We start from the raw sequence: 90,806 nt of genomic DNA, 5'->3' as shown, positions 1-90,806 counted from the left end.
CGCCAGGACGGCGGCGGCGAGGTCCACGTCCGGCGGGCGGGGCGTCTTCGCGAGCACGGCGAACAGCTCGGCGCAGGCCTCCGCCGTGAACTCGGGCGCCCCGCCGTGCCACTGCACCTGCCGGGCGAGGCGCACCACGGCGTCGCGCGGGCCCGCGGGGTCGGGCCCGTCCTCGGGCCGCTCGGCGATCACCCGGTGCGCGAGCGGCAGCAGCGACCCGAGCTCGCGCGGGGTGAGCGCCCGCACGTCGTCGGGCCCGGGCAGGAACCGCGGGTCGGACGGCGGCGGCCCGCTCAGGGCCGCCCGCAACCGGCGTACGTGCGGCGACAGTTCGTTCGACGTCATGGTCACGAACGTAGCGACGGGGTCTGACAATCGGGCCCCGGCCGGCCCCTCAGCCGCACAGCCGCTCCCCCAGCTCACTGCGCACGTACCGCACGCTCCGGCCGCTCCTGGCGCGGGTCAGCAGCCCCGCGTCGTACAGGACCGCGAGGTGCTGGCTCACCGCGCCCGGGGTGACGGCGAGGAGGTGGGCGAGCTCCGTCGTGGACGCCGGTTCGCCGAGCAGGTGCAGGAGGCGGGCGCGGGCGGCGCCGAGCAGCCGGGTCAGGGCCTCGTCGGTGACCGGGGGCGGCGTCTCGGAGATCGTGCCGCGGCCCCGCGCGGGGTAGACGAGCATCGGCGGCAGCGTGTAGTCGATCGAGGTGTGCGCGCCGGCCGCGAAGAGCGTCGGCAGGACGACGAGTCCCCGGCCGCCGATGCGGATGTCCGCCTTCGGCCACGGGTGCCGGTCGAGCTTCTTGACGAGGGTCAGCACCTCGCCGTTGAAGGTCAGCCTCGGGTCGAGGCTCGCGAAGAGGCCGCGCGCGCCCTCCTCGGCGAGCACCTTGCCGCGGTGCGCGAGGTCGGCCTCCAGGATCGTGTGGGCGCGCGGCCACCAGTCGGGGGCGAGGCAGCTGTGCCAGTAGGCGGCCAGGGCGTGGCAGATGCGGTCGAGGAAGGCGGCGGGGTCGGCGAGCCCGTCCCGTACGACGGGCGGCAGCGGCGCGCGGCCGTACGCGGCGGTGAACTCGCCCGCCAGCAGCGCCGGATCGGTGCGGGACAGCTCGTCGAGCTGCCGCTCGAAGCCGGGGCGCGGCCGGTCCGGGCGCGGGGTGAGGAAGTCCGGGATCCACAGGCTCGGCGCGATCAGGCCGGTCAGCAGCTCGGTGTCCAGGCGCGCGAAGGCCGGGGCGAGGCGGCGCAGCCAGGGCCGCTGGTGCGGATAGCGGGCGGGGTCGCGCCAGGTGCGCAGCGAGTACACCGCCTCCTGAAAAGGCGAGTAGGCGAACGAGGTGCGGGCGAGATCGCCCACCACGAAGCGGAACTCGATCATCATCCACCCCCGGTCCGCACGCGCCCCACCCTTTAGCCCCACGCTAAAGGAGTGCCGACGGGCGGCGGAACCTCGTTTCGTAGTGGGCATGACCACAACGCCGACCGCACCGCTGCCCCCGGTCCCGCCCGGGCGGACCACCCGCCTGGCCGGGATGCTGCCCACCGATCCGCTGCTGCTGCGCCTCTCGCGGTTCACCCTCCTCAACGCGTTCGGACGAGGGCTCTTCTTCCCGGTCAGCGTCCTGTACTTCACCCGGGTCATCGGGCTGAGCGCCACGTCGGTGGGCGTCGGGCTCACCGTGGCCGGTCTGTTCGGGATCGCGGCGGGGGTGCCGGCCGGCCGGGCGTCGGACCGGTGGGGGCGGCGGCCGGTGCTCACGGGGCTGTGGATCGGGTGCGGCGGGGCGCTGGCCGCGTACACGGTCGTCGGTTCCTACACCGCGTTCCTCGCGACGGCGATCTGCTACGCGGCGCTCTGCCAGGCGAGCATGGGGGTGCGCAACGCGCTGTACGCCGACGTGCTGCCCGCGGGCGCGCGGGTGGAGGGGCGGGCCCATCTGCGGATGGTCACCAACGTCGGCATGGGCGTGGGCGGCGCGTTCGGCGCGCTGGCGCTGCAGCTCGACAGCCGGGCCGGGTACACGGCGCTGATCCTCGTCGACGCGCTGACGTTCGTCGGGTCGGCGGTGCTGGTGCACCGGCTGCCCGGTGGGGCCGGGCAGCGGGCCGCCGCCGACGCTCCCGCGGGCAGCCGCTGGCGGGCGGTGCGCGATCTGCCGTTCCTCGCGGTCACGTTCCTCAACGGCCTGCTGGCCCTGCAGTACGGCCTGCTGGAGGTGGGCCTGCCGCTGTGGATCGTGCAGAACACCGAGGCGCCGCGCTGGTCGGCGGCGCTGGTGATGGTCCTCAACTGCGTGCTGGTGGCGCTGCTCCAGGTGCGGGCGACCCGCGGGGTGGAGGACCTGCCGGGCGCGGTGAAGGCGATGCGCCGCTCGGGTCTGCTGCTCGCGCTGTCCTGTGCGGTCTTCGCGTGCACGGCGGGCCTCTCACCGCTGTGGGCGGCGGTGGTCCTGGTGGCCGGGGCGGTGGTGCAGGTCCTCGCCGAGGTGCTGTCGGCCGCGGGCGGCTGGACGGTCGGCTACGGGCTGGCCGACTCCCGGGCGCAGGGCGTCTACCAGGGCGTGTTCAACTCGGGCCAGGCCGCGGCGACGATGGCCGCGCCCGCCCTGGTGACCGCCACCGCCATCGAGCACGGCACCACGGGGTGGGCCGTGCTCGGCGTGCTGTTCGTCGGGGCCGGACTCGGGGTCGGCCCCGCCGTGCGGTGGGCGCGCCGGGACGCGGAGTGGCGCGGCGAGTGAGGGTGCCGGGACCGGCTCGCTCAGCGCGGGTCGCGTCCGCTGAGGGCCAGTGCCCGCGCGAACTCGTCCGCCCCGTCCGGCAGTTCGGTGGCGGCGGCGAACCCCTCGTACTGCCGGTACGTCTCGGCGTTCGCGGTGACCACGGCCAGCAGCAGCCGTCCCGCGTCGTCCGAGACGCGGAACTCCTGGCCGGTGGCGGCGGCCACGTCCCAGCCGTGCAGGGCGAGTTCGAGCAGCAGCAGCGCGGCGACCTCGGGGGCGGGCTGCGCGGCGAACCCGAGGTCCACCTCGCCCTCCCACGCGGCCGGCTCCGCCCAGGCGGCGACGGCCCGGTCGAGCCCGTCGGCGAAGCCGTCCGCCCACCCGGGGTCGGCGGTGAAGTCCCGGCCGGTCAGTTCGTCGGGCAACTGGACGCGGCGGGCCCGGTGCTCCAGGCCGTGGGCGCCGTACAGGACCCAGTGGTTGACGAGGGTGCGCACGTCCCAGTCGGCGCAGCGCGACGGCGCGTCGAGCTGGTCGGGCTTGACGCCGGAGGCCACGCGGGCTGCCTCTGCGGCGCATTCGATCAGACAGGGCTGGACGTTCTCACGGCGCGGTTCCATGCCCCAGACGCTACGGGCGACCGCACCCGCCCCTCTTGAACAAACGCGACACTGTCAGCTGCGGCGGGGGCGACGCGGGCGTCGATCTGCGGGTCCGGTGGGGGCTGGTCGCGCAGTTCCCCGCGCCCCTGAGAGGCGCGCCCTTCGGGCGGCCTCTCCCCGACGGGGGAAGGCTGCGCGCAGCGCATGCCTTCCAGGGGCGCGGGGAACTGCGCGAGCAACCACGACGAACCCGCGCTCGAAGAACCGGCCGCCACCCGGCAGACGCTCAGGGGCGCGGGGAACTGCGCGAGCAGCCCCACCGGCCCGCGGTCGGCACGCGGCAGGGTCAGTTGGTGGACTCGGTGCGGGCGACGCGGGCGTCGACTGCCGCGACCAGGTCGGCGACCGAGGTCGCCCCGGGCGGACGCCCTTCCCGCGCGGCCTCGTTCGCCCGCTCCTGGAGGACGTCGTTGACCGGCGTAGGCACCCCGTGCAACCGTCCCAGCAGGGCGATCTCGCCGTTGAGGTAGTCGGCCTCGATGGTGCCGGCGCCGCGCTGGAGGGACTGCCAGGAGGAGCCGCCGCCGCGCGGGGACCCGTCGAACGGCTCGAAGCGGATCTTGTCGGCCCGCACCCGCTGCTCCTCCTCCGGGGAGGTGTACGCGATCCCGGCCGCGGCCAGGACCGCCTCGCCCTCGGCGCGGGCCCGGCGGAACAGCGCGATGCCCTCCTCGCTGGTGAGCACCCCGGCGACCGCCTCGATCGAGTTGGCCAGGTTGGCCAGGAGCTTGGCGTACTTCCAGCGCATCGCGTCGGCGACGACCGGGGCGTCGAGCCGGCACCGCTCCAGGTCGGCGGCGATCTCCCGGGCGGTGTCGTCGGCGCCCGCCGGGTAGCGCCCGAGGTGCAGGATGCCGGTGAGCGGGGTGCCGTCGGCGCGGACGACGCCCGGCTCGACGAACGCGGCGGGCAGCCACACGCACATCGCGTACACGCGCTGGAAGGTGCGCAGGGCGAGCCGCTCGCTCTCCACCCCGTTCTGCGCGCACACCAGGGGCAGCCGCTCCGCCGCGGTGCCGCCGCCGTCGACCGGGCGCGGCCCCCACGCGGCGAGCGCGGCGGCGCTGTCCTGGGTCTTCACGGAGAGGACGAGGACGTCGTCGGCGCGCAGCACGCCGAGGGCCTCGGGCCCGTTCACGACGGGCAGGCGGTGGGTGTGCGCCCCGTCCGGCGTCTGCAGCACGAGCCCGTGCTCGCGCAGCGCCTCGTACTGCTTGCCCCGTGCCACGAGCACGACCTCGCGGCCGCCCTGGGCGAGCCGTCCCCCGACGGCCCCGCCGACCGCCCCTGCCCCGATGATGACGTAACGCATGCGGCGACCCTTTCACAGATGGGTGCAGGACGCATCGGTTACCGTCGGGCCATGACCGACACCGCTGCCCCGCCCGTCTTCCGCCTCGGTTCCGACCTGCCCGTGCGCCGTCTCGGCTACGGCACCGTGCATCTGACGGGGCGTGGCGCCTGGGGGCCGCGCGGGTCCGACGGCAACGCGACGGCGGTGCTGCGGCGGGCGGTGGAGCTGGGCGTGACGCTCGTCGACACCGCCGACAACTACGGTCCTGGGGTGGCCGAGGAGCGGGTCGCGGCGGCACTGCATCCGTACGCGGAGGACCTGGTGATCGCCACCAAGGGCGGGGTCGTGCGCACGTCGGCGGAGGCGTGGCACGTCGCGGGACGGCCCGAGCAGCTGCGGGCGATGTGCGAGGCGAGCCTGCGCCGGCTGCGGGTCGAGCGGATCGACCTGTACCAGCTGCACCGCCTCGACCCGGACGTCTCCCTGGCCGAACAGCTGGGCGTGCTCGCGGAGTTGAGGGACGCGGGCAAGGTCCGGCACGTCGGCCTCGACTCCGTCACGGCGGAGCAGTTGCGGGCCGCGCTCGACCTGGACATCGTGCCGATCGTCTCCGTGCAGAACCGCTACAACGTCCTGGACCGGGTCTCGGAGCCGCTGCTGAAGCTGTGCGAGGAGCGCGGGATCGCGTTCCTGCCGTGGTTCCCGCTGGGCAACGGCACGCTGCCCGACAACCCGGTGTGCGCCGAGATCGCCGGGGCGCACGGCGCGACCCCGTCCCAGATCGCGCTCGCCTGGCTGCTGCACCACTCCCCCGTGCTGTGTCCGACGCCGGGCACGGGATCGGTGGCGCACCTGGAGGAGAACCTCGCGGCGGCCGACGTGCGGCTCACCGCGGACGACCTGGCCCGTCTTGACGCGCTCACGGACCGCCGGTGAGCTCCACCAGCTTCACCACGGTGTTCCAGTTCCGGCTCGTCGCGATCAGCCCCTTGCTGAGCGCGGGACGCGACAGCTGGGCGCCGAGCTTCGAGGTGCCGAGGCCGTCGGGCGCGTAGAGGTAGAGGACGCGGTCGCCGAGGCGATAGTCCTCGGGCGCGTACGCCGCGGGGTCCACGGCGGCGAAGCGTTCCTCGGTGACCGGTTCCGAGAAGTACGTGACGTGCAGTTGCTTGCCCTGCAGTTCGGCGGCGGGGAACGGGCACGCCTCCATGACCGCCCTGAGGTAGGCGTGGTCCCGCACGACGACGTCCACGGCGAAGCCGAACTCCGCCGCGACGGCCGCCTCGATGTCCCGCGCCCAGGACGTCTCGTCGCCCGAGTCCGCGGCGAAGGTGACGTTGCCGCTCTGCAGGTAGGTCCGGACGTCGGTGCAGCCCAGCCGCTCCACGACCGGCCGCAGCCGGGCCATCGGGACCTTCTTGTTGCCGCCCACGTTGATGCCGCGCAGCAGCGCCGCGTATCGCTCGGTCGTCGTCATCCGCACACGATAGGACGGCCGCCGCGCCCCGTGGGGGTGGGCGCGGCGGCCGCCGGCTCGGTGATCGCGGTGGTTACTCGACGATCTTCAGGAGCTTGTTCGCGGTGCCGTCCGACGCGTTCTTGATGGCGTCGGGGGTGGCCCCGTCGGTGAGCGCCTTGGCGACGTCGGCCGGGGCCGCGTCCGGGTGCCCGCCCAGGTAGACGGCGGCGGCGCCCACGACGTGCGGCGTGGCCATCGACGTACCGGAGATGGTGTTGGTGGCGTCGTCGCCGGTGTTCCAGTCGGACGTGATGTCCGAGCCGGGGGCGTAGATGTCCACGACGGAGCCGAAGTTGGAGAAGTCCGACTGCTCGTCGTCCTTGGTGGAGGAGGCGACCGTGATGGCCTCGGGGACCCGGGCCGGGCTCGACGAGGAGGCGTCGGCCGACTCGTTGCCCGCCGCCACCGCGTAGGTGACGCCGGACGCGATGGACTTCTGGACGGCCGCGTCGAGCGCCTCGTCCACGCCGCCGCCGAGCGACATGTTGGCGACGGAGGGACCCTGGTGGTTCTGGGTGACCCAGTCGATGCCCGCGACGACCTGCTCGGTGGTGCCGGAGCCCTGGTCGTCGAGGACGCGGACGGCGACGATCTTCGCCTTCTTGGCGACGCCGTGCGCGTCACCGGCGATGGTGCCGGCGACGTGCGTGCCGTGCCCGTTGCCGTCGTCGGCGCTGTCGTCGTTGTCGACGGCGTCGAAGCCGGACGAGGCGCGGCCGCCGAAGTCCTTGTGCGTGGTGCGGACCCCGGTGTCGATGACGTACGCGGTGACGCCCTCGCCCGCGGTGTCGGGGTAGGTGTACTTGCCGTCGCCCGCGGTCTCCGCCTGGTCGATGCGGTCCAGGCCCCAGGACGGCGGGTTGTCCTGGGTGGCGTCGATGTGGAACTTCTTGTTCTGGACGACCTTGGCGACGGACTTGTCCGCGGCGAGCTGCTTGGCCTCGGTCTCCGAGAGGCCGCTCACCGAGAAGCCGTTGACGGCCGACTTGTAGTTGCGCTTGAGGGTGCCGCCGTACTCCTTGGCGAGCCCCTTCTTCGCGGTGGTGCCGGTCTTCTGGTCGAGCAGCACGATGTAGCTGCCGGAGACGGCGCCCTTGGCGTCGAGGCCGTACACCTTGCCCTCGGCGGGTGCGGCGGCGCCGGCGAATCCGCCGGTGAGAACGGTGACGCCGACGGCGGTCGCGGCCGTGGCTATCGCGGCGGTGAGCTTCATCGAACGCGCACGCTTGTGAAGTGCCATGAAGAGTGAACTCCTCGCGGTGTGTGGGGGGTTGTGGAGAGTTCAACGACTACTACGTGACTTCTACGCGCGTGGGGGCGCGTAATTTCACGTGGCCTCCGGCAATCTCCGGAAGATGTCCGGGGGTTGAGACGAAACCCTGACCGATTGACGCGACCAGATCAAGACCTACATACACCTGTGACTTGTTCAACAAGGTTCTGTAATAACAAACCGGACAGATCCACCTGACCGGTCCGCCGGCTCAACCCCTCATAGATGTAAGGGGCGTCGGTCATCCTGTGCGTCGAGACGGCCGTCCGCACGTCGTCGAGCAGCACGACGAACCGGCCTTATCCCGCCCATACCTTCGAATCCGGAGGTGACCTCATGGCGAGGAACGGGGAAGGCCGGGACCGGCGGGTGCGCGGCTTCGCGGCCCGGGCCGGCGGATGGAGCGTCCGGCACCGCTGGGCGGCGGTGGGGATCTGGGTGCTGTTCGTCGTCCTGGCGATGGGCCTCGGCTCGGCGGCCGGACGCGTGGACGTGTCGGACGGCGACCAGCTCAGCGGCGAGACCGGCCGGGCCGCCCGCATCGTGGACGACGCGGGGATCGACGAGCCGGCGGGCGAGACCGTGCTCGTCCAGGCAAAGGACGGCCGGCTGACGGCCACCGCGCCCGAGTTCAAGAAGGCCGTGGCCGACGTGGTCGCGGCGGTGCAGGGCACCGGCGCGGTGACGAACGTGCGCTCGCCCTACGCGGCCGGGGCACAGACCGTCTCCGAGGACGGCCGCACGGCGCTCGTCCAGTTCGACGTGCGCGGCGACCCGGACACGGCGTCCGACCGGATCGAGCCGGTCCTGAAGGCGGTCGAGGGCGTCGCCGACGACCACGACGCGCTGCGGATCGAGGAGATCGGCGGCGCCAGCATGGGCAAGACGTTCGACGACGCCTTCGGTGACGACTTCCAGCGCGCCGAGTACTCGGCGGTGCCGGTGGCGCTCGGCATCCTGCTGATCGCGTTCGGCGCGCTCGTCGCCGCGCTGCTGCCGGTGGCCCTCGCCATCACGGCGATCATGGCGACCATGGGCCTGATGGGCGTGGTCAGCCATCTCCAGCCGATGAGCGAGACGGCCAACTCGGTGATGCTCCTGGTGGGGTTGGCGGTCGGCGTCGACTACTGCCTGTTTTATCTGCGCCGCGAGCGCGAGGAGCGGATGAAGGGCCACGACCCGAAGACCGCCCTGCGGGTCGCCGCGGCCACCAGCGGCCGGGCGATCATCGTCTCCGGCGTCACGGTGTGCGTGGCGATGGCGGGCATGATGTTCACCGGTCTCGCCGAGTTCCAGGCGATGGGCCTCGCCTCGCTGATGGTGGTGGCGGTCGCGATGGTGGGCTCCGTGACGGTGCTGCCCGCGCTGCTCTCGCTGCTCGGCGAGCGCGTGGAGAAGGGCCGCATCCCCTTCCTGCACCCGACCAGGCGCAGGAACGGCGGCAACGGCAACGACGGCAGCCGCTTCTGGCAGCGCGTCCTGACCGTCGTGCTGGCCCGGCCCGCCGTCTCCGTCGTCGTCGCCGTCGGCGCGCTGCTGGCCATCGCCGCGCCCGCCCTCGGCATGAAGACGCAGAACCTCACCCTGGACCAGGAGTTCGGCGACTCGCTGCCGATCGTGCAGACCTACGACCGGGTCAACGCGGCGTTCCCCGGGGGCTCGGATCCGGCCGAGGTCGTGGTGAAGGCGGACGACATCAACGCCGCCGCGGTCCGCGACGCCATCGCCGACTTCCGTGCGCAGGCGGTGAGTTCGGGCGCGTCGCGCGGTCCCGTCGAGGTGACGGTGCACCGCGGACAGAACGTGGCGTTCATCGACGTGCCGCTGGTGGGCGGCTCCGACCAGGGCAGGGCGGAGAAGAGCCTGGCGCTGCTGCGGGACCGGGTCCGTCCTGACACCCTGGGCACGGTCGACGGCGTCGAGGCGCCGATCACCGGGCAGGTCGCGGGGTCGAAGGACTTCAACGACCAGATCGTCGGCTCGGTCGTCCCGGTCTTCGTCTTCGTGGTCGTCTTCGCCTTCCTGCTGATGCTGCTCTCGTTCCGCTCGCTGACCGTCGCGATCACGTCGATCGCGCTCAACCTGCTGAGCGTGGGCGCCGCCTACGGGATCCTCGTGGCCGTCTTCCAGAACGGCTGGGGCGCCTCGCTGGTGGGCGCGGAGGGGGTCGGCGCGATCATCTCCTGGCTGCCGCTGTTCCTCTTCGTCATCCTCTTCGGCCTCTCGATGGACTATCACGTGTTCGTGGTGTCGCGGATCAAGGAGGCGCGGCTCCAGGGCCGTTCGAACCACGACGCGATCCGGCACGGCGTCGTCACGACGGCGGGCGTGGTCACCAGCGCGGCCGTCATCATGGTCGCCGTCTTCTCGATCTTCGGCACGCTGTCGATGCAGTCGTTCAAGCAGATGGGCGTGGGCCTCGCCGCGGCCATCCTGATCGACGCGACCGTGATCCGGGGCGTGCTGCTGCCGGCCGTGATGGCCCTGCTCGGGGAGCGCAACTGGTACCTGCCGAAGTGGCTGCGCCGGATGCCCGACCTGACGCACGACGAGGTCGCGCCCGACGCGCCGCGGACGGGATCCGACGAGGGGGCGGTGCGCGTCTCCCCGTGAACCGTGGCCGGTGACAGGCGGTGCGGGAGGGCCCGCCGGTTCCGACGGGAACCGGCGGGCCCTCCCGCACGTCTCCGGGCCGGCGCGTCACGACCCGCCCGGCGGAGACCGCGGGGGCGATCGTCCACCGGGCGCGGATCGGCACCGCCTCCCGCCCGTGACCGCCCCTACCTCCGGGGCAGTTCGGCCTCGACGAGGTCGGCGGCCCGCCGCGTGCCGCCCTCGCCCGCCATGTCCCGCCGGAGCGCGGCGAGGCGGCGCGCCACCTCGGGGTCGTCGACGAGCGCGAGCACCGCGGCGCGCAGCGTCTCGGCGGTCGCCTCCTCCTTGGGCACGTGCCGGGCGACGCCGAGGCCCTGGAGCAGGTCGGCGTTGCCGAACTGGTCGACGGCCTGCGGGACGGCGACCATCGGCGTGGCGGTGGCGAGCCCTTCCTGGCTGCCGCCGGCGCCGGCGTGCGTGATGAAGGCGTCGGCCTGCTTCAGGATCGCCAACTGCGGCACCCACGACCGGACGTCGATGTTCGCGGGCACCTCCCCGAGGTCGTCCGCGGTCACGTGGCTGCCGACCTGGAGCACGACGTGCCAGCCCGGCAGATCGCCGAACGCCTTCACGCACTCCCGGTAGAACTCCGGCTGCTTGGTGAAGGAGGAGCCGAGCGAGACGAGCAGCACGCGCTCGGCACCGGCCGGCCGCGCCCAGTCGCCCTGTGCGCCGCGGTCGCCCTGGCAGGCGCCGACGAAGGTGTTCCGCCGCTCGTCGACCCGGTCGGCGTGGGGCTGGAGGGCCTTGGGGATGAGGACGAGGGTGCGGTCGTAGCGGCCCCAGAACTCGTCGGCGCTCTTCGGGACGCCGTACTCCTTCAGCCACGCGTCGAACTTCGCGAAGTACGCCGCGCCGCGCGGCGTCGCACGGGGCTCGGCCCACATCGGTTTCGCGACCTCCTCCTCGTAGCCCTCCCAGGCGACGAGGTTCGGCGAGAGCGTGATCGCGGGCACGCCCCAGCGGTGGGCCAGGACGCCCGCCGGGTACGAGGTGATGTCGTGCAGCACGAGGTCGGGCACGCCCGCGCCGCCCTCGCCCTCGTACGCCTCGATGAGCTGCGGGAGCGCCTGGATCGCGTCGTCCAGGAACGGCTCGACGTTGTCGAGGAGCGTGCTCCCCCAGGCCTCCGGGTCGTCGTCGGGGCCGGGCAGCGTGGTGCGGTAGAGGACCGGCTCGGCACCGGTCTCGGCGATCTTCTCCTCGAAGAGGTGCGGGATCGCGTACGTGACGCGGTGGCCGCGGGCGACGAGCTCCCGGATCACTTCGAGGCTCGGGTTCACGTGCCCGTGGGCCGCGATGGAGAACATGGCGATGTGGGCGGGACGGCCGTGGTGCGGGGCTTCCGGGTGCGTCATGCGTTCACCGTAGGCGAGACGAGACGTCTCGTGCAAACCGAAGGTGCCGCCGCGCCCGGACCGGGAGGCCGGAGGGGTGCCGCGGCCCCCCGGCTCTCCGTCAGGCGCATCGGCGGGGTCTGGGCCGAAGCGGTGGGGGTGACGGAGATGCGACGAGTGTGCGGACCGGCGCGGGCCGGGGACAGCACAGCGGGCGCAGAGTTCGCCCGCGGTGTGCGGAAAACGAACGCGCCGTCAGGCGGCTTCCCGGGACAGCAGGCTCTCGCGCGGGCGCCGGCCGTACGCGGTGCGGTACAGGGCGGAGAAACGGCCCGGGTAGACGAAGCCCCAGCGGGCGGCGATGTCCGTGACGGTCGAGCCGCCGCGCGGGTCGGCCCGCAGCAGGTCCCGGTGCGCATGGGTCAGCCGGACGTGCCGCAGATAACCGAGCGGTGTCGTGTTCAGCTGCCGCCGGAAGGCGTACTGCAGCGTACGGATGCTGACGTGGGTGGCCTCGGCGATGTCGGCGAGGGTGATCGGCCGGTCGGCGTGGTCGTCGATGAAGGCCACGGCGCGCCGCAGCGTCACGGAGTGGGCGTCCGCCCGGTCGGTGCCGCCCGGTTCGGTGAGCGCCGTGTTGGGGAAGGTCGCGAGGACGACCGCCGCCAGGTGCTGCTGGGCCGTGGACACCACGAGCGGCTGGTCGGCGATGGCGGGGTCGGGGAGCACGTGGTCGCGCAGGTAGTCAATGGCCGCGTGCAGGACGTGCGCCCCGCCGGGCGAGTGCGGGCGGTGCCCGGTCAGCCGCACCGGGCCCGGCCTGGCGTACGGGGTGGCCGCGGCGACCTGGGTGAGCAGCGCCGGGTCGAACGTGACCACGTTGTAGCGGGCCCGGTGGATGACGCCGGAGTACGGCAGCTCGGGCGGGGCGAAGGACACCACGTCGCCGGGGCCGAAGTCGTCCTCGACGTCCCCGAACCGGTGGTCGTGGACGGCGCCCTCGTGGACGACGCCGAGACAGATCCGGTGGAGGGGGTCGAGGGAGTAGCTCAGGTCGAAGTCCACCGCCAGCGCGTCCACCGCGAGCGAGCCCAGCGTGTGCCGGGTGAACCGGGCGAGCCCGCCGGCCGGGGTGCGGCTGCCGATGCGCAGCCTGGTGTAGGCGCGGCTGAAGAAGTCCTCGGCCCTGTCCAGGTCGCTGCTTTCGAAGAGCATCGCGTCCATGACGACCTCGCAGCCCTTTCGGACTCCCACCATCCCACCGATTCCCCGGGCAGGTGGGCGACTTGACCACTGGTACCGCCCGGACTACCTCTGGTACCGCTTGAGCACCAGGTTGCCGTCGGTGACCAGGCGGCGGCGCAGTTCGCGCAGGCCGATGGCGCCGCTGTAGTACTCCTGGAAGGCGGGTGTGGCCACCTTGTCCTTCCATTCCGGGTAGCCGCGCACGGACTGGGCGGGCGCCGAGCGGAGCCGGGACGCGAGGGCGGTGCCCGTCGCCCAGTCGTGCTCGGTGGTGCGCAGCGCCGGGTCCTTCAGGGCCTGGGTGCCGGTCGGCAGCATCCAGTCGCCGAGGGCGAGGCGCACCATGTTGCGCGGCTGGAGCAGGAAGTCGAGGAACCGGGCCGCCTCCTTCTTGTGCGGGCTGTCCTCGGCGATGGACAGGGTCTGCGGGCTGACGCCCTGGGCGAGTCCGTCGGCGCCTGCCGGTGCGGGCAGCACCTGCCAGTCGAAGCCCTTGGGCGCCTGCTGCACGATCTGCTGCCGGTAGGAGAAGCCGAGCGGCACCATCGCGTACTTCCCGGCGAAGAAGCCGGGGAGCGTGTCGGAGCCGCCCATGCCGAGGGTGGTGCCGGACGCGCTGTGGTCGACGTTCACCTGGTCGTGGACGGTGCGGGGCACGATCTGGTCCGCCGCGTCGAAGCGGATCCCGGTCTTTCCGTCGGCGCCGCGGTGGAACACCAGGCCGCCGGTCGACAGGGACAGGTTGAGCGTCGCCGACACGGGCTCCTTCAGCGGCCAGGCGACGCCGTACTTCCCGTCGCCGCTCAGCTCCTTCGTGATCCGCCGGAACTCCTCCCAGGTCCACGGCTCGTCCGGGGTCGGCACGCGCACGCCGGACTTCTTCAGCCACGTGGCGTTGGCGATCAGCACGCGCGGCTCCTGGAGGAACGGGACGCCGTAGACCCCCGTCCCGAAGGTCGCGGTCCGCCAGCTCTGCCGCGGGATGTCGGACGTGAGGCGGGCGGGGAGCAGGCCGCGCAGATCGGCGAGGTAGCCGCCGTACGCGAAGTCGGCCAGGTCGTCGGACGCGTCGTGGATGATGTCCGGCGCCTCGCCGCCCTCGAAGGAGGTGAGGAGCTGGTCGTGGACGCTGTCCCAGCTGCCCTGGACGTACTTCACCCGGATGTCGGGGTGCCGTGCGTTCCACTCCTTCACCAGCTGCTTGTTGGCGTCGACGGACTCCTTCTGCCAGGCGAGGGACTGGAATTCGAGGGTGACGACGCCGTCCGGCTCCTGCGGCCCCGAGGAGCATCCGGCGCCGAGGAGCAGCGCGGTCACGGCGGCGAGGGCCGTCGCCAGCTTCCTTGTCCGCATGGTCACTTCACCGCCCCGGCCAGCATGCCGCCGGTGATCCTGCGCTGGATGAGCGCGAAGATCAGCAGCGACGGCAGGGTCGCGAGGAACGCGCCCGCGGCGAGCGGGCCGAGGTCGGCGACGCCCTCGGCCCCGAGGAAGTGGGTGAGGACGACGGGCAGCGTCTGCCGCTCCGGCGTCTTCATCAGGACGAGGGCGAAGAAGAACTCGTTCCACGCGGTGATGAACGCGAACAGGCCCGTCGCCACGATGCCGGGCGCCAGCAGCGGCGCCGTGACCGACACCAGGACGCGCAGCCGCCCGGCCCCGTCGACGGCCGCCGCCTCCTCCAACTCCCTTGGCACGGCCCGCACGTAGCCGACGAGCATCCACAGCGCGAAGGGCAGCGCCCACACCACGTAGACCATGGTCAGTCCCGGCAGGGAGTTGATCAGGTGCAGGTTCTTGAGGATCAGGAACAGCGGGATGATCACCAGGACGAAGGGGAACGCCTGGCTGACCACCACCCAGCCGGTGGCCGCCCGGGACAGCAGGGAGCGGTGGCGGGCCATGACGTACGCCATCGGGGTCGCGATGACGATCGCGACGACGGCGGCGCAGACCGCCACGAGCAGCGAGTTCGCGGCGGCGCGCAGCAGCGGCTGCTCGTCGAAGGCCTGCCGGAAGTTGGCGAGGGTCGGGTCCTTCGGGATCCAGGTCGGGTGCAGGCTCGCCAGTTCGCGGGGCGGCTTGAACGCGGTCGAGATCAGCCAGAGGAACGGGAAGACGAGGAAGACGAGATAGGCGAGGAGCGCCAGGTACTGGCCCGCGCGCGCGGGCTTCGACACCTTCATCACTGCTCGTCGCCTCCCTTCAGACGGCCCACCAGATAGAGGGCGAGCAGGATCGAGATGACGGCGACCATGACGCAGCCCATCGCCGCCGCGTAGCCGAACTGGCCGTAGCGGAAGGCCTCTTCGTACGCGAAGAGCATGGGGAGCCGGGTGCGGCCGCCGGGACCGCCGTTGGTCAGGACGTAGACCAGGGCGAAGGAGTTGAAGTTCCAGATGAAGTTGAGCGCGGTGATGGCGAGCGCGACGGGGCGGATCGCGGGCCAGGTCACCGTGCGGAACCGGCGCCAGGCGCCCGCGCCGTCCATGGCGGCGGCCTCGTGCAGCTCGCGCGGCGTGTGCTGCAGCCCGGCGAGCAGCGCCACCGTGGTCTGCGGCATGCCCGCCCAGACGCCGACGACGATCACGGCGGGCAGCGCGGTGGCGAGGCCGGTGAGCCAGTCACGTCCGTCGCCGAGGCCGAGGTCGCGGATCGTCTCGTTGAGGATGCCCGCGTCGGGGTGGTAGACGAGCCGCCACATGATGCCGACGACGACCTCCGGCATCGCCCACGGCACGATCGCCAGCGCCCGGGCCAGCCAGCGCAGCCGCAGGTCCTGGTCGAGCAGGAGGGCGAGGCCGAGGGCGAGCAGGAACTGCGGGACCGTCACCCCGACCGCCCACAGCAGGCCGATGCGGAACGACTCCCAGAAGAGGGTGTCGTGCAGCAGGTCCTGGAAGTTGAGGGTGCCGATCCACTGGGTGGCGGCGGTGCGGCCCGACTGGGAGTCGGTGAACGCCAGGCCGACCCCGTACAGCAGCGGGCCCACGCTCAGGACGAGGATCGGGATCAGCGCGGGCAGCACCAGGAACCAGGCGCCGCGCTCCCGCCCGGCCCGCTCCGCCGCCGGATCCTTCGCCGGACCTCGCGTCCGTCGTGTCGTGATCGCCGTGGTCACGGAGGCGGCTCCTTCGGGCGGTTCGGATGGCGCAGGCGGCTTCCGGCCGCCCCGGCGGCCTCCGTCATGGTCCTGACAAGGCCGGACGGCGTCAAGACGTGCGGACGAGGGTGACCACGGGTGGGAGACTGGGCCCGTACCAGGTGGAACGCGGGAGGCGTGGGATGGACGAGGCACGGGCACGGGACGTGCTGGCGCAGGCGGATGTCGTGGACGGCCCGGCGGGCGGCGCCCGGCTGCTGGCGCTCGGCGAGAACGCGGTGTTCGCCGCGGGCGACCTCGTCGTGAAGGTGGGCCGCGACATCGGGCAGGGCGGGTCCGAGCTCCTCGACCGGGCGCGCCGCGAGCTGGCCGTGGCCGGGTACCTCGCCGAGCACGGGGTGCCGGCGGTGCGTGCCGCGAAGGCGGAGGTCCTGGTGGTGGACGGGCATCCGGTGACGGTGTGGGAGCGCGTCCCTGCGGCCGTCCGGCCGGCCGAGCCGCGCGACCTCGCCGAACTCCTCAAGCTGGTGCACGCGCTGCCCGCGCCGGCCGGTCTCACGCTGCCCCGGCGCGAGTTGCTGGGGGGTGTCGAGCGGTGGCTGCGGCTCGCCGGGGACGCCGTCGATCCGGCGGACGCGGCGTATCTGCGGGAGCGACGGGACGGGTTCGCGGCGGCCGCGGCCGCGCTGACGCCCCGGCTCGCACCCGGGCCGATCCACGGGGACGCGCTGCCGCGCAATGTGCACATCGGTCCCGACGGGCCGGTCCTGGTCGACCTGGAGACCTTCTCCGCGGATCTGCGCGAGCACGATCTGGTGGTCATGGCACTGTCGCGGGACCGGTACGGGCTGGCGGCGGACGCCTATGACGGGTTCGTCGAGGCGTACGGGTGGGACGTGCGGGAGTGGGACGGGTGCGCCGTGCTGCGCGGTGCGCGGGAGACGGCGTCCTGTGCGTGGGTGGCGCAGCACGCGCCGAGCAATCCCAAGGCGCTGGCGGAGTTCCGGCGACGGGTGGCGTCACTCCGGGACGGCGATCCCGCGGTGCGGTGGTATCCGTTCTGACCCGGCCCGGGCCGGCCTGACCCGGCACAGCCCGTCCGGCTTTCGAGGACCGGGGGCCCGGGGTTGACGCCCCCGTACCCACGGGTGGCGGACGGGCCGGACCTCAGCCCCCGACGGCATCGGCCGTCGTGTCGAGCGTCCGCAGGGGCCACGCCTGGTCCACCACAGCGGCAGCGTCCCCTTTTCGGCGCAGGAACGCCTGGAAGTCCGCCGCCCACTCCGCGTACCACTCCACCTGCCGGCGGTGGAGTTCGGCGACGCCGAGGGCCGCGACCTTCGTGTGGCGCTCGCCTATCGCCCGGGCGAGCAGCGCCGCGGCCAGGGCGTCCGCCGAGGCGTCGTGCGCGGCGTCGAGCGTGACCCCGTACTCGGTGCAGACCGCCTCCAGATTGCGCTTGCCCCGGCGGTACCGGTCCACGGTGCGGTCGATCGTGTACGGGTCGACGACCGGGGCCGGGTCGAAGCCGAGCCGGTCCCGCAGGGACGGCAGGCCGTACCGCGCCAACTCGGCGGAGAGCAGGGTCAGATCGAACGCCGCGTTGTACGCCACCACCGGTACGCCCGTGCGCCAGTAGCCGACGAGGGCCTCCGCGATGGCGTCCGCGACCCGGTCGGCCGGCTCGCCCTCGGACGCCGCCCGCTCGCTGCTGATGCCGTGCACGGCGACCGCGTCGTCCGGGATCGGCACGCCCGGGTCGGCGAGCCACTGCCGGTGGCCGAGCACCGCGCCGTCCCTGACCTCTATGACGGCGCCGGTGACGATGCGCGCCTCGCGCGGATCGGTCCCGGTCGTCTCCAGGTCGAAGCCGATCAGCAGCTCCCGGTGCCAGCCCATGGCAGCCCCCTTCTCGTGGTGCGGTGGTGCGTTCCCCCAATGACCACCACGATCGCATGCGCCACTGACAATCGGTCCGGCACCCGTCCCGGCCCCGCTAGGACACCGGCCGCCCGTCGACCCACGCCTGCTCGAACTCGTCGCGGTATGTCACGAAGAGTCCGTTCTCGTCCATGTCCGGGGACGCGCCCGCCTTCACGACCCGGCCGCCGCCGCGGAGCACCAGGACCGGCGCCTCCATGCCGCGACTGCGGCGCAGGTACGACTGGATCACCCCGATGCCGTCCGAGCCGTCGCCGTCCACGAGGTAGGCGGTGAAGCGGGGCGTCTCGTCGAAGACCTGGATCTCGAAGGCGCCGGGGTCCCGGAGGCGGGCCCGCACCCTGCGCATGTGCAGGATGTTCATCTCGACGGCCCGGCTCAACTCGCCCCGTTTGAGCCCGAGTTCCCTTTCGCGCCGTTTGACCGCACTGGACGCCGGGTTCAGGAAGAGGAGACGGACGCGGCAGCCCGACTCGGCCAGGCGCATCAGGCGGCGGCCCGAGAAGTTCTGCACGAGGAGGTTCAGGCCTATCCCGATGGCGTCGAGGCGGCGCGCGCCGCCGAACAGGTCCTCGGCCGGGAACTGGCGCAGCAGCCGCACCCGGTCCGAGTGGACGCCGACGACGTCCGCGTACCGGTCGCCGACCAGGTCCTCGACGGCGTCGACGGGCAGCCGGCGGGCCGAGGGGACGTCCGAGCCGGCCCCGAGCATGTCCAGGAGGCGGGCGGAGGCCCGCTCGGCCTGGGCGAGGACGGTCTCGGACAGGGCGCGGTTGCGGGAGACCACGTTCCGGGTGACCTCGAGCTCGTCCAGGGCGAGTTCGACGTCGCGCCGGTCGTCGAAGTACGGCTCGAAGCACGGCCAGTGCTGGACCATCAGCTCGCGCAGCTGCGGGAGGGTGAGGAAGGACAGCACGTTGTCGTCGGCCGGGTCCAGCAAGTAACCCTTGCGGCGGCTGACTTCGCGCACGGCGACGGCCCGCTGCACCCACTCCTGGCCGGCGGGCCCGGCGGCGGCGACGACCCAGTCGTCGCCGTGCACGGGCTCGTAGATCGGGCGGAGCACGGCCGCGACGACGGCGCGCAGCCGCTGCTCCACCAGATTCAGCCAGATGTAGGCGCGCCCGGCTCGTTGCGCGCGCGTACGGACCTCGCGCCAGGCGTCGGCACCCCAGTCCAGTTCGGGTCCGATCTGCGATCCCACGTCCATGGGCCTGGCCAGCGACACCGCTCCGGGTGGGATGTCCGTGGAAGCTGCCCCCTGACCGTCCTGGCCCTCGTGACCGTCGTCACCAGGGGGCAGCTCACGACCTCCCGAGCTCACCCGCTCCGCACCGCCTTCCGCTCCCCCGAGCTTGTCGAGCACACTCCCCCAGCAACGATCAAGGAAGGGTACTCCGGGAGCGGCGGGCGGTGCAGCCGGATGGAGATGAGAGTTTCTCAACTACCGTTTCTGGGAACGCCGTTCTGATCCGCCAGGTCGCCGGGCGTGAGCGGATTCATAGCGGTCACGTCCCTGGGGGCGAGGGAGAAGCCCTGCCAGTGCACCGGCATGGGCTGCTGGTCCTCGTCCCGGGCGATGTGGTGGAACCCGATGTTGACCCAGGTGATCGGGTGCTTCAGCGTCTGACCGCCGACCCACTTGTCCACGCTCGTGCCGCCACAGCTCGACGACGGGTTGTTGCTCGCGTACTGCTCGCACTTCTTGTACTCGGTGAAGTACACGTCGTGCTTGGTGAACGAGCGGCCCGGGTACTTGCTGGAGCGGCCGGGCACGAACTCGTAGGAGCGGGGGTGCCCGTCCTGGTTCTTGCCCGCGGTGGACACCACGCGCCACCACCGCATGTCCTTGGCGTCACCGGCGAGTTCCTTGGTGACCGGGGTGCGCGTCGTCTTCGTGGTGGGCGAGCCGCTGCCGCGCGGCGGGGTCACCTTCGAGTCGTACTGCTCGACCTTGGTCCTCGTGGAGCCGTCGAGGCCGAAGTTGAGCCGCCAGAAGACGTTGTGGTTGTGGCTCTCGGCGTAGGCGCCGGCGCCCTTGCCGATGGGCCAGCCCTTGCCGTCGGTGCCCTTGTAGTCGTACGGGGAGAGGCTGCCGGTCGCGCCGACGTTCGACGTGATGGTGCCGTCGGAGGAGAAGCGCCACTCGGTGATGTACTCGTACCAGGACGCCTTGTTGACCGTGTAGACCAGCAGGTCCTTGCCCTGGGCGCTGTACAGCTTGCCGCTGCCGCCGGTCGACTCGTCGTCGTTGAGCCGGTACGCGTGCCCGCGCGCCCGCGTGGTCGCGCACAGGCCCTTCACGTTGCCCATGTCGGGGACCTTGACGGTCTTGATGGTGCCGCCGGGGCACTCGGCGGGCTTCAGGTTCTGCAGGGCCATGCCGAAGTCGGTGCCGGTGACGTCGTCGTACTCGTTCTCCCCGTCGTCGTAGGGGACATGAACCTGCGCGAGGCGGGCACTGGTGAGGACGGCGATCGGCTCGGGCTCGCTCCTGGGCTGGTAGCTGACGCTGTCCAGGACGAGTCCGGACAGGGTGTTGTAGTGCCAGCACATGCGCCAGGTGGTGCCGCCGTCGAGGGTCTGCTCGATCTGGTACGCCGCCGAGCAGGCGGGCGCGGCGGCCGGGGCCGCAGACGGCGCGGCGGGCGCCGCGGTGGCGGCGGGTGCGGTGGCGAGGGCGGTGCCGAGCAGCGCGGTGACCGCGAGACCCGTCAGTGCGGCTGCGGGTCCGGTGCGGGCGCGCCGGGCTCTGGCGCCGGGCATGACGTGCGTGACGTGCATACGGAAGGGCTCCCTTGTGCAGGAGAAGCGGCGGAAGACGGTGGCGGGGCCGGTCTCAGGAGAGACGGCCGATCCTGCGGTCGCTCAGGTCGACGACGAGGGCGCGGGTGTCGATCCACGGTCCGTTCGTGACCTTGGCGACGACGCGCAGGCAGCGGTGCTTGCCGCACTCGGTCAGGTCGGAGGGGACCTTCGCGACGGTCTCCTTGCGGAACACCATGCCGCTGAGCTGGAGCTGGTCCGCCTTGGTGAGTTCCTTGCCGGTCGCGTCCCGGTAGTCGTCGCGCAGGTCGGCCCCGAGCCGGTCGGCGATCAGCAGCTGGGCGGCCTCGGTCAGTTCGTCCCTGCTGGGCGGCGGCTGCACGCCCTGGTCGGTCCGGGAGTCCTCGACCGTGCCGGTGTCGAGGTTCACCGTGTTCGTGACGACGGAGTCGGTCCGGTAGTCGTAGTAGACGACGTCGGCGCGGCGCTCCTGGGCGGCGGCGGCGCCGAGGGCCGGGTCGACCTCGGTCAGGTTCGTCGACAGGTGCTGGGGGCCGCGGTCGCCCTCCACGTCCCGGGCGTCGAGGCGCAGCGCCCTGGGGGCCACCGCGAGCTTCTCGGCCCGCTCGGTCTCGGCGTCGGTGAGCGGGTCGCGCCCGACGCCCTTCTCGCCCTCCTCGGGAGCGGCCTCCACGGTGCCCTCCGGGGCCACCGCGTCCTGCTGGGCCGTGCCGGCCCTGGCGGCGTCGCCCCCGTCGTCCGGCAGGCTCACGCCGACCGCGACGGCGGCACCGGCGACCGCGAGGGCCACTCCCGCCACCAGTCTTCCGAGATGGCGTCTTGCTAGCTCGCGCACATCTTCCCCCTCCTCCTGTCCCGGCCGTCCCGGTCGAGGACGTGCCGGTCAAACGTGGTCTTCGTGTAAGAGGGCCCCAACTCCCGTTAGGTTCCGCCACTTTCGGGGAGAGACTGTGCGATGTCGCCCGGGCGGCCGGGCCGTAAGTGGAAGAGTCGTAGCCATGCAGGTCTGGCCTGGACAGGCGTATCCGCTGGGTGCCTCGTACGACGGCGCCGGAACGAACTTCGCGGTCTTCTCGGAGGCCGCGGACCGCATCGAGCTGTGTCTGCTGCACGACGACGGTTCGGAGACCGCGGTGGAACTGCGGGAGTCCGACGCGTTCGTGCGGCACGCGTATCTGCCGGGGATCATGCCGGGGCAGCGGTACGGGTACCGCGTGCACGGCCCCTACGATCCCGTGCGCGGGCTGCGCTGCAACTCGGCGAAGCTGCTGCTCGATCCGTACGCGCGCGCCATCAGCGGGCGGATCGCGTGGGGCGAGTCGGTGTACGGGTATCCGTTCGGCTCGCCGGACAAGCGCAACGACCTGGACTCGGCGCCGCACACGATGGCGTCGGTGGTGGTCAATCCGTACTTCGACTGGGGCGACGACCGGCCGCCGCGCACCGAGTACCACGAGACCGTGCTCTACGAGGCCCATGTGAAGGGCCTGACGATGCTCCACCCGGCGCTGCCCGACGAACTGCGCGGCACGTACGCGGCGCTCGCGCACCCCGCGGTCATCGACCACCTCATCGAACTGGGCGTCACCGCGCTCGAACTGATGCCGGTCCACCAGTTCGTCAACGACCACCGTCTGGTCGACATGGACCTGAACAACTACTGGGGCTACAACACGATCGGCTTCTTCGCCCCGCACAACACGTACGCGTCCTGGGGCGACCGGGGCGAGCAGGTCCTGGAGTTCAAGTCGGCGGTCCGGGCCCTGCACCAGGCGGGCATCGAGGTCATCCTCGACGTGGTCTACAACCACACGGCCGAGGGCAACCACCTGGGCCCCACGCTCTCCTTCAAGGGCCTCGACAACGCGTCGTACTACCGCCTCGCCGACGAACCGCGCTACTACATGGACACCACGGGGACCGGGAACTCGCTGCTGATGCGGTCCCCGCACGTCCTCCAGATGATCATGGACTCGCTGCGCTACTGGGTCGAGGAGATGCACGTCGACGGCTTCCGCTTCGACCTCGCGGCCACGCTGGCGCGGCAGTTCCACGAGGTGGACCGGCTGTCGTCGTTCTTCGACCTGGTGCAGCAGGACCCGGTGGTCTCGCGGGTGAAGCTGATCGCGGAGCCGTGGGACGTCGGCGAGGGCGGCTACCAGGTGGGCAACTTCCCGCCGCTGTGGACCGAGTGGAACGGCAAGTACCGCGACACCGTGCGGGACCTGTGGCGCGGCGAGCCTCGCACGCTCGCCGAGTTCGCGGGCCGGCTCACCGGCTCGTCGGACCTCTACCAGGACGACGGGCGCCGGCCGCTGGCGTCCATCAACTTCGTGACCTGCCACGACGGTTTCACGCTGCACGACCTGGTCTCGTACAACGAGAAGCACAACGAGGCGAACGGCGAGGACAACAACGACGGCGAGTCGCACAACCGGTCGTGGAACTGCGGCGCCGAGGGCGACACCGACGATCCGGAGGTGCTCGACCTGCGGGCGCGCCAGATGCGCAACTTCGTCGCCACGCTGATGCTGTCGCAGGGCGTTCCGATGCTGAGCCACGGCGACGAGTTCGGCCGCACCCAGAGCGGTAACAACAACGCCTACTGTCAGGACAACGAGCTGGCGTGGGTGGACTGGGCGGATCCGGACGCCCCGCCGGAGCCGTTCCTGGAGTTCACGCGCGCGATGGTGAAGCTGCGCCGCGACCACCCCGTCTTCCGCAGGCGCCGCTTCTTCCACGGCCGTCCGGTGGAGGGCACGCACGACGAGCTGTCGGACATCGCCTGGTTCACGCCGGAGGGCGAGGAGATGACGCAGCAGGACTGGGGCGCGGCGCAGGCCAGGGCGCTGTCGGTGTTCCTGAACGGCAACGCGATCTCGGAGCCGGGCGAGCGCGGCGAGCGCATCCAGGACGACTCGTTCCTGCTGCTGTTCAACGCGTCGCCCGAGGAGCTGGAGTTCGTGGTCCCGGTCAACCACGGCCGGCAGTGGCGGGCGGTCGTGGACACGGCGCTGCCCGACGGGCTCCCGGCGGACGACGGCCGGAAGGTGCAGGCCGGTGACCGGCTGACGCTGCCGGGGCGCAGCCTCACGGTGCTGCGACGGCCGGCGTAGCCGGTTCGGCGGGCGCCGGCAGGGGCGGTACGCGCAGGGCGACGAGGAAGGCGAGGACCGCGGCCGCGCTGCCGACCGCGAACGCGGCGGCGGGCCCGTGGGCCTGCGCGAGACGCCCCGCCACGGCGAGCGTGACGGCCTGCCCGCCGACGAACGCGCTCGCGGCGACCGTCATGCCCTCGGCGAGCCGGGCGCGCGGCACGGCGCGCTCGGTGAGCCCGAACCCGGTGATCAGGTTGGGGGCGAACAGGGCGCCGAAGAGGGTCACGACGACGTACAGGAGCGGCATGCTGTGCGTGACGATCAGCGGGAGCGACAGGAGCGCCGCGGCGCCGGTGGCGACGCGCCAGCGGGCGGGCAGCGCGAACCGCTCCGGCACCGCCGCCATGGCCAGGCCGACGACCGCGCTCATCACCCCCATGGCGGCGTAGACGAGCCCCGCCTGGTCCTCGTGGCCCAGCTCCTGGGTGAGCGCGGTGATGCCGGCGCCGCAGCCGCCCAGCAGGACGCCGAGGAGGACGAGCCCGACGCGCACCACGTGGACCTGGCGCGGCATCCGGGTACGGTCCCCGCTCCGCGCGCGCGGCCGGCCGGCCGCGGCGGTCCGGGGCACGGCGGCGGCCGTCGGGTGCACGGCGAAGGCGGTGCCGCAGACGGCGACCAGGAGGGCGGCGGCGCCGAACGCGTAGGCGGGGTGCGCGACCACGGAGGCGACGCCGATCAGGGCGGGGCCCAGCACGAAGGACAGCTCGTCCATCGTCGACTCCAGGGACAGCACGGCGTTCACGGCCCGCTCGTCGCCGCCCGCGCGGCGCACGAGGGCGACGCCGCGGGCGCGCGCGAGGGGGCCGATCCCGGGCACGGTGGCACCCGCGAGGACGCCGAGCGCGACCAGGAGGGGCGTCGGCAGGTCCCGCAGGGCGCCGAGCGTGTAGCCCGCCACGGCCAGGGAGTTCGCCAGGGCGAAGGCGAGCACGACGGGGCGCTGGCCACGCCGGTCGGCGAGGCGTCCCACGAAGGGGCCCATGGCGACCTGGCCGAGCGCGAGGGCGCAGGCGACGGTGCCGCCGGTGGCGAGGGAGCCGCTGGTGCGGGTGACGAGGAGGACGCTGCCGAACTGGATCACCGCGACCGGCAGCCGTCCCAGGAAGGACACCAGGGGCAGCAGTCGCCCGGTCACCGCCAGCACCTGCCGGTACGTGTCGAGGGTGCTCGGTGCTTTCGTGGAGGTGCCGGTCATCGTCCGAAACTAGCGAGGTCCATTCGGGGTCATGTATGCGGTGATGACACGAAACGCGGCCCGGGGGGTACGTAGGTTCGCATGACGCCTCAGCATCCGACGGCCACGTACCGGCTCCAGCTCCAGCCGGACTTCGGTTTCGCGGCGGCCGCGGCCGCCGTCCCCTACCTCGCCTCCCTCGGGGTCTCGCACCTGCACCTGTCCCCCGTCCTGGAAGCCGTGCCCGGATCGGTCCACGGGTACGACGTCGTGGACCACGCGCGCGTGCGCGAGGAACTGGGCGGCGAGGAGGGGCTGCGCGCGCTGGCCCGCACCGCGCGGGGGCACGGCCTCGGACTGGTGGTGGACGTCGTGCCCAACCACATGGCGGCGTCCGTGCGGCACAACGGCCCGCTGCGGGACGTACTGCGGCACGGCCCTTCCTCTCCGTACGCGCGCTGGTTCGACATCGACTGGGCGGCGCAGAAGGGCCGGGTCCTGCTGCCGGTGCTCGCCGGCCATGTGGGCGACGAACTGGACCACTTGGCGGTGGACGGCGACGTACTGCGCTACTACGAGCACGAGTTCCCGCTGCGCGACGGCACGCGGGAGCTGCCGCTGCCCCGGCTCCTGGACGCCCAGTGGTACCGCCTGTCCTGGTGGCGGCTCGCGCGCACGGAGCTCAACTACCGGCGGTTCTTCACGATCTCGGACCTGATCGGGGTGCGGGTGGAGGACCCGGAGGTCTTCGACGCGACCCATGCGACGGTGCTGCGGCTGCTGCGCGAGGGGGTCGTGGACGGGCTCCGCGTCGACCACCCCGACGGACTGGCCGACCCGGGCGCCTATCTGCAGCGGCTGAGCGAGGCGACGGGCGGCCGGTGGACCGTCGTCGAGAAGATCCTGGCGGACGGCGAGCGGCTGCCCGCGGCCTGGCCGGTGGCCGGCACCACCGGCTACGACGCGCTGCGGCACGTCGACGGCCTGTTCGTCGACCCGGCGGGCGCCGACCAGCTCCTGGGCCTGTTCCGGCGGTTCACAGGCGCCGCGGCCGACCAGGGCGGCGAGTGGCAGGCGACCGCGCGGCGGACCGCGCGGCGGGTCGTCACGCACGAGCTGGCGGCGGAGGTGGACCGGCTGACGCGCGAGGCGGTCGCGCTGTGCGCCGAGGAGCCGGGCCTGCGCGACCACGCGCCGTGGGCGCTGCGCGCGGCCCTGTGCGAGCTGCTGGTGCGGGTGCCGGTGTACCGGCCGTACGCGACCGGGGGCGCCGACCCCGGGACGGTCCTGACGGCGGCAGCGGCGGCGGAGGCCGAGGGGGCGTTCGCGGTGCCCGAGGAGGCGCGGGCGGTGGGCGCCGTACGGGAGCTGGCGCTCGGGCGGCGCGGCGACGGCCCGCGGCACACGGCGTTCCGCGACCGGTTCGCGCAGACCGCGTCGGCCCTGCGCGCCAAGTCGGTCGAGGACGCGGCGTTCTACCGGTTCACGCCGCTCCTGTCGGCCCTGGAGGTCGGCGGCAGCCCGGAGAGTCCCGCGGTGCCGGCCGGGACGTTCCACGCGTACTGCGCGCGCGTGCAGCGGGACTGGCCCTACACGTCGACGGCGCTGTCCACGCACGACACCAAGCGCAGCGCCGACGTGCGGGCGGGCATCGCGGTCCTCACGCAGTGCCCGGAGCGGTGGGAGGCGCTGCTGGCCGAGGTGACGGAGCGGACCGCGCACGGCGGCGGCACGAGCGCGCCCGACCCGCAACTGGCGTGGGCGGCCTGGCAGTCCGTGGCCGGGCTCGGCCCCGCCGAACCGGAGCGGCTCCAGCAGGCGATGCTCAAGCACGCGCGCGAGGCGGGCCTGTTCACCACGTGGACGGAGCAGGACGCCGCCTACGAGAGCGCCGTGCGCGACTTCGTGGCGTCCGGCCCGTGCGGCCCGCCCGGGGACGCGGTGCTGCGCCTGACGGCCGAGCTGGAGCCCCATGTACGGGCCAACGTCCTGGGCGCGGCCCTGGTCCACCTCACGATGCCGGGCGTGCCGGACCTCTACCAGGGCACCGAGTACGACTACCGCGCCCTGGTGGACCCCGACAACCGGGCGCCCGCCCGGTTCGACGCGAAGGACGGCGGGCCGCATTCCGCGGAGAAGGCGGCGCTCACCGGGACGGCCCTGCGGCTGCGCGCGGAGCACCCCGAGTGGTTCGGCGGCGCGGGCACGTACGAGGCGCTGCCGGCCGAGGGCCCGGGCGCGGCGCACTGTCTGGGCTACGGGCGGTCGGGCCGGGTGGTCGTGGCGGTGACCCGGCTGTCGCTGCGGCTGGCCGGGGCGGGCGGCTGGCGGGACACGGAGCTGCCGCTGCCGGCCGGCGAGTGGTCCGAACTGCTGGTTCCCGGGCGGCGGTTCAGCGGGCGCGTACGCGTGGCGGAGCTGTTCGCGGGGCTGCCCGTGGCGCTGCTGGTCAGCGCAGACGGACCAGGAGGGCGGCAGGCGACCGGGTGAGCAGGCCTTCGTGGACGGGCCGAAAGCCCGGGGCCCAGGCCATCGCGGGCAGCGCCGCGAGGAGGGCGCGCAGGCCCGACCCCGCGGTCAGACGGGCGAGCTGGACGCCGAGGCAGCGGTGGCGGCCCGCGCCGAACGCCAGTTGGCCGGGGGCCGCGCGGAACACGTCGTAGCGGTCGGGGTCGGCGAACCGGGTCGCGTCGCGGCCGGCCGAGCCGACCAGGCACGCCACGGTGGCGCCCGCGGGTATCGTGCCGCCGCCGACCGCGACGGGGGCGAGGGCGCGGCGCAGGACGACGTGCACGGCCGGGTCGCGGCGCAGCGACTCGGCCCAGGCGGCGTCGACGAGGTCGGGCCGGGACCGGACGAGCGCCAACTGGCGCGGGTGGTCGAGCAGGTTGGCGAGGAACGAGGCCAGGGCCCGGTCGGTGGCCTCGCCGCCCGCGCCGAGCAGCGTCGCCACGAGTCCGGTGACCGCCTCGTCGGACAGCGGGCGCCCGTCGGCCCGCGCGGTGCACAGGATCGACAGGAGGTCGTCGCCGGGGCGCACCCGCCGTCGGGTGACGTGGGGGCGCAGGAAGGCGTCGAGGTCGCCCGGCGCGCCGCCCAGGTGGGTCAGGCCCGCGCGGCACCAGGCGGTGACGCGGGCGGTGTCCTCGGGGGGCAGGCCGAGCGCGGCCACCACGGCGGCGGCGGGCAGCCAGTGGCAGAACTCCTCGACCAGGTCGGCCTCCTGGTGCCGGACGAGACGGCGGGCGAGCACGTAGGCGGTCCGTTCGACGCCCGCCTTGAGCACGGCCAGGGCCCGGCCCTGGAGGGCCGGGGAGACGAGCGCGCGGTGCGCGGCGTGGGTGGCCTCTTCCAGGTGGGCGAGCGTGCGGCCGGGCGGCGGCGCGACCAGGCGGGGGTCGGCGAGGGCCGAGCGCACGTCCCCGTAGCGGCTCAGGAGCCAGGCCCCGAAGGGCTCGTCGTACAGGAGGGGCCGGGCGTCCCTGAGCGTGCGGTACAGCGGGTACGGGTCACGGACGACGGCCGGGTCCACGAGGCTCGGCGGCGCGGCGGCCGGGGGCGCCGCGGCGGGGGCCGCCGCGGGCCGGGCGGCGGGTCCGGGAGGGCACAGCACCGCGGGCCTCCCACTCTCTGCATGCCTTCGGGCGTGTCGGGCGTGTCTGACGTGTCTGACGTGGTTGGCGTGTCTGACGCGTCTGACGCGTCTGACGTGTCTGACGTGTCTGACGTGTCTGGCGTGTCTGGCGTGTCCGACGTGTCTGACGTGTCTGGGTGCCGGTGCGCGCATTGTGCTGCGCGCGGCTGCTCCCAGCGGACCACCGCGGGCCGCGCCGCGCCCTCCCCGTACGGCCGTACGAGTGACGGGGGCGACGCTCCGCGGTGATCGGGCGGCGGCGCGTGGCGGCGGCCGGGGCATCCGCCACGGAGGGCCTTGGGACCGCCGCTGCGGCCCTCGGGGCGGTCGGGCGGAGCTTTGGGCCACCGGGCGGCCGGAACCGCCGGAGACGGCCGTGGCGGGATCCGGCGCCGTCGGCCGGTCCGCGCGAGGGCCGGGGCACGAGTCACGGGGCACGGGGCACGGGGCACGATGCCCGGGTCACGCACATCGCGACGATTGCGAAGATCGCGAAGTTCCGGGTGAGCGGCCTGCCTTCGACGCGCGTGGCCGGGGCATGCTGCAAGGAAAGGGAGATGGCGTGACGATCGTCGTGGCGCAGGGCGTCGCCGGGCCCCAGCGGCGTCCGGCCGGCCCCGACGGGCCGGCGACGATCGCGGCGAGCGGGCCCTGCGCCGGGCGGGAGACCGGAACGGGCGACGTGACACGGCACATCCACGTGCTCCTCGGCCGCCCCGGGGCGGGCGGGGAAACGTTCCCCGCGCACGCGGGGTGCGACCCGCACCGGCCTCGAGCATCGGTATAGGCCTTCTTGACAGGCGTGGCCCGGCGTGGGGTACTGCGGATTGCTGACGCCGGGAGCACCAACGGGGGTGAGTCACCTGACGGAGCAGCGGTACCCCACCTCGGCCGAACTGGTCCAGTCAGCGCGGGAGCTGGCGACTCATCGACCCGACCTGTGCCGGCTACGCACGGTCGGCACATCACGCGCGGGACGCGATCTGCACCTGCTGTCCGTCGGGCACGACCGGCGGACGGTCCTCGTCGTCGCGGGCGCGCACGCGAACGAGCCGACGGGCGGCTCCACCGTGCTGCACCTCGCCGAACGCGCGCTCCTGGACCGGGCGTTGAGAACCGACCGGTCCTGGCACTTCCTGCTCTGCGCCGACCCCGACGGCGCGGCCCTGCACGGCACCCCCGCGCCGCGCAGCCTGCTCGACTACCACCGGCGCTTCTTCCGCCCTGCGGGTCCCGAGCAGCCCGAGTGGTCCCCCTCGGTGCTGCCGCCCGACCGGCTGCCGCCCGAGACGAAGGCGCTCACCGGCATCATCGACGAACTGCGTCCCTACCTCCAGGTGTCGCTGCACGGCACCGAACTGGGCGGCAGCTGGGTGCAGTTGACCCGGGACATCCCGGGGCTCGCCGAGCCGTTCGCGAAGTCGGCGGCGGAGCTGCACATACCGGTGGAGACGGGCGCGTCGGACGCGGCGGGCTGGCCCGCGTCGGGCCCGGGCGTCCACGTGATGCCGGACCCGGACGCGCAGGCCGCGTTCCCGAGCCTGCCGGACGACGCCCGGCACTCCACCTGGCACCACGCCCACCGCTACGGCGGCTCGACGGCGATCGTCGAAGTGCCGATGTGGGCCAGCGACCTGGTCGACGACCCGGCCCCGCACCCGTCGCCCGAGCGGGCGCTGCGCAGGCTCTCGGCCCGGCTGAGCCGGGACACCCGGCTCGTCGAGGAGATCCTCGCGGAGGCGCTGCCCCGGCTGCCCGACACCGGCGGTCCGCTGCTGCGGGCGGCGCGCTGGGCGCTGAGCCTGGTGCCGGGGCTCGCGGACGACTGGGTCCAGCCGCCCCCGCCGGACGCGACGATGGCGTACGTGGGCAGCATCGACGCGTTCGCCCGGCGGCTGCCGCTGCGCGCCGCCTCGATGCTGCTGCGGGTCCTGGAGGAGGCCGACGACCTGGCCGCGCCCCGGCTCGACGCGCTGGTGACGCGCTGGTGCGACGTGTACGCGGACCGGTTCGGGGCGCGCTGGGTGCCGGTGGAGCACCAGGTCGAGCACCAGGCCAGGACGACGATCGCGGCGGTCCGGCACGCCCAGGGCTGACGGGCGGGGCGGTCAGGTCAGGTCAGGTCAGGTCACCGGTCGAACGTGAAGACCGAGCCCGTGGAGGCGTGCAGGGCGCACGCGTTGGCGAAGTTGTGCGCGTAGACGACGCGGCGGCCGTTCCACATGCCGAACGCGTACGCCGTGACCGGCTGGTAGACCATCGTGCAGGCGGTGTCCGCGACCGGGATCGCGGCGATGTCGCCTCCGGCGGCGGCCAGTTCTCGGCAGGCCCGCTCCCGGCCGGAGCGGCCCGTTCCGGCGCCCTCGTCGGCGCCCTCAGCCGTGGGGCAGCGCAGCAACGCGTGCCGGACGTCGCCGGTGGGGCCGTCGCCCTGCATGACGGAGACCCGGACCCAGTTGCCGGCCGGCGGCTCCGGCGGGGCCGCCTGCGCGGGTCCGGCGAGCGCACCGAGCAGGGCGCCGGCGGCCGCCGTGACCGCCAGGGCGCCGCGGGTCTTCGTGAGCGTGGCCAGGGCCATGGATGTCACCGTTCCTCGCGTTCGGGGTGCGCGGGCGTCCGCCCGTGCCGATGGATCCCTCGACACGGCGGACCCGCGACACAGCGGGCGCGGGGCGTCATCCACTCGAACGGGACGCCGGGAACGGTCAGTCGGCGGAGAGCCGGAACGACATCCGGCCGAAGGCGACCTGATCGCCGTCCTGCACCACCGCGGCGCCGATCACCCTGCGGCCGTTCACGGACGTGCCGTTCGTGGAGCCCAGGTCGCGCAGCACCCACATGCCGCCCTGGCGGCTCAGCTCGGCGTGCACCCGGGAGACCGACTCGTGGCTGAGCCGCAGCCCGTTGGCCGGGTCGCGGCCGATGCGCAGCGGGTACGGGTTGACGACCGGCGGCAGCAGCAGCTTCGGCAGCCGCTCCACGGTCCACGCCCTGCGCAGCCGCACCGTGAACCCGGAGACCGCTCCCACGGCGCCGAACAGCGCCCGCGTCCACCCCTTCTCGGTGTGCAGGTCGGCGGTGAGCGCGGCGAGTTCGTCGGTGCGGCGGGCGGTGAGCGCCAGCTCCACGCGGCGCACGAACGTGTCGTGCGAGAGCCGGCCGAGCGCGACTCCGTCCCTGAGCACCTTCAGCGCACGGTCCCGCTCGGCGTCGGACAGCCGCGCCGGGTGCGTGTGGTGTTCGAAGGAGGACGTCACGGTGGTGATTGTCGGGCAGCGCGGCCGGGGTGTCCAGAAAACGAAGTGCGTCACCCCCGTCCCGGGTCCCGCGCGGGACGTCCCTTTTCGTGTGAGACGGGCCGCACCTCGCGGAATCGGCCCCGCGACGATCAAGCGTGACGCACCATGGACGCGCAGTCACCGGCCACAGACGAGGGGAACCGTCCGTGCACTTCGAGGTGTGGGCACCACAGGCCGAGCGGGTCACGCTCCACGGAGCGGGCGTCACCGGCGCGTTGGAGCGGGATCGGGACCGGCCGGGCTGGTGGGCCGGGCAGGCGGACGCCACGGACGGGACGCGGTACGGCTTCGCGCTCGACGACGGGCCCGTGCTGCCCGACCCGCGCTCGCGCCGCCAGCCCGACGGTCCCGACGGGCTGAGCGCGGTCGTCGACCACCGCAGGTACGCGTGGCGCGCCGACTGGGCGGGGCGCGGGCTGACCGGCGCCGTCCTGTACGAGCTGCACGTGGGCACGTACACGCGGGAGGGCACGCTCGACGCGGCGGCCGCACGCCTCGGCCACCTGGCCGAACTGGGCGTCACGCACGTCGAGTTGATGCCGCTCTGTCCCGTGCCGGGACGGCACGGCTGGGGCTACGACGGCGTCAGTCTGTGGGCGGTGCACGAGCCGTACGGCGGGCCGGAGGCGCTGAAGCGTTTTGTCGACACCGCGCACGAGCACGGCCTCGGGGTCGTGCTCGACGTCGTGCACAACCACCTGGGCCCGTCGGGCAACCACCTGTCGGCGTACGGCCCGTACTTCACCGACACCCACCACACGCCGTGGGGCAGCGCGGTGAACCTGGACGCGCCCGGCTCCGACGAGGTCCGCGCGTTCCTGATCGGCAGCGCGCTGGCCTGGCTGCGCGACTACCGCGTCGACGGGCTGCGCCTCGACGCGATCCACGAGCTCCACGACCAGCGGGCCCTGCCGTTCCTGGAGGAGCTGTCGGCGGCCGTCGACGGGCTCGCCGGGCAGCTGGACCGCCCGCTGTTCCTGATCGGCGAGTCCGACCTCGGCGACCCACGGGTCGTCACGCCGCGCGCCGAGGGCGGCCTCGGCCTGCACGCGCAGTGGAACGACGACGTGCACCACGCGATCCACGCCGCCGTCACCGGTGAACGGCAGGGCTACTACGCGGACTTCGCGCGCGCCCCGCTCGCGGCCGTCGCCAAGACGCTCACCCACGGCTTCTTCCACGACGGCACGTTCTCGTCGTTCCGCGACCGGCACCACGGGCGTCCGCTGGACCGCACCCGGGTCCCGGCGCACCGTCTCCTCGCGTACACGCAGACCCACGACCAGGTCGGCAACCGCGCGCAGGGCGACCGGCTCTCGGCCTCCCTCTCCCCCGGTCTGCTGGCGTGCGCGGCGACGCTGGTCCTGACGGGGCCGTTCACGCCGATGCTGTTCATGGGCGAGGAGTGGGCGGCCGGCACGCCGTGGCAGTACTTCACGGACCACACGGATCCGGGGCTCGCCGATGCCGTGCGCAAGGGCAGGCGGCGGGAGTTCGCGGCGCACGGGTGGGCCGAGGAGGACGTGCCCGATCCGCAGAACCCCGCCACGCGTGAGCGGTCCTGTCTCGACTGGTCCGAGCCCGGGACCGGGCACCATGCGCGGGTGCTCGCGTGGTACCGGGAGCTGATCGCCCTGCGGCGCGCCCGGACGGATCTGCAGGATCCGGATCTGGCGGCGGTGCGGGTCGCGTACGACGAGGAGGCCCGGTGGATCGCCTATCGGCGCGGTGATCTGCGGGTGGCGGTGAACCTGTCCGGGGCGCCGGTGTCGATTCCGCTGGGGCGGCCCGTGGCGCAGGTCCTGGCGGCGTGGGACCCGGTCGAACTCCCCGTCTCCGACGGCACCCTGACGGTCCCCCCGGAGTCGAGCGTGATCGCGGTGGCCCCGTAGCCCACCCGGCCGGACGAGCGTCCGCAGCTCCGGCGGGGGCTGGTCGCGCAGTTCCCCGCGCCCCTGACGTACCGACTGCGTCTGCCGGCCGGAATCTCGTCGCGGGCTGCGGGCCGGTGGGGGTTGCTCGCGCAGTTCCCCGCGCCCCCGAAATACCGACTGCATCTGCCGGCCGGGATCTCGTCGCGGGCTGCGGGCCGGTGGGGGTTGCTCGCGCAGTTCCCCGCGCCCCTGAAAGGCACACTTCGTGTGCCATCCCAGGGGGCGCCCGATGGGGCAGCGGCGAAGCCGCATGCTCCAGGGGCGCGGGGAACTGCGCGAGAAGCCCACACCGGCCCGCGGCCCGCGACGCAAGAGGGACACGGCGGACGAAACCGGCTCACCCCTCCGACACCAGCTCCAGCAGAATCGCCTCCCACGCCCGCTCCAACTGCACGCGCAGCAACCCCACCGGACTCGCCCCGTCCGCCCCGTACAACCGATCCGCGAGCCGCACCACCGCATCGCACCGCGCCAGCCACAACCCCCGCAGACACACCCGCGGCCCGTACCCGGCGAGCGTCGCCGACCGGACGGCGGCCCGCGCCCCTACCGCGATCGCCAGCCCCGCGATGTCCTCCGCCGGATCACCCACCACCGCGTCGGCCCAGTCCAGCACCCCCCGCACCCGCCCGTCCGCCGACACCGTCAGGTGCTCGCCCTTGAGGTCGTGGTGGACGAGCACCGCGTCGGCCTGCGGCCCGAGCTGCACCACGGCGTGCCCGGTCAGCTGCCGCAGGCGTTCCGCGTCGAACTCGCCGTCCCCGTCCAGCTTCCGGGCCGCGGCGCCCGCCGCGCGGCGCAGGTTCTCCAGGGAGCGCGGCGCCGTCTTCGGCACCCCGAGCGCCACGGCCCGGCCGACCGGCACCGCCCGCAACCCGGTGAGCAGCCCCGCGAGGTCCTCCTCGCCGGCCGCGGTGACATCACGCCCCTCCGCCGACTCGCCGGTCAGCCGGGTGTCGAGGGTGTACGCGAGACCCGGCGCCCACTCCCCGGCGGCGACGCACGCGGGCACGGCGACGGTGACGTAGGGGCGGACGAGGTCACGGACGCGGACCTCGCGGCGCAGTCCGGGCGAGATCCGCCCGTCGGGCGCGAGCCGCAGCACGTGCTTGGCGCCGACCCACCAGGTGGAGTGCTCGCCGCCCTCGGTGACGGGGCGCACCTCGATGCCGCCGCCGTCCGGGAGCAGGCTCTCCAGGAGGCGGCGCACCGTGTCCGTGTCGGCGGTCGGCTGTTCCGGGGTCGGCGGCATGGCGGGTCAGCCGACGACGGCCAGCTCGCGCGCGGTGCTGTTGAGGCGCCGGCCGCCGTCCTCGGTGACGGTGACGATGTCCTCGATGCGGACGCCGAAGCGGCCGGGCAGGTAGATCCCCGGCTCGACGGAGAAGCACATGCCGGGCACCAGTTCCTGCTCCTCGCCCTCGATCATGTACGGGGGTTCGTGCGTGGTGACGCCGATGCCGTGTCCGGTGCGGTGGATGAAGTACTCGCCGTACCCGGCGTCGGTGATGACCTTGCGGGCGACGCGGTCGACGTCCTGGCAGGCGATGCCGGGCCGCACGGCGTCGCAGGCGGCGGTCTGCGCCTCGCGCACGATGTCGTGGACCCTGCGCTCCTCGGCGGTGGGTTCGCCGACGTGCACGGTGCGGGTCGTGTCGGAGCCGTAGCCGTGCTTGAGGCCGCCGAAGTCGAGCACGACCATGTCGCCGTCCTGGATGACGCGGTCGCTCGCCTCGTGGTGCGGGTTGGCGCCGTTGGGCCCGGAGCCGACGACGGTGAAGTCGACCTGCGAGTGCCCGAACTGCCGGAGCAGCGCGGCGAGTTCGCGGGCGATGTCGTTCTCCTCGCGGCCCGCGAACGTGACCTTCTTGATCTCCTCGTACGTGGCGTCGGCGGCGGCGCCCGCGGCGGCGAGGCGCTCCAGTTCGGCGGCGTCCTTGACGGCGCGCAGCATCGGGAGCGCCTCGGTCAGGGACACGTACGAGGTGTCGGGCAGCGTCTTCTGCAGGCCCAGCAGGTGCATCGCCCAGGCGTTGTCGCTGACGCCGAAGCGGCCGGCGACGTCGAGCAGCGGGGCGGCGACCCCGTACGGGTCGACGCCGTCGGTCCAGTCGCGCAGCGCCATCGCGCCGGCGCCCGCGGCCTTCGCGGCGTCGGGGGCCTCCAGCTTGGGGACGACGAGCGTGGGCTCCTGTCCCGCGGCGAGGACGAGGAGGGTGAGCCGCTCGGTGTCGGCGGGCACGTGGTAGCCGGTGAGCCAGACCAGGTCGGGGCCCGGCGCGACCAGTACTCCGGCGAGCCCGGCGTCGGCGGCGGACTGCGCGGCCCGGTCCATGCGGGTCTTGTAGTCGGCGGCGGTGAAGGGCGCGGGTGTACCGGTCGTCATGTCCGGGCCTCCGTACGGATGCGGGTGTGCGGGTCTACGGGCAGCATCCTGCCCGCCCGTGCGGGACGGCGCGAGTCCACCCCATGGCCATGGATTCGCCCCTCCAGGACAGTCATCTAATGCCTGAGCATTGCCCAGACATTAGCTCTAATGGTTAGATCCTGATTAACCGTTAAGGACCTCCGGAGCCCGAAGGACGTACGCCATGCTTGTGCTGGCCCAGATCAGCGATCTGCACCTGGACGGGACCCCGCGCGCCACCGAGCGGGCCCGCCGTGTCATGGACCACCTGCGGGCACTGCCCGGTCCGGTGGACGCACTGCTCGTCACCGGCGACATCGCGGACCACGGCGCCGAGGCGGAGTACGAGGAAGCGGCCGAACTGCTCGGACTGCACGACGCCGGCCGCCCGTTCCCCGTCCTGCCCTGCCCCGGCAACCACGACAGCCGCGGCCCCTACCGCAAGGCACTGCTGCGCGAACCGGCCGGCGACGGCCCGGTCAACCGCGCGCACCGGGTGGGCGGGACGGCGATCCTGCTGTGCGACTCCAGCATCCCGGGCGCCGACGAGGGCGAGCTCGACGCGGAGACGTACGCCTGGATCGAGTCGGAGCTCGACGCGCTCGACGGCGGGACGCCGGTGCTGCTCGCCTTCCACCACCCGCCGGTGGCGCTGCACCATCCGCTGCCGGACCGCTACCAGCTCGGCCGGCCCCGGTCGCTGGCGGACCTGTTGGACCGGCGGCCGGAGATCGTCGCGGTGATCACCGGGCACGCCCACACGCCGGCCTCGACCACCTTCGCCGGGCGGCCGCTGGTGGTGGGTCCCGGGGTGACGTGGACGCTGCGGCTGCCCTGGGAGGGCGAGCAGGTCGCGGACCTGGACGCGCCGGTCGGTCTGGCCTTCCACGTCCTGGACGACGAACGGCGGCTGACGACCCACTTCCGGACGGTCTGACCGCTCCCCTCCCCCACTCGCGCCCGATCCCGCTCCCGCCTCTGTCCTGCCGTCAGGTCACGACACCGGGCGTCACGGCCAACTGCTGTCGGCTGCCGCTGTCGTGACGGACCGTCATGACGATTTGGTGGCCGGGGCGGGCGTCCCCGACGACGGCCGCCAGATCGCTCGCCGAGCCGATCTCCGCCTTGCCGAGGCGCACCAGGACGTCGCCGCGCACCAGTCCGGCCGTGTAGCCGGGCCCCGGCACGTGGACGGCGACGACGAGCGCGCCGGGGCCCTCGGGCGCGTCGACGACCTCCACCCCGAGGCCGCCCCGTGCGGTGGGCCGCGGGGCCGGGGCCCCGGTCGGGGGCGCGGACGACGGGGCGGGTTTCCGAGGCGGGCCGGCCGCCGCCTGCTGCTGCATCTCGGCCAGTCTGCTCATGCCGATGACCGTGGCGCCCACGGTGCCGAGGCCCACCCCGGCGAGCACCAGGACGACCGCGCAGAACAGGCCGAACAGAGCGGTGGCCAGGCGCCTGCCCCGGCGGCGCGCGGCGTGCGGGCGCCGGGGCGGCCTCTGCCGCCGCTTCCGCTCGGGGCCGCCGCCGGGGTCGGGCCCCGGCGCTCCCGGCATGGACTTGGGACGCAACGCAGTCTGTTCCATAGGTCGCTCGCCTCCGGCCAGAGCTCTACCCTCCGCTGTGGCGCGCGACGATCCACGAACGAGTGAGAGTGCCGGACCCCGCTCGAACGCGCGACGGTCCGTGCGGCTCGGCGCCCGGTTCAGCCGATCAGGGCCGCGACGAACCGGGCGGCGGGACCGCTCGGCTCCCCCGCGTGGACGAGCTCCGTACGGTGCACGACACGGGGCGCCGTCAGCGGTACCCGGACCGTGCCGGGCGCGCTGCCGGCGAGCGCGGCGGGCAGCACCGTCAGGCCGTGCCCCGCCGCCGCGAGGGCGAGCAGCGTGCGCAGGTCCGTGCCGTCGTAGCGCAGCGCCGGGCGGAAGCCGCCGCCCCCGTGGACCGCGCGCAACTGGTCGAGCGGGACGCCCGCGCCGGGGGCGTCGAGCCAGCGCGCGTCGACGAGGTCGGCCAGCCGCAGGCCGGACCGGCGGACCAGCGGATGGCGCTCCGGCAGGACGACGTGGACGGGTTCCTCGGCGACGCCGCGGGTGGTGAGCGGGGCGACGTCGGGCAGCCGGAGCGGGTCGCTGGGCGCGGCGACACCGTCCACGATCCCCAGGTCGGCGCCGCCCGTCGCGACCTCGGCGGGTATCGCGTCACGGGGCAGCACGCGCACGGTCACGGCGGTGTGCGGCAGCAGCGCGGCGGTCCGGTCGCGCAGCGCTGTCGGCGTGACGGCGAGGGTCAGCCCCTGCCCGGGAGCCGCCGCGGTGCGCCGGACGTCGGCGCGGGCCGCGTCCAGGCGCAGCAGCAGCGGCGCGGCGTGTTCGAGCAGCCGCTCGCCCGCCGGGGTCGGGACGACGGGACGGCGGGTGAGGAGCGGGGCCCCGAGGTCCTGTTCCAGCGCCGCGATCTGCTGCGAGACGGCGGACTGGGTGTAGCCGAGGGCGTCGGCGGCGGCCGAGAAGGAGGCGAGGCGGGCGACGGTGACGTAGGTGCGCAGCAGGTGCGGGTCCATGCCGTCCATGATCCCGGACCGCATCAGGAACGCTTATGGAGAGTGCAGTTTTCATCGTTGGACGTGAATCGGGCCGCGCGTCGACGATGACCGGCATGACCTTCGCACCGCGGCCCCCGGCCTCCCCCACGCCCACGCTCACCCCCAAGCCCACCCCCGTCTCCGCTCCCGCCCCTGTCCCCGCCCGGCTCGCCCTGGTCGGCGACCGCTCCCCGAGCGTCGTCGCGCACACCCGCGTCCCGCTGCTCCTCGACGCGCTCGCCACCCGTGAGGGCCTCGCCCTCGACGCGTACTGGATCCCGACCGAGGACGCCGAAGTCCCGGGCGCGGTCGGGGAGTTCGACGCCGTGTGGGTGCTGCCCGGCAGCCCGTACCGCAGTGAGGCCGGGGCGCTCGCCGCGATCCGTACGGCCCGCGAGGACGGCATCCCGTTCCTCGGCACGTGCGGCGGCTTCCAGCACACGCTCCTGGAGTACGCGCGCGGCGTGTGCGGACTGACCGGGGTCGCGCACGCCGAGAACGACCCCGGCGCCGACGACTTCCTCATCGCCCCGCTGGCCTGCTCCCTGGTCGGCCACGAGGGCACGGTGACGGTGACGGGCGGCTCGCTGGCCGAGTCGGTGCTCGGCGCGGACCGCACCGTCGAGCGCTACCACTGCCAGTACGGTCCGGCCGCGCACCTGGAGACGCTGCGCGCGCACGGCCTGCGGTTCACCGGGACCGACGAGGACGGACAGGTCCGCATCGCCGAACTGCCCACCGCACAGCACCCGTTCTTCCTGGCCACCCTCTTCCAGCCGGAGCTGTACGGCGACGGCAGCCGCCCGCACCCCGTCGTGCAGGCGCTCGCCCGCGCGGCGGTGGCGCACGCGGCGGCCGCCTCCGTGTCCGGCTGAGCGCTACCCGGTGTGGCCCCCGTGCCCGCCGCCGTGCCCGGCCCCGTGGTCGAACCTCAGGGCCTCCGCCGGCAGGACGACGAAGGGCCGCATCATGCCCATGTCCTCGTGCTCCAGCAGGTGGCAGTGGTACATGAACCGCCCGTACGCCCCGTCGAACCTGCCCATGACGCGCAGCATCTGACCGGGCAGTGCGCGGAACACGTCCTTGTACCCCCGCTCGTTCGGCGGCAGCGGGACCGTGGTGCCCGGGTCGTACGTCACCGGATCGGTCGTGCCGCCGACCGTCACGTCGAAACCGGAGACGTCGTACGCGTCGCGGCCGAGGATCTGGAAGTCGGCGAGGTGGATGTGCATGGGATGCACGACCGGCGGGTTCACCGCCAGGTTCAGGAAGCTCCACTGCTCGTGGCTGCCCTCGGCGACGCTGAAGCCGAGCCCGTCGTTGAAGGTCCGCGAGATCCGCCGGTAGGTCTTCGTCCTGCCCTTGTCGTCGACGAGTTGAAGGACTCCGTCGGAGGGGACCACCACGTCGGCGGGGTCCTCGACCTCCACCATCTCCCAGATCTCCGGGTGTCCGCCGCCGCCCTTGGTCGCGGGCGGGGTGAGCACGACCAGCCGGTGCCCGTGCTCGATGTCGTGCGTCAGCCGGCGGAAGGAACCGGAGAGCACCTCGGGCAGGACGAACGGGTCCGGCTCGGCGCACTCGCCCACCCGGAACTCCATGACGTGCGGATGGCGCACGTTGCCCGGCACGTCCGGGACGCCCGCCGGCTGGTTCGGCCCCTTGTTCACCAGGCGGACCCGGCGGCCCGCCAGGGCCCCGAAGTCGACGAGCAGGTCCATGCGCTCGGCCGGAGCGACGGTCAGCGTCGGCAGCGCGCCGTCGAAGTCGACCGGCACGGGGCGCGGCAGGAGCCCGCCGTCGCTGCCGATCTGCTTCAGGACGCCGGGCACCGGCGCGCCGTCCTCGTCGACGAGGACGAGGTCGTAGATGCGCGCGTTCGACGCGTTCACCAGGCGGAAGCGGTACCACCCGGCCGCCACCTCCGCGTACGGCCAGATCCTGCCGTTGACCGTGGTGTACGGGCCGGTGAACGGCAGGGACACGGGCTTGCCGGTCTCCGGGTTCCTCGGGTCGATCACCACGGTCTTGTGCAGCAGCCGCCCGTTCAGCGCGCCGTCCTCGTCCGTGTCCAGGTTCCGGTCGGCGATGAGCAGCGGGATCTCCCGCTCGCCGCACGGCAGTCCGAGCGCGTCCTCCTCGTCGTCACGGACGAGGTACGTGCCGTACAGACCCGTCTGCACGTTCCACCGCGTGATGTTCATCGCGTGATCGTGGTACCACCACTGGACCGCCTGGTGGTCGTTCGGATACTCGGCGAGCTGGGCGTCGCCGTACCCCACCGCGTTGTCCGCCCAGCCGTCGTTGCCGCCGCCCGTCTGCGCGCCGTGCAGGTGCGTCACGGTCCAGGCGGGCAGGGCGGCCACGTCGGCGCTCGGCGGGACGTCGTGGCGGCCCGGCTCGGTGCTCGGGTTCGGTGTCGTGACTGGCACCTCCACCGCCGTCACCGGATACTCGCTGCCCTTCGGGATGCGGTTCGTCCAGGCGATCCGGACGCGCTGTCCGCGCCGCACCTCGATCGTCGGACCCGGCACCGACCCCTCGTACCCCCACATGAGGGTCGCCGGCAGCTGCGGGTGCAGCCGCTGCCAGGTGGGCCGCAGGGCGATCTCGGTCTCCGTGCGCACGTCGTCGGAGTCCGGCCGCAGGACGGGCGGGACGGTCAACGGCGCGGCGTACGGCTCCAGTTCCCCCGCGGCCGCCCGTCGCCCTGTCCGCTCCGGCTGCTCTGCCTGCTGCCCCTGTTCCGCCGCCTGCTCCGCGATGCGCTCGATGATCTCGGTCAAAGTAAGAACACCCCCGTGTGTTCTCGTGGAGTCCCCCGTCGGTACGGCCGGTCAGTGGCCGTCTCACCTCACAAGACGGACGGAACACCATCGAAGTTCCCTGAAGCGCCCATTCCGGACGCGGAGGTTCGGAAACCGGGGCCCGACGGAAGGCGGTCGGGGACGAATCCGTGCGCGCGGCGCGCGAGGTGGTCCTCCCGGTAACGGGCCACCTTCCGGTGCCAGTTGAGGATCCCCGCCATCCAGTCGCGCAGCTCGCCGACGTACCCCTCCATGACCGCCCGCGCCTCGCCGGTCATCCGGAAGTCCTCGTACAGGGCGGGGAGTTCGTGGGAGACGACGTGCTCGAACTGCCGCAAGCGCTGCGTCAGCAGGTCGGTCACGATGCGCAGCGCCCGCGGGTGGTCGATGCCGAAGAAGTTCTGCACGACGAGGATCGCGTTGTGGATCTCGCCTTCGTACTCGATCTCCTTCTGGTACGAGAACACGTCGTTGACCAGCATTCCGTAGTCGACGGCGGCGTTCTCCAGGGAGCGGACGGGGCCGCTGCGGTAGACGGCCGGCGGTACGGCGGGGCCGTGGCCGAGGCGGCACAGGCTCATGGTCAGGTCGGCGCCGAAGGTGGCGCGGCGCATCTCCAGGTAGTCGACGGGATCGGGGATGCGGTTCTGCAGCTGGTTGGCCACCTCCCACACCCAGGCCTCCGTCATGACCTCGACGGAGGCCTTCAGGGTGCGCCGCTGCCGGGGCGTCATGTCGGTGGCCGTGCGCAGCCAGAGGTCGGCGAGGCCGCGCTCCATCGCGTTGGCGGGGGCCGGGACCGGCTCCCCCTCGACGGGCATGCAGTCCGACAGGCGGCGGGTGCACCGCTTCGCGGCGGCCAGGTCGCGGCGGTGGCCGAAGACCAGCGGGTAGTAGTCGTCGGCGTACGTCCCCCAGGCGAGCCACTGCGCGTTGAGATCCAGGGCCTCGGGGGTGGCGTCCGGGTCGATGCCCGCCGAGCAGAGCGCCAGGTCGGCGGCGGCGAGCCGGTCCTCGTCCCAGACGCCCTCCGCCAGGATGCCCGTCCGCTGCGCCCACGGCACCAGCCGCTCGCGCGCGCCGTCGAGCGCCGGGTTGAGCCGCAGGTCGAAGGGCATGGGGAAGTCGGGCAGCGGGGACGGGCCGACCTTCTGGTACGGCACGTGCGTGTACGCCCGCAGCCGCTCGGCGCCGAGCGCGTCGAACAGCGTGCGCACGGCGGTGGAGCCGGTGCCGATGCCGGTCGGCCCGCCCGGCGGTGACGCGTCCCGTACGGCGCCCTCGTTCATGTAGCGGCTGGACCGCAGGTGCCACTCGTGGCCGCCGGACTGCCAGTCCTGCAGCCCCCGCGCGTACGCGGCGACGGCCGCGAACTGGTCCGGTGCGAGCCCCTTCTCCACGGCGAGCGCGGGCACTTCGGTGAACGCGGTGTGCTCGAACTGGTGCAGCCGTGAGGTGAGCACGTCGTTGACGGCCTCCGCCGCCTCCTGCGTCGTGCAGTCGAAGAACGTCTCCAGGACCAGGACGCCGTTGGACAGTTCGCCCTCGTCGCGGACCTCCCTCTCGTACGAGAACAGGTCGTTGCGCAGGTGCACGGCGTCGGCGAACGTCTCCATCAGGACGCGCAGCGGCCGTGACCCGGCGACCGGCGCGGGGACCTCCGCGGTCGCGTACTCGACGAGCCCGGCCGACCAGGGGGCGCCGCCGACCTTGCGGCGCATCTCGATGTACTCGACGGGGTTGGCGATCCGGCCCTCGTTGATGTTCGAGAGTTCCCACATCGACTCGTTCAGCAGGTGCTCGGTCGACTCGGCGAAGCGGCGGCGCCAGTCCGCCGACATCGCGGGCACGGTGCGCCGCCACAGGTCGGCGAGGCCCGCCTCGACGGGGTTGCGCGGCTCCGGCACCTCCGTGCCCGCGTCGTCGAGGTCCATCGGCATGAAGAGGGGCAGCCGGTCGAGGTGCGCCTTGCCGCCCTCCCGGTCGTTGGTGCGCTTGTACATGTCGAGGAAGTGGTCGTCGAAGAAGAAGACCCACACGTACCAGTCGGTGATCAGCGACAGCGCGGGCCCGTCGCAGTCGGGGTGCGTGTACGCGCAGAGCAGGCCGTAGTCGTGCGCGTCGAGGTCGCTCCGCTCCCAGATGCCGCTGCCCTCCAGCATGCCCATCTCGCGCGCCCACGCCGCGGAGTGCGCGCGCGCCTCGTCGAGGTGCGGGTTGAGGCGCGCCCGGTACGGCATGTAGAAGCGCGGCAGCTGGAAGGGCTGGGTGGACTGCTGTGTCATGAGCGCCGCCCTACCCCTGGGCGTCAACACCCATCCACGGGGCGGAACATGATCGCACCATCGCGTGAACGGGGACTGTTCCCCGGACAATCGGGGAAGACCCTGCTGCGCCCCGCTGTCCGCACGCGCCGTCGGTGTGCGCCGGGCAGGTCCTACGCGGCCCAGTGCGCGGGGCGGCGCAGGCCCGGCGGGATCCGGGTCGTGGCGTCGCCGCGGGCCGCGTTCAGCTGGGCCTGGGTGAGGAAGATCGCGCCGGTGAGGTCGGCTCCGGCGAGCTGTGCGTCGCGCAGGTCGGCGCCGATCAGGTCGGCGGAGCGCAGGTCGGCGCCGGTGAGGTCGGCGGCGACCAGGAGCGCGCCGCGCAGGGTGGCGCCGCGCAGGGTGGCCTTGCGCAGCCGGGCGCCGACGAGGTCGGCGCCGCGGTGGTTCTTCTTGCGGCCGGGGACCGCCGCCCGTTCCAGCTCGCTCGCCTTCAGCAGCAGCGCGTTCACGTCGCCGCGGATGGCGGGCACGTCGGCGGCGGCCACCTCATCGGCGCTCGCGCGGGTGAGCCGCTCGATGTCGTCGAGGGCGCGGCGGGCGTCGCGGTGCACGGGCCCGGCCCGGTCGAGGTCGAGGACCTCGGTCAAGTACCAGAGCAGTTCGTGCAGATGACGCATGACCGGGAACACCTCGTACATGGCCCGTGCGCTCTCGGGCCGCTCGCGCCAGCCGACGCCCTCGAAGGTGACCTGGGAGACCTGCTGTCCGGCGCCGAAGCAGTCGAAGACGGTGCAGCCCCGGTAGCCGTCGTCGCGCAGGGTGGCGTGGATGCCGCAGCGGAAGTCGTCCCGGAGGTTCTGGCAGGGGGTGCCGGCGTTCTTGTTGCGCGCGAAGTCCTGGGACTTGGCGAACGGCAGCGCGACGCAGCACAGGCCGAAGCAGCTGCCGCAGTCGGCGCGCAGCTCGGGGCGGCGGACGGCATCGGAAGCGTCACCGGAAGCGGCGGCGTGGGAGGTGCTGCGGGAGGCGTCGCGGGAGGTCACGCCCCCCATTGTCGCCGATCGCCGCCGCGCGCCCTCTTGTGGCCCGGGCGGGCCCGCGCCACCGTGGACGGCGTCCGGCACCCGCCCCCACACTCCAGGAGTCGACGTGGCCTCCTTCGTCCTGCCGCACGAACTGCACGGTGACGGTCCGCACAAGGTGATCGCGGTGCACGGCTGGTTCGCCGACCGCTCGGCGTACGCGCCGGTCGTCCCCGATCTGGACCGCACGTCCTTCCAGTACGCGCTGGTGGACCTGCGGGGCTACGGGGAGGCGAAGGACGTCCCGGGCGCGTACACGACGGCCGAGGGCGCGGCGGACGTGCTCGACCTCGCCGACCGGCTCGGCTGGGACCGCTTCTCGCTGGTCGGGCACTCGATGGGCGGCAGCGTGGCGCAGCGCGTCGTGGCGACGGCCCGGCACCGGGTGCGCCGTCTCGCTGGCGTCTCCCCCGTCCCGGCGTCCGGTCTGCAACTGCCGCCGGAGCAGTGGCAGTTGTTCTCCACCGCGGACACCAAGCCCGAGCACCGCCGGGCGATCCTCGACGTCACCACGGGCGGGGTCCGGCCGGCCGCGTGGCTGGACCGCATGGTGGCGCGCTCGCTGGCCCGCAGCGACGTCAAGGCGTTCCGGGCCTGGCTCGACTCGTGGACCGGTGACGACTTCCACCGCGACCTGGAGGGCTGTACGACGCCGGCGCTGACGGTCACCGGACAGCTCGACCCGGCCCTGTCGGCGGCCCTGATGCGCGACACGTGGCTGCGCTGGTTCTCCCGCGGCGAGCTCGTCGACCTGCCGGTGTGCGGCCACTACGCGATGGACGAGGCGCCGCTCGCGCTGGTCCGGGTGGTGGAGGACTTCCTGCGGGCGGACGGCGCGTGACCCCCGCGGTGCCGGACGTCTTCGACCCGCGCCGGTACGCCCAGGGGGTCCCGCACGACCGGTACCGCACGCTGCGCGACCACCACCCGGTGGCGTGGCAGCCGGAGCCGGCGGTCCTCGGCTGGCCCGAGGGCCCCGGCTTCTGGGCGGTGACCCGGCACGCGGACGTGGTCCGGGTGCTCAGGGACGCGGCGACGTACTCGTCGTGCGTCGGCGCCACCCAGATCCGCGACCCCGATCCGGCGGACCTCCCGTTCATCCGCGGCATGATGCTCAACCAGGACCCGCCCGCCCACGGCAGGCTGCGCCGCCTGGTGAGCCGGGCGTTCACGCCGCGCCGGGTGACGGCGTTCGAGCGGTCGGCCCGCGAGCGGGCGGCGTCCTTGCTGGCCGAGGCGGTCGCGGCGGAGGGGAGGGACCCGGTCGACCTGGTCGGGACGGTCACCGACGACTACGCCCTGCTCAACCTCGCCGACCTGCTCGGCGTCCCGGAACAGGACCGGGGTCTGCTCCTGCACTGGACCCGCCGCGTCATCGGCTACCAGGACCCGGACGAGGGCGCCGCGCCCCCGTCGGCCGCCGGTCCGCCGGTGAACCCGCGCTCGCCGTCCGCGCTGGCCGACATGTTCGCCTACGCCGACGAGCTGACGGAGCACAAACGCGCCCACCCCGGGGACGACGTCATGACGACGCTCGCCCTCGATCCCGGCCTCACCCCGCCCGAGCGGCAGATGTTCTTCTTCCTGCTGACGATCGCGGGCAACGACACGGTCCGCAGCGCGGCCCCGGGCGGTCTGGCGCTGCTCGCCGAGGACCCGGCCGCGTACCGGCGGCTCCGTGCGGGGGCGGTCGATCCGGCGTCGGCGGTCGACGAGCTGCTGCGCCGCCATCCGCCGGTCCTCACGTTCCGCCGCACGGCCGTCCGGGAGACGACGCTCGCGGGGGTGCGGATCGGCCGGGGCGACAAGGTGGTCGTGTTCCACGCCGCCGCCAACCACGACGAGCGCGTCTTCCCCGACCCGTTCCGCCTGGACCTCACCCGCTCCCCCAACCCGCACGTCTCCTTCGGCGACGGCCCGCACGTCTGCCTGGGCGCGCACTTCGCCCGGCTCCAACTGCGGGTGCTGTACGAGGAGTTGGCCAAAGCCCTGCCGACCCTGGAACTCGCCGCGCCGCCGCGGCGACTGGTGTCCAACTTCATCAACGGGATCAAGGAGCTGTCCGTGGCACGGAACTGACGGGGCGTCGGTCAGCCGGCCCGCACCTGGATCAGCGCGTGCGTGCCGCCGGCCCGCCACCGCTGTCCGTGCGCGGCGACGAGGGCCGCCTCGGTGTCCGCGTCGAGGCCGACGACCACGTCGGACTTCAGGGTGCGCAGCGCCGCGACGGGGCCGGGGAAGTGGGCGGTGCGCTCGGCGAACGACGTGGTGGGGGCCCACATCCGGTCGCCGACGAGGCGCCGGTAGTTCAGGTCGCCCTTGAGGACGGTCACGGTGGCCCGCGCGAAGTCCCGGCGCAGGTCGTCCGGCATGTCCGCGTACGGCAGCGGCGCGCAGGAGAAAGGGTGCGCCCGCACGGCGAGCCGCCCGTCCGTCATCGCCCGCCACAGCCGCTCCCCCACCTCGGCGGCGGCCCCCTCGGCGCCGCGCAGGTGCCGCAGGCAGTCGACGACGTCGGCGGTGATCGCGTCGGAGACGAAGTACGGATACGGCTTGACGTGCAGCACGACCCGTCCGGCGCGGGCGTGCCGCAGCAGGTGGTCGATCAGCAGCAGATCGGGGACGAGTTCCCGTCCGGCGTTGTCCGCGACGAGGTACACGGTGGCCCGGCCGCCCTCGGGCAGCAGGGACCACAGGGCCTGCGCGTCGTCGGCGACGAGCGGCCGGTCCTGCTCGTCGCCGCTCCCGGCCGTGATCCGGAACCCGAGGTCCGCGCGGTTCCCCCACAGGGAGCCGTGCAGCAGCGCCCGGTCCTGGACGGCCCTGGGCTCCTTCGCGAGCCGGTCGACGGCCCGCAGCTCCTGCGCCGCCTCGGCCGTCCGCAGTTCGGCCTGCTTGAACGGACGGAACGGGTCGACGCCCTGCCAGGGGCCCGGCGCGAAGTAGCCGACGGCTTCCAGGAGCCGCCGGTAGAAGTAGCTCTCCGCCCACAGGAACGGCGCCTCGAACCACGACCGCCCGAACTGCTCGCGCCCCCACCACTGCCACTGCTCGCGGTCGTGCGCGCCGGGGCCGAGCGGCTCGATGACGCCCCGCTCGCCCGACGCGAGGAGCGCGTCGAGCGCGGCGTGCTGCTCGGGCCCGTACGGGAAGGCGTCCCGGACCTTCCGGATCAGCGCCGGATGCCGCTCGGCGAGCACGCTCCGGGGGAAGGACCCCGGAGCGTCGGAGGTGATGACGGGGGCTTCGGGCCCCGGGCGGTCGTGGCTCGCCATCACTGGGCGCCGGGCGCCAGCCTGAGCGAGATCGAGTTGATGCAGTACCGCTGGTCGGTGGGCGTCTGGTAGCCCTCGCCCTCGAAGACGTGCCCGAGGTGCGAACCGCACCGCGCGCACCGCACCTCGGTGCGCACCATCCCGTGCGAGCGGTCCTCGATCAGTTCGACGGCGTCCGAGTCCTTCGGGTCGTAGAAGCTCGGCCAGCCGCAGTGCGACTCGAACTTCTCGGTCGACGTGAAGAGCTCCGCGCCGCAGGCGCGACAGGAGTAGACGCCCTCGGTCTTGGTGTCCGTGTACTCACCGACGAAGGCGGGTTCGGTGCCGGCCTGGCGCAGTACCGCGTACTCCGCCGGGCTGAGCTCCGCGCGCCATTGCTCGTCCGGCTTCTCGACGTCGTACGACATGTCCCTCAGCCCTCCAGTTGTTCCAGGATCCGCGGGCCGAGCTCCGTCACGTCGCCCGCGCCCATGGTGAGAACGAGATCACCGGGCTTGGCCATTCCCGCCACGGCCGCGACCGCCGCGTCCTTGTCGGGGGCGGCCTGCACGTCGGCGCCGGCCGCGCGGGCGGCGTCGATGATCAGGGCGCTGGTGATGCCGGGGATCGGGTCCTCGCGCGCCGGGTAGATGTCGAGGACGACGGAGGCGTCCGCGAGGGCGAGGGCGTCGCCCATCTCCTTGCCCAGTTCCTGGGTGCGGGAGAAGAGGTGGGGCTGGAAGAGGACCAGGATGCGGGCGTCCCCGGCGGCCGAGCGCATGGCCTCCAGGTCGGCCGTCATCTCGGTGGGGTGGTGGGCGTAGGAGTCGATGACCTGCACGCCGTTCACCTCGCCCTTGAGCTGGAGGCGGCGCTTGACGCCGGTGTAGGACTTCAGGGCCCCGGCCAGGTTCCGGGAGGGGATGCCGAGGGCGACGCCCGCCGCGAGGGCCGCGACCGCGTTGTGCGCGTAGTGGCGGCCGGGGACGGAGACCGTGAAGGTGAGCAGCTTGCCGTCGAGCAGGACGGTGACCTCGCTGGCCAGACCGCGCGGCGTGATCTTGTGGATGCGGATGTCCGCGGACTCGGACTCGCCGTACGTGACGACCTTGAGGGACGTCGTGTCGCGGATGCGCCGGGTCAGCTCGGCCGCGCCCTCCTGGTCGGCGGCGATGACCAGGGTGCCGCCGGGGACGATCTTCGTCGTGAACGTCTCGAAGGAGTCGTAGATCTCGTCCATCGACGCGTAGTTGGCGTGGTGGTCGAGCTCGACGTTGAGGATGATCGCGACTTCGGGCCGGTACTTGTGGAAGCTGCGGTCCGACTCGTCGGCCTCGGCGACGAAGATGTCGCCCTCGCCGTGCAGCGCGTTCGAACCGGGGGCGTCCAGGTCGCCGCCGATCGCGTAGGAGGGGTTCAGGCCGAGCGCGGACAGGGACACGGCCAGCATCGACGTCGTGGTCGTCTTGCCGTGGGTGCCCGCCACCGCGATGGGGCGCAGGCCGTCCATCAGGCCCGCGAGGGCGTCGGAGCGGTGCACGACCGGGATGCCGAGCTCCTTGGCGCGCAGCAGCTCCGGGTTGTCCTCGCGGATCGCGGAGGAGACGACGACGCAGGTGGCCTCGGGGGACACGTGCGCGGCGTCGTGGCCGATGTGCACGGTGGCGCCGAGCGTGCGCAGGGCCTCGGCCGTGGCGGACTCGCGGGCGTCGCTGCCCGCGACCCGGGCGCCGCGCTGGGCGAGGATCTTTGCGATGCCCGACATCCCGGCGCCGCCGATGCCGATGAAGTGCGGTCGGTCCATGTCGGCCATGGACTGGGGCAGGCCGGGTGCCATGCGCGTGTCTCCCCTGAGGTGCTTCGGATGTCCTGAGCCGCGGCCGGGACGGCCACGGACGGGGCCAGCCTATTGCCTCGGCCCCGTCCGCCCCGCACCCTCCGCGCTGCGGGGGCTACGCCTTGCTGTACGAGAACAGCTTCAGGACCGGTACGCCGACCTTGTGCCGGGCCCGCGAGGCCCAGTCCCGGTGGAAGAACTCCTCGACGTAGTGCGGGTCGGTCAGGACGATCACCTCGTCCGCCCGCACCTCGTCGACCAGTGCCTTGAGGGCGTCGAGCGGGTGGTCCTCGACGAACCGGCCCTCGGCCGCGCAGCCCGCCTGGTGCAGTGCGGCCAGGGAGACGCTCAGCGCCTGTTCGCCGGGGGCCTTGGCGTCGTCGCCCTCGGGGACCTCGTCCTCCCGCGCCGCCTCGTCCAGCTCGCCCAGCGCGACGTCGTCGATGGCCCGCAGCAGGCGGTCCGCCTGGTCGCCGCGGGGCTGGATCAGCACGTGGAAGGAGACTTGCTCATCGCCGTGCAAGGTGGTGACGAACTCCACGTCGGCGGACGTCAGGGCCTTCTCGATCATCAATACGCTCGTGAACACGACGGGCGCCCTTCTTCTCCTGCCGTGGGCCGTCCTGCGACGGGCCCTGGGGACCTGCGGAAACCATCCTGCCCCGTGGCCGCACGGGGTCTGCGACTTTTAGTGTGCCCAGCGGAAGCTAAACGGAACGGCTCATTCCGCTGAGTGTCGGCTCCGACGGTATCGGGTGAAGAGAAAACCGTCCTCCTCCAGAAGAGATGCCAGCTCGAAACGTTCCGGCACGGCGAGCGTCGACCCTCCCGCGATGCGCTGCGCGTCCCCCGCGGTGAGCATCGGCGACACCGTCAGGCACAGTTCGTCGAGTACCCGCGCGGCCACGAACTGACCGAGCATCCGCGGCCCGCCCTCGGTGAGCAGTCGTCGCAGGCCACGGTCGGCGAGGGCGCGCACCGCACGGTCCGGGTCGACCGTCGCGCCCTCGCCCGCGACGAGCACCTCGGCGCCCGCCGCGCGGGCGGCCGCGAGCCGGTCGGGCGGGGCCCCCGCGCCTGTGATCAGATACGTCGGCACCAGCGGCTGGGTGAAGAGCGGAAGGCCGAAGTCGAGGTCGAGGCTCGCACTGATGACCGCGATGGCGGGGGCCGGTCCCTGGCCCGCGGCGGCCCGGCGCGCGGTGAACGCCTCGCGGGCCCTGGCCGGCCGGTACCCCTCCAGACGGACCGTCTCCGCGCCGACCACGACGACGTCGGCGAGGCCGCGCAGGGTGCCGAAGATCCGCATGTCCGTGGGGCAGGAGATGGGCTGGGAGCGGCCGTCGTGCTGGGCCGCGCCGTCCAGCGTGGAGACCATGTTGGCGCGCAGCCACGCGGCGCGCTCCGCTTCGGGCGGGTAGGCGTAGGCGTCGGCGAGCTCGTCGAGGGTCCACTCACGGCCCACCGGACCCTCGCGCACCTCCTGCCCCTCGTACCCCTTGTCAGCTGCTGTTTCGTACGTCACAGGGAACAGGCGTCGCATGACGTGCAGTGTGGCACGGCAACTAAGCTGGGGAACCGTGTCGTCCTCCACCGAAGCCACCGACTCCCGGGAGTCCAGCCAGATGGGCATCAGCCCCATACCCGACGCGGCGCCGCTGTCCCTGTGCGCCCGTGAGCCGCACGTGCCCGCGGAGCGCCTGGTCGCGGAGATGGTGCCGCCGCCGCGGTTCAGCTCCGCCCGCTTCGACACGTACATCCCGGACCCGAACCAGCCGAGCCAGACGCAGGCCGTACAGGTCCTGAGCTCCTTCGCCGCCGGTCTCGGCGGGGCGCACGCCACGGGGGCCGGCAAGCGCAAGTGGTTCGCGAAGAAGCCCGCCGCCCCGACCGGGCCGCGCGGTGTCTACCTCGACGGCGGCTACGGCGTCGGCAAGACCCACCTCCTGGCCTCGCTCTGGCACGCGACTCCGGCCGAGCCCGCGTACAAGGCGTTCGGCACGTTCGTGGAGCTGACCAATCTGGTCGGCGCGCTGGGCTTCCAGCAGACGGTCAAGACCCTCGGCGGCCACCGGCTGCTCTGCATCGACGAGTTCGAGCTCGACGACCCGGGCGACACCGTCCTCGTGTCGACGCTGCTCGGCAAGCTGGTCGACGCGGGCGTCGCGCTCGCCGCGACCTCGAACACGCTGCCGGGCAAGCTCGGTGAGGGCCGGTTCGCGGCCGCCGACTTCCTGCGCGAGATCCAGGGCCTGTCCGCGCACTTCCACCCGCTGCGCATCGACGGCGAGGACTACCGGCACCGCGGCCTGCCCGAGGCCCCGGCGCCGTTCACCGACGAGCAGGTCACCAAGGCCGCGTACGCCACCGAGGGCGCCTCCCTCGACGACTTCCCGCACCTCCTGGAGCACCTCGCACGGGTGCACCCCAGCCGGTACGGCGCCCTGACGGACCACCTCTCGGCGGTCTGCCTGACGGACGTGAGCGCGATCCCCGACCAGTCGACGGCCCTGCGTCTCGTCGTCCTGGCGGACCGGCTCTACGACCGGGAGATCCCGGTCCTCGCGGCCGGCGAGCCGTTCGACAAGCTGTTCAGCGAGGAGATGCTGAACGGCGGCTACCGCAAGAAGTACTTCCGCGCGATCTCCCGGCTCACGGCACTGGCGCGGGACGCGAAGGGGCTGGTGCGGGACTGACCCTCGTCCTGCGTGCGGCGACGGCGGCGTGCCACCACGTGGCTCACGACGAAGCCGCCCGCGGTGCCGAGTGCTGTCAGGGCCGCGGCCACGACAGCGCTGACGAGCCAGTCCGCCGATCCGTCCCGGACCCGCACCGCCACCGTCAGCACCGCCCACGTGACGGCGAGGCGGGCGGCGATCCGTCGCCCCGACGGCGCCTCGGCCGGACCGGCGTGCTCAAGGGCGCCGTGCGCCATCCCCTCCCAGCGCAGCAGCAGCGCGACGAGGAGGCCCGGCGCCACCCCCACGGCGGCCACCAGCAGCCCGTCGGCCGGGGCGAACGGGATGCCCAGCACGAGGGCGCCCGTCGTGAACATCGCCGCCACCACGACCGCGAACACGGCTCCCGCGCGCACGGGATGGCGCCACAGGGACACCTGGAACCGGGTGGGCTCGCGGCGTCCCGGGCCGAAACCCTGCTCACGGCGCACCAGAACCCGCACCACCACCCGGTCCACCCTGCGGACCACCCCCGGCACCATCCGGACTCCCCCCGGTCACTGATCCGGAGAATAGATCATTTACACGAGTAACCAGCCCCCAACTGCACTTGCTACGCGCGTGGTTCCCGTGGCGAAAAACGCGTGATAGACACAGCCGGGTCACAGTCCTGTCCGCCAACAGGAAGTTGCTCTCATGTCACGCACCACCGATGCACGGCAGTCCGCAACACGACGTCAGGTCCTCGCCCGCTCCGGCGCGCTGGGGGTGGGGATCACCTTCGCCGGGGCCCTCTCCGAGCTGTTCGCCGGGTCGGCCGCGGCGCAGGGCAAGAGCGGCTACGGGCCGCTGGTGCCCGACCCGGCCGGGCTGCTGGACCTCCCGAAGGGCTTCCACTACAAGGTGCTCTCCCGCGAGGGCGAACCCCTCCGGTCCGGCGAGGGCAAGGTGCCCAGCAATCACGACGGCATGGCCGCGTTCGCGGGCAGACACGGCCGCGTGCACCTCGTGCGCAACCACGAGAACCGGGTCACCGGCAAGATCGGGGTGCCGACCGTCGAGGGCCTCACGTACGACCCGATGGGCAAGGGCGGCTGTACCGCGCTGACCCTCGACCGGAACAACGAGGTACTGTCCGAGCGCGTCGCCATCGCCGGTACGGCGGTCAACTGCGCGGGCGGGCCCACCCCTTGGGGCACCTGGCTCACCTGCGAGGAGACCGAGGACCGGGCCGGCACGAACGGCTACACCAAGGACCACGGCTTCATCTTCGAGGTGGACCCGGTCGACCCGCACCGCTCGGGAGCCGTGCCGCTCACCGCGATGGGCCGCTTCCAGCACGAGGCGATCGCCGTCGATCCGCGGCGGGGCGTCGTGTACGAGACGGAGGACGCCTTCGAGAAGCCCTTCGGGCTGTTCTACCGCTTCCTGCCGAAGAAGCCGGAGGGCGGGCTCGGTTCGCTGCGCGCGGGCGGCCGGCTGCAGGCCATGCGGGTGCCGGGGGTGCCCGACCTGTCGGCGGTCCAGGAGACCGGCGCCACGTTCGGCGGCGTCGAGTGGGTCGACGTGCCGGACCCGCTGGCCGCCCAGACCCCCATCCGCAACCAGGACTTCGGCCCCCGGGGCATCACGCACGCCCAGAAGCTGGAGGGCTGCTACTGGGGCGGGTCGTGCGTCTACTTCGTGTCGTCGTACGCCCGCAGCCGGGAGGGGTCGGCCGCGGACCACTTCGGCCAGATCTGGCGCTACGACCCCGCGTCGCGCCGGCTGACGCTGGTCGTGGTCTTCGGCCCGGACACCGACGTGCAGCTGCCGGGCGAGGAGCCCGACAACATCTGTCTCGCGCCGAGCGGCGGCCTCATGGTGTGCGAGGACGGCGCGGGCGCGCAGCACGTCTTCGGCGTGACCAGGAAGGGAGAGGTCTACGCGATGGCGCGCGGCCGGCAGAACATCGGGACGGCGGACGATCCCGAATGGGGCGAGTTCGCGGGTGTCACCTTCTCCCCCGACGGCGACACCATGTACGTGAACTGCTACACGCCCGGTACGACGTTCGCCGTCACCGGGCCCTGGCACAAGTAGCGGAGGCGTCCGGACCGACGCAGGATCGTAGGACCTGACCGGAAGGGGTGCGCGGTGGCGAAGGGCAAGAAGAAGCAGGATGCCCGGGGGAAGGGCGGCAAGGCCGGCAAGGCGTCCGCCCCGCCCGCTCTGCGCGAGCTGCTGCGCATCCCCGAAGGCGAGCGCGTGGACCTGTCCGCGTACGACGCGGCCGCTACACCGGGCGGACCGCGGGACAAGGCGGCGGGCGTCGCCGCCACCGCCCGGCTGGGCGAGCACCTCGCCCACCTCCAGGAACGCCTGTGGGCCGCGGGCTCGGCCGGTGACCGGCGCCGGATCCTGCTCATCCTCCAGGGCATGGACACCAGCGGCAAGGGCGGCACCGTCAAGCACGTCATCGGGCTGTTCAACCCGTCGGGCTGCCGCATCAAGGCGTTCAAGGCGCCCACGCCGGATGAGCTGAAGCACCCGTTCCTGTGGCGCGTCATGCAGGCGCTGCCGGAGCCGGGCGAGATCGGCATCTTCGACCGCTCCCACTACGAGGACGTCCTCATCGCCCGCGTGCGGGAGCTGGTCACGCGCAGTCAGCTGGGCCGTCGGTACGGCCAGATCAACCGCTTCGAGAAGTCCCTCGCCGACGACGGCGTGACGATCGTCAAGTGCTTCCTGCACATCTCGTACGAGCAGCAGAAGCGGCGCCTGCTCGCGCGCCTCGACAACCCGGACAAGTACTGGAAGTTCAGTCCGGGGGACATCGAGGACCGCGCCCTGTGGCCCGCCTACCAGGAGGCGTACGAGATCGCCCTGGAGCGCTGCTCGACGGACGCGGCGCCCTGGTACGTGATCCCGGCGGACCGCAAGTGGTACCGCAACTGGGCCGTCAGCAAGCTCCTCACGGAGCATCTGGAGGCCATCGACCCGCAGTACCCGAAGGCGGAGTTCGACGTCGCGGAGTGCCGGCGGCAGCTGCTGGCGATGGACTGACCGCGGGCCGCGGCGGCCGGCTCAGCGCTGCTGGTCCTCGTCCGCGGCGAGCCAGGCCCGGCACAGCCACCACGCGGTCATCGCCCCGAAGGGGTCCGCCGGGTCGATGCCGGTGAGGGCGGCGAAGCGCTGGACGCGGTTGCGGACCGTGTTCGGGTGGACGAAGAGGCGCTCGGCGGCCACCGAGACATCGCGGCCCGACTCCAGCCAGGCGCGGACGGCCGCCGCGACCGCTTCCGCGTGGGCGCCGAGCTCGGCCCGTGCCGGGCGGTGCCGGTCGGTGAGCATCGCGGCGAGGTCGGCCCGGTCGGCGACCGCCGCGAGGACGGCGACGTCCGCCACGTGCACGACGCCGGTGCGGCCCGTCGACTCCGCCGCGGTCAGCGCGGACAGCGCCAGCCGCCGCACGGTGCCGAGCTCCTCCGGTTCCGCCGGCCCCGCGAGACCCGCGGGCCCGCCGCCGAGCCGACGGGCCGCCCGCGCGCCCGGCGCCCGGGTGAAGACGCCGACGAGCAGGCCGTCCAGGTGGGCGATGAGCACCGGACCCTGATCGCGCAGGGACTGTTCGAGGGCGCTGTCGTCGGGACGGGCGACGAGGACCCACAGTCCGCCGCCGGCCGGCAGGCCCGCCTCGGCCGCGGCCAGCGTCGCCGCCGAACCGCCTTCGAGGAGCCGCCGCAGCACCACCAGATCGCGGTCGCCGGTCTGCCTGCCGGTGTCGGCGGCCCGGTGCGCGGTGATCAGCCGGGACCGCACGGCCTGCGCCCAGTCGTCGTACAACTCCCGTGCGTCGAGCAGCACATGGGCCTCGATGCCGGCGGAGGCCGCGGCGTCCCTCGCGCGGGACCAGATCGCCCGCTCGGCGACGTGGATCGCGCCGAGGACCGCCTCGATCGGCACGCCCTGGCGGGCCCGGGTGGAGCCCAGCTCCTCGACGAACGACAGCTCCGCCTCCGTCGGACCGCGCCGCGCGGCCAGCGCCCGGGTGGCCGCCGCGAGCAGTGCGCGGGTGTGCCCGGCGATGTCCGCCGTGGGCAGCACCGCCACCTCCCGCACGGTGCTGCGCACCCCGGTCACCACGGAGGGCAGCAGGTCGTCCTCGCCGACGACCCGCTCGATGAGGTCGACCATGCCGTGCCAGCTGTCCTGTCGTGCCATGACCGGGATCCTGCCTCCTGTTGTGGCCGGGCACAACGGAGGGCCCGAATCGCGTGCCGGGATCCATGTCCATCAGGGAAAACGGCTCCTACGGTTGGCGGCAGCCACAGCCTGACCGCCCGCCCCGAGGAGCCGCTCCATGCCCGCACCCTGTCGTGTCGCCGTGATCGGCGCGGGAGCGGCCGGTCTCGCCACCGTGAAGGCGCTCCTGGACGTGGGCGCGGAGCCGGTGGCGTACGAGCAGGGGGACCGGCCCGGTGGTCTGTGGGTGCGCGACAACAGCAGCGGGCTGTCCCCCGCGTACGCCTCGCTGCACCTGAACACCAGCAAGGGCCGCACCCAGTTCGCCGACTTCCCGATGCCCGCCGACTGGCCGGACTATCCGTCGGCCGACCTGGTCGCCGGGTACCTCGCCGACTACTGCGAGGAGTTCGGGCTCGGTGCGCACATCCGGTTCGGGACGACGGTGACGTCGGTGGAGCGATCCGCAGACGGGGTCGGGGCCGGCTGGACGGTGACGAGCGACGCGGGTGACGGGGGCACGGCCACCGAGCGGTTCGACGCCGTCGTGGTCGCCAACGGGCACAACTGGGACCCGCGGTGGCCCGACCCGGCCTACCCGGGCACCTTCGACGGCAGCCAGCTGCACGCCCACGACCACCGCACCGCCGAGGTGTTCCGCGACCGGCACGTGCTGGTCGTCGGGATGGGCAACTCCGCGATGGACATCGCCGTCGACGCCTCCCACGTGGCCCGCGGTCCGGTCCTGCTGTCCGCCCGGCACGGCGTGCACATCGTGCCCAAGTACCTGTTCGGGCGGCCGTCGGACGCGACCGGCGGCGCGCTGGCCGTGCTGCCGTGGCGGCTGCGGCAGCGGGTCGCCGAGACGATGCTCAGGCTCGCCGTCGGCACCCCGCAGAGCTACGGGCTGCCCGCGCCGGCCGGCGGCCTGTTCCAGAACCACCCGACGATCAGCGACACGATCCTGCACCGCCTCACCCACGGCGAGGTCACCGCGCGCCCCGGCGTCGAGCGGCTCGACGGCGACCACGTCGTCTTCACGGACGGGCGGCGCGAGCGCGTCGACGTGATCGTGTGGGCGACCGGCTACCGCGTCTCCATCCCCTTCCTGTCGGAGCGCTGGCTGGGCGCCGACCCCGAGCGGCTGCGGCTGTACAAGCGGGTGTTCCACCTGGACGACCCGAGCCTGTGCTTCGTCGGTCTGATGCAGTCGACCGGTGCCGCGCTCCCCGTGGTCGAGGCCCAGGCCAAGCTGGCCGCCGCCCACTTCGGCGGCAGTTACGCCCTGCCGTCCCCCGACGACCAGCGGCGCGCCGCGGCCCACGCCCTGCGCGCCGCCGTCGAGCGCTGGGGCGAACGCCGTCCCGCCATGCGCATCGACTTCGACCAGTACGTGGCCGACGTGCCGCGCGAGCTCGCCGCGGGCGCCGCCCGGCTGAAGCGCGGCGCCCGCCCGTTCACCGCCGCCCGCACCACGCCCGCCGCACTCGCAGACCAGGACCGGAGCGCCCCATGAGCACCTCACCGACCCCGCGCGGCCTGCGCGACGCCCATGGCCTGCGGGTCCTCGTCACCGGCGCCTCCGGCACCTTCGGCCGCGCGATCTGCGCCCGGCTCGCGGGGATGGGCGCTCACGTCGTGGGCCTCGATCTGGCGCCGGGCGCGGACGACCCGGTCGAGGTGCTGGCCTGCGACCTCACCGACGACGCCGACGTGCCGGTCGCGGTGGCCGCGGCCCTGGAGAAGCTCGGCGGACTCGACCTGCTGATCAACAACGCCGGGACCGGCGGCCCCGCCCCGGCCGAGCTCCCGCCGGGCGACGAGGTCCGCCGCCAGCTCGACCTGAACCTGCTGGGCACCTGGCGGACGACCGCCGCCTGCGTCGACGCCCTCGTCGCCGCTCGCGGCCGGGTCGTCATGGTCTCCTCGCGGATGGCCGCGATGCAGCTGCCGCTCGCCGCCGCCTACGGCGCGTCCAAGCGGGCGCTCGTCGCGTACGCCGACGCCCTGCGCCTGGAGCTCGGCACCCACGTCGGCGTCACCTGCGTCTACCCGTCGGCCGTCCGCAGCCCCATCCACGACTCGACCGCCGCGGCCGGCCTCTCCCTGGAGGGCATGAGCAGTTACGAGCCCCTGGACGGCGTCGTCGACACGGTGCTGCGCGCCGGGCTCGGCCGCCGCGTGCGCCGCGACCTGCCGACGACGCGGCGCGGCTCCGTCGAGTTCTTCCTGGCCCGGCACCTGCCCCGGCTCACCGACCGCATCGTCGCCCGTACGCTCGCGTCCCGCGTCCACGCGAACGCGTTCGAGGGCGCCGAGCTCGCGGCGGGCGTGGTCCGTCGGCACCGGTCCGCGCCGTGAGCACGGCGGTGGCGGACACCCGGGCCAGGACCGGTGACCTCAGCCTGTACGCCGCCGGGTCGGTCGGCATGGGCCTGTGGGTGACGGTCCCGGGGCTCCTGCTGCTCTATTTCCTGACGCAGACCCTCGGCGTGCCCGCGTTCCTGGCCGGCACCACGCTGCTGCTGCCGAAGCTCGTCGACATCGTCGTCCACCCGTTCCTCGGCTCGCGCTCCGACCGGCAGGCCCGCCGCACCGGCCACCGCCGCGCCATGCTGCGCTGGGGGCTGCTCCTCGCGGTGGCCTGGACCGCGATGTTCACCGTGCCGTCCGGGTTCACCGGCACGGACGCCGCGCTGTGGGTCGGCGCCTGCTACATCGCCGGGAACCTGCTGTTCGCCTGCTTCCAGGTGCCGTACCTGACGACGCCGTCCGATCTGCGCATCGGCTACCACGAACGCACCCGCGTCTTCATGTTCCGGATGGCGTTCCTGACCCTGGGCCTGCTGGCGGCGGGCGTCACGGCGCCGCTCCTCGTGTCGTCCGGCGAACGCTCCGCCTACGCGCGGATGGCGCTGCTGCTCGCCGGGGGCCTCGTCGTGTCCGGGCTGCTCGCGGTCGCCGGAGTCCGCCGGCTCACCGGCCACTGCGGGTTCCGGACCCCGCGCGAGCGACGGCACTCGGTGCGCGACGACGTCCGGGCGGCCTGGCGGGACCGCGACTTCCGCGCCCTGCTGCTCTCGTACCTCTTCACCGGCACCACCACCCACCTCTTCCTCGCCGCGCTGCCCTTCTACACGCAGTACGTGCTCGGCGACCGTTCCCTGACGGCGGTGCTCATGGGCGCCTTCCTGGTGCCGGCCACCGTCGTGGGGCCGCTGTGGCTGCGGGTCTCCCGGCGCACCGGCAAGCAGCGCGGACTCCTGGTCGCGCAGGGCCTGTTCCTCGCCGGCTCCGTCGCGCTGCTGCCGGGCCGCACCCTCGGCACGGCGGCGACGGTCGCGGTGGTCGTCGTCATGGGCGCGGCCTTCGCGGGGCTCCAGCTCTTCGCGTTCTCGATGCTGCCCGACGTGGTCGCGGCGGCCGAGGCGCGGGGCACCGCCGACGCGGGCGCCTACACCGGCGTGTGGACGGCGACCGAGGCGACGGGCACCGCCGTCGGCCCCTACGCGTACGCCGCGGTCCTCGCCGTGGCGGGCTTCGTCTCCACGACGGACGGGGACACGGTCGCCCAGACCGACGCGGCCCTGCGGGCCCTCCTGTGGGGCTTCACCGCCCTGCCCGCCGTCCTCATGGGCGTCGCCGTGCTGTTCCAGCGGCGCTACGCCCTGGACGGGGAAGCGGCCCGCTGACGGGGCGGGACCCGGCCGCGCGCAGCACGGGTCCCGGCCGGAGCGTGCGGGTGCGGACATGCCCGTCGTGCACCGTGGGAAGGGTGGCCTCATGAATCAACCTTCCGCACAGTCATGGGAGTTCACGGACGACCGGGGGCACGCGGCCGCCGCGTTGGAGGCGCCGACCCGGGTCGTCGCGTACATACAGGCCGGTGCCGGCCTGTGGGATCTGGGGATACGCCCGGTCGGCATCTTCGGCTCGTACCACGACGGGGAGCACCCCGACCGCGCCAAGTCCGGGGCGCTGCCCCTGGACGACGTCGCCTATCTGGGCGCGGGCGCCGGGCTCGGCCCGGACGACGTGCTCGCCGCCGCTCCCGACCTCGTGGTCGCGCTCACCTACGGCGGCGGCCAGGTGTACGGGATCGAGCCCGACACGGCGAAGCACCTGGAGGAGCACGTCCCGGTCGTCGTGATCGACGTGGGGCAGGGGCGGAGCCTGGCCGCCGTGCGGGAGCGGTTCGCCGAGCTGGGACGCTCGCTCGGGGCCGCCGAACCGGCCGCGGCGCTGGCCCGGCTGACCCGAGCCGAGCGGGAGCTGACGGACGCGACCGGCGGTGCGGGCGGAGTGCGGGTGCTCGCCCTGTCGCCCGGCGGCGCCGACGGCGTGCACCTCGCGCGGCCCGGCCGGTGGCCCGACCTGAGCGCCCTCACCGGCCTCGGCGTGCGCACGGTGGAACCGCCCGAGGGACCCGGCGCCAACTGGCACACCGGGACGTGGGGCGACGCCGCCGAACTCGCCCCGGACGTGGTGCTCCTGGACTCCCGGGCGAACGCGGCGGCCCGGGAGCAGTACGCCGGGGACGCGCAGTGGCGGGCCGTCGCCGAGCGGGCCGTGGTGCTGCCGTGGAACCCGGAGCTGCCGGCCAGCGCGCAGGCGCACGCGGCGTTCTTTACCGCGGTGGCAGAGGTGGTCCGGGGGCGGGGCTAGGGCCGGTCTCCCAGATCCCTCCGTCCGCCCGAAGGGCGGGCCCCGCGGCGTCCGGTGCGTGCTCTCGGCGTGCCGGGCCCAAGGCCTCGTACTGGACGTACTCGGCCTTGCGCCCGGTGCGGCGAGAGCACGCACCGGACGCCGCGGGGCAGGAGGGATCCGGGAGACCGGCCCCAGGAGCGGTCAGCCCGAGGGTTCGTCCGGGACCGGCTGGTCCGGGCGGACACCGCCGGAGCGCGGCGCGCCCCGGCGGCCCGTACCCGATTCGTCGGTCTCGGGCACGGTCTCGTCCGGCTCGTCCGCGCCCGGCTTCCGCGCCGCGCCCGGATCCTGGTCCGGGTCGGTGTCGGATTCCGTGTCGGGGTGCTCGTCCACCGGGACGTCCAGCGGGTCGCCGTCGTGGGCGCCCGCCTGCTGGTCCGGCAGGTCGCGCGGGACGACCGGCGGGCGCCGTCCGGGGGTCTCCGGGCGGACGTCGGGGCCGGGATCCTGGGTCGGCTCGGGGGTGGGATCCTGGGTCGGCTCGGGGGTGGGCATGGGCGGTCGGTCCTCCTCGGCGGTGCACCTTCTCGGCGGTGCGATGCCTCTTCTCAGCGGTGCACCTGCTCAGCGGTGCGATGCCTCTTCTCGGCGGTACGCCTGCTCAGCGGTGCGGTGCCTCTTCTCGGCGGTACGCCTGCTCAGCGGTGCGGTGCCTCTTCTCGGCGGTACACCTGCTCAGCGGTGCAGGGCCTCGGCCAGCTCGGACTTGGTCATCGTCGAGCGGCCCTTGATGTTCCGGTCCTTCGCCTCGGCGTAGAGCTGGTCGCGGGTCGGGCCGCCGGCGCCCCGGTGGGAGCGCACGCCGCCGCGCCGGGCGGAGGAGATGTCGCGGGTCGAGGTGCGGCTCGCGGACTTCGCCTCGCCGCTGCGGGCCCGCTCCTTGTTCACGGTGCGCGCGGCGATCTCCTCGGCCCTCTTCCGGCTCTCGCCGCGGTCCAGGGCACTCTTCTTGATCTTCTCGTACTGGCGCTCGCGCTTGGCGCTGGATCCACTGGGCATGCTGGGCCTCCGTTCGCGGCCCGGGTCCCCTGGCCTCCCGCGGTCAAACTCGGCGTTTCCTCCCCGGCGGACGGGGGCACCCGCCGCGAGATCGCGGTACCGCTGAGGGAGACGGTGATGAAGTGGTTGGACCGGGCCGCCTGTGTGGGTGAGGACCCCGAGTTGTTCTTCCCGGTCGGTACGACGGGGCCCGCCGTGCACGACGTGGCGGCGGCCAAAGAGGTGTGCCACCGGTGCCCCGTCGTGGCCGAATGCCTGGAGTGGGCCCTGCGGACGGGCCAGTCGACCGGGGTGTGGGGCGGTACGTCGGAGGGCGAGCGGGGAGCACTGCTGCGGGCTTCGCAGCGGCGCAGACGTGCGGAGCGGCTGGGACGGACCTAGATCTGGGCGGGCCCCAGATCTAGGCGGGACTAGATCTGGGCGGGACTAGATCTGGGCGGGACTAGATCTGGGCGGGACTAGATCTGGGCGGACCTGGATTTGGGCGGACCTGGATCTGGGAGGGCGTGGATTTGGGCGGCCCTCGACCTGGGCGGGCATAGACCTGGGCGGGCCGGTCCTGGGCGGGCCTGGATTTGGGCGGGCCTGGATTTGGGCGGGCCTGGATTTGGGTGGCCCTCAACCTGGGCGGGCATAGACCTGGGCGGGCCGGTTCTGGGGCGGGCCGGTTCTGGGGCGGGCACAGACCTGGGGCGGGCATAGACCTGGGCGGGCCGATACGGGGCGGGCCCGGGCCTGGGGCGGGCCGCATCCGGGGGCGGCCCAAGATCGTCGCCGGCGGACCGAATCTTTGTCCGCGGGTGGGTACCCGGCCCCCATGAACGCACTCGGCAGCACCTACGCCTTCCCCGACCCCAGCACGTCCGTCGTGCCGTTCGTCGGCGGCCTGGTCATCGCGGTCGCCCTGATCTGGGCCGTATGGCTCGGCATCAGGCTCCGCCGCCGGGAGCCGGGCCCGCCCGACCCGGCCGACCAGCCGAAACTGCCCGCCGACGGGCCCGTCCGGGAGATCCGGGAGATGCGGGAACCCGACGAGATGCCCCGGACCCAGAACGGGAGCGACCGCCTCACCCCGCACGAACTCCACGGTCAGGGCACGATGCCCAGCCGGCGCAGCAAGGACCAGACGCGGCGCCGCTGGAGCCGCGGCAACAGCGGCTCCTTCGGCAGCGGCGGCCCCGGCAGCACCTGACCGGCCCGACGTCCGGCCCGACGTCCGGCGCGGCGCCCCCGGCCCGGCCTCCCGGCCCGACGCCGACGCGTCGCGCACGGCGCCCACATTTGCCCGATTAGTACCATTAGTAACGCTATCGTCACGGCGTGATCAGCTACGTACGCCGTACCGTCGCGGCCTGCGCCCTCGGCGCCCTCGCGCTCGGCGCCGCCGCCTGCGGTGGCCCCACCGGCCCCGCGCCCGAGGCGCGGACCGGGCGGCCCGCCGCGAGCCCCTCGGCCGTCCGGCCGCCCGCCGCCCCGCCCACCCTCGCCCCCGGCCCCGCCGGACTCACCCCCGTCTTCAAGAGCGCGCCCCGCGCGAAGGAACGCGCCGTCGCGCTCACCTTCGACGCCGACATGACGGCCGACCAGGGGCCGCGCGCGGCGGCGGGCGAGCACTTCGACAATCCCCAACTCATCGCCACGCTGAGGAAGTTGAAGGTCCCCGCGACCCTCTTCATGACCGGCCGCTGGGCCGAGGAGTATCCGGCGCAGGCCAAGGACATCGGACGCGACCCGCTCTTCGAGGTCGCCAACCACTCGTACAGCCACTACGCCTTCACGGACGACTGCTACGGCCTGCCCCGGGTCCCGGCCGCCGGGATGCGCGCCGACGTGGAGCGCGCGTTCACCGCCTTCCGCAAGGCGGGGGTCGAGCACGTCGTGCCGTACTTCCGCTTCCCGGGCGGCTGCTACGACAAGCAGGCGCTGCGCGCCCTCACGCCCGCCGGGGTCACGGCCGTGCAGTGGGACGTGGTGAGCGGCGACGCGTTCGCGACGGACGCCGGTGCGGTGACGCGGCAGGTGCTCGACGGGGTGCGGGCCGGATCGGTCGTGGTGCTGCACTGCACGCGCAGCGCGGCCCCGACGACCGAACGGGTGGTGCGCGACGTGGTGCCGGCGCTGCGCGCGAAAGGCTTCCGCTTCGTCCGCGTCTCGGAGCTGGTCGGGGCCGCCGGGCGGGCGTGACCGTACGCGGGCGCGATCGTACGCTGGACGGCATGGCCGACGACTACTGCACCCCGCCCGCGGACCGGCCGGAGCCGGCCGCGGACGGCCCGTTCGCCGAGTGCGTCCTGTGCCGGGAGCCCACGGAGTACCCGGAATCCACCAAAGGCGTGACGCTCTGCCCGGTCTGCGAGTGGCAGGAGGCGCAGCGCGCGGCCTGCTCGGGCTAGGGCCTGTCGTCACACTCCCGTCGTCGCCCGGTCAGCGGCGGGACGAGAGGTGACAGGCCGCCGCCGCGCAGAGCGCCGCCAGCGCGGCGGCCGCGGCGAGCGGCAGCAGCGGGGCCGGGACCGAGCCCTCCTGCGATCCGGTGATCATGGCCGTCACGGCGGCCCTGGCCGGTGAGCCGGGGGCGACGAGGGCGAGCAGGGCGCACAGCAGCATGCCGGCGACGCCGAGGCCGGTGCTCCGCAGCACCGGCCAGACCGTGACGGCGCCCACGGCGGAGCCGACGAGCGCGCACACCAGCATGGTGAGCAGTCCCGCGCCCGCCGCGAGCGGCACGGCCACCTTCACCCGGTGGTCGGTGCTCGCCCCGTCGCTGATGAGCGCCACGACGCCGGTCGCCACCGCGCCGAGGACCGCCGTCGCGAGGAACCCGGTGACCAGGCTCGCCAGGTGCGCGCGCCACGGCGCCGTCGCGGCGGCCGTGCAACTGCGGGCGGCGGGCGGCTCGTTGGAGACGCAGATCCGCACCAGCCAGGCGCCCACGGGCAGCAGCCCCGCCGCGGCGTAGCCGAGCGAGTCGAGGACCGGCTGCCCGCTCTGCACGCCGACCCCGCAGAACGCGGCGTACAGGACGACGGGCGCCAGCCACCGCTGCGAGCGCAGCAGCAGCGCCGACTGGTAGGCGAGGAGGGCGGTGGTCATCGGCTCTCCTGGCTCGGCGAGGGCACGGCGGCCGGGCCGGCTGCGGGGCCGGGCTCGGTGCGGACGGCGGTGATGTGCCAGGGCGGCCGCGCGTCGAGCAGCGCCCGGAGGATCCCGTCGGAGTGGGCGGCCGGTGCCGTGACGCGGACGGTGCGGGCGTCGAGGCGGGTGAGGGCGTGCGGCTGCGGCAGTCCGGGGTCGCGGGCGGGGCCGACCGCCTCGACGACGACGTGCGGGCCGTCGGGTGACGGCACGTCACCTTCCGTCACCGGTCGCAGAGTCGGCCCGTCGATGAGGTACGTCGCGTCGGCGAAGCCCGCCAGGCGGCGCGGGTCGTGGTCGACGAAGACGACGGCGCCGCCGTCCGTGGTGCGCTCGGCGACGGCCCGGTCGAGTTCGTCGCGGGCGGCGGCGTCCAGTCCGGTCCACGCCTCGTCGAGGACGAGCAGCTCGGGGGCGGCCAGCAGCGCCCCCGCCACGGCGACCTTCTGGCCGCTGCCCTTGGAGAGCTCGGCGAGTGCGGTCCCCGCGTATCCGCCGGCGCCGAACCGCTCCAGCCACTCCCCGGCCCGCCGCGCGGCCCGCTCCCGTACGAGGCCCTGCACGCGGCCCATGTGCGTGAGGTAGCCGAGCGCGGTGAACGGCAGGGCGGCCGGGAAGCGTTCGGGTACGTAGGCGGTGCGCGGCCGGCCGACGACCCGCCCCTCGCCGGGTGCGTCGATCCCGGCGACCAGGCGCAGCAGCGTCGACTTGCCGGTGCCGTTGGCCCCCTGCACCCGGACCAGCGTGCCCGCGGCGACGTCGAGGTCGACGCCGCGCAGCACCCAGGGGCCGCCGAGTCCGTAGCGGCGGCCGACGTTGCGGAGGGCGACGAGTCCTGGCGGCGGGTCGGGGCGCATCCGGTCATGGTCCCGTACGGGCACGGCGGCCGGTACGGGGGGATGCGCACCGGGATGCGGGAGGGACGGCCCGGCCCCGGGCGTGCGGCGCGGCGGCTGGCAGACTGGAGGGTGTGACCAGTGACGACACCTCCACGCCCGCTTCCCAGGACAGCCCGTTCCGCGCCGAGCCCACGGCCCGAGACGAGGCACCGCAGTTCGTGCTGCCGCTCGTGGTGCGCATCGAGCGCGCCGCGCCGCCGGCCCGCACGGACGCCCTGGAGACGGCGGCGCGCGCCGTCCTGGTGATGCTCTCCGACGAGCGGTCGCTCGGCGACGGGGAGTGGGCGCGGGCGATGCGCGACTGGCAGGACGCCCGGATCCGCAAGGTGGTGCGGCGGGCCAGGGGTGCGGAGTGGCGCCGGGCCGAGGCGCTGGACGGGATCACGGTCACCGGTGCGTCGGCCGAGGTGCGGGTCTTCCCGCCGGTCCCGCTCGACGGCTGGCCCAAGGACCTGGCCCGCCTCCAGGTGTCGGGCACGGAGCTCACCGACCCCGAGCCGCCCGCCGCGCCCGATCCGCAGGCGCCGGTCCTGTGGTTCAACCCCGAGCTGGACATGACCGCGGGCAAGTCCATGGCGCAGGCCGGGCACGGCGCCCAACTGGCCTGGTGGGAACTGTCCGACGCCGAGCGCAAGGACTGGCGTGAGGCGGGCTTCCCGCTCTCGGTGCGGGTCGCCGGGCGCGACCGGTGGGAGGCGCTGACGCGCAGCGGCCTCCCGGTGGTGCGGGACGCCGGGTTCACGGAGATCGCCCCCGGGATGACCGTCGTGACCGAAGGCGGCAGCCGCTACTGCCCGTTGCCGCGCTGACCCGACGCGCAGCCGCCCGGGGGTGCGGCGACGGGGGTGACCGGGGCGGGCGTCGCCTCACGGTGCTCCCTCCGCCCCGGCGCACCGGCGGGCCTCCCGGCTCCTCGGGAGCCTGCCGAAAGAGACCGGAACCGCCCCTGGCGGTACGGAGTCCGGCGTTCTAGCATCGAATCGTCCGAGCCCTTTCACACTCGGACGAGCCGGCTCCGCGGAGCCGGCCCCACTCCGCCCCCGAGACCCCGGGTTCGCACCGTCCGCACACCCAGAGCGGCCGGGGGCGTCGTTGCCGACACGCGACCCCGGCCTCGCGTCCTCAATGGTCAGCGGGGCGACCTCCCGCACGCCCCCGACCGGTGGGGACGGTGAGCACCAGAACCGCGCTGGGGGAGACGCGCGTTCCGGTGCCCGCGGGCCGCCGCCGATGCCGGCTCTGCCGCCGGCGGCGGCCGCTCCCCCGTGCCGCATCATGGACCCATGGCGGAATCGGACGGTGCGGTGGACGGCAGGGTCGCCCGGGGGAACGAGACCCGGCGGCTCGTGCTGCGCCGGACGGTCGACATCGCCTCGGTGGAGGGGCTCGAGGCGCTGTCGATCGGACGCATCGCCACGGAGCTGAAGCTCAGCAAGAGCGGCGTGTTCGCCCTGTTCGGCTCCAAGGAGGAGCTCCAGCTCGCGACCGTGCGGGCGGCGTCCCTGGTGTACGAGGAGAAGGTCGTGCGCCCGGCCCTCGCGACGCCGCCCGGGGTGGCGCGCCTGTGGGACCTGTGCGGGACGTGGCTGGAGTACTCGCGCGAGCGGGTGTTCCCCGGCGGCTGCTTCTTCTACGGCGTGCTCGCGGAGTACGACGCCCGTGAGGGCGCGGTGCACGACGCGCTGGCGCGGGCCCAGCGGTCCTGGGTCGCGCTGGTCGAGCGGTGCGCGCGGGAGGCGCGGGAGGCGGGCGAGCTGCACGCGGACACCGATGTGGCGCAGCTGGCCTTCGAGTTGATCGCCCTGATGGAGATGGCGAACGCGCACTCGGTGATGCACGACGAGTCCGGCGGGTACCGGCGGGCCCGGGTGGGCATCGCGGCCCGCCTCGCCTCCGCGGTGACCGATGAGGAGCTCGCGCCGAACCCGGCGTAGGCGCAGGGGACTTCGAGGCCCCGGCCCCCTGTCCCGGCCTTGTCCTGGCCTCTCCCTGGCCCCTCCCTGGCCTCTCCCCGGCCCCTCCCCTCTCCACGTCCGTGGGCTGATCCGCAAAAGATTCAGCACGACCGTTCGTTTAGTTTTATGGTCGGGAGTATGACACCGAGCATCCTGCGCACTCCCTGGCAGCCCGGCCCGGACGGCGACCGCACCGTGGGCCGGGTCCTGGTCAGCGTCACGGAGTTCACCTCCGTGACGCAGTGGCGGGCCCTGGGCGTCGCCGTCAACGGCATGCGGTTGCGCCGCAGTTGGCCCGGCACCGGCGGAGCCGTCGGCATGTGGTTGTGGGTCGACCCGGCCCACCGCCGCTCCGGCTCCGTCTCCGTCTGGTCCACGGAGCAGGCCCTCACCGACTTCGTCCGCCGTCCCGATCACGTCGGCACCGTCCGCGCGTTCCGCGCCCACGGCACCATGCGCGCCACCAGCTGGACCGACGCCCGCTTCGACGCCGGCACCGCGTGGCGGACGGCGCGCGCCCTGCTCACCGGAGCCACGCCCTGGCCCGCGCCCACCCCTCGTACCGGACCCGCACCTCGGACCGAACCCACCCCCCGTACCGGAAAGGCACCCCGATGACCGACGACCTGATCGCTCTCGACCGGCTCGCCGTCCAGGAGTCCGTACGCCTCGTCGGCCTGGTCCGCGACGGCGACTGGCAGCGCGACACCCCCTGCGCGGGGTGGACCGTGGGCCGGCTCGTCGCGCACATGACGGCCCAGCACCGCGGTTTCGCGGCGGGTGCGCGGGGCGCCGGGGACGACCTCGCCCACTGGCGGGAGACGGGGGGAAGCGGCGCGGATCTCGCGGCGGCGCACCGGGCCGGCGCGCTCGACGTGATCGACGCGTTCGGCGAACCGGGCGTCCTGGAGCGGGAGTTCGCGCTCCCGGAGCTGGGGCGGGACGGGCCGGGACCGGGCGGCGGCTGGCCGGGGCGGATCGCGGTCGGCTTCCACCTCGTGGACTACGCCGTGCACGCCTGGGACGTCGCCGCCGCCCTCGGCGTCCCCGCCGAGCTGCCGGGACCGGTCGTGGCGGCCGCCCTCCAGGTCGCGCTGCGGGTGCCGGCCGACCCGGGGTCCCGTGCGCCGGGCGCCGCGTTCGGCCCGCCGGTCGAGCCGGCCGCGGACGGCTCCGACCTGGACCGGATGCTGCGGCTCCTGGGCCGCGACCCGCTGCGGTGGCCGACGGCGAAACCTCAGATCTAGCTCTGAACGTCCCTCCTCCTGGGTTCGGCACGGCACGCCGGGGCCATGACATCAGCACGCCGCAGCGCACGGTCACGGCAGAGGAGGGGGACGCACATGCAGCACCTGCCACACCTGGGCACCGGGATCGGCTGGCGACCGGAGATCGCCGACGTCGTCGAGGCCATGCCGGGCATCGACTGGGTCGAAGCCGTCGCCGAGAACGTGTGTCCGGGCCATCTGCCCGACTCCCTGTTGCGGCTGCGCGAGCGCGGCGTGACCGTCGTGCCGCACGGCGTCTCCCTGGGCCTGGGCGGCGCGGACCGGCCCGACGAGCACCGGCTCGCCGAGCTGGCCGCGCGCGCCGAGGCGCTCGGTTCACCGCTGGTCACCGAGCACATCGCCTTCGTCCGCGCGGGCGGCGAGCGCACCGCGTCGCAGCTCCTGGAGGCCGGGCACCTGCTGCCGGTGCCGCGCACCCGCGACGCGCTCGACGTGCTCTGCGAGAACGTCCGGATCGCCCAGGACGCGCTGCCGGTGCCGCTCGCGGTGGAGAACATCGCGGCCCTGTTCGGCTGGCCGGGCGAGGAGATGTCCGAGGGGCAGTTCCTGTACGAGCTGGTGGAGCGCACCGGCGTACGGCTGTTGATCGACGTGGCGAACCTGCACACCAACCACGTCAACCGGGGCGAGGACCCGGCGAAGGCGCTGGACGAGCTGCCGGTCGAGGCCATCGCCTACGTGCACGTGGCGGGCGGGTTCGAGCGGGACGGCGTCTGGCACGACAGCCACGCGCACCCGGTGCCGCAACCGGTCCTCGACGTCCTGGCCGACCTCGCGTCCCGGGTGACGCCGCCCGGCGTCCTGCTGGAGCGGGACGAGAACTTCCCCGATGACGCGGGCGAGCTGGGGCGCGAGGTGGCCACGATCCGGGAGACGGTGGCGGCCGCCACGCCTCCCGCCCGCCGGGCCGACGTGCCCTCGGCGCGGGTGCCGGACGCGCCCGTCGAGGACGTCGTGCGGGGCCGGGTCGGGCTGGCGCAGGCCGCGCTGCTCTCCTCGCTCGTGGCGGGCACCCCCGCGCCCGAGGGTTTCGACCGCGCGCGGCTGGCCGTGCAGAGCCGGGCGCTGGCGGGCAAGCGGGCCGACGTCGTGGCGAAGGTGGCGCCCGAACTGCCGGTGATCCTGGGCGCGTCGGCGTACCGCACGGCGTTCCTCGGGTACGCCGCGCGGCGGCCGATGACCGCCGGCTACCGGCGCGACGCGCTCGACTTCGCCGAGGACCAGCTCATCGGGCAGCGGGTCCACGACGCCACCGCCCGGCGGGAGTTGACGCATTGGTGGCTGGACCGGTCGGGCCCGAAGCCGCCGTCGGGACGGCCGGTGGCCCGGGCCCTGCGGGCGGCACGGCTCGCACTCGGCCGGGGGTGACCGGCCGTGAGCACCGCGGGGGTGCTCCTGTACGCCGTGCTGGGCGTGGGGGCGCTGGTGCTGCTGGTCGTGTTCGCGTGGCTGTACGGGGAGGCCGAACCCGCGGAGCCGGTGTCGCCCGTGGCGGACGTGCTGGAGGCCGCCCGGCTCGAAGGCGGCGCCTTCCGGGTCACGGTCACGGCGCTCGCGGCGATGCACGCGGCCGGGCTGATCAGGGTCGACGCGTCCGGCTCCCTCGTGGCGTCGCCCGGCGCCCGGGCGCGCAACGGGATGGAGCGGGCGGTCCTCGACGCCTGCGCGGCGACACCGCACGGTGAACTGCGTCCGCTGCTGCGGGCCGTGGGAAAGAGCTCGGCGCTGCGGCGTCTGGAGGAGCGGCTGACCGTGCGCGGGCTGCTGCTGTCGCGGCGGGGCGGCCGCTGGCTGCGCGGCTCGGTGGCGGCGTACGCCACCCTCTGCTACGTCGTCGCAGTGGGTTCGCTGCCCCTGATGCTGATGGTGCGGGACGACGACGGGCGCAGGACCATCGGTGACTGGCTCCCCCTGTGGCTGCTGCCCGGGGTCATCGCCGGGGCCGCGCTCTGCTTCTTCGTCAACGGCCGGGTGCGCGGCACGGGGCTCACCTCGGCCGGCCGTACCGCGCTCGCCGACTACCGGTCCGAGGCCGCGCGCGCCACCCCCTCCCCCGCAGCCGGCCCGGCCCTGGCCGTGGCGCTGCACGGCGCCTCCCGCATCCCCGACCCGGTGCTCGCGGCGATGCTGGCGCCCCGCCCGAGCGCACCCTCGTCGCCCCCGCCGATGGTGTACACGCCGCCCCCGCCGCCCGCACCACCGAGCACCTACTGACCGGCGCGGGGCGTGCGAGTCGCACAACCCCCGCGCCCCGTACCGCAGTTGACGTAGTCCCGGCTGATGCCCGGCACCCCGTGCCGGGGGCGCACTAGCGTGCGGTGCCGCACCAGGAGGCACCATGCGACTGCACTTACCCCACCGCGTCAGCGGCACCGGACTCATCGTCACGGCTCTCGTGGCGACGCTGGCCGCGCTCGTCTTCCCGATCTGGTCGTACGCGGACCGCTCGGGCACCGGCCTCGACACGCTGAACGCGCAGACGGTGTCGACCAGATTCGGCCCGCTGTCGGCCACCGACCGCGTCTTCATCACCAAGGTGCGGCTCGCCGGGCTGTGGGAGCTGCCCGCGGGGCAGCAGGCCGAGGAGCGGGCGCCGAGCAGGGCGGTCGAGACAGCGGGCGAGCACCTGGTGGCGGGCCACACGTTCCTGGACGCCCGGGTGCGGGAGGTCGCGGCGCAGCTCGGGCTGGAACTGCCCAACCAGCCGAACGACCAGCAGCAGGGCTGGCTGCGGGAGTTGACGGCGGCCGGCGGCGACGACTACGAGCGGAAGTTCGCCAACGTGCTGCGCCGTGCGCACGGGCAGGTGTTCTCGCTCGTGGCCCAGGTCCGCGCCTCGACCCGCAACTCGCTGGTGCGGGACCTCGCGGACGACGCGAACACCACGGTCCTGGACCACATCAAGGTCCTGGAGGCGACCGGCCTCGTCGACTTCGACGCACTGGCCAGGGACGCGGCCACCGCGAGCCCGCCCCCGGCGACCCGCTCCGCCGCCCCGCCCGGCCCGACCCCGTCCCCCGGCACCCCGACACCGGTGTCGCCGACGCCCACCGCGTCGTTCCCGCTGCCCCCGGCCGCGTCGCGGCCCAAGTCGGAACCTCCCCGGGGCAGCGCCGCGGCAGGCAAGGGGAAGAAGTCACCGAACCCGGGCAGGACGAACAAGCGGAACGTCACATCCCGCTAACACTCCGTCCGCATAGTGAACAGGCCGTAGCGGTCGCCCAAACACCTGCCGTAGAAACTGCGCATGTTCTGGGTCCTGTTCCTCCTCATGGCCGGCGCCGCCGCGCTCGTGTCCTGCGGGCGCCTCTGCCTCGCGGTCGCGCGCGCCGCCGACAGCGAGCGCCTCGCGGGCGACGCGCACCGGGGGCACGAACTGTCCCTGTACGAGACGGCGTTCCTGTCGGGCGGGCCCGGCCGGGTCGCGGACGTGACGCTGGTGTCGCTGGCCCGCAGCCGCCGACTGCTGCTCGCGCACACCGGATGGGCGACGGTGGTCGACCCCGAGGGCCGGGACGCCATGGAGTGTTCGGTGCTCGGCGCGATCGGACCCGACGGGCAGTCGCGCATAGCGCCGCTGCGGGCGACCGCGGCCGCCGGCGAGGCCGTGCGCACGCTGGCCGAGCGACTCGTCGCGGCCGGACTCGCCGTGCCGGACGCCGCCCGGTCGACGATCGCCGGGGCGGTGCGGCAGGTGCAGGCCGCGGTGGTCGTGGTGCTGGCCCTCGGCGCGCTCGCCACCCTGATGCCCGGTCAGGACACGGCGCCCGGGACCTTGGTGGCCGCCTGGTTCGCGCTGCCGCTGCTGCTCACCCTGAGCTGTCTGGCGATCGCCCGGATCGAGATCCACCCGTACACCCGCTGGGCCTCCCCCACCGGTCAGCGGCTGCTCGCCGCGCTGCCGAAGGGCACGGGCAGCCTGCTCGCGGTGGCGGTGCGCGGGGTGCGCGCGGTGGACGACCCGCAGGTGCGCGCGGCACTCGGCGGCGGCCGCCGGACCACGGTCGAGTGACCTGAGAACGCCCGGACGACGCATCGGGGTCATTTGATCCGACACCCGCGACCTGGTGCTTTACTTCACCAACTGCCGCCCCAAGGATCCCTTTAATTCGCGAGCCGCAAGGCTTCGAGAGCTCGACGAAAGGGATCCACCCAAGCGATGAGAGCAGCATCCGCCCTCTGCGCCACCGCGGCATCGTTGGTCCTGTCGGCCCTCGTGGCCGCGCCCGCGGGCAGCGCGACCGCCGGCGACTCCCCCGTCCCTCCCGTCTCTCCCATCTCCCCCGTCTCCCCCATCTCTCCCGTCTCCCCCATCTCTCCCGAGACCCTGGGCACCGCGGCCGCCGCGCAGCGCGCCGCGGCCGCCGGCGTCCGCTTCGGTGCCTGCCCGGCCGTGGAGAACCTGCCCGAACCCGTCACCTGCGGCACCGTCGCCGTCCCGCTCGACTACGCCCACCCCGACGGCAAGCAGATCAAGCTGACCGTCAGCCGGGTGAAGGCGACCGGCAAGCGGGGCACCGAGAAGATCGCCCGCCAGGGCGCGCTCGTCTTCAACCCGGGCGGCCCCGGCGGCAACGGCATGTACTTCCCGCTGGTCGGCCTGATGCCGGAGTGGAAGCGGATCGGCGCCGCCTACGACCTGGTCGGCTACGCGCCGCGCGGGGTCGGCCGGTCGGCGCCGCTGTCCTGCCAGGACCCGAAGCGGTTCGCGCACGCCCCGACGCAGGCGCCGACGCACCCCTCCGCCTCGTACAAGCTGGAGCGGATCGCACAGGCCAGGTCGTACGCGGCGGGCTGCGCCAAGAACCCGGGCCTGCGGCACTACACGACCCTCAACAACGCCCGTGACCTGGACGTGCTGCGGGCCGCCCTCGGCGAGCCGAAGCTCACGTACCTGGGCGCCTCGTACGGCACGTACATCGGGTCCGTGTACGCGGAGCTGTTCCCCTCGCACGTGCGCCGCCTGGTCTTCGACTCGGCGGTCGACCCGCGTCCCGACCGGATCTGGTACGAGAACAACCTGGTGCAGTCGCGGGCGTTCGAGGGCCGCTGGGCCGACTTCAGGACCTGGGTCGCCCGGCACGACGACACCTACCACCTGGGCACGACGCCCGAGGAGGTGCTGCGCTCCTACGAGAAGGTGCGCGCGGAACTTGCCCACCGGCCGGCGGGCAAGAAGGTCGGTCCCGGGCAGCTCCAGTCGGCCTTCCTCCAGGCCGGGTACTACGACGACTACTGGCCGATGCGGGCCGTGGCCCTGTCCGAGTACCTCGAGGGCAACCCGAAGCCGCTGATCGACCAGGCCGCGCCGACCCCGGCGGCGGCCGTCGAGAACGAGAACGGCAACGCCGTCTACACGGCGGTGGAGTGCAACGACGCGCCCTGGCCGACGGACTTCCGCACCTGGGACCGGGACAACTCGCGGCTCGCGCGCGTCGCGCCGTTCGAGACGTGGGACAACGCGTGGATGAACCTGCCGTGCGCCTACTGGCCGGCTCCGCGGCAGCGCCCGGCCGACGTGCGCACCCTGCCGGGCGAGCTGCCGCCCACCCTGATCCTCGCGGCGGAACGGGACGCGGCGACGCCCTACGCGGGGGCCCGCGCACTGCACCGGCGGCTCGCCGGTTCGGCCCTGGTGACGGAGAAGGACGCGGGCACGCACGGCATCGCGGGCGGCCCCAACAAGTGTGTCAACGGCTACCTGGACGCGTATCTGCTGGAGGGCCGGGTGCCGGAGCATCGATCCGCGGCATGCGCCCCACACCCCGAGCCCACACCACTGGGCAGCTGAGCCCGTCCGATCCCCTCCGACGACCGAGGAGCGGGGCCCATTCAAGCCCCATTCAAGCCCCTCCGGCGATTGAGGAGCGGGGTCCGGGGCAGCGCCCCGAGACCCCGCCCCGGCACAGCGCGACGGGCTACAAAGCCCCCAGCCGCTCGAACGGGAACGGCGACTGGACGAGCGGCCGAACAGCCAACCGGGTCAGCGGCAGCGCATTGTCGTCGCCCGCCGTGCGATTGGCATGCAGCACACCGCAGCCGGTGCACCGATGAACGATGATCCACTCGCCGTCCCCGCGCACGGAGATGGCGAGCGGCTCCATCCGGGCACCGCAGTCGGCCGCCCGGTCCCCCGGGGTGTCGTCGAGATGACGGCTCCACAGGCAGGTCGGGCAATGATTGCGATGACCCGTGCCGACGGCGGACATCGACACGTCGAGGCCGCAGTTCAGACAGCGGAAGGACTCGGCACGGGCCTCGGTACGGGCCCGTCGAGAGGTGTTGCGGGACATCGTGGAAACGACTCCTGAGCGATGCGGTAGGGACAGCGGTCGGCTGGATTCCCGCCTCGCATCCGGGAGTTCACGCAGCGGATGCGAGAACGGTCCCGAGGGCCGTGGGCATACAACACCACCTCTACGTCAATGGCTCGGACTTCCCGATGAAAGCCCGAGCCAGGACGGTGCGGCAACCGAATTACGCGAGGCCCTCGACGAGCTCCGCGACCGACTTGCGGCGGCCGGTGTAGAAGGGGACCTCTTCGCGCACGTGGCGGCGGGCCTCGGAGGCGCGCAGGTGACGCATGAGGTCGACGATGCGGTACAGCTCGTCGGCCTCGAAGGCGAGGATCCACTCGTAGTCGCCGAGCGAGAACGAGGCGACCGTGTTGGCCCGCACGTCCGGGTAGCCGCGCGCCATCTTGCCGTGGTCGGCGAGCATCTTGCGGCGCTCGTCGTCGGGCAGCAGGTACCAGTCGTAGGAGCGGACGAACGGGTAGACCGAGACGTAGTCGCGGGCGTTCTCGTCGGCCAGGAACGCCGGGATGTGCGAGCGGTTGAACTCGGCGGGGCGGTGCAGCGCCATGTTCGACCAGACCGGCTCCAGGGCGCGGCCGAGCTTCGTGCGGCGGAAGAGGTTGTACGCCTCCTGGAGCTGGTCCGCGGTCTCCGCGTGCCACCAGATCATCAGGTCGGCGTCGGCGCGCAGCCCGGACACGTCGTAGGTGCCGCGGATCGTGACGTCCTTGGCGGCGAGCTGGTCGAACAGCTCCTGGACCTCGTCCGCGTAACCGGTCCGGTCCTCGGGCAGGACGTCCTTCAGCTTGAAGACCGACCAGAGCGTGTAGCGGATGACCTCGTTCAGGTCCTTCGCCAGCTTGCCCTTGTTCGGGATGCGGTCGGCCGCCGGGTCGGTGGTGGTGTTCTCGTCGCTCATGTCCCTCATTCTCCCGCTCCGCCGTGCAGGCTCTGCACCGGGTTCGCCTTCAGGTCCTCGCGGGTGCTGGTGTCCCCGCGCAGTTCGTCGACCGCGGCGTGCGCGCTCGCGATGCACGCCGGGATGCCCACGCCGTCGTACGCGGCTCCGCAGACCGTGATGCCGGGCAACTGCCCGATGTGCTCGCGGACCCGGGCGACCCGGGCGGTGTGACCGACCGGGTACTGGGGCAGGCCGTCCTGCCAGCGCGTGACGCGGGAGGCGACCGGGACGGCGGTCAGTCCGGTGGCCTCGCGCAGGTCGTGCCGGGCGATGCCGACGAGGTCCTGGTCGTCGCGGCCGAGGTCCCGCTCGTCGCCGTGCCGGCCGACGGAGGTGCGGACGACGCGGAGGCCGGGGTTCTCGTCGGCGATCCAGCCCCACTTGTGGGAGGCGAAGGTGGCCGCCTTGATCGTGTGTCCGTCGACCGGCGGGACGAGGAATCCGCTGCCTTCGGGGAGGCGGGCGTCGTCGGTGCGGTAGGCGAGGGTGATCAGGGCCATCGAGGCGTACTCGATGCTGCGCAGCTCCTGGGACGCCTTGGGGGACGCGGTGCGCAGCAGGCTGGCCGCCGCGGGGGCCGGGAGGGCGATGATCACCTGGTCGGCGAAGAAGGTGCGGCCGTCCGCCGTCCCGACGCGCCACTGCGCGTCGTCCGTGGCCGCCCGGGCGGTGCCCAGCGCTCCCAGGGTGGACGCCCGGGTGCCGAGCAGGATCTCGCCGCCCTTCGCCCGTACCGACTCGGCCACCGCGGCCGGCAGCGTGCCGATGCCGCCCTCGATGCCGGTGAAGACCGGGCCCGTCTGCCGGCCGGCCGCCGCGCGGTCCTGGATCGCGCGGACCGCCTCCGTCAGGGACCGGTGCCGGGTGGCCTCCTCGAAGAGCTGGGGGACGGCGCTGCGCATCGAGATGCGGTAGGCGTCGCCCGCGTAGACGCCGCCGAGGAGCGGTTCGACGAGCCGGTCGACGACCTCGCGGCCGAGCCGGGCCGCGACGTACTCGCCGACCGCGACGTCGTCACCGGTCTCGGTGGGCGGGAGGTCGGCGTCCTGCTCGATCCGGGCGAGACCCTCGTCGGAGAGCACGCCGGCGAGCGCTTCGGCGGTGCCGGGGACGCCCATGACGTGGCCCTTGGGCATGGGGCGCAGGGCGCCGCGGGTCCAGATCGAGGCGGTCGCGGTGGACGGCGGCTGGAGCCGGTCGGTGAGACCGACGGCCTTCGCCAGGCCGACCGCCTCGGGGCGCCGTGCCAGCATCGACTCGGCGCCGAGGTCGACGCGGGCGCCGGCGATCTCGCCCGCGAGCAGCTTGCCGCCGAGCCGGTCGGACGCCTCCAGGACCGTCACGTTCACCGGCTCGTCGCCGTCGAGCAGTCGATGGGCGGCCGCGAGTCCCGCGATGCCGCCGCCGATGACGAGGACGTCACGGCCCTGTCCTGTTCCCGTACGTGTGTCCGCTTCGCGCATGCCCCCACTCTCTCAGAACGCCCGGGGTGTCTCGGACGAGTCCTGAACGTGACCGGTTCGGGACCCCTCGGCAACCACCGTCGCGGGCCGCTCGCGCGTCGAAGGAGGCGTCCGCTGACCGTCACGTCCCTCGGGGGTATGTCGATGCACGTTTCCGGTACACCACGGCGCCTGCGGCCCGTTCACGCCCTGGCCGCCGTCCTGCTCGCCGCCGCGCTCGCCGTGACGGGCTGCTCCGGCAGCTCGACCGGCGCCTCCGACAGCGGCGACGGTGCCAAGGCCGCGGCGCCGGCCGAACAGCAGGACAAGAAAGGCGCGAGCAGCGCGGGCAACAGCCGCTCCGGCGGCTCCGGCGGTACGAACGCCAAGAAACCGCCGAAGCTGACCGGCGTCCACATCATCCGCACGGCGCAGCTGTCCGTGCGCGTCAAGGACGTGCCGGACGCGCTGGACAAGGCGCGCACGGCCACCGAGACGGCGGGCGGCTACGTCGGCAACGAGACGACCGACCGCGACGGCAAGGGCCACCAGCGCACCCGCGTCACGCTCCGGGTGCCGCAGGAGTCGTACGAGGAGGTGCTGGACGAACTGTCCGGTGCGGGCGAGCTGTTGGCGCGCAACGAGTCGGCGAAGGACGTCACCGACCAGGTCGTCGACGTGGAGAGCCGGATCAGGTCGCAGCGGGCGAGCGTCGCCCGGGTCAGGGAACTGATGGACCGGGCGACGAAGTTGAGCGACGTCGTGACCCTGGAGGGCGAACTGAGCGGGCGGCAGGCCGAATTGGAGGCACTGCTCGCGCAGCAGGCGTCCCTCAAGGACCGTACGTCGCTGGCGACGATCACGGTGCGGCTGAGCGAGACGTCCGGCGCCACGGCCGCGCGGGACGACGATCCGGGATTCCTGGACGCGCTGTCCGGTGGCTGGAACGCGTTCGTGAACGTCCTGAAGTGGATCGCGATGGTGCTCGCGGCGGTGCTGCCGTTCGCGGCGGTGACGGCGCTCCTGGTGTTCCTGTGGCTGCGGCTCGTGCGGCCCCGGCTGCCGCGCCGGCGCGAGCCGGAGCCGGTCCGGACGGCGCTCGGCCCGCTGCCCGCGCACCCGAGGGCGAAGGACCCCGGCGAGCAGGACTGACGCGGGCGCGCCACGTAGCGTGGGCACATGAGTGCTGAGAATCCTGTGCGTGAGCGGCTCGTGGTCATCGGGGGCGACGCGGCGGGCATGTCCGCCGCGTCGCAGGCGCGCCGGCTGCGCGGCCCGGACGAGCTGGAGATCGTGGCCTTCGAACGCGGCCACTTCACGTCGTACTCGGCGTGCGGCATCCCGTACTGGGTGGGCGGCCAGGTCGGCGAGCGGGACGAGTTGATCGCGCGCACCCCCGAGGAGCACCGGGCGCGCGGGATCGATCTGCGGATGCGGACCGAGGTCGTGGAGATCGACGTCGCGGGGCGGCGGGTGCGCGCCCGGGAGCTGGACGGCGGCGCCGAGTCCTGGACCTCGTACGACAAGCTCGTGATCGCGACGGGGGCCCGGCCGGTGCGGCCCGCGCTGCCCGGCATCGACGCGCCCGGGGTGCACGGGGTGCAGACCCTCGACGACGGTCAGGCGCTGCTCGACACGCTGCGGGCGACGGACGGGCGGCGGGCGGTGGTCGTGGGCGCCGGGTACATCGGGGTGGAGATGGCCGAGGCGCTCATCAACCGCGGTTACGAGGTGACCGTGGTCAATCGCGGCGCCGAGCCGATGTCGACGCTCGACCCGGACATGGGGTGCCTGGTGCACGAGGCAATGGTGGGTCTGGGCATCACCATGGTCGACGACGCCGAGGTGACGAAGGTCCTCACCGGGGACGACGGGCGGGTGCGGGCCGTGGCCACCGAGGACGCCGAGTTTTCGGCGGACGTCGTGGTGCTGGGGATCGGGGTGCGTCCGGAGACGACGCTGGCGAAGGCCGCCGGGCTGCCGCTGGGCGCCCACGGCGGTCTGCTCACGGACCTGAGCATGCGGGTGCGCGGGCACGAGGACATCTGGGCGGGCGGCGACTGCGTCGAGGTGCTCGACCTGGTGTCGGGCAGCGAGCGGCACATCGCGCTCGGCACGCACGCGAACAAGCACGGGCAGGTCATCGGATCGAACGTGGGCGGCGGCTACGCGACGTTCCCCGGCGTCGTCGGGACGGCCGTCAGCAAGGTGTGCGAGCTGGAGATCGCCCGCACGGGGCTGCGCGAGAAGGACGCGCGGCGGGCCGGGCTGCAGTACGTGACGGTGACCATCGAGTCGACGAGCCGGGCGGGTTACTACCCGGGCGCCGCCGCGATGACGGTGAAGATGCTCGCCGAGCGGCGCACCGGACGGCTGCTCGGCGTGCAGATCGTGGGCCGCGAGGGCGCCGCGAAGCGGGTCGACATCGCGGCGGTCGCGCTGACCGCGGGGATGTCGGTGGAGCAGATGACGGCGCTCGACCTCGGCTACGCGCCGCCGTTCTCACCGGTGTGGGACCCGGTGCTGGTGGCGGCGCGGAAGGCGGTGGCCGCGGTGCGGGCCGGCTGAGCACCGCGGCCGTGCGCCGGTGTCAGCGGGCCGTCTGCGTGTGGACGTGGTCGACGAGGCGGGTGAGCGCGTCCGGGTCGGTGCTCGGCAGGACGCCGTGCCCGAGGTTGAAGACGTGGCCCTCCAGGCCCGCGGCGGCGTCGAGCACCTCGCGCGCCTTGGCCTCGACGGCCTCGGGGGTGGAGAAGAGGATCGCCGGGTCGATGTTGCCCTGCAGCGCCTTGCCGGGGCCGACGCGGCGCGCGGCCTCGTCGAGGGGCACCCGCCAGTCGACGCCGACGACGTCCGCGCCGGCCTCGCCCATCAGTCCGAGCAGCTCACCGGTGCCGACGCCGAAGTGGATCCGGGGCACGCCGTAGCCCTCGACGGCCTGGAAGACCTTCGTCGACGCGGGCATGACGGAGCGTCGGTAGTCGGCGGGCGACAGGGCCCCGACCCACGAGTCGAAGAGCTGCACGGCGCTGGCGCCCGCCTCGATCTGCACCTTGAGGAAGGTGGAGGTGATCTCGGCGAGCCGGTCCAGCAGGTCGGCCCAGAGCTGCGGGTCGCCGTACATGAGGGCCTTGGTGTTCTCGTGGTTGCGCGACGGGCCGCCCTCCACGAGGTAGCTCGCGAGGGTGAACGGGGCGCCCGCGAACCCGATGAGCGGCGTCTCGCCGAGCTCGGCGGTGAGCAGCCCGATGGCCTCCGTGACGTACCAGACGTCCTCCGGCGTCAGGTCCCGCAGCTGGGCGAGGTCGGCGCGGGCCCGGATCGGGTTGGCGACGACGGGTCCGACGCCGGGCTTGATGTCGAGGTCGATGCCGATGGCCTTGAGCGGCACGACGATGTCGCTGAAGTAGATGGCGGCGTCGACCTTGTGGCGGCGCACCGGCTGCAGCGTGATCTCGGCGACGAGCTCGGGCCGCATGCACGACTCCAGCATCGGGATGCCCTCGCGGACCTTGCGGTACTCGGGCAGTGAACGCCCCGCCTGGCGCATGAACCACACCGGCGTGTGCGGCACCGGCTCGCGCCGGCACGCCTTGAGGAAGGCGGATTCGTACGTCGCTGACGGCTGCTGGCCCGTGGCCTTGCTGTTGGCACTCACGTCGGAAAGTCTCGCACGCCCCGGAAGTCCGCCGGGAACGGCACCTGCGGAGGCTCTCCCTCCCCCCGCGCGGTGTCCTTACCCGCGCACGGCGTTCCTTCCCCTTACTCTGTGGGCTCCGTCGGGATGAGTGAATCGGTGCGGGAGGGGCAGAACGCTCGGGACATGAACGCTGCACAAAAGGACGACCCCACCCCCTTGGCCTTCCGCACGGCGGTCGACGCCCTGCGCTCCGCACGCCTGCGTCCGGAGATCGAGGTCGACCCCACGCGCCCGCCCCAGCGCCTGGCCCCTTATTCGTACGCGCTCGAGGCCGCGGTGGTCGACGGCGACGAGGATCTGGCCGACGGCCGCCTGGTCCTGCTGCACGATCCGGCCGGACACGAGGCGTGGCACGGCACCTTCCGTCTGGTGACGCTGGTGCGGGCGGAGCTGGAGGCCGAGATGGCCGCCGATCCGCTGCTGCCCGACGTGTGCTGGTCCTGGCTGACCGGCGCGCTCCAGGCCCGCGGTCTCGGCTACGGAGAGCCGTCGGGCACGGTCACCCGGGCCAGTTCGCACTACTTCGGCGGGATCGGCGACCGGCCCGCCGCCTCGCAGATCGAGATCCGGGCGTCGTGGACCCCGCGCGAGGGCCTGGGCGGGGTGCCGGACACCGCGGCGCACCTCGCGGCCTGGTGCGAACTGCTGTGCCAGGTCGCCGGGCTGCCGCCGGTGGTGGCGGGCGGCGACAGCGCGGTGGTGACGCTGCCGCAGCGCAGGGGGCCGCATCCGTCCTGAGTTCGGGCGGATATCGGTGGCTGGCAGGGACTGTTTTCGGCCGCGTCGGGTGCACACCCGACGCGGCCGTTGCTCGTTTCGATTCGGTTCGATCTTCGGATGATCGATAATGTGTCCGAATTGCGTGAATTGTTACTCACCAAATCGTGATCTTTCTCTAAAGGCGGGCGGGTTTGCTGCCGAAGACCTCTGTGACCTTGAAAGCACGGTTCGCCCCGGCTTCATCCCCAGAGCCGGTCCCCCGTCCCGCACCCCAGGAGGCCTGGTGTCCGTTCTCCTCGAGCAGCCCGCAAGCCTGGTCGCCTACCGCCCGAACAAGCCGACCGCGATGGTGGTCGTGGCCGACCCCCGCGTCCGTTCCACCGTGACCCGCCACCTGTGGGCGCTCGGTGTACGTGACGTCATCGAGGCCTCGTCCGTCGCGGAGGCTCGTCCCCGCATCGGCAACCCCCGCGACATCTGCGTCGCCGACGTCCACCTCCCTGACGGATCCGGCCTGACGCTCCTTTCCGAAACCCGAGCCGCGGGCTGGCCCAACGGCCTGGCCCTCTCCGCCGCCGACGACATCGGTGCCGTGCGCAACGCCCTCGCGGGCGGCGTCAAGGGCTACGTCGTCACCGGCACCCGTACCAATGTCGGTCTGCCCACCCGCCCCGGCGCCGCCCCGATCGGCGCCGCCGCCCGCATGCACCGCCGCCCCCCGGGTGCCCCGAGCCACCCGGGCGGCTACCGGGAGCTGTCGGGCCGAGAAGTGGAGGTGCTCCGGCTCGTCGCCGAGGGCCAGTCGAACAAGGCCATCGGCGTCTCGATGGGCCTGTCCGCCCTGACCGTCAAGAGTCACCTCGCCCGGATCGCACGCAAGCTCGGCACGGGTGACCGGGCCGGGATGGTGGCGGTCGCCCTGCGCACCGGAATCATCCACTGATCGGAGAGTGGCCGGATCCTTCCGGTTTACGCACCTTCAGCGCCCGTCGACGGAACGTTCCGTCGACGGGCGTCGTCCGTTCACAGATACCCTTGACAGGTGACCGACGCCCAAGAGACCGCAGCAGACAGTTCACTGCGCACCACCGGAGGCGCTCCTCCGGACGACGGCGGATCTGCGGAAGGGGCGCCGACTCCACTGCTCGAACCGCGCGAGGGGATCCCCCCGGTGATCGCCGACGCGTCCTCGCTGGCGCATGTCGTCGCGGCGTTCGCCGCCGGCACGGGGCCGGTCGCGGTCGACGCCGAGCGCGCCTCCGGTTACCGCTACGGGCAGCGGGCCTATCTGGTCCAGCTGCGCCGCGAGGGGGCCGGGTCCGCGCTGATCGACCCCGTCGCCTGCCCCGACCTGTCCGAGCTCGGCGCCGCCATCGGCGACGCCGAGTGGGACCTGCACGCCGCCACCCAGGACCTGCCGTGCCTGCGCGAAATAGGCATGGTGCCCTCGCGGCTCTTCGACACCGAGCTGGCCGGACGCCTCGCGGGCTTCCCGCGGGTGGGACTCGGCGCGATGGTCGAGAACGTGCTGGGCTACTCGCTGGAGAAGGGGCACTCCGCGGTCGACTGGTCGACCCGTCCGCTGCCCGAGCCCTGGCTGCGCTACGCCGCGCTCGACGTGGAGCTGCTCGTCGACCTGCGCGACGCCCTGGAGAAGGAGCTCGACCGGCAGGGCAAGCTGGAGTGGGCCCACCAGGAGTTCGAGGCGATCGCCACGGCGCCGCCCGCGCCGCCGCGCAAGGACCCCTGGCGCCGGACGTCGGGCATGCACAAGGTGCGCCGCCGTCGCCAGATGGCCGTCGTACGGGAGCTGTGGACCGCGCGCGACAAGGTCGCCCAGCGGCGGGACGTGTCACCCGGCAAGGTGCTCAGCGACACGGCGATCGTCGAGGCCGCCCTCGCCCTGCCGGTGAACGTGCACGCCCTGTCCGCCCTGCCCGGTTTCGGGCACCGGATGGGACGCCGTCAGCTGGAGCAGTGGCAGGCCGCGGTCGACCGGGCCAGGGCGCTGCCCGACGCCGAGCTGCCGCAGCCGGGGCAGCCGGTCGCCGGTCCGCCGCCGCCGCGGGCCTGGGCCGACAAGGACCCGGCCGCCGCGGCCCGCCTCTCGGCGTCGCGGACCGCGGTGTCGGCGCTCGCCGAGACGCTGCACATGCCGCAGGAGAACCTGATCACGCCGGACACGGTGCGCCGGGTGTGCTGGGAGCCGCCGTCGGCCGTGGACGCCGACTCCGTGGCGGCGGCGCTGGCCTCGCACGGCGCGCGGCGCTGGCAGGTGGAGCAGGTCACCCCGGTGCTCGTGGCGGCGCTCGCCGCGACGGCACGCGCCTGAGCTGCCCTTTTCGCCGTTCGGCAGAGTCCCGTGTCCCGTACGTCCGCGTACGGCACACGGGACTCCGCCGTTGCCTGCTCCTCCGTTGTTGCAGAACCAGGACATGCGCAGCATTTTGAACGCGCTCAAAACTCACTAGTTTCTGAGCATGTTCAAAAAGAAGCGGGACGAGGCGGGACAGCCGGGCTACGGCGACTGGGTGGCGGCCTTCGAGGCCGCCCGGGAGGACCGGGCAGCGGCCGGGGATCCGGAGTGGGAGCAGGGCGCGCGGCTGCCCGCCGCACTGGTGCGCAGCGTCCAGCGGTTCCAGGTCGGCGAGGACGGGGACGGCGCGGAGCTGCTCGCCAAGGCCGTGCGGGCCGGCGATCCCGGGTACACGGCGGCGGCCCGGCTGTTCGTCGCCGAGGAGCAGAGCCACGCCCGGCTGCTCGCGAAGGTGCTCGCCGCCGCCGGGGCGGGCACCCTCGGCTCGCACTGGACCGACGCCGCGTTCGTCCGGCTGCGGCGGCTGCTCGGGCTGCGGCTCGAACTGCTCGTCCTGATGGTGGCCGAGGTCATCGCCCTCCGTTACTACCGGGCGCTGCGGGACGGTTGCCCCGATCCGCTGCTCGCGGAGGTGGCCGGGCGGATCCTGGCCGACGAGGAACGCCACGTGCCGTTCCACTGCCGGCGGCTGCGCGAGGGCTTCGGCCGGCTGCCGCGACCGGCCCGGCACCTGGTCACCACGGCCTGGCGGGCGCTGCTCGCGGGGGCGGCCGTCGTGATGGTCGCCGACCACGGGAGCGCCCTGCGGCGGTGCGGGGTGCGCCGGTGGACCTTCGTCCGGGACGTCGTCTCCTCCTCCGCTCCGATGGCCGGGACGATCGCCGGTGGGGATGTGACGTTCGCCGCTCCGGCCGGGGGGACTGGGCAGCATGGTTACCCGCAAGTAGCATGAGGGCATGAGCGCGCGCTCAGCCGCGCGCCGTGGCAGTGCCGTCCCGCATCTTGGAGGAGAGCCATCGTGCCTCGTACCGTCAGGGACGTCGTCTTCGTCGACGGCGTCCGCACCCCGTTCGGCAAGGCGGGCCCGAAGGGCATCTACCACGAGACCCGCGCCGACGACCTCGTCGTGAAGGCCATCCGGGAGCTGCTGCGCCGGAACCCGAACCTGGACCCGAAGCAGATCGACGAGGTCGCCATCGCCGCGACCACGCAGATCGGCGACCAGGGCCTGACCCTCGGCCGCACCGCGGGCATCCTCGCGGGCCTGCCGCAGTCGGTCCCGGGCTACTCCATCGACCGCATGTGCGCCGGTGCGCTCACCGCCGTCACCACCGCCGCCGGCTCCGTCGCGTTCGGCGCGTACGACGCCGTCATCGCCGGTGGCGTCGAGCACATGGGCCGTCACCCCATGGGCGAGGGCGTCGACCCGAACCCGCGGTTCGTCTCGGAGAAGCTCGTCGACGAGTCCGCCCTGTTCATGGGCATGACCGCCGAGAACCTGCACGACCGCTACCCGCACATCACCAAGCAGCGCGCCGACGAGTACGCCGTGCGCTCGCAGGAGAAGGCGGCGAAGGCGTACGCGAACGGGAAGATCCAGCAGGACCTCGTCCCGATCTCGGTGCGCAACACCAACGCCGAGGTCGGCGAGACCGGCTGGGGCCTGGTCACCGCCGACGAGCCGATGCGCCCGGGCACGACGCTGGAGAACCTCGCGGGTCTCAAGACGCCGTTCCGCACGCACGGCCGGGTCACGGCCGGTAACGCCGCGGGTCTGAACGACGGCGCCACCGCGTCGATCATCGCGAGCGAGGAGTTCGCCCGCGAGAACAACCTGCCGGTCAAGATGCGCCTCGTCTCCTACGCCTTCGCGGGCGTCGAGCCGGAGGTCATGGGCTACGGCCCGATCCCGGCCACGGAGAAGGCGCTCGCCAAGGCGGGCCTGTCCATCGAGGACATCAACCTCTTCGAGGTCAACGAGGCGTTCGCCGTCCAGGTCCTCGCGTTCCTGGACCACTACGGCATCGCCGACGACGACGCGCGCGTCAACCAGTACGGCGGCGCCATCGCGTTCGGTCACCCCCTCGCCTCGTCGGGCGTGCGTCTGATGACGCAGCTGGCCCGTCAGTTCGAGGAGCAGCCGGAGGTCCGTTACGGCCTCACCACCATGTGCGTCGGCTTCGGCATGGGCGCCACGGTGATCTGGGAGAACCCGCACCACAAGGACGCCGGAGGCGACAAGTGAGCACCACCACCACTGAGCTCCTCAAGGGCGCCGCGGAGCTGTTCCCGGGCGAGGTCGTGACGTCCGCGCACGTACGCCACCTGGAACTGCCGTACGGCGCGGGCCGGTTCGCGCTCATCACGCTGGACAACGGCTTCGACCACACCAAGCCGACCACCTTCGGCCCCGGCTCGCTGGCGAACCTGAACGCCGCCATCGACCAGGTCGAGAAGGAGGCGGCCGACGGTGACATCGTCGGTGTCGGCATCACCGGCAAGCCGTTCATCTTCGCGGTCGGCGCCGACCTCAAGGGCGTCGAGCTGCTGAAGAAGCACGACGACGCGCTCGCCATCGGCAAGGGCGGCCACGAGGTCTTCAAGCGCCTCTCGGGTCTGGCCGTGCCGACGTTCGCGTACTACAACGGCGCGGCCATGGGCGGCGGCGTCGAGGTCGGTCTGCACTGCACCTACCGCACGGTGTCCAAGGCCCTCCCCGCCTTCTCGCTGCCCGAGGTCTTCCTCGGGCTGGTCCCCGGCTGGGGCGGCTGCGCGCTGCTGCCGAACCTGATCGGCGCGGACCGCGCGGTCTCGGTGATCATCGAGAACTCGCTCAACCAGAACAAGCAGCTCAAGGGCAAGCAGGTCTTCGAACTCGGCATCGCGGACGCGCTGTTCGAGGGTGCGGACTTCCTGGAGCAGTCGCTGATCTGGACCGCCCAGCTGCTGAAGGGCGACGTCAAGGTCGAGCGCCCCGACGTCGACCGCGGCGAGGCGTGGGACCAGGCCGTCGCGCGCGGCAAGGCCATCGCCGACGGCAAGGTGCACGGCGCGGCCCCGGCCGCCTACCGCGCGCTCGACATCATCGCGGCCGCGAAGAGCGGTGACCTGCAGGCCGGGTTCGACGCCGAGGACGAGGCACTCGCCGACCTCATCATGGGCGGCGAACTGCGCGCCGGCATCTACTCGTTCAACCTGGTGCAGAAGCGCGGCAAGCGTCCGGCGGGTGCGCCCGACAAGTCGCTCGCGCGCCCGGTCACCAAGGTCGGCGTCGTCGGCGCGGGCCTGATGGCCAGCCAGCTCGCCCTCCTCTTCCTGCGCCGCCTCGAGGTCCCGGTCGTCCTCACGGACATCGACCAGGAGCGCGTCGACAAGGGCGTGGGCTACGTCCACGCCGAGATCGACAAGCTGCTCGGCAAGGGCCGCATCAACCAGGACAAGGCCAACCGCCTCAAGGGCCTGGTCTCCGGTGTGCTGGACAAGGCCGAGGGCTTCGCCGACGCCGACTTCATCATCGAGGCCGTCTTCGAGGAGATCGGCGTCAAGCAGCAGGTGTTCGCCGAGGTCGAGGCCGTCGCCCCGGCGCACGCGATCCTGGCAACGAACACCTCGTCCCTCTCGGTGTCCGAGATGGCGTCGAAGCTGAAGCACCCCGAGCGGGTCGTCGGCTTCCACTTCTTCAACCCGGTCGCGATCCTCCCGCTCCTGGAGATCGTGCGCGGCGAGCAGACCGACGACGCGGCCCTGGCCACGGCGTTCGGCGTCGCCAAGAAGCTGAAGAAGACCGCGGTGCTGGTGAAGGACGCCCCGGCGTTCGTCGTGAACCGCATCCTGACCCGCTTCATGGGCGAGATCCAGAACGTCATCGACGAGGGCACGCCGGTCGAGGTCGCCGAGAAGGCGGTCGAGCCGCTGGGCCTGCCGATGTCGCCGCTGGTCCTGCTCGAACTGGTCGGCCCGGCGATCGGTCTGCACGTCTCGGAGACCCTGAACCGCGCCTTCCCGGAGCGCTTCACGGTGTCCCCGAACCTGGCGGCCGTCGTCAAGGCGGGCAAGCGCGGCTTCTACGTCTACTCCGCGGAGAACGGCTTCAAGCCGGAGCTGGACCCCGAGGTCGCCGCGCTCCTCAAGCAGGGCGACGTCGTCCTGACCGAGGAGCAGGTCCGCGACCGCGTGCTCGACGCGGTGGCCCAGGAGATCGGCCTGATGCTCGACGAGGGCGTCGTCGCCGAGGCCCAGGACATCGACCTGTGCCTGATCACGGGCGCCGGCTGGCCCTTCCACCTGGGCGGCATCACGCCGTACCTGGACCGGGAGGGTGTGTCGGAGCGGGTGAACGGCAAGCGGTTCCTGGAGGCCGGGGTCGCGAGCGTGCCCGCGTAACGGGTAGCGCTCCGTCCTGGAACACCGAGGGGCGTGGGGCGACTGCGGACCGGCTCGGGCTGGTCGCGCAGTTCCCCGCGCCCCTTCGTGCTAGAGCACCTGGCGCCAGGCCTCGAGGGCCAGGCCGGCTTCGTCCTTGCGCCGGGTGAGGTGCATGCGGTCCGGGTCGCCCGGGACGCAACTGGCCGCCACCACGCGGCCGTTGGCGTCCTCCGCGAGGGCGACGCGGGCGTCCGGCGGGAGCGCCGGGCCGGATTCCGCCCACCACGCGCCCGCCGACTCCAGCTCCGTGGGGTACGCGGCGAACGCCACCCGTCCGCTGTGGGCGCGCTGCGCGAGCAACGTGCAGTCCACGTCGTCGAGTCGGCAGCGGACCGCCGCCACCGGGCCCGGGCCCGCCGCGTCCAGGAACCGCACGGGGTCCTCGTCGCCACGCCAGGCGCACAGGGCGCCGTCGTCGTCGGTGAAGAAGAGCGTGGCGTGCTCGGCCGACGTGGACAGCGCGGACAAGGTGCCGGGACGCACCGTCGCCGGCCGCGGCTTCTCGTCCCTGACCGGGGTCTCGCCCGGCTTCTCCTGGCGCCAGCGCAGCAGGCCGTCCGCGGTCGCCGCGAACAGCGTGATCAGGCCCGACTCCCCTGCCACCGCGGCGAGTTCGCCCCGGACGTCCGTGCCTTTGAGGTCGCGCCACGGGCCCCAGCCGCCCTTCTCCAACTGGGCGCGCATGCTGACGCCGCCGCCCTTGTTGCGGACGAAGACGTGGGCGCGGCCCTGGGCGTCGACGGCGACGGCGGGCGGGCCCGTGCGGTCGCCCTTCTTGTTCGGGTGGCCGATGGGCGTCCAGTCGAGCGCCGCGAGGTGCGACTGGAAGTGCGTCGAGTGGACGAGGCCGGACTCGCCGGGGACCGTGGGGCGCCAGGAGACGAGGTGGACGTAGGTGTCACCGCCCTGGTCCAGCGCGAGGGGCGGGTGCAGGCGCTGGTCGCCGCCGACCGTGCGCGGGGGTGACCAGGGGCCGCCGGGGGCGAGTTCCGTGCGGCAGACGATCGCGTCGTTGCCGGGGGCGTACGCGTAGGCACAGAGTCTGCCGTCGCGTCCGCGTATCAGCCAGTCGCCGTTCAC

General features: G+C 73.6%; 83 protein-coding genes. 41 read left to right on the top strand and 42 right to left on the bottom strand.

Features of this window, described 5'->3' with window-relative positions; translation table 11 throughout:
- The coding region (locus RBJ77_RS14850) for a hypothetical protein (protein ID WP_372345453.1) at positions 1-345 on the bottom strand (345 nt) is incomplete at its 3' end.
- Between the two features lie 49 nt (positions 346-394).
- On the bottom strand, positions 395-1,378 hold the full coding sequence (locus RBJ77_RS14845) for a helix-turn-helix domain-containing protein (RefSeq protein ID WP_372345452.1): 984 nt from the start codon (positions 1,376-1,378) through the stop codon (positions 395-397).
- Positions 1,379-1,463: 85 nt separating this feature from the next.
- Between RBJ77_RS14845 and RBJ77_RS14840 the strand changes: the two genes are divergently transcribed.
- Positions 1,464-2,738 carry an MFS transporter gene (locus RBJ77_RS14840; RefSeq protein WP_372345451.1) on the top strand — a complete coding sequence of 425 codons (1,275 nt, stop codon included), beginning with the start codon at positions 1,464-1,466 and terminating at the stop codon, positions 2,736-2,738.
- A gap of 20 nt (positions 2,739-2,758) precedes the next feature.
- Here the strand turns inward: RBJ77_RS14840 and RBJ77_RS14835 are convergent, their stop codons facing one another.
- On the bottom strand, positions 2,759-3,340 hold the full coding sequence (locus RBJ77_RS14835) for a TIGR03086 family metal-binding protein (protein ID WP_372345450.1): 582 nt from the start codon (positions 3,338-3,340) through the stop codon (positions 2,759-2,761).
- Positions 3,341-3,668: 328 nt separating this feature from the next.
- On the bottom strand, positions 3,669-4,694 hold the full coding sequence (locus tag RBJ77_RS14830) for a ketopantoate reductase family protein (protein WP_372345449.1): 1,026 nt from the start codon (positions 4,692-4,694) through the stop codon (positions 3,669-3,671).
- Between the two features lie 51 nt (positions 4,695-4,745).
- On the opposite strand from RBJ77_RS14830, the gene RBJ77_RS14825 reads away from it, so the two are divergent.
- On the top strand, positions 4,746-5,612 hold the full coding sequence (locus tag RBJ77_RS14825; RefSeq protein ID WP_372345448.1) for an aldo/keto reductase: 867 nt from the start codon (positions 4,746-4,748) through the stop codon (positions 5,610-5,612).
- On the opposite strand, the gene RBJ77_RS14820 is transcribed toward RBJ77_RS14825, so the two are convergent.
- Positions 5,596-6,153, bottom strand: coding sequence for a DUF1697 domain-containing protein (locus RBJ77_RS14820; protein WP_372345447.1), 558 nt, complete (start codon positions 6,151-6,153; stop codon positions 5,596-5,598). The genes RBJ77_RS14825 and RBJ77_RS14820 overlap by 17 nt on opposite strands.
- Positions 6,154-6,226: 73 nt before the next feature.
- Complete coding sequence (locus RBJ77_RS14815; protein ID WP_372345446.1) at positions 6,227-7,435, bottom strand: S8 family peptidase; 1,209 nt, start codon at positions 7,433-7,435, stop codon at positions 6,227-6,229.
- A 369-nt stretch (positions 7,436-7,804) separates the two neighbouring features.
- On the opposite strand from RBJ77_RS14815, the gene RBJ77_RS14810 reads away from it, so the two are divergent.
- Complete coding sequence (locus tag RBJ77_RS14810) at positions 7,805-10,081, top strand: MMPL family transporter (protein ID WP_372345445.1); 2,277 nt, start codon at positions 7,805-7,807, stop codon at positions 10,079-10,081.
- 167 nt (positions 10,082-10,248) lie between these two features.
- Here the strand turns inward: RBJ77_RS14810 and mgt are convergent, their stop codons facing one another.
- The 5 genes from mgt to RBJ77_RS14785 all read right to left on the bottom strand — a co-directional run bounded on the left by mgt (position 10,249) and on the right by RBJ77_RS14785 (position 15,814).
- Positions 10,249-11,481, bottom strand: coding sequence for a macrolide-inactivating glycosyltransferase (gene mgt, locus RBJ77_RS14805; protein ID WP_372345444.1), 1,233 nt, complete (start codon positions 11,479-11,481; stop codon positions 10,249-10,251).
- Positions 11,482-11,715: 234 nt separating this feature from the next.
- Positions 11,716-12,717 carry a helix-turn-helix transcriptional regulator gene (locus RBJ77_RS14800; RefSeq protein ID WP_372345443.1) on the bottom strand — a complete coding sequence of 334 codons (1,002 nt, stop codon included), beginning with the start codon at positions 12,715-12,717 and terminating at the stop codon, positions 11,716-11,718.
- Between the two features lie 51 nt (positions 12,718-12,768).
- On the bottom strand, positions 12,769-14,058 hold the full coding sequence (locus tag RBJ77_RS14795; RefSeq protein WP_372345442.1) for an ABC transporter substrate-binding protein: 1,290 nt from the start codon (positions 14,056-14,058) through the stop codon (positions 12,769-12,771).
- A 2-nt stretch (positions 14,059-14,060) separates the two neighbouring features.
- Positions 14,061-14,891 (bottom strand): carbohydrate ABC transporter permease, encoded by an 831-nt coding sequence (locus RBJ77_RS14790; protein ID WP_372345441.1) that lies wholly within the window; start codon positions 14,889-14,891, stop codon positions 14,061-14,063.
- Positions 14,891-15,814, bottom strand: coding sequence for a carbohydrate ABC transporter permease (locus RBJ77_RS14785; RefSeq protein ID WP_372345467.1), 924 nt, complete (start codon positions 15,812-15,814; stop codon positions 14,891-14,893). The genes RBJ77_RS14790 and RBJ77_RS14785 overlap by 1 nt, the downstream gene beginning before the upstream one ends.
- A gap of 176 nt (positions 15,815-15,990) precedes the next feature.
- Here RBJ77_RS14785 and RBJ77_RS14780 point away from each other — a divergent pair, with 176 nt between their 5' ends.
- A complete protein-coding gene (locus RBJ77_RS14780) occupies positions 15,991-16,872 on the top strand; it encodes a phosphotransferase enzyme family protein (protein ID WP_372345440.1) in 882 nt (293 codons plus the stop codon).
- Between the two features lie 103 nt (positions 16,873-16,975).
- Here the strand turns inward: RBJ77_RS14780 and RBJ77_RS14775 are convergent, their stop codons facing one another.
- The 4 genes from RBJ77_RS14775 to RBJ77_RS14760 form a co-directional block, all read right to left on the bottom strand.
- Entirely contained in the window at positions 16,976-17,707 is a 732-nt protein-coding gene (locus RBJ77_RS14775; RefSeq protein ID WP_372345439.1) for a 3'-5' exonuclease, read from the bottom strand.
- Positions 17,708-17,804: 97 nt separating this feature from the next.
- A complete protein-coding gene (locus RBJ77_RS14770) occupies positions 17,805-19,073 on the bottom strand; it encodes an SAV2148 family HEPN domain-containing protein (RefSeq protein WP_372345438.1) in 1,269 nt (422 codons plus the stop codon).
- Positions 19,074-19,189: 116 nt separating this feature from the next.
- Positions 19,190-20,533, bottom strand: a complete 1,344-nt coding sequence (locus tag RBJ77_RS14765; RefSeq protein WP_372345437.1) for a copper amine oxidase — start codon at positions 20,531-20,533, stop codon at positions 19,190-19,192.
- Between the two features lie 55 nt (positions 20,534-20,588).
- A complete protein-coding gene (locus tag RBJ77_RS14760) occupies positions 20,589-21,335 on the bottom strand; it encodes a Tat pathway signal sequence domain protein (protein WP_372345436.1) in 747 nt (248 codons plus the stop codon).
- Positions 21,336-21,534: 199 nt separating this feature from the next.
- On the opposite strand from RBJ77_RS14760, the gene glgX reads away from it, so the two are divergent.
- Positions 21,535-23,652 (top strand): glycogen debranching protein GlgX, encoded by a 2,118-nt coding sequence (glgX, locus tag RBJ77_RS14755; protein WP_372345435.1) that lies wholly within the window; start codon positions 21,535-21,537, stop codon positions 23,650-23,652.
- On the opposite strand, the gene RBJ77_RS14750 is transcribed toward glgX, so the two are convergent.
- Positions 23,627-24,892, bottom strand: coding sequence for an MFS transporter (locus RBJ77_RS14750; RefSeq protein WP_372345434.1), 1,266 nt, complete (start codon positions 24,890-24,892; stop codon positions 23,627-23,629). The two genes, glgX and RBJ77_RS14750, sit on opposite strands and share 26 nt — an antisense overlap.
- Before the next feature lie 81 nt (positions 24,893-24,973).
- Between RBJ77_RS14750 and treY the strand changes: the two genes are divergently transcribed.
- Positions 24,974-27,361, top strand: coding sequence for a malto-oligosyltrehalose synthase (gene treY / locus RBJ77_RS14745; RefSeq protein ID WP_372345433.1), 2,388 nt, complete (start codon positions 24,974-24,976; stop codon positions 27,359-27,361).
- Here treY and RBJ77_RS14740 read toward each other — a convergent pair.
- Positions 27,321-28,484 carry a cytochrome P450 gene (locus RBJ77_RS14740; protein ID WP_372345432.1) on the bottom strand — a complete coding sequence of 388 codons (1,164 nt, stop codon included), beginning with the start codon at positions 28,482-28,484 and terminating at the stop codon, positions 27,321-27,323. The genes treY and RBJ77_RS14740 overlap by 41 nt on opposite strands.
- Before the next feature lie 583 nt (positions 28,485-29,067).
- On the opposite strand from RBJ77_RS14740, the gene RBJ77_RS14735 reads away from it, so the two are divergent.
- Together RBJ77_RS14735 and RBJ77_RS14730 are read left to right on the top strand one after the other, a co-directional pair.
- The gene (locus RBJ77_RS14735; protein ID WP_372345431.1) at positions 29,068-29,292 is read left to right on the top strand and encodes a hypothetical protein; all 225 of its coding nucleotides are present in this window, start codon (positions 29,068-29,070) and stop codon (positions 29,290-29,292) included.
- 67 nt (positions 29,293-29,359) lie between these two features.
- Entirely contained in the window at positions 29,360-30,601 is a 1,242-nt protein-coding gene (locus RBJ77_RS14730; RefSeq protein ID WP_372345430.1) for a M14 family zinc carboxypeptidase, read from the top strand.
- 32 nt (positions 30,602-30,633) lie between these two features.
- Here RBJ77_RS14730 and RBJ77_RS14725 read toward each other — a convergent pair whose 3' ends face one another.
- Together RBJ77_RS14725 and RBJ77_RS14720 are read right to left on the bottom strand one after the other, a co-directional pair.
- Positions 30,634-31,083 carry an SSI family serine proteinase inhibitor gene (locus RBJ77_RS14725; protein ID WP_372345429.1) on the bottom strand — a complete coding sequence of 150 codons (450 nt, stop codon included), beginning with the start codon at positions 31,081-31,083 and terminating at the stop codon, positions 30,634-30,636.
- 127 nt (positions 31,084-31,210) lie between these two features.
- Positions 31,211-31,762: a DUF1707 and FHA domain-containing protein gene (locus RBJ77_RS14720; RefSeq protein WP_255981303.1), complete on the bottom strand. Its 552-nt coding sequence runs from the start codon at positions 31,760-31,762 to the stop codon at positions 31,211-31,213.
- Between the two features lie 188 nt (positions 31,763-31,950).
- On the opposite strand from RBJ77_RS14720, the gene treZ reads away from it, so the two are divergent.
- Positions 31,951-33,696, top strand: coding sequence for a malto-oligosyltrehalose trehalohydrolase (gene treZ / locus RBJ77_RS14715; RefSeq protein WP_372345428.1), 1,746 nt, complete (start codon positions 31,951-31,953; stop codon positions 33,694-33,696).
- A gap of 379 nt (positions 33,697-34,075) precedes the next feature.
- On the opposite strand, the gene RBJ77_RS14710 is transcribed toward treZ, so the two are convergent.
- Together RBJ77_RS14710 and RBJ77_RS14705 are read right to left on the bottom strand one after the other, a co-directional pair.
- On the bottom strand, positions 34,076-34,990 hold the full coding sequence (locus RBJ77_RS14710) for a phosphotransferase family protein (protein WP_372345427.1): 915 nt from the start codon (positions 34,988-34,990) through the stop codon (positions 34,076-34,078).
- Between the two features lie 6 nt (positions 34,991-34,996).
- The gene (locus RBJ77_RS14705; protein WP_372345426.1) at positions 34,997-36,124 is read right to left on the bottom strand and encodes an aminopeptidase P family protein; all 1,128 of its coding nucleotides are present in this window, start codon (positions 36,122-36,124) and stop codon (positions 34,997-34,999) included.
- A gap of 205 nt (positions 36,125-36,329) precedes the next feature.
- On the opposite strand from RBJ77_RS14705, the gene RBJ77_RS14700 reads away from it, so the two are divergent.
- Complete coding sequence (locus tag RBJ77_RS14700) at positions 36,330-37,082, top strand: metallophosphoesterase (RefSeq protein WP_372345425.1); 753 nt, start codon at positions 36,330-36,332, stop codon at positions 37,080-37,082.
- 52 nt (positions 37,083-37,134) lie between these two features.
- Here the strand turns inward: RBJ77_RS14700 and RBJ77_RS14695 are convergent, their stop codons facing one another.
- Both RBJ77_RS14695 and RBJ77_RS14690 read right to left on the bottom strand, forming a co-directional pair.
- Positions 37,135-37,731 (bottom strand): PDZ domain-containing protein, encoded by a 597-nt coding sequence (locus RBJ77_RS14695; RefSeq protein WP_372345424.1) that lies wholly within the window; start codon positions 37,729-37,731, stop codon positions 37,135-37,137.
- A 119-nt stretch (positions 37,732-37,850) separates the two neighbouring features.
- Positions 37,851-38,711 carry a LysR family transcriptional regulator gene (locus RBJ77_RS14690; RefSeq protein WP_372345466.1) on the bottom strand — a complete coding sequence of 287 codons (861 nt, stop codon included), beginning with the start codon at positions 38,709-38,711 and terminating at the stop codon, positions 37,851-37,853.
- A 95-nt stretch (positions 38,712-38,806) separates the two neighbouring features.
- Here RBJ77_RS14690 and RBJ77_RS14685 point away from each other — a divergent pair, with 95 nt between their 5' ends.
- Positions 38,807-39,607 carry a gamma-glutamyl-gamma-aminobutyrate hydrolase family protein gene (locus RBJ77_RS14685; RefSeq protein WP_372345423.1) on the top strand — a complete coding sequence of 267 codons (801 nt, stop codon included), beginning with the start codon at positions 38,807-38,809 and terminating at the stop codon, positions 39,605-39,607.
- A gap of 3 nt (positions 39,608-39,610) precedes the next feature.
- Here RBJ77_RS14685 and phsA read toward each other — a convergent pair whose 3' ends face one another.
- The 3 genes from phsA to RBJ77_RS14670 all read right to left on the bottom strand — a co-directional run bounded on the left by phsA (position 39,611) and on the right by RBJ77_RS14670 (position 44,858).
- Positions 39,611-41,518 (bottom strand): O-aminophenol oxidase PhsA, encoded by a 1,908-nt coding sequence (gene phsA, locus RBJ77_RS14680; protein ID WP_372345422.1) that lies wholly within the window; start codon positions 41,516-41,518, stop codon positions 39,611-39,613.
- A 68-nt stretch (positions 41,519-41,586) separates the two neighbouring features.
- The gene (gene cyc2 / locus RBJ77_RS14675) at positions 41,587-43,824 is read right to left on the bottom strand and encodes a germacradienol/geosmin synthase Cyc2 (protein WP_372345421.1); all 2,238 of its coding nucleotides are present in this window, start codon (positions 43,822-43,824) and stop codon (positions 41,587-41,589) included.
- Positions 43,825-43,976: 152 nt separating this feature from the next.
- On the bottom strand, positions 43,977-44,858 hold the full coding sequence (locus RBJ77_RS14670; RefSeq protein ID WP_372345420.1) for a pentapeptide repeat-containing protein: 882 nt from the start codon (positions 44,856-44,858) through the stop codon (positions 43,977-43,979).
- A 97-nt stretch (positions 44,859-44,955) separates the two neighbouring features.
- On the opposite strand from RBJ77_RS14670, the gene RBJ77_RS14665 reads away from it, so the two are divergent.
- Both RBJ77_RS14665 and RBJ77_RS14660 read left to right on the top strand, forming a co-directional pair.
- Positions 44,956-45,729 carry an alpha/beta fold hydrolase gene (locus tag RBJ77_RS14665; protein WP_372345419.1) on the top strand — a complete coding sequence of 258 codons (774 nt, stop codon included), beginning with the start codon at positions 44,956-44,958 and terminating at the stop codon, positions 45,727-45,729.
- A complete protein-coding gene (locus RBJ77_RS14660) occupies positions 45,726-46,967 on the top strand; it encodes a cytochrome P450 (RefSeq protein WP_372345418.1) in 1,242 nt (413 codons plus the stop codon). The genes RBJ77_RS14665 and RBJ77_RS14660 overlap by 4 nt, the downstream gene beginning before the upstream one ends.
- Positions 46,968-46,978: 11 nt before the next feature.
- Here the strand turns inward: RBJ77_RS14660 and RBJ77_RS14655 are convergent, their stop codons facing one another.
- The 5 genes from RBJ77_RS14655 to RBJ77_RS14635 form a co-directional block, all read right to left on the bottom strand.
- A complete protein-coding gene (locus RBJ77_RS14655; RefSeq protein ID WP_372345417.1) occupies positions 46,979-48,163 on the bottom strand; it encodes a damage-control phosphatase ARMT1 family protein in 1,185 nt (394 codons plus the stop codon).
- Positions 48,163-48,570: a peptide-methionine (R)-S-oxide reductase MsrB gene (msrB, locus tag RBJ77_RS14650; protein WP_372345416.1), complete on the bottom strand. Its 408-nt coding sequence runs from the start codon at positions 48,568-48,570 to the stop codon at positions 48,163-48,165. The genes RBJ77_RS14655 and msrB overlap by 1 nt, the downstream gene beginning before the upstream one ends.
- A gap of 5 nt (positions 48,571-48,575) precedes the next feature.
- The gene (gene murC / locus RBJ77_RS14645) at positions 48,576-49,979 is read right to left on the bottom strand and encodes a UDP-N-acetylmuramate--L-alanine ligase (protein ID WP_372345415.1); all 1,404 of its coding nucleotides are present in this window, start codon (positions 49,977-49,979) and stop codon (positions 48,576-48,578) included.
- Positions 49,980-50,094: 115 nt separating this feature from the next.
- Positions 50,095-50,568: an indole-3-glycerol phosphate synthase gene (locus RBJ77_RS14640; protein WP_372345414.1), complete on the bottom strand. Its 474-nt coding sequence runs from the start codon at positions 50,566-50,568 to the stop codon at positions 50,095-50,097.
- 132 nt (positions 50,569-50,700) lie between these two features.
- Entirely contained in the window at positions 50,701-51,522 is an 822-nt protein-coding gene (locus tag RBJ77_RS14635; RefSeq protein ID WP_372345413.1) for a pyrimidine reductase family protein, read from the bottom strand.
- Positions 51,523-51,604: 82 nt separating this feature from the next.
- Between RBJ77_RS14635 and zapE the strand changes: the two genes are divergently transcribed.
- Positions 51,605-52,675 (top strand): cell division protein ZapE, encoded by a 1,071-nt coding sequence (zapE, locus tag RBJ77_RS14630; protein WP_372345465.1) that lies wholly within the window; start codon positions 51,605-51,607, stop codon positions 52,673-52,675.
- On the opposite strand, the gene RBJ77_RS14625 is transcribed toward zapE, so the two are convergent.
- Positions 52,597-53,199 carry a hypothetical protein gene (locus RBJ77_RS14625; RefSeq protein ID WP_372345412.1) on the bottom strand — a complete coding sequence of 201 codons (603 nt, stop codon included), beginning with the start codon at positions 53,197-53,199 and terminating at the stop codon, positions 52,597-52,599. The two genes, zapE and RBJ77_RS14625, sit on opposite strands and share 79 nt — an antisense overlap.
- A 154-nt stretch (positions 53,200-53,353) precedes the next feature.
- Between RBJ77_RS14625 and RBJ77_RS14620 the strand changes: the two genes are divergently transcribed.
- Entirely contained in the window at positions 53,354-54,739 is a 1,386-nt protein-coding gene (locus RBJ77_RS14620) for a PhoX family protein (protein ID WP_372345411.1), read from the top strand.
- Between the two features lie 54 nt (positions 54,740-54,793).
- Entirely contained in the window at positions 54,794-55,702 is a 909-nt protein-coding gene (locus RBJ77_RS14615; protein WP_372345410.1) for a PPK2 family polyphosphate kinase, read from the top strand.
- Between the two features lie 21 nt (positions 55,703-55,723).
- On the opposite strand, the gene RBJ77_RS14610 is transcribed toward RBJ77_RS14615, so the two are convergent.
- Entirely contained in the window at positions 55,724-56,860 is a 1,137-nt protein-coding gene (locus RBJ77_RS14610) for a helix-turn-helix domain-containing protein (protein ID WP_372345409.1), read from the bottom strand.
- Positions 56,861-56,999: 139 nt separating this feature from the next.
- Here RBJ77_RS14610 and RBJ77_RS14605 point away from each other — a divergent pair, with 139 nt between their 5' ends.
- The 4 genes from RBJ77_RS14605 to RBJ77_RS14590 all read left to right on the top strand — a co-directional run bounded on the left by RBJ77_RS14605 (position 57,000) and on the right by RBJ77_RS14590 (position 61,546).
- Positions 57,000-58,397: a flavin-containing monooxygenase gene (locus RBJ77_RS14605; protein WP_372345408.1), complete on the top strand. Its 1,398-nt coding sequence runs from the start codon at positions 57,000-57,002 to the stop codon at positions 58,395-58,397.
- Positions 58,394-59,242, top strand: a complete 849-nt coding sequence (locus RBJ77_RS14600) for an SDR family NAD(P)-dependent oxidoreductase (RefSeq protein WP_372345407.1) — start codon at positions 58,394-58,396, stop codon at positions 59,240-59,242. The genes RBJ77_RS14605 and RBJ77_RS14600 overlap by 4 nt, the downstream gene beginning before the upstream one ends.
- Entirely contained in the window at positions 59,239-60,573 is a 1,335-nt protein-coding gene (locus tag RBJ77_RS14595) for an MFS transporter (RefSeq protein ID WP_372345406.1), read from the top strand. The genes RBJ77_RS14600 and RBJ77_RS14595 overlap by 4 nt, the downstream gene beginning before the upstream one ends.
- Before the next feature lie 91 nt (positions 60,574-60,664).
- Positions 60,665-61,546, top strand: a complete 882-nt coding sequence (locus RBJ77_RS14590; protein WP_372345405.1) for an ABC transporter substrate-binding protein — start codon at positions 60,665-60,667, stop codon at positions 61,544-61,546.
- A gap of 183 nt (positions 61,547-61,729) precedes the next feature.
- Here the strand turns inward: RBJ77_RS14590 and RBJ77_RS14585 are convergent, their stop codons facing one another.
- Both RBJ77_RS14585 and RBJ77_RS14580 read right to left on the bottom strand, forming a co-directional pair.
- Positions 61,730-62,083, bottom strand: coding sequence for a hypothetical protein (locus tag RBJ77_RS14585; protein ID WP_372345404.1), 354 nt, complete (start codon positions 62,081-62,083; stop codon positions 61,730-61,732).
- A 180-nt stretch (positions 62,084-62,263) separates the two neighbouring features.
- On the bottom strand, positions 62,264-62,587 hold the full coding sequence (locus RBJ77_RS14580) for a plasmid stabilization protein (protein ID WP_372345403.1): 324 nt from the start codon (positions 62,585-62,587) through the stop codon (positions 62,264-62,266).
- A gap of 117 nt (positions 62,588-62,704) precedes the next feature.
- On the opposite strand from RBJ77_RS14580, the gene RBJ77_RS14575 reads away from it, so the two are divergent.
- The 4 genes from RBJ77_RS14575 to RBJ77_RS14560 all read left to right on the top strand — a co-directional run bounded on the left by RBJ77_RS14575 (position 62,705) and on the right by RBJ77_RS14560 (position 64,980).
- Positions 62,705-62,968: a WhiB family transcriptional regulator gene (locus tag RBJ77_RS14575; RefSeq protein ID WP_372345402.1), complete on the top strand. Its 264-nt coding sequence runs from the start codon at positions 62,705-62,707 to the stop codon at positions 62,966-62,968.
- 436 nt (positions 62,969-63,404) lie between these two features.
- The gene (locus RBJ77_RS14570; protein ID WP_372345401.1) at positions 63,405-63,779 is read left to right on the top strand and encodes a DUF6479 family protein; all 375 of its coding nucleotides are present in this window, start codon (positions 63,405-63,407) and stop codon (positions 63,777-63,779) included.
- 128 nt (positions 63,780-63,907) lie between these two features.
- Positions 63,908-64,771: a polysaccharide deacetylase family protein gene (locus RBJ77_RS14565; protein ID WP_372345400.1), complete on the top strand. Its 864-nt coding sequence runs from the start codon at positions 63,908-63,910 to the stop codon at positions 64,769-64,771.
- 32 nt (positions 64,772-64,803) lie between these two features.
- Positions 64,804-64,980 (top strand): hypothetical protein, encoded by a 177-nt coding sequence (locus RBJ77_RS14560; RefSeq protein WP_372345399.1) that lies wholly within the window; start codon positions 64,804-64,806, stop codon positions 64,978-64,980.
- A gap of 31 nt (positions 64,981-65,011) precedes the next feature.
- On the opposite strand, the gene RBJ77_RS14555 is transcribed toward RBJ77_RS14560, so the two are convergent.
- Both RBJ77_RS14555 and RBJ77_RS14550 read right to left on the bottom strand, forming a co-directional pair.
- Positions 65,012-65,680, bottom strand: coding sequence for an ABC transporter (locus tag RBJ77_RS14555; RefSeq protein WP_372345398.1), 669 nt, complete (start codon positions 65,678-65,680; stop codon positions 65,012-65,014).
- Complete coding sequence (locus tag RBJ77_RS14550; protein ID WP_372345397.1) at positions 65,677-66,579, bottom strand: ATP-binding cassette domain-containing protein; 903 nt, start codon at positions 66,577-66,579, stop codon at positions 65,677-65,679. The genes RBJ77_RS14555 and RBJ77_RS14550 overlap by 4 nt, the downstream gene beginning before the upstream one ends.
- Before the next feature lie 113 nt (positions 66,580-66,692).
- On the opposite strand from RBJ77_RS14550, the gene RBJ77_RS14545 reads away from it, so the two are divergent.
- The 9 genes from RBJ77_RS14545 (at position 66,693) to RBJ77_RS14505 (ending at position 75,656) form a co-directional block, all read left to right on the top strand.
- A complete protein-coding gene (locus tag RBJ77_RS14545; protein ID WP_372345396.1) occupies positions 66,693-67,430 on the top strand; it encodes a peptidyl-tRNA hydrolase in 738 nt (245 codons plus the stop codon).
- 474 nt (positions 67,431-67,904) lie between these two features.
- Positions 67,905-68,555, top strand: coding sequence for a TetR/AcrR family transcriptional regulator (locus tag RBJ77_RS14540; RefSeq protein ID WP_372345395.1), 651 nt, complete (start codon positions 67,905-67,907; stop codon positions 68,553-68,555).
- Between the two features lie 159 nt (positions 68,556-68,714).
- Positions 68,715-69,194 carry a hypothetical protein gene (locus RBJ77_RS14535; RefSeq protein ID WP_372345394.1) on the top strand — a complete coding sequence of 160 codons (480 nt, stop codon included), beginning with the start codon at positions 68,715-68,717 and terminating at the stop codon, positions 69,192-69,194.
- Positions 69,191-69,823 carry a TIGR03086 family metal-binding protein gene (locus tag RBJ77_RS14530; RefSeq protein ID WP_372345393.1) on the top strand — a complete coding sequence of 211 codons (633 nt, stop codon included), beginning with the start codon at positions 69,191-69,193 and terminating at the stop codon, positions 69,821-69,823. The genes RBJ77_RS14535 and RBJ77_RS14530 overlap by 4 nt, the downstream gene beginning before the upstream one ends.
- A gap of 105 nt (positions 69,824-69,928) precedes the next feature.
- Complete coding sequence (locus RBJ77_RS14525) at positions 69,929-71,233, top strand: DUF692 domain-containing protein (protein ID WP_372345464.1); 1,305 nt, start codon at positions 69,929-69,931, stop codon at positions 71,231-71,233.
- Positions 71,234-71,239: 6 nt separating this feature from the next.
- A complete protein-coding gene (locus RBJ77_RS14520; RefSeq protein WP_372345392.1) occupies positions 71,240-72,079 on the top strand; it encodes a TIGR04222 domain-containing membrane protein in 840 nt (279 codons plus the stop codon).
- Positions 72,080-72,203: 124 nt separating this feature from the next.
- Positions 72,204-73,049, top strand: coding sequence for a DUF4142 domain-containing protein (locus tag RBJ77_RS14515; protein WP_372345391.1), 846 nt, complete (start codon positions 72,204-72,206; stop codon positions 73,047-73,049).
- A 63-nt stretch (positions 73,050-73,112) separates the two neighbouring features.
- Positions 73,113-73,877 (top strand): TIGR04222 domain-containing membrane protein, encoded by a 765-nt coding sequence (locus tag RBJ77_RS14510; protein ID WP_372345390.1) that lies wholly within the window; start codon positions 73,113-73,115, stop codon positions 73,875-73,877.
- A gap of 147 nt (positions 73,878-74,024) precedes the next feature.
- Complete coding sequence (locus tag RBJ77_RS14505; RefSeq protein ID WP_372345389.1) at positions 74,025-75,656, top strand: alpha/beta hydrolase; 1,632 nt, start codon at positions 74,025-74,027, stop codon at positions 75,654-75,656.
- Between the two features lie 127 nt (positions 75,657-75,783).
- On the opposite strand, the gene RBJ77_RS14500 is transcribed toward RBJ77_RS14505, so the two are convergent.
- The 3 genes from RBJ77_RS14500 to hemG form a co-directional block, all read right to left on the bottom strand.
- Entirely contained in the window at positions 75,784-76,158 is a 375-nt protein-coding gene (locus RBJ77_RS14500) for an RNHCP domain-containing protein (protein ID WP_255975519.1), read from the bottom strand.
- A gap of 184 nt (positions 76,159-76,342) precedes the next feature.
- Positions 76,343-77,080: a hydrogen peroxide-dependent heme synthase gene (gene hemQ / locus RBJ77_RS14495; RefSeq protein WP_255975518.1), complete on the bottom strand. Its 738-nt coding sequence runs from the start codon at positions 77,078-77,080 to the stop codon at positions 76,343-76,345.
- A 5-nt stretch (positions 77,081-77,085) separates the two neighbouring features.
- Positions 77,086-78,585, bottom strand: a complete 1,500-nt coding sequence (hemG, locus tag RBJ77_RS14490; RefSeq protein ID WP_372345388.1) for a protoporphyrinogen oxidase — start codon at positions 78,583-78,585, stop codon at positions 77,086-77,088.
- Positions 78,586-78,729: 144 nt separating this feature from the next.
- On the opposite strand from hemG, the gene RBJ77_RS14485 reads away from it, so the two are divergent.
- The gene (locus RBJ77_RS14485; protein WP_372345463.1) at positions 78,730-79,716 is read left to right on the top strand and encodes a DUF4349 domain-containing protein; all 987 of its coding nucleotides are present in this window, start codon (positions 78,730-78,732) and stop codon (positions 79,714-79,716) included.
- A gap of 27 nt (positions 79,717-79,743) precedes the next feature.
- Positions 79,744-81,132, top strand: coding sequence for an FAD-dependent oxidoreductase (locus tag RBJ77_RS14480; protein WP_372345387.1), 1,389 nt, complete (start codon positions 79,744-79,746; stop codon positions 81,130-81,132).
- A 22-nt stretch (positions 81,133-81,154) separates the two neighbouring features.
- Here the strand turns inward: RBJ77_RS14480 and hemE are convergent, their stop codons facing one another.
- Positions 81,155-82,222 carry a uroporphyrinogen decarboxylase gene (gene hemE, locus RBJ77_RS14475; protein WP_372345386.1) on the bottom strand — a complete coding sequence of 356 codons (1,068 nt, stop codon included), beginning with the start codon at positions 82,220-82,222 and terminating at the stop codon, positions 81,155-81,157.
- Positions 82,223-82,387: 165 nt separating this feature from the next.
- Here hemE and RBJ77_RS14470 point away from each other — a divergent pair, with 165 nt between their 5' ends.
- The 6 genes from RBJ77_RS14470 (at position 82,388) to RBJ77_RS14445 (ending at position 89,684) form a co-directional block, all read left to right on the top strand.
- Positions 82,388-83,002: a DUF3000 domain-containing protein gene (locus RBJ77_RS14470; RefSeq protein WP_255975514.1), complete on the top strand. Its 615-nt coding sequence runs from the start codon at positions 82,388-82,390 to the stop codon at positions 83,000-83,002.
- 265 nt (positions 83,003-83,267) lie between these two features.
- Complete coding sequence (locus RBJ77_RS14465) at positions 83,268-83,927, top strand: response regulator transcription factor (RefSeq protein WP_255975513.1); 660 nt, start codon at positions 83,268-83,270, stop codon at positions 83,925-83,927.
- A gap of 99 nt (positions 83,928-84,026) precedes the next feature.
- On the top strand, positions 84,027-85,316 hold the full coding sequence (locus tag RBJ77_RS14460; protein ID WP_372345385.1) for an HRDC domain-containing protein: 1,290 nt from the start codon (positions 84,027-84,029) through the stop codon (positions 85,314-85,316).
- Positions 85,317-85,464: 148 nt separating this feature from the next.
- On the top strand, positions 85,465-86,253 hold the full coding sequence (locus tag RBJ77_RS14455) for a ferritin-like domain-containing protein (RefSeq protein ID WP_372345384.1): 789 nt from the start codon (positions 85,465-85,467) through the stop codon (positions 86,251-86,253).
- 66 nt (positions 86,254-86,319) lie between these two features.
- Complete coding sequence (locus RBJ77_RS14450) at positions 86,320-87,546, top strand: acetyl-CoA C-acyltransferase (RefSeq protein ID WP_372345383.1); 1,227 nt, start codon at positions 86,320-86,322, stop codon at positions 87,544-87,546.
- Positions 87,543-89,684: a 3-hydroxyacyl-CoA dehydrogenase NAD-binding domain-containing protein gene (locus RBJ77_RS14445; RefSeq protein WP_372345382.1), complete on the top strand. Its 2,142-nt coding sequence runs from the start codon at positions 87,543-87,545 to the stop codon at positions 89,682-89,684. Before RBJ77_RS14450 ends, RBJ77_RS14445 begins: the two co-directional genes overlap by 4 nt.
- Positions 89,685-89,774: 90 nt before the next feature.
- Here the strand turns inward: RBJ77_RS14445 and RBJ77_RS14440 are convergent, their stop codons facing one another.
- Positions 89,775-90,806 (bottom strand): hypothetical protein, encoded by a 1,032-nt coding sequence (locus tag RBJ77_RS14440; protein WP_372345381.1) that lies wholly within the window; start codon positions 90,804-90,806, stop codon positions 89,775-89,777.

The organism is Streptomyces sp. KL116D, assembly GCF_030766975.1.
Classification (GTDB): domain Bacteria; phylum Actinomycetota; class Actinomycetes; order Streptomycetales; family Streptomycetaceae; genus Streptomyces; species Streptomyces longispororuber_A.
This window is presented reverse-complemented; position numbering and strand designations above follow the sequence as displayed.

Bases quoted from the DNA above. Each gene is read 5' to 3' on its own strand.
- RBJ77_RS14510 (WP_372345390.1), top strand. From the start codon at position 73,113: ATGTTCTGGGTCCTGTTCCTCCTCATGGCCGGCGCCGCCGCGCTCGTG.
- RBJ77_RS14580 (WP_372345403.1), bottom strand. From the start codon at position 62,587: ATGCCCAGTGGATCCAGCGCCAAGCGCGAGCGCCAGTACGAGAAGATC.
- RBJ77_RS14555 (WP_372345398.1), bottom strand. From the start codon at position 65,680: ATGACCACCGCCCTCCTCGCCTACCAGTCGGCGCTGCTGCTGCGCTCG.
- RBJ77_RS14575 (WP_372345402.1), top strand. From the start codon at position 62,705: ATGAAGTGGTTGGACCGGGCCGCCTGTGTGGGTGAGGACCCCGAGTTG.
- RBJ77_RS14480 (WP_372345387.1), top strand. From the start codon at position 79,744: ATGAGTGCTGAGAATCCTGTGCGTGAGCGGCTCGTGGTCATCGGGGGC.
- RBJ77_RS14825 (WP_372345448.1), top strand. From the start codon at position 4,746: ATGACCGACACCGCTGCCCCGCCCGTCTTCCGCCTCGGTTCCGACCTG.
- RBJ77_RS14455 (WP_372345384.1), top strand. From the start codon at position 85,465: ATGTTCAAAAAGAAGCGGGACGAGGCGGGACAGCCGGGCTACGGCGAC.
- RBJ77_RS14765 (WP_372345437.1), bottom strand. From the start codon at position 20,533: ATGCACGTCACGCACGTCATGCCCGGCGCCAGAGCCCGGCGCGCCCGC.
- RBJ77_RS14635 (WP_372345413.1), bottom strand. From the start codon at position 51,522: ATGCGACGCCTGTTCCCTGTGACGTACGAAACAGCAGCTGACAAGGGG.
- RBJ77_RS14570 (WP_372345401.1), top strand. From the start codon at position 63,405: ATGAACGCACTCGGCAGCACCTACGCCTTCCCCGACCCCAGCACGTCC.
- RBJ77_RS14725 (WP_372345429.1), bottom strand. From the start codon at position 31,083: ATGGCCCTGGCCACGCTCACGAAGACCCGCGGCGCCCTGGCGGTCACG.
- RBJ77_RS14810 (WP_372345445.1), top strand. From the start codon at position 7,805: ATGGCGAGGAACGGGGAAGGCCGGGACCGGCGGGTGCGCGGCTTCGCG.
- RBJ77_RS14620 (WP_372345411.1), top strand. From the start codon at position 53,354: ATGTCACGCACCACCGATGCACGGCAGTCCGCAACACGACGTCAGGTC.
- zapE (WP_372345465.1), top strand. From the start codon at position 51,605: ATGGGCATCAGCCCCATACCCGACGCGGCGCCGCTGTCCCTGTGCGCC.
- treY (WP_372345433.1), top strand. From the start codon at position 24,974: ATGACGCCTCAGCATCCGACGGCCACGTACCGGCTCCAGCTCCAGCCG.
- RBJ77_RS14540 (WP_372345395.1), top strand. From the start codon at position 67,905: ATGGCGGAATCGGACGGTGCGGTGGACGGCAGGGTCGCCCGGGGGAAC.
- RBJ77_RS14750 (WP_372345434.1), bottom strand. From the start codon at position 24,892: ATGACCGGCACCTCCACGAAAGCACCGAGCACCCTCGACACGTACCGG.
- RBJ77_RS14550 (WP_372345397.1), bottom strand. From the start codon at position 66,579: ATGCGCCCCGACCCGCCGCCAGGACTCGTCGCCCTCCGCAACGTCGGC.
- RBJ77_RS14845 (WP_372345452.1), bottom strand. From the start codon at position 1,378: ATGATGATCGAGTTCCGCTTCGTGGTGGGCGATCTCGCCCGCACCTCG.
- RBJ77_RS14515 (WP_372345391.1), top strand. From the start codon at position 72,204: ATGCGACTGCACTTACCCCACCGCGTCAGCGGCACCGGACTCATCGTC.
- RBJ77_RS14600 (WP_372345407.1), top strand. From the start codon at position 58,394: ATGAGCACCTCACCGACCCCGCGCGGCCTGCGCGACGCCCATGGCCTG.
- RBJ77_RS14820 (WP_372345447.1), bottom strand. From the start codon at position 6,153: ATGACGACGACCGAGCGATACGCGGCGCTGCTGCGCGGCATCAACGTG.
- RBJ77_RS14610 (WP_372345409.1), bottom strand. From the start codon at position 56,860: ATGGCACGACAGGACAGCTGGCACGGCATGGTCGACCTCATCGAGCGG.
- RBJ77_RS14655 (WP_372345417.1), bottom strand. From the start codon at position 48,163: ATGGCGAGCCACGACCGCCCGGGGCCCGAAGCCCCCGTCATCACCTCC.
- RBJ77_RS14685 (WP_372345423.1), top strand. From the start codon at position 38,807: ATGACCTTCGCACCGCGGCCCCCGGCCTCCCCCACGCCCACGCTCACC.
- RBJ77_RS14485 (WP_372345463.1), top strand. From the start codon at position 78,730: ATGCACGTTTCCGGTACACCACGGCGCCTGCGGCCCGTTCACGCCCTG.
- RBJ77_RS14835 (WP_372345450.1), bottom strand. From the start codon at position 3,340: ATGGAACCGCGCCGTGAGAACGTCCAGCCCTGTCTGATCGAATGCGCC.
- RBJ77_RS14470 (WP_255975514.1), top strand. From the start codon at position 82,388: ATGAACGCTGCACAAAAGGACGACCCCACCCCCTTGGCCTTCCGCACG.
- RBJ77_RS14700 (WP_372345425.1), top strand. From the start codon at position 36,330: ATGCTTGTGCTGGCCCAGATCAGCGATCTGCACCTGGACGGGACCCCG.
- RBJ77_RS14800 (WP_372345443.1), bottom strand. From the start codon at position 12,717: ATGGTGGGAGTCCGAAAGGGCTGCGAGGTCGTCATGGACGCGATGCTC.
- RBJ77_RS14585 (WP_372345404.1), bottom strand. From the start codon at position 62,083: ATGCCCACCCCCGAGCCGACCCAGGATCCCACCCCCGAGCCGACCCAG.
- hemQ (WP_255975518.1), bottom strand. From the start codon at position 77,080: ATGAGCGACGAGAACACCACCACCGACCCGGCGGCCGACCGCATCCCG.
- mgt (WP_372345444.1), bottom strand. From the start codon at position 11,481: ATGACGCACCCGGAAGCCCCGCACCACGGCCGTCCCGCCCACATCGCC.
- RBJ77_RS14690 (WP_372345466.1), bottom strand. From the start codon at position 38,711: ATGGACCCGCACCTGCTGCGCACCTACGTCACCGTCGCCCGCCTCGCC.
- RBJ77_RS14605 (WP_372345408.1), top strand. From the start codon at position 57,000: ATGCCCGCACCCTGTCGTGTCGCCGTGATCGGCGCGGGAGCGGCCGGT.
- RBJ77_RS14710 (WP_372345427.1), bottom strand. From the start codon at position 34,990: ATGCCGCCGACCCCGGAACAGCCGACCGCCGACACGGACACGGTGCGC.
- RBJ77_RS14790 (WP_372345441.1), bottom strand. From the start codon at position 14,891: ATGAAGGTGTCGAAGCCCGCGCGCGCGGGCCAGTACCTGGCGCTCCTC.
- RBJ77_RS14840 (WP_372345451.1), top strand. From the start codon at position 1,464: ATGACCACAACGCCGACCGCACCGCTGCCCCCGGTCCCGCCCGGGCGG.
- RBJ77_RS14775 (WP_372345439.1), bottom strand. From the start codon at position 17,707: ATGGGCTGGCACCGGGAGCTGCTGATCGGCTTCGACCTGGAGACGACC.
- murC (WP_372345415.1), bottom strand. From the start codon at position 49,979: ATGGCACCCGGCCTGCCCCAGTCCATGGCCGACATGGACCGACCGCAC.
- RBJ77_RS14590 (WP_372345405.1), top strand. From the start codon at position 60,665: ATGAATCAACCTTCCGCACAGTCATGGGAGTTCACGGACGACCGGGGG.
- RBJ77_RS14815 (WP_372345446.1), bottom strand. From the start codon at position 7,435: ATGGCACTTCACAAGCGTGCGCGTTCGATGAAGCTCACCGCCGCGATA.
- msrB (WP_372345416.1), bottom strand. From the start codon at position 48,570: ATGTCGTACGACGTCGAGAAGCCGGACGAGCAATGGCGCGCGGAGCTC.
- RBJ77_RS14530 (WP_372345393.1), top strand. From the start codon at position 69,191: ATGACCGACGACCTGATCGCTCTCGACCGGCTCGCCGTCCAGGAGTCC.
- RBJ77_RS14705 (WP_372345426.1), bottom strand. From the start codon at position 36,124: ATGACGACCGGTACACCCGCGCCCTTCACCGCCGCCGACTACAAGACC.
- RBJ77_RS14695 (WP_372345424.1), bottom strand. From the start codon at position 37,731: ATGGAACAGACTGCGTTGCGTCCCAAGTCCATGCCGGGAGCGCCGGGG.
- RBJ77_RS14560 (WP_372345399.1), top strand. From the start codon at position 64,804: ATGGCCGACGACTACTGCACCCCGCCCGCGGACCGGCCGGAGCCGGCC.
- RBJ77_RS14535 (WP_372345394.1), top strand. From the start codon at position 68,715: ATGACACCGAGCATCCTGCGCACTCCCTGGCAGCCCGGCCCGGACGGC.
- RBJ77_RS14830 (WP_372345449.1), bottom strand. From the start codon at position 4,694: ATGCGTTACGTCATCATCGGGGCAGGGGCGGTCGGCGGGGCCGTCGGG.
- RBJ77_RS14795 (WP_372345442.1), bottom strand. From the start codon at position 14,058: ATGCGGACAAGGAAGCTGGCGACGGCCCTCGCCGCCGTGACCGCGCTG.
- RBJ77_RS14625 (WP_372345412.1), bottom strand. From the start codon at position 53,199: ATGGTGCCGGGGGTGGTCCGCAGGGTGGACCGGGTGGTGGTGCGGGTT.
- hemG (WP_372345388.1), bottom strand. From the start codon at position 78,585: ATGCGCGAAGCGGACACACGTACGGGAACAGGACAGGGCCGTGACGTC.
- cyc2 (WP_372345421.1), bottom strand. From the start codon at position 43,824: ATGACACAGCAGTCCACCCAGCCCTTCCAGCTGCCGCGCTTCTACATG.
- RBJ77_RS14500 (WP_255975519.1), bottom strand. From the start codon at position 76,158: ATGTCCCGCAACACCTCTCGACGGGCCCGTACCGAGGCCCGTGCCGAG.
- RBJ77_RS14505 (WP_372345389.1), top strand. From the start codon at position 74,025: ATGAGAGCAGCATCCGCCCTCTGCGCCACCGCGGCATCGTTGGTCCTG.
- glgX (WP_372345435.1), top strand. From the start codon at position 21,535: ATGCAGGTCTGGCCTGGACAGGCGTATCCGCTGGGTGCCTCGTACGAC.
- RBJ77_RS14780 (WP_372345440.1), top strand. From the start codon at position 15,991: ATGGACGAGGCACGGGCACGGGACGTGCTGGCGCAGGCGGATGTCGTG.
- RBJ77_RS14670 (WP_372345420.1), bottom strand. From the start codon at position 44,858: ATGGGGGGCGTGACCTCCCGCGACGCCTCCCGCAGCACCTCCCACGCC.